This window comes from Paraglaciecola chathamensis S18K6, from assembly GCA_000314955.1.
GTDB lineage: Bacteria > Pseudomonadota > Gammaproteobacteria > Enterobacterales > Alteromonadaceae > Paraglaciecola > Paraglaciecola chathamensis.
This window is the reverse complement of the sequence record BAEM01000042.1, coordinates 1-115,343: the sequence shown is the minus strand read 5'-3', so window position 1 is coordinate 115,343 and position 115,343 is coordinate 1. Positions and strand designations below refer to the sequence as shown.

Annotated in this window: 102 protein-coding genes, 7 tRNA genes, 1 other RNA gene and 1 pseudogene (1 of these 111 running past the window's edge); 72 read left to right on the top strand and 39 right to left on the bottom strand. The window is 43.6% G+C overall.

All coding sequences use genetic code 11. The features are described 5' to 3' along the window. The 10 genes and pseudogenes from GCHA_RS15675 to GCHA_RS15630 form a co-directional block, all read left to right on the top strand. Positions 1–190 carry the final stretch of a chemotaxis protein CheA gene (locus GCHA_RS15675; protein ID WP_007989946.1) on the top strand. It extends 2,066 nt beyond the left edge of the window, so the window shows 190 of its 2,256 coding nt (coding positions 2,067–2,256); its start codon lies beyond the left edge, outside the window; the stop codon is at positions 188–190. 24 nt (positions 191–214) lie between these two features. Continuing rightward, on the top strand, positions 215–1,366 hold the full coding sequence (locus tag GCHA_RS15670) for a protein-glutamate methylesterase/protein-glutamine glutaminase (protein ID WP_007989944.1): 1,152 nt from the start codon (positions 215–217) through the stop codon (positions 1,364–1,366). Positions 1,367–1,430: 64 nt separating this feature from the next. Beyond that, positions 1,431–2,210 carry a ParA family protein gene (locus GCHA_RS15665; RefSeq protein WP_007989943.1) on the top strand — a complete coding sequence of 260 codons (780 nt, stop codon included), beginning with the start codon at positions 1,431–1,433 and terminating at the stop codon, positions 2,208–2,210. Next, positions 2,207–3,024, top strand: a pseudogene (locus tag GCHA_RS15660) (chemotaxis protein CheW). Before GCHA_RS15665 ends, GCHA_RS15660 begins: the two are co-directional and overlap by 4 nt. A gap of 23 nt (positions 3,025–3,047) precedes the next feature. Continuing rightward, positions 3,048–3,542 (top strand): chemotaxis protein CheW, encoded by a 495-nt coding sequence (locus GCHA_RS15655; RefSeq protein WP_007989938.1) that lies wholly within the window; start codon positions 3,048–3,050, stop codon positions 3,540–3,542. A 36-nt stretch (positions 3,543–3,578) separates the two neighbouring features. Beyond that, positions 3,579–3,989 carry a DUF2802 domain-containing protein gene (locus GCHA_RS15650; RefSeq protein WP_007989936.1) on the top strand — a complete coding sequence of 137 codons (411 nt, stop codon included), beginning with the start codon at positions 3,579–3,581 and terminating at the stop codon, positions 3,987–3,989. A 420-nt stretch (positions 3,990–4,409) separates the two neighbouring features. After that, a complete protein-coding gene (gene metA / locus GCHA_RS15645; RefSeq protein WP_007989934.1) occupies positions 4,410–5,336 on the top strand; it encodes a homoserine O-acetyltransferase MetA in 927 nt (308 codons plus the stop codon). 32 nt (positions 5,337–5,368) lie between these two features. Continuing rightward, positions 5,369–6,427, top strand: a complete 1,059-nt coding sequence (locus tag GCHA_RS15640; protein WP_007989932.1) for a homocysteine S-methyltransferase family protein — start codon at positions 5,369–5,371, stop codon at positions 6,425–6,427. Between the two features lie 93 nt (positions 6,428–6,520). Further along, the gene (gene metH / locus GCHA_RS15635) at positions 6,521–9,145 is read left to right on the top strand and encodes a methionine synthase (protein WP_007989930.1); all 2,625 of its coding nucleotides are present in this window, start codon (positions 6,521–6,523) and stop codon (positions 9,143–9,145) included. A gap of 79 nt (positions 9,146–9,224) precedes the next feature. Further along, positions 9,225–9,812, top strand: a complete 588-nt coding sequence (locus GCHA_RS15630) for a DUF938 domain-containing protein (RefSeq protein ID WP_039992630.1) — start codon at positions 9,225–9,227, stop codon at positions 9,810–9,812. A gap of 48 nt (positions 9,813–9,860) precedes the next feature. Here GCHA_RS15630 and GCHA_RS15625 read toward each other — a convergent pair whose 3' ends face one another. Further along, positions 9,861–11,024 carry a GNAT family N-acetyltransferase gene (locus GCHA_RS15625; RefSeq protein WP_007989925.1) on the bottom strand — a complete coding sequence of 388 codons (1,164 nt, stop codon included), beginning with the start codon at positions 11,022–11,024 and terminating at the stop codon, positions 9,861–9,863. Positions 11,025–11,068: 44 nt separating this feature from the next. Between GCHA_RS15625 and GCHA_RS15620 the strand changes: the two genes are divergently transcribed. The 9 genes from GCHA_RS15620 (at position 11,069) to GCHA_RS15580 (ending at position 18,829) form a co-directional block, all read left to right on the top strand. Then, positions 11,069–11,518 carry a regulatory protein RecX gene (locus GCHA_RS15620; protein ID WP_007989924.1) on the top strand — a complete coding sequence of 150 codons (450 nt, stop codon included), beginning with the start codon at positions 11,069–11,071 and terminating at the stop codon, positions 11,516–11,518. Between the two features lie 125 nt (positions 11,519–11,643). Continuing rightward, positions 11,644–14,241, top strand: a complete 2,598-nt coding sequence (gene alaS / locus GCHA_RS15615; RefSeq protein WP_007989921.1) for an alanine--tRNA ligase — start codon at positions 11,644–11,646, stop codon at positions 14,239–14,241. A 135-nt stretch (positions 14,242–14,376) separates the two neighbouring features. Beyond that, the gene (csrA, locus tag GCHA_RS15610; RefSeq protein ID WP_007989919.1) at positions 14,377–14,592 is read left to right on the top strand and encodes a carbon storage regulator CsrA; all 216 of its coding nucleotides are present in this window, start codon (positions 14,377–14,379) and stop codon (positions 14,590–14,592) included. Positions 14,593–14,942: 350 nt separating this feature from the next. Continuing rightward, positions 14,943–15,033: transfer RNA gene (locus GCHA_RS15605), tRNA-Ser, on the top strand. A 105-nt stretch (positions 15,034–15,138) separates the two neighbouring features. Further along, a tRNA-Arg gene (locus GCHA_RS15600) sits at positions 15,139–15,215 on the top strand. A 46-nt stretch (positions 15,216–15,261) separates the two neighbouring features. Then, positions 15,262–15,338 (top strand) — tRNA-Arg (locus tag GCHA_RS15595). 264 nt (positions 15,339–15,602) lie between these two features. Continuing rightward, the gene (locus tag GCHA_RS15590; RefSeq protein WP_007989913.1) at positions 15,603–15,866 is read left to right on the top strand and encodes an OadG family protein; all 264 of its coding nucleotides are present in this window, start codon (positions 15,603–15,605) and stop codon (positions 15,864–15,866) included. A gap of 31 nt (positions 15,867–15,897) precedes the next feature. Further along, entirely contained in the window at positions 15,898–17,688 is a 1,791-nt protein-coding gene (gene oadA, locus GCHA_RS15585) for a sodium-extruding oxaloacetate decarboxylase subunit alpha (RefSeq protein WP_007989911.1), read from the top strand. Between the two features lie 10 nt (positions 17,689–17,698). After that, positions 17,699–18,829 carry a sodium ion-translocating decarboxylase subunit beta gene (locus tag GCHA_RS15580; protein WP_007989909.1) on the top strand — a complete coding sequence of 377 codons (1,131 nt, stop codon included), beginning with the start codon at positions 17,699–17,701 and terminating at the stop codon, positions 18,827–18,829. A 72-nt stretch (positions 18,830–18,901) separates the two neighbouring features. Here the strand turns inward: GCHA_RS15580 and GCHA_RS15575 are convergent, their stop codons facing one another. Genes GCHA_RS15575 through pspF form a run of 6 tightly spaced genes read right to left on the bottom strand, consistent with a single transcriptional unit; the run spans position 18,902 to position 25,339 of the window. Continuing rightward, positions 18,902–19,687: a peptide ABC transporter ATP-binding protein gene (locus tag GCHA_RS15575; RefSeq protein WP_007989906.1), complete on the bottom strand. Its 786-nt coding sequence runs from the start codon at positions 19,685–19,687 to the stop codon at positions 18,902–18,904. Further along, a complete protein-coding gene (locus GCHA_RS15570) occupies positions 19,684–20,679 on the bottom strand; it encodes a peptide ABC transporter ATP-binding protein (RefSeq protein ID WP_007989905.1) in 996 nt (331 codons plus the stop codon). The genes GCHA_RS15575 and GCHA_RS15570 overlap by 4 nt, the downstream gene beginning before the upstream one ends. Next, positions 20,679–21,572 (bottom strand): ABC transporter permease subunit, encoded by an 894-nt coding sequence (locus tag GCHA_RS15565; protein WP_007989902.1) that lies wholly within the window; start codon positions 21,570–21,572, stop codon positions 20,679–20,681. The genes GCHA_RS15570 and GCHA_RS15565 overlap by 1 nt, the downstream gene beginning before the upstream one ends. Continuing rightward, on the bottom strand, positions 21,559–22,590 hold the full coding sequence (locus tag GCHA_RS15560) for an ABC transporter permease (RefSeq protein WP_007989900.1): 1,032 nt from the start codon (positions 22,588–22,590) through the stop codon (positions 21,559–21,561). Before GCHA_RS15560 ends, GCHA_RS15565 begins: the two co-directional genes overlap by 14 nt. Further along, on the bottom strand, positions 22,590–24,224 hold the full coding sequence (locus GCHA_RS15555) for an ABC transporter substrate-binding protein (RefSeq protein ID WP_007989898.1): 1,635 nt from the start codon (positions 24,222–24,224) through the stop codon (positions 22,590–22,592). The genes GCHA_RS15560 and GCHA_RS15555 overlap by 1 nt, the downstream gene beginning before the upstream one ends. 5 nt (positions 24,225–24,229) lie before the next feature. Then, on the bottom strand, positions 24,230–25,339 hold the full coding sequence (pspF, locus tag GCHA_RS15550; protein ID WP_007989897.1) for a phage shock protein operon transcriptional activator: 1,110 nt from the start codon (positions 25,337–25,339) through the stop codon (positions 24,230–24,232). Positions 25,340–25,555: 216 nt separating this feature from the next. Between pspF and pspA the strand changes: the two genes are divergently transcribed. From pspA to hppD, 8 genes are all read left to right on the top strand, one after another. Beyond that, entirely contained in the window at positions 25,556–26,239 is a 684-nt protein-coding gene (gene pspA / locus GCHA_RS15545) for a phage shock protein PspA (RefSeq protein WP_007989895.1), read from the top strand. Between the two features lie 22 nt (positions 26,240–26,261). After that, on the top strand, positions 26,262–26,498 hold the full coding sequence (pspB, locus tag GCHA_RS15540; protein WP_006993677.1) for an envelope stress response membrane protein PspB: 237 nt from the start codon (positions 26,262–26,264) through the stop codon (positions 26,496–26,498). After that, positions 26,495–26,977 carry an envelope stress response membrane protein PspC gene (gene pspC, locus GCHA_RS15535; protein ID WP_007989892.1) on the top strand — a complete coding sequence of 161 codons (483 nt, stop codon included), beginning with the start codon at positions 26,495–26,497 and terminating at the stop codon, positions 26,975–26,977. The genes pspB and pspC overlap by 4 nt, the downstream gene beginning before the upstream one ends. A 157-nt stretch (positions 26,978–27,134) precedes the next feature. Further along, positions 27,135–28,559, top strand: a complete 1,425-nt coding sequence (locus GCHA_RS15530; protein WP_007989891.1) for a YcjX family GTP-binding protein — start codon at positions 27,135–27,137, stop codon at positions 28,557–28,559. Then, a complete protein-coding gene (locus tag GCHA_RS15525; RefSeq protein ID WP_007989889.1) occupies positions 28,556–29,623 on the top strand; it encodes a YcjF family protein in 1,068 nt (355 codons plus the stop codon). Before GCHA_RS15530 ends, GCHA_RS15525 begins: the two co-directional genes overlap by 4 nt. A gap of 158 nt (positions 29,624–29,781) precedes the next feature. Next, on the top strand, positions 29,782–30,582 hold the full coding sequence (gene phhA / locus GCHA_RS15520) for a phenylalanine 4-monooxygenase (protein WP_007989887.1): 801 nt from the start codon (positions 29,782–29,784) through the stop codon (positions 30,580–30,582). Positions 30,583–30,714: 132 nt separating this feature from the next. Beyond that, positions 30,715–32,271 carry a transcriptional regulator TyrR gene (gene tyrR, locus GCHA_RS15515; protein WP_007989884.1) on the top strand — a complete coding sequence of 519 codons (1,557 nt, stop codon included), beginning with the start codon at positions 30,715–30,717 and terminating at the stop codon, positions 32,269–32,271. Positions 32,272–32,483: 212 nt separating this feature from the next. Beyond that, positions 32,484–33,569: a 4-hydroxyphenylpyruvate dioxygenase gene (hppD, locus tag GCHA_RS15510; protein WP_007989882.1), complete on the top strand. Its 1,086-nt coding sequence runs from the start codon at positions 32,484–32,486 to the stop codon at positions 33,567–33,569. 65 nt (positions 33,570–33,634) lie between these two features. Here hppD and GCHA_RS15505 read toward each other — a convergent pair whose 3' ends face one another. Continuing rightward, positions 33,635–34,102 carry an Lrp/AsnC family transcriptional regulator gene (locus GCHA_RS15505; RefSeq protein WP_008304193.1) on the bottom strand — a complete coding sequence of 156 codons (468 nt, stop codon included), beginning with the start codon at positions 34,100–34,102 and terminating at the stop codon, positions 33,635–33,637. Positions 34,103–34,327: 225 nt separating this feature from the next. Here GCHA_RS15505 and GCHA_RS15500 point away from each other — a divergent pair, with 225 nt between their 5' ends. Both GCHA_RS15500 and ffs read left to right on the top strand, forming a co-directional pair. Continuing rightward, complete coding sequence (locus tag GCHA_RS15500) at positions 34,328–35,377, top strand: Glu/Leu/Phe/Val dehydrogenase dimerization domain-containing protein (protein WP_007989878.1); 1,050 nt, start codon at positions 34,328–34,330, stop codon at positions 35,375–35,377. Between the two features lie 119 nt (positions 35,378–35,496). After that, an RNA gene (gene ffs / locus GCHA_RS22675) (signal recognition particle sRNA small type) lies at positions 35,497–35,593 on the top strand. 46 nt (positions 35,594–35,639) lie between these two features. Here the strand turns inward: ffs and GCHA_RS15495 are convergent. Further along, positions 35,640–35,903: a late competence development ComFB family protein gene (locus GCHA_RS15495; RefSeq protein WP_007989876.1), complete on the bottom strand. Its 264-nt coding sequence runs from the start codon at positions 35,901–35,903 to the stop codon at positions 35,640–35,642. A gap of 468 nt (positions 35,904–36,371) precedes the next feature. Here GCHA_RS15495 and GCHA_RS15490 point away from each other — a divergent pair, with 468 nt between their 5' ends. Together GCHA_RS15490 and GCHA_RS15485 are read left to right on the top strand one after the other, a co-directional pair. Continuing rightward, the gene (locus tag GCHA_RS15490) at positions 36,372–39,341 is read left to right on the top strand and encodes a TonB-dependent receptor domain-containing protein (RefSeq protein WP_007989874.1); all 2,970 of its coding nucleotides are present in this window, start codon (positions 36,372–36,374) and stop codon (positions 39,339–39,341) included. Positions 39,342–39,399: 58 nt separating this feature from the next. After that, the gene (locus tag GCHA_RS15485) at positions 39,400–41,085 is read left to right on the top strand and encodes a tetratricopeptide repeat-containing sulfotransferase family protein (protein ID WP_039992625.1); all 1,686 of its coding nucleotides are present in this window, start codon (positions 39,400–39,402) and stop codon (positions 41,083–41,085) included. A gap of 8 nt (positions 41,086–41,093) precedes the next feature. Here GCHA_RS15485 and GCHA_RS15480 read toward each other — a convergent pair whose 3' ends face one another. Then, positions 41,094–42,092: a class I SAM-dependent methyltransferase gene (locus tag GCHA_RS15480; RefSeq protein ID WP_007989869.1), complete on the bottom strand. Its 999-nt coding sequence runs from the start codon at positions 42,090–42,092 to the stop codon at positions 41,094–41,096. Further along, positions 42,092–42,409, bottom strand: coding sequence for a hypothetical protein (locus GCHA_RS15475; RefSeq protein ID WP_039992623.1), 318 nt, complete (start codon positions 42,407–42,409; stop codon positions 42,092–42,094). Before GCHA_RS15475 ends, GCHA_RS15480 begins: the two co-directional genes overlap by 1 nt. 595 nt (positions 42,410–43,004) lie before the next feature. On the opposite strand from GCHA_RS15475, the gene GCHA_RS15470 reads away from it, so the two are divergent. The 9 genes from GCHA_RS15470 to GCHA_RS15430 all read left to right on the top strand — a co-directional run bounded on the left by GCHA_RS15470 (position 43,005) and on the right by GCHA_RS15430 (position 51,630). After that, positions 43,005–43,769 (top strand): DUF3450 domain-containing protein, encoded by a 765-nt coding sequence (locus GCHA_RS15470; RefSeq protein ID WP_007989867.1) that lies wholly within the window; start codon positions 43,005–43,007, stop codon positions 43,767–43,769. Between the two features lie 5 nt (positions 43,770–43,774). Beyond that, positions 43,775–45,127 carry a MotA/TolQ/ExbB proton channel family protein gene (locus GCHA_RS15465; RefSeq protein WP_007989865.1) on the top strand — a complete coding sequence of 451 codons (1,353 nt, stop codon included), beginning with the start codon at positions 43,775–43,777 and terminating at the stop codon, positions 45,125–45,127. Position 45,128: 1 nt separating this feature from the next. Continuing rightward, positions 45,129–45,653 (top strand): MotA/TolQ/ExbB proton channel family protein, encoded by a 525-nt coding sequence (locus GCHA_RS15460; RefSeq protein WP_007989863.1) that lies wholly within the window; start codon positions 45,129–45,131, stop codon positions 45,651–45,653. 12 nt (positions 45,654–45,665) lie between these two features. Continuing rightward, positions 45,666–46,067, top strand: a complete 402-nt coding sequence (locus GCHA_RS15455; protein WP_007989861.1) for an ExbD/TolR family protein — start codon at positions 45,666–45,668, stop codon at positions 46,065–46,067. 1 nt (position 46,068) lies between these two features. After that, positions 46,069–46,683, top strand: a complete 615-nt coding sequence (locus tag GCHA_RS15450) for an energy transducer TonB (RefSeq protein WP_007989859.1) — start codon at positions 46,069–46,071, stop codon at positions 46,681–46,683. Continuing rightward, positions 46,683–47,942, top strand: a complete 1,260-nt coding sequence (locus GCHA_RS15445) for a tetratricopeptide repeat protein (RefSeq protein ID WP_007989857.1) — start codon at positions 46,683–46,685, stop codon at positions 47,940–47,942. The genes GCHA_RS15450 and GCHA_RS15445 overlap by 1 nt, the downstream gene beginning before the upstream one ends. A gap of 574 nt (positions 47,943–48,516) precedes the next feature. After that, positions 48,517–49,299: an AsmA family protein gene (locus GCHA_RS15440; protein ID WP_007989852.1), complete on the top strand. Its 783-nt coding sequence runs from the start codon at positions 48,517–48,519 to the stop codon at positions 49,297–49,299. A gap of 262 nt (positions 49,300–49,561) precedes the next feature. After that, positions 49,562–51,070: an Hsp70 family protein gene (locus GCHA_RS15435; protein WP_007989850.1), complete on the top strand. Its 1,509-nt coding sequence runs from the start codon at positions 49,562–49,564 to the stop codon at positions 51,068–51,070. A gap of 53 nt (positions 51,071–51,123) precedes the next feature. Continuing rightward, positions 51,124–51,630, top strand: coding sequence for a DUF3087 domain-containing protein (locus GCHA_RS15430; RefSeq protein WP_007989848.1), 507 nt, complete (start codon positions 51,124–51,126; stop codon positions 51,628–51,630). A 41-nt stretch (positions 51,631–51,671) separates the two neighbouring features. On the opposite strand, the gene GCHA_RS15425 is transcribed toward GCHA_RS15430, so the two are convergent. From GCHA_RS15425 to GCHA_RS15370, 12 genes are all read right to left on the bottom strand, one after another. Beyond that, on the bottom strand, positions 51,672–52,424 hold the full coding sequence (locus GCHA_RS15425) for a sulfite exporter TauE/SafE family protein (protein ID WP_007989846.1): 753 nt from the start codon (positions 52,422–52,424) through the stop codon (positions 51,672–51,674). Between the two features lie 69 nt (positions 52,425–52,493). After that, the gene (locus GCHA_RS15420) at positions 52,494–52,688 is read right to left on the bottom strand and encodes a YwbE family protein (protein WP_007989844.1); all 195 of its coding nucleotides are present in this window, start codon (positions 52,686–52,688) and stop codon (positions 52,494–52,496) included. A gap of 219 nt (positions 52,689–52,907) precedes the next feature. Continuing rightward, positions 52,908–53,795, bottom strand: a complete 888-nt coding sequence (locus GCHA_RS15415; RefSeq protein WP_007989843.1) for an AraC family transcriptional regulator — start codon at positions 53,793–53,795, stop codon at positions 52,908–52,910. A 170-nt stretch (positions 53,796–53,965) separates the two neighbouring features. Further along, positions 53,966–54,598, bottom strand: coding sequence for an endonuclease III (gene nth, locus GCHA_RS15410; protein ID WP_007989841.1), 633 nt, complete (start codon positions 54,596–54,598; stop codon positions 53,966–53,968). 36 nt (positions 54,599–54,634) lie between these two features. Beyond that, positions 54,635–55,333: an electron transport complex subunit E gene (locus GCHA_RS15405; protein ID WP_007989839.1), complete on the bottom strand. Its 699-nt coding sequence runs from the start codon at positions 55,331–55,333 to the stop codon at positions 54,635–54,637. Positions 55,334–55,339: 6 nt separating this feature from the next. After that, positions 55,340–55,987 (bottom strand): electron transport complex subunit RsxG, encoded by a 648-nt coding sequence (rsxG, locus tag GCHA_RS15400; RefSeq protein ID WP_007989837.1) that lies wholly within the window; start codon positions 55,985–55,987, stop codon positions 55,340–55,342. Then, entirely contained in the window at positions 55,984–57,057 is a 1,074-nt protein-coding gene (rsxD, locus tag GCHA_RS15395) for an electron transport complex subunit RsxD (RefSeq protein WP_007989836.1), read from the bottom strand. Before rsxD ends, rsxG begins: the two co-directional genes overlap by 4 nt. Positions 57,058–57,066: 9 nt before the next feature. Beyond that, on the bottom strand, positions 57,067–59,628 hold the full coding sequence (gene rsxC / locus GCHA_RS15390; protein WP_007989834.1) for an electron transport complex subunit RsxC: 2,562 nt from the start codon (positions 59,626–59,628) through the stop codon (positions 57,067–57,069). After that, the gene (gene rsxB, locus GCHA_RS15385) at positions 59,628–60,194 is read right to left on the bottom strand and encodes an electron transport complex subunit RsxB (RefSeq protein WP_013753257.1); all 567 of its coding nucleotides are present in this window, start codon (positions 60,192–60,194) and stop codon (positions 59,628–59,630) included. The genes rsxC and rsxB overlap by 1 nt, the downstream gene beginning before the upstream one ends. After that, on the bottom strand, positions 60,194–60,775 hold the full coding sequence (gene rsxA, locus GCHA_RS15380; RefSeq protein ID WP_007989830.1) for an electron transport complex subunit RsxA: 582 nt from the start codon (positions 60,773–60,775) through the stop codon (positions 60,194–60,196). The genes rsxB and rsxA overlap by 1 nt, the downstream gene beginning before the upstream one ends. 402 nt (positions 60,776–61,177) lie before the next feature. Then, a tRNA-Asn gene (locus tag GCHA_RS15375) sits at positions 61,178–61,254 on the bottom strand. An 80-nt stretch (positions 61,255–61,334) separates the two neighbouring features. Continuing rightward, positions 61,335–61,411 (bottom strand) — tRNA-Asn (locus tag GCHA_RS15370). Between the two features lie 1,057 nt (positions 61,412–62,468). Here GCHA_RS15370 and GCHA_RS15365 point away from each other — a divergent pair. The 3 genes from GCHA_RS15365 to GCHA_RS15355 all read left to right on the top strand — a co-directional run bounded on the left by GCHA_RS15365 (position 62,469) and on the right by GCHA_RS15355 (position 67,004). Next, positions 62,469–63,830: an MATE family efflux transporter gene (locus tag GCHA_RS15365; protein WP_007989825.1), complete on the top strand. Its 1,362-nt coding sequence runs from the start codon at positions 62,469–62,471 to the stop codon at positions 63,828–63,830. Positions 63,831–63,862: 32 nt separating this feature from the next. Further along, positions 63,863–65,872 carry an excinuclease ABC subunit UvrB gene (uvrB, locus tag GCHA_RS15360; protein ID WP_007989824.1) on the top strand — a complete coding sequence of 670 codons (2,010 nt, stop codon included), beginning with the start codon at positions 63,863–63,865 and terminating at the stop codon, positions 65,870–65,872. A 211-nt stretch (positions 65,873–66,083) separates the two neighbouring features. Then, complete coding sequence (locus GCHA_RS15355) at positions 66,084–67,004, top strand: LysR family transcriptional regulator (protein WP_007989823.1); 921 nt, start codon at positions 66,084–66,086, stop codon at positions 67,002–67,004. 102 nt (positions 67,005–67,106) lie between these two features. Here the strand turns inward: GCHA_RS15355 and GCHA_RS15350 are convergent, their stop codons facing one another. Continuing rightward, a complete protein-coding gene (locus tag GCHA_RS15350) occupies positions 67,107–69,842 on the bottom strand; it encodes an ATP-binding protein (RefSeq protein ID WP_007989822.1) in 2,736 nt (911 codons plus the stop codon). A gap of 242 nt (positions 69,843–70,084) precedes the next feature. Next, positions 70,085–70,741 (bottom strand): 7-cyano-7-deazaguanine synthase QueC, encoded by a 657-nt coding sequence (gene queC / locus GCHA_RS15345; RefSeq protein ID WP_007989821.1) that lies wholly within the window; start codon positions 70,739–70,741, stop codon positions 70,085–70,087. A 39-nt stretch (positions 70,742–70,780) separates the two neighbouring features. Between queC and queE the strand changes: the two genes are divergently transcribed. The 3 genes from queE to GCHA_RS15330 all read left to right on the top strand — a co-directional run bounded on the left by queE (position 70,781) and on the right by GCHA_RS15330 (position 72,828). Beyond that, complete coding sequence (gene queE, locus GCHA_RS15340; protein WP_007989820.1) at positions 70,781–71,521, top strand: 7-carboxy-7-deazaguanine synthase QueE; 741 nt, start codon at positions 70,781–70,783, stop codon at positions 71,519–71,521. Positions 71,522–71,549: 28 nt separating this feature from the next. Continuing rightward, positions 71,550–71,969, top strand: a complete 420-nt coding sequence (locus tag GCHA_RS15335; protein WP_272998094.1) for a DUF6841 family protein — start codon at positions 71,550–71,552, stop codon at positions 71,967–71,969. Positions 71,970–72,045: 76 nt separating this feature from the next. After that, complete coding sequence (locus GCHA_RS15330) at positions 72,046–72,828, top strand: transporter substrate-binding domain-containing protein (RefSeq protein WP_007989818.1); 783 nt, start codon at positions 72,046–72,048, stop codon at positions 72,826–72,828. A 118-nt stretch (positions 72,829–72,946) separates the two neighbouring features. Here GCHA_RS15330 and GCHA_RS15325 read toward each other — a convergent pair whose 3' ends face one another. Beyond that, positions 72,947–73,954, bottom strand: a complete 1,008-nt coding sequence (locus GCHA_RS15325; protein ID WP_007989817.1) for a YhdH/YhfP family quinone oxidoreductase — start codon at positions 73,952–73,954, stop codon at positions 72,947–72,949. Between the two features lie 400 nt (positions 73,955–74,354). On the opposite strand from GCHA_RS15325, the gene GCHA_RS15320 reads away from it, so the two are divergent. After that, on the top strand, positions 74,355–75,242 hold the full coding sequence (locus tag GCHA_RS15320) for an SDR family NAD(P)-dependent oxidoreductase (protein WP_007989816.1): 888 nt from the start codon (positions 74,355–74,357) through the stop codon (positions 75,240–75,242). 161 nt (positions 75,243–75,403) lie between these two features. On the opposite strand, the gene asnB is transcribed toward GCHA_RS15320, so the two are convergent. Beyond that, positions 75,404–77,074 carry an asparagine synthase B gene (gene asnB, locus GCHA_RS15315; protein WP_007989815.1) on the bottom strand — a complete coding sequence of 557 codons (1,671 nt, stop codon included), beginning with the start codon at positions 77,072–77,074 and terminating at the stop codon, positions 75,404–75,406. Between the two features lie 317 nt (positions 77,075–77,391). Beyond that, on the bottom strand, positions 77,392–79,035 hold the full coding sequence (locus GCHA_RS15310; RefSeq protein WP_007989814.1) for a M28 family metallopeptidase: 1,644 nt from the start codon (positions 79,033–79,035) through the stop codon (positions 77,392–77,394). 77 nt (positions 79,036–79,112) lie between these two features. Here GCHA_RS15310 and GCHA_RS15305 point away from each other — a divergent pair, with 77 nt between their 5' ends. Next, a complete protein-coding gene (locus tag GCHA_RS15305) occupies positions 79,113–79,985 on the top strand; it encodes a DUF3025 domain-containing protein (RefSeq protein WP_007989813.1) in 873 nt (290 codons plus the stop codon). 25 nt (positions 79,986–80,010) lie between these two features. Here the strand turns inward: GCHA_RS15305 and GCHA_RS15300 are convergent, their stop codons facing one another. Next, on the bottom strand, positions 80,011–80,718 hold the full coding sequence (locus GCHA_RS15300; protein ID WP_007989812.1) for a YIP1 family protein: 708 nt from the start codon (positions 80,716–80,718) through the stop codon (positions 80,011–80,013). Positions 80,719–80,937: 219 nt separating this feature from the next. Here GCHA_RS15300 and GCHA_RS15295 point away from each other — a divergent pair, with 219 nt between their 5' ends. Continuing rightward, positions 80,938–81,717: an ATP-binding cassette domain-containing protein gene (locus tag GCHA_RS15295; RefSeq protein ID WP_007989811.1), complete on the top strand. Its 780-nt coding sequence runs from the start codon at positions 80,938–80,940 to the stop codon at positions 81,715–81,717. Between the two features lies 1 nt (position 81,718). Beyond that, a complete protein-coding gene (locus tag GCHA_RS15290) occupies positions 81,719–82,912 on the top strand; it encodes an ABC transporter permease (protein WP_007989810.1) in 1,194 nt (397 codons plus the stop codon). Positions 82,913–82,986: 74 nt separating this feature from the next. Here GCHA_RS15290 and GCHA_RS15285 read toward each other — a convergent pair whose 3' ends face one another. After that, positions 82,987–83,877 (bottom strand): DUF72 domain-containing protein, encoded by an 891-nt coding sequence (locus tag GCHA_RS15285; RefSeq protein ID WP_007989808.1) that lies wholly within the window; start codon positions 83,875–83,877, stop codon positions 82,987–82,989. Positions 83,878–84,163: 286 nt separating this feature from the next. On the opposite strand from GCHA_RS15285, the gene aspS reads away from it, so the two are divergent. From aspS to GCHA_RS15210, 15 genes are all read left to right on the top strand, one after another. After that, the gene (gene aspS, locus GCHA_RS15280; RefSeq protein ID WP_007989806.1) at positions 84,164–85,942 is read left to right on the top strand and encodes an aspartate--tRNA ligase; all 1,779 of its coding nucleotides are present in this window, start codon (positions 84,164–84,166) and stop codon (positions 85,940–85,942) included. Positions 85,943–85,956: 14 nt separating this feature from the next. Next, complete coding sequence (gene nudB, locus GCHA_RS15275; protein WP_007989804.1) at positions 85,957–86,412, top strand: dihydroneopterin triphosphate diphosphatase; 456 nt, start codon at positions 85,957–85,959, stop codon at positions 86,410–86,412. A gap of 36 nt (positions 86,413–86,448) precedes the next feature. After that, positions 86,449–86,970 (top strand): crossover junction endodeoxyribonuclease RuvC, encoded by a 522-nt coding sequence (gene ruvC / locus GCHA_RS15270; protein ID WP_007989803.1) that lies wholly within the window; start codon positions 86,449–86,451, stop codon positions 86,968–86,970. Positions 86,971–86,986: 16 nt separating this feature from the next. Beyond that, positions 86,987–87,610, top strand: a complete 624-nt coding sequence (gene ruvA, locus GCHA_RS15265) for a Holliday junction branch migration protein RuvA (protein ID WP_007989801.1) — start codon at positions 86,987–86,989, stop codon at positions 87,608–87,610. A 150-nt stretch (positions 87,611–87,760) separates the two neighbouring features. Continuing rightward, positions 87,761–88,768, top strand: a complete 1,008-nt coding sequence (gene ruvB, locus GCHA_RS15260) for a Holliday junction branch migration DNA helicase RuvB (RefSeq protein ID WP_007989799.1) — start codon at positions 87,761–87,763, stop codon at positions 88,766–88,768. Between the two features lie 606 nt (positions 88,769–89,374). Next, complete coding sequence (ybgC, locus tag GCHA_RS15255; protein WP_007989794.1) at positions 89,375–89,794, top strand: tol-pal system-associated acyl-CoA thioesterase; 420 nt, start codon at positions 89,375–89,377, stop codon at positions 89,792–89,794. Next, positions 89,784–90,494 (top strand): protein TolQ, encoded by a 711-nt coding sequence (gene tolQ, locus GCHA_RS15250; protein ID WP_007989792.1) that lies wholly within the window; start codon positions 89,784–89,786, stop codon positions 90,492–90,494. Before ybgC ends, tolQ begins: the two co-directional genes overlap by 11 nt. Before the next feature lie 12 nt (positions 90,495–90,506). Continuing rightward, positions 90,507–90,929: a protein TolR gene (tolR, locus tag GCHA_RS15245; RefSeq protein WP_007989789.1), complete on the top strand. Its 423-nt coding sequence runs from the start codon at positions 90,507–90,509 to the stop codon at positions 90,927–90,929. Positions 90,930–90,942: 13 nt separating this feature from the next. Beyond that, the gene (gene tolA, locus GCHA_RS15240) at positions 90,943–91,839 is read left to right on the top strand and encodes a cell envelope integrity protein TolA (RefSeq protein ID WP_007989787.1); all 897 of its coding nucleotides are present in this window, start codon (positions 90,943–90,945) and stop codon (positions 91,837–91,839) included. Then, entirely contained in the window at positions 91,839–93,194 is a 1,356-nt protein-coding gene (tolB, locus tag GCHA_RS15235; RefSeq protein ID WP_007989785.1) for a Tol-Pal system beta propeller repeat protein TolB, read from the top strand. Before tolA ends, tolB begins: the two co-directional genes overlap by 1 nt. A gap of 46 nt (positions 93,195–93,240) precedes the next feature. Then, positions 93,241–93,798 (top strand): peptidoglycan-associated lipoprotein Pal, encoded by a 558-nt coding sequence (gene pal, locus GCHA_RS15230; protein WP_007989782.1) that lies wholly within the window; start codon positions 93,241–93,243, stop codon positions 93,796–93,798. 11 nt (positions 93,799–93,809) lie between these two features. Beyond that, positions 93,810–94,562, top strand: a complete 753-nt coding sequence (ybgF, locus tag GCHA_RS15225) for a tol-pal system protein YbgF (RefSeq protein WP_007989780.1) — start codon at positions 93,810–93,812, stop codon at positions 94,560–94,562. A gap of 241 nt (positions 94,563–94,803) precedes the next feature. Next, positions 94,804–94,879: transfer RNA gene (locus GCHA_RS15220), tRNA-Lys, on the top strand. A gap of 35 nt (positions 94,880–94,914) precedes the next feature. After that, positions 94,915–94,990: transfer RNA gene (locus GCHA_RS15215), tRNA-Lys, on the top strand. Between the two features lie 357 nt (positions 94,991–95,347). After that, on the top strand, positions 95,348–96,193 hold the full coding sequence (locus GCHA_RS15210) for an HDOD domain-containing protein (RefSeq protein ID WP_007989778.1): 846 nt from the start codon (positions 95,348–95,350) through the stop codon (positions 96,191–96,193). A gap of 171 nt (positions 96,194–96,364) precedes the next feature. Here GCHA_RS15210 and GCHA_RS15205 read toward each other — a convergent pair whose 3' ends face one another. Then, on the bottom strand, positions 96,365–97,177 hold the full coding sequence (locus GCHA_RS15205) for an acyl-CoA thioesterase (protein ID WP_007989776.1): 813 nt from the start codon (positions 97,175–97,177) through the stop codon (positions 96,365–96,367). A gap of 255 nt (positions 97,178–97,432) precedes the next feature. Between GCHA_RS15205 and GCHA_RS15200 the strand changes: the two genes are divergently transcribed. After that, complete coding sequence (locus tag GCHA_RS15200) at positions 97,433–98,752, top strand: spinster family MFS transporter (RefSeq protein ID WP_007989774.1); 1,320 nt, start codon at positions 97,433–97,435, stop codon at positions 98,750–98,752. Positions 98,753–98,782: 30 nt separating this feature from the next. Then, complete coding sequence (locus tag GCHA_RS15195) at positions 98,783–99,607, top strand: alpha/beta fold hydrolase (protein WP_007989772.1); 825 nt, start codon at positions 98,783–98,785, stop codon at positions 99,605–99,607. Positions 99,608–99,666: 59 nt separating this feature from the next. Here GCHA_RS15195 and glgC read toward each other — a convergent pair whose 3' ends face one another. Then, positions 99,667–100,929 carry a glucose-1-phosphate adenylyltransferase gene (glgC, locus tag GCHA_RS15190; protein ID WP_007989770.1) on the bottom strand — a complete coding sequence of 421 codons (1,263 nt, stop codon included), beginning with the start codon at positions 100,927–100,929 and terminating at the stop codon, positions 99,667–99,669. A 454-nt stretch (positions 100,930–101,383) separates the two neighbouring features. Here glgC and GCHA_RS15185 point away from each other — a divergent pair, with 454 nt between their 5' ends. Both GCHA_RS15185 and GCHA_RS15180 read left to right on the top strand, forming a co-directional pair. Next, the gene (locus tag GCHA_RS15185; RefSeq protein ID WP_013753272.1) at positions 101,384–101,920 is read left to right on the top strand and encodes an SRPBCC family protein; all 537 of its coding nucleotides are present in this window, start codon (positions 101,384–101,386) and stop codon (positions 101,918–101,920) included. A 128-nt stretch (positions 101,921–102,048) separates the two neighbouring features. Next, entirely contained in the window at positions 102,049–102,459 is a 411-nt protein-coding gene (locus GCHA_RS15180) for a hypothetical protein (protein ID WP_007989766.1), read from the top strand. A 20-nt stretch (positions 102,460–102,479) separates the two neighbouring features. On the opposite strand, the gene GCHA_RS15175 is transcribed toward GCHA_RS15180, so the two are convergent. The 6 genes from GCHA_RS15175 to GCHA_RS15150 form a co-directional block, all read right to left on the bottom strand. After that, positions 102,480–103,397 (bottom strand): hydroxymethylglutaryl-CoA lyase, encoded by a 918-nt coding sequence (locus tag GCHA_RS15175; protein WP_007989764.1) that lies wholly within the window; start codon positions 103,395–103,397, stop codon positions 102,480–102,482. Then, on the bottom strand, positions 103,394–105,421 hold the full coding sequence (locus GCHA_RS15170; RefSeq protein ID WP_007989763.1) for an acetyl/propionyl/methylcrotonyl-CoA carboxylase subunit alpha: 2,028 nt from the start codon (positions 105,419–105,421) through the stop codon (positions 103,394–103,396). Before GCHA_RS15170 ends, GCHA_RS15175 begins: the two co-directional genes overlap by 4 nt. Then, positions 105,418–106,239: an enoyl-CoA hydratase/isomerase family protein gene (locus GCHA_RS15165; protein WP_007989761.1), complete on the bottom strand. Its 822-nt coding sequence runs from the start codon at positions 106,237–106,239 to the stop codon at positions 105,418–105,420. Before GCHA_RS15165 ends, GCHA_RS15170 begins: the two co-directional genes overlap by 4 nt. Positions 106,240–106,250: 11 nt before the next feature. After that, positions 106,251–107,858, bottom strand: coding sequence for a carboxyl transferase domain-containing protein (locus tag GCHA_RS15160; protein ID WP_007989759.1), 1,608 nt, complete (start codon positions 107,856–107,858; stop codon positions 106,251–106,253). 96 nt (positions 107,859–107,954) lie between these two features. Beyond that, entirely contained in the window at positions 107,955–109,124 is a 1,170-nt protein-coding gene (locus GCHA_RS15155) for an isovaleryl-CoA dehydrogenase (RefSeq protein ID WP_007989757.1), read from the bottom strand. After that, on the bottom strand, positions 109,121–109,516 hold the full coding sequence (locus tag GCHA_RS15150; protein WP_007989754.1) for a MerR family transcriptional regulator: 396 nt from the start codon (positions 109,514–109,516) through the stop codon (positions 109,121–109,123). The genes GCHA_RS15155 and GCHA_RS15150 overlap by 4 nt, the downstream gene beginning before the upstream one ends. 278 nt (positions 109,517–109,794) lie before the next feature. Here GCHA_RS15150 and GCHA_RS15145 point away from each other — a divergent pair, with 278 nt between their 5' ends. The 3 genes from GCHA_RS15145 to kynU all read left to right on the top strand — a co-directional run bounded on the left by GCHA_RS15145 (position 109,795) and on the right by kynU (position 113,334). Continuing rightward, positions 109,795–110,979 (top strand): thiolase family protein, encoded by a 1,185-nt coding sequence (locus tag GCHA_RS15145; RefSeq protein WP_007989752.1) that lies wholly within the window; start codon positions 109,795–109,797, stop codon positions 110,977–110,979. A 181-nt stretch (positions 110,980–111,160) separates the two neighbouring features. Next, a complete protein-coding gene (locus tag GCHA_RS15140; RefSeq protein ID WP_007989750.1) occupies positions 111,161–112,090 on the top strand; it encodes an alpha/beta hydrolase in 930 nt (309 codons plus the stop codon). Beyond that, positions 112,090–113,334: a kynureninase gene (gene kynU / locus GCHA_RS15135; protein ID WP_007989748.1), complete on the top strand. Its 1,245-nt coding sequence runs from the start codon at positions 112,090–112,092 to the stop codon at positions 113,332–113,334. The genes GCHA_RS15140 and kynU overlap by 1 nt, the downstream gene beginning before the upstream one ends. Before the next feature lie 11 nt (positions 113,335–113,345). On the opposite strand, the gene GCHA_RS15130 is transcribed toward kynU, so the two are convergent. Continuing rightward, positions 113,346–114,962, bottom strand: a complete 1,617-nt coding sequence (locus tag GCHA_RS15130) for a response regulator (protein WP_007989747.1) — start codon at positions 114,960–114,962, stop codon at positions 113,346–113,348. Between the last annotated feature and the right edge of the window lie 381 nt (positions 114,963–115,343).

Sequence of the window (115,343 nt, the reverse complement as noted above, 5' to 3'; positions counted from 1 at the left end):
TGTCGTTGATGCACTGATTGGTCAAGAAGAAGTTGTGATTAAACCACTAGACGAATTACTTCAAGGCACCCCAGGTATGGCGGGTGCTACCATCACCAGTGACGGCGGGATCGCATTGATTTTAGATGTTCCAGGACTATTGAAGCATTACGCGAAGAAAAAAGCCGATGCCATTCGACAAGTGCGTTAATCTCGAGGTTTTAATAAAACATACATGGCATACAAGATATTAGTAGTTGATGATTCGATTTTTTTTAGGCGCCGTGTAAAAGAAATTTTAGAGCTAGATCCCAATTTAGAGGTTATAGGTGAGGCACGAAACGGCCAAGAAGCAATTGATATGGTCGCCTCCTTGAACCCAGATGTGGTGACTATGGACGTAGAAATGCCTGTGATGGACGGAATAACGGCAGTCAAAAAAATCATGGCGCGTAAACCTGTTCCTATCATTATGTTTTCTTCTTTGACCCTTGAAGGTGCGAAAGCCACGCTTGACGCATTAGACGCAGGGGCGATGGACTTTTTACCAAAGAAATTTGAAGATATTGCGGCTAACCGTGCGGATGCTGTCGCGCTATTACAGTCAAGAGTGAAAGGCCTATGCCGAAAACACCACGGTCTCAGACCAGCAGCTCCCCGAGTAACGGCTCCAAAAGCGATTTTATTCAATAAACCTGTTAGTCGAAGTGCGCTAGGTCGAAAAGGCAGTGAGCAAACAACTCGGTCTGCTGCTGGTATCGTCACAACGCCCCTATATCAATCTTCGTCTAGCGACATACCATCGGGCAAAAAGTATCGCTGTTTAGCCCTTGGCACGTCTACTGGCGGACCGGTCGCTTTACAAAAAGTGCTAACCACTATGCCGAAGCATTTTCCGTATCCGATATTTATTGTGCAACATATGCCTGGTTCTTTCACCAAAGCCTTCGCAGAACGTTTAAATCAGTTATCGAAGCTAACGGTCAAAGAGGCTGTAAATGGCGAGGTTGTGCAAGCTGGCGTTGCTTACTTGGCTCCAGGCGGACGGCAAATGACAATCCAGGGCGATGCCGAACGAGCAACATTTAGAATTTATGATGCACCAGTTAGTGCCGATATATTATACAAACCCAGTGTTGATATTACCTTCGAGTCAATTGCTAATGTATATCGTGGGGATGTTCTAGGCATTATTTTAACCGGCATGGGAACTGACGGAAAAATCGGCGCAAGTACACTGAAAAGAAATGGCGCAAAAATTTGGGCTCAAGATGAGCTAAGCTCAGTAGTGTATGGAATGCCTCAAGCAGTCATGAACTCAGGTATTGCTGAAAAAGAGTTTTCCATAGATTCCTTTGAAAGCCATATTGTCAAAGAGATGGCGTAAAATCAGTTTTCATTCTTTGGGTTGGAGTGATAAATCGTATAGCAAGAACTAAAAGGGCGTTTACGTGAAGGTATGGACAGTTGCAAACCAAAAAGGGGGCGTTGGAAAAACCACCACAACCGTCACCTTAGGTGGTTTGCTAGCACAGCGCGGTGCTAAGGTAGTCTTAATTGATACCGATCCCCATGCGTCCTTAAGCTATTATTTTGGTATTGATTCTGATGAGCTTTCACGCAGTTTATACGACATTTTCGTACACGATAAACCCTTGGACAAAGATACAGTTTTAGATTGTTTATGCCCAACTAAGCTCGATTCACTTTTTATTTTACCTGCGAGCATGGCGTTAGCGACGCTAGATCGACAATTGGGTAACCAAAGCGGTATGGGACTAACCCTTAAAAAGGCGCTGGCGTTAATTGAAGATGAGTTTGAATACGCGGTTATCGATTGCCCACCTGTTTTAGGTGTGCTCATGGTTAATGCGCTGGCCGCTTCTACTCGCGTGATTATTCCTGTTCAAACAGAGTTTTTAGCACTGAAAGGTTTAGAGCGTATGCTCGATTCTTTACAAATAATGCAACAATCTTTGCGTAAAGCATTTCGCTATACCATAGTGCCTACTATGTTCGATAAGCGCGTGAAAGCAGCCATTGGAGCTTATTATACGTTACGGGAAACACACGGTGATAGCGTGTGGCAAGGCTTGATCCCCATTGATACTAAATTTCGAGACGCCAGTTCGCACCATGCTTTGCCATCTGTACATGCGCCGAAGGCTAGGGGCGTGGTTGCTTATACAAGCTTATTACGTCATTTACGTTTATTAGAGGCGGCAAAATGAGTAATAGATCCTCCGGTAAGAAAAACGTAATGGAAGAATACCTGTCGTCATTGTTGACAGAAGAGGTTGCCCATAGTGAGCCGTTAGAGCAAGTCAGTAAGTTACTGGATTCCGCCTCTGTGTTACATATCACTGAGGCAGAGCAACAAAAGCTGTCAGCGCAACCGAGCATTATCGACCCTGACAGTATTAAGGTGGAACAGCTTAAAGAGGCAGTCGAGCTGGTCGACCATACCCAGTCCCAATCCCTAACTCCCCCAGAGCAAAGTGTCGATTCTGATGTTGAAGAAGATAACGACACACAACACGAAGTAGGGAGAGTAACCAAATCCCCCGAAAGCGATATAGCGCAAGACACAGGTATTTACACCGAACCTTTTCAGACGTTAATTTTTGAAGTTGCGGGGCTATCACTGGCACTGCCATTAACGGAATTAGGCGGCATCCATCAATTGACAGAGGTAACTCCAATCTTTGGAAAGCCCAGTTGGTTTAAAGGTGTGATGTTACACCGTGACGAAAAGATGAATGTTGTTGACACTGCCATGTGGGTAATGCCAGATAAATGTAATGAAAAGCTGGCAGATTCAGCTAAAAATCAATATCTTATCATGTTAGATGATAGCGGATGGGGCTTGGCATGTGAACGTATTATTGACACCATTACTTTGCAACCAGATGATGTAAAATGGCGAAAGTTTGACGGAAAGCGCACTTGGCTTAGCGGTATGGTAAAGAAAAAATGTGTGCCTTGGTAAATGTAAAGCAACTCATTAGGCTTTTACAGCAAGGTATGAATAGTAATGACAACTAGCAAAATATGCTGGAGTGACAAAAATGAGTGATGACAGAACATTGAGCAACGCCCCTTCTGACCGTAACGACGAAGTCTTACAGTGGGTAACCTATAAGTTAGGTGAAGAAACTTATGGTATTAATGTTATGCAGGTACAAGAGGTTTTGCGTCACACTGAGATAGCCCCGGTTCCCGGCGCCCCCGAGTACGTGCTGGGGATCATTAACCTGCGTGGAAATGTGGTTACCGTTATCGATACGCGCTCCCGTTTCGGTTTAGAGCCCACAGATTTGACCGACAATACTCGCATCGTGATTATTGAGTCTGATGAACAAGTGGTCGGTATTCTGGTTGATAGCGTCGCTGAGGTGGTATATCTGCGCTCATCTGAGATTGACAGTGCCCCCAACGTCGGTACAGAAGAGAGCGCCAAGTTTATTCAAGGCGTAAGTAACCGAGACGGAGAATTGTTGATACTGGTGGATCTGAATAAACTATTAAGTGATGAAGAGTGGGAAGAGTTAACCAATATTTAATTCATTGTTTTGCGATTAACTGATCTGGACGCAATTGTGGAAATAAGTCATTTTATTTACGTGGTTTTTGTGGTCGCTATTTTGCTGTTTATTGGCGCATTTGCGGTTTTAGTAAAACGTATTGCGCTATTAAAAGAGCAGAACGAGCAACAGCAAAAACAGTTAATGTCCCTTGAAGAACAATTGCTGGCTAACCAACAAGAACTGCAAGAAGTTCGTGTGGGCAGTATCGGTATGGGCGACAAAATTAAAGCCCTTGTTAGCGCGGTGAAACAAACTGTGAGTCAGCAGGAGCAACTTGCCAGCCAAGATCCTCAGAGTCGTTTATACCAACAAGCGGCTAAACTGGTGGCCAGTGGTTACTCGGTTGAAGACTTGATGCATGAGTGTGATATGCCCAAAGCAGAAGCAGAGCTTATCTATAATTTACACAAGCAATCATCCTAATACTGGCGAATTTAGCGTTGGCATTCGTGCCGCTCATATTGCCGATACTTGACTCGTCTTTGGTATTAGAATGGCTAAACGCTTACAGGTTATTTCTTCCTAACTCCCAGTAACCATTTCCATATTCCTCTAATATATTTTCATACCTCATATCCTATAACCTACAACCCTTGCCCCATAGCAGGTTTGATTTATCAGTCCGCACTCTCATTGATTATTAGCTGCGTAGTACTATTTATCGTTGCCAATTGGCAACGAGCTGGTTCGAAGCCAGAGGCGAGTTTGTGAATTTAGTCATACTCCAAAGTTGCGCTTACCATTTTAAGCAGTGTGTACGTTTAGACGTCTAGACGTAAAGAAGTTGACATTCACCGCGTTTTGCTCCAAATTTAGCGTATCTCAACACATCTTGGAGTCACTATGCCCATTCGAATTCCTACTGAATTGCCTGCACAAAGCATTTTAAATAGTGAAAATATTTTTGTGATGGATACCGACCGTGCTGCCATGCAGGATATTCGTCCGCTGGAAGTGGGTATCTTGAATTTAATGCCAAACAAGATGGAAACCGAAGTACAGTTCTTACGTTTGTTATCGAATACGCCACTGCAAATCAATGTGGATTTAATCCGCATTGATAATCAAGCGCCTAAAAATACGCCTGAGTCACATATGAAAGCCTTTTATCATAATTTTGATGATGTGGCAGATAAGCAATACGATGGATTGATTGTCACTGGCGCGCCTTTGGCATTGTTAGATTATGACAAGGTAAAGTATTGGGAGAAGATGAAAGTCGTGCTTGAATGGGCTCAACGGCATGTGCAATCTACCTTATTTTCGTGTTGGGCAGCGCATGCGGCTTTGTATCACTTTCATGGTAAAAATCGCCGTCTACGTGATGAAAAACTCAGTGGTATTTTTGCCCACCAAGTTCAGGATGAACACAATGAACTCATGCGCGGCTTTGACCCCGTTTTTTATGCGCCTCATTCTCGTTATGGTGAAATAAGCATAGCTGACTATGAATCAGTGCCTGGGCTCAGCGTAATAGCAAGTTCGGATAAAACAGGTGCTTATATAGTGGCGTCCGATGACAAGCGATTAGTCTTTGTGACTGGGCATCCAGAATATGATCCTGACTCATTGGATCAGGAATATAAGCGTGATGTAAAAGCAGGCCTAGCGCCAAATATGCCAGAAAACTACTATCCGGATAACGATCCAAGTCAGGATCCTTTGGTGACGTGGCGCGCTCATGGTAGTTTGCTGTTCACCAATTGGTTAAACTACTACGTTTATCAGAATACGCCTTATGATTTGGCATCTTTGTCGAACAAAGGTTAGAGCAATTTAATTTCAGTTTTAAAGGAAAAAATGTGTCAAGGGTATCCTCAGAACAAGCATTAATCGACGCTGCGAAATCGCGTATTCTCGTCTTAGATGGCGCTATGGGCACTATGATCCAAGCTCATGACTTTCAAGAAAATGACTACCGTGGTGAACGTTTTGCTGACTGGCACAGTGATGTTAAGGGTAACAATGATTTGCTTACTCTTACCCAGCCAGAGGCAATTTACAATATTCATTGTGCGTACTTTGCTGCCGGTGCAGACATTATTGAAACCAACACCTTTAATGCCACTACGATATCCATGGCTGACTACAACATGCAGTCATTGGCCAAAGAAATAAACATTGAATCGGCAAAGCTAGCCCGTAAAGCCGCTGATAAATTTACCGCTCAAACCCCTGAAAAACCGCGTTTTGTTGCTGGCGTGCTGGGGCCAACAAGTCGAACGGCCTCTATTTCACCTAATGTGAATGACCCTGGTGAACGCAATGTGACCTTTGATGAATTAGTTGAAGCCTACGTTGAAGCCACCCACGGTTTAATCGAAGGGGGTGTTGATTTGATTATGGTCGAAACCATCTTTGATACCCTGAATGCGAAAGCCGCTTTGTTTGCTGTTGATACGGTTTTTGAATCGCTAGGCAAAACCTTGCCGATTATGATCTCAGGCACAATTACCGATGCATCAGGGCGCACATTATCAGGTCAAACCGCTGAAGCATTTTATTATTCTATGCGCCATACGAGTCCGTTTTCGTTTGGTTTAAACTGCGCTTTAGGGCCAGATTTATTGCGCCAATATGTTGATGAAGTCTCTACCGTTGCCGAGTGTTTAGTCTCTGCACACCCAAACGCGGGGCTGCCGAATGAGTTCGGCGAATATGATCTTGAGAGCGATGAAATGGCTGAGCATATTCGTGAATGGGCGCAGTCAGGGCTTGTTAATATCGTTGGGGGATGTTGTGGCTCAACGCCAGAGCATATTGCCGCGATTGCCCAAGCAGTTGAAGGCGTGGCCCCGCGCGTTATTCCGCAACATGATATTAAGCTTCGTCTATCAGGGCTAGAGCCATTTGTGCATTAAAACAAAATTGGTGCAAGGCAGTGCTACTGAGCGGATAGTCCGTACTGCTAAATAACCTAGAAAGTGAATAAAATTAAGTAAACTGAGTAACCTATGACCCAAGCAAGTGCATCTTTTATCAATGTTGGCGAGCGTACTAACGTTACCGGCTCAGCCATGTTTAAGCGCCTAATCCTAGAAGGCGATTTTGAAAAAGCACTCGATGTTGCTCGCCAACAAGTAGAAAACGGCGCACAAATTATTGATATCAATATGGATGAAGCCATGTTGGACTCTGAAGCGGCTATGACCCGTTTCTTAAATTTGATTGCTTCTGAGCCCGATATTTCTCGGGTTCCCATTATGATCGATTCATCAAAGTGGACAGTGATTGAAGCTGGCTTAAAGTGTGTTCAAGGCAAAGCCATTGTCAACTCTATCAGCTTAAAAGAAGGGGAAGAAAACTTTTTGCACCAAGCCAAACTTCTTAAACGCTATGGTGCGGCAACAGTGGTCATGGCATTTGACGAAGTTGGGCAAGCAGACACCGAAGACCGCAAATTTGAAATTTGTCAGCGTAGCTATCAACTATTAACCGAAAAAATTGGTTTTCCACCAGAAGACATTATTTTTGATCCCAACATTTTTGCTGTGGCAACAGGCATTGAAGAGCACAACAACTATGCCGTGGACTTTATCAATGCCACACGCCGTATTAGGCAAAACTTGCCCCATGCACACATTTCTGGCGGCTTATCGAATGTATCGTTCTCGTTTCGTGGTAATAACCCAGTACGGGAAGCCATGCATTCTGTGTTTTTGTTTCATGCGATAAAAGCCGGCATGGATATGGGCATAGTGAATGCTGGGCAATTAGAGGTGTATGACCAAATCCCAAGTGAGCTAAAAGAGGCGGTTGAAGATGTGATCCTTAACCGTCACCCAGATGCCACGGATCGCCTATTAGAACTTGCCCCTAAATACCAAGGTGATGGTAAGGCGCAAGTAAAAGAAAATTTAGAGTGGCGAGAATTACCGGTAAATAAACGCTTAGAACATGCACTTGTGCGCGGTATCACTGATTATATCGATGAAGATACAGAGCAGGCACGTCAAGAAGCTGAGAAACCATTACACGTTATCGAAGGGCCGTTAATGGACGGCATGAACGTAGTGGGTGATTTGTTTGGCGAAGGCAAAATGTTTTTACCTCAGGTGGTTAAATCTGCACGGGTTATGAAAAAAGCGGTGGCTTATTTAAACCCCTTTATTGAAGCCACAAAAGAAGTTGGCAGCTCAAACGGTAAAATTCTGTTAGCGACAGTGAAAGGCGATGTGCACGATATTGGTAAAAATATTGTGGGCGTAGTTCTGCAATGCAATAACTTCGATATTATCGATTTAGGGGTGATGGTGCCCTGTGCTAAAATTTTGCAAGTAGCCAAAGACGAAAACGTCGATATGATCGGGCTGTCTGGTTTGATTACACCTTCTTTGGATGAAATGGTTTACGTCGCTAAAGAAATGCAGCGCCTAGGTCTGGATTTACCGTTATTAATAGGCGGGGCAACCACATCTAAAGCACACACAGCGGTTAAAATTGAACAGAATTATGACCAACCTGTGGTTTACGTTCCTAACGCTAGCCGAGCGGTAGGGGTTTGCCAGAAGTTAATTTCAAAAGAACATCGTCCGGCCTACGCCGAGCAGTTAACGAAAGAGTACGAAGTGGTGCGAGAGCAGCACGCGCGTAAAAAACCGCGAAGTCGCCCAGTGACGCTTGAGCAAGCACGAGCTAACGGCTTTGATTTTGACTGGAGCCAATATAGTCCGCCTGTACCTAAGCAACTCGGTGTTCAAACAATATCTGTTGATTTGGCTGAACTGCGCGAATACATAGACTGGACACCTTTCTTCTTAACATGGTCATTGGCGGGTAAGTATCCACGAATTTTACAAGATGAAGTGGTGGGCAAAGAGGCGCAGTCGGTCTTTGATGATGCGACCGCTATGCTAGATGATTTATGTAGCAGTAAAAAACTGCAAGCCAAAGGCGTCATGGGTATCTTCCCTGCCAATAGCATTGGTGATGATATTGAAGTTTACACCAATGAACAGCGCCAAGAGGTACAAGAGGTTTGTCACCACCTGCGTCAGCAAACACTAAAGGCCAAAGGTTTTAACAATTGTTTAAGTGACTTTGTTGCACCCAAATCGTCACATAAAGCTGATTATATTGGCGCTTTTGCGGTTACCGCTGGGATCGGCGAGGATGAATTAGCACAGAGTTACATTGATAACGGCGATGATTACAATGGCATTATGGTCAAAGCCTTGGCAGATCGCTTAGCCGAAGCGTTTGCCGAGTATCTACATGAAAAAGTCCGTAAAGAAATTTGGGGATTCGCTGCTGATGAGTCGTTGAGCAACGAAGAGCTTATCCGCGAAAAGTACCAAGGTATTCGTCCTGCGCCAGGTTATGCTGCTTGCCCTGAACATACAGAAAAGCAGGCGATTTGGGATTTGCTTGAGGCTGAAAAGCACACCGGAATGAAGCTGACGGAAAGTTACGCAATGTGGCCAGGTGCGGCCGTTTCAGGTTGGTACTTCTCTCATCCTGATGCACGTTACTTCGCTGTTGCTCAAATCCAAAGGGATCAATTACTTGATTACGCCACACGCAAAAATTGGTCTGAATTAGAAGCTGAAAAATGGTTGGGGCCAAATTTAAACGCCTAGAGCAAATGTTCTAGGTGTGCCTTAGCCTATAAACATCACATTCCAGTTTAACCAAACGAGTAAAAGTTGAGTGTCAGTCATGAGTGAAAAGCGTTTTAGCCCATCGTGCGAAAACAACCGTATACCGATTTTAACCGTGCTTAAAGAAGCGTTAGTCGGTCGAAAACATTTACTCGAAATTGGTTCTGGTACAGGGCAGCATGCGGTGTATTTCGCCCCAGAGTTAACGCATTTAACTTGGCAAACCAGCGATTTAACAGTGAATCATCCAAGTATTAATGCGTGGCTGGCTGACTCACCCGCAGCAAATTTACGTCAGCCCTTGGCATTCAAAATTGGTTCTGATAATTGGCTTGTAACAGGGGTAGATTGTGTTTATACAGCAAACACGACGCATATCATGCAACCGAGCGAAGCGCGAGAAATGATGCAAGTGGTGGCGCAAGGGCTACCTTCTGGCGGTGTGTTTTGTCAGTACGGGCCTTTTACTATCGACGGGGAGTTTACCAGTCAAAGTAATCATGATTTTAATCAACATTTGTTGAATGAAGGCTGCGGCGGCATAAGAGATATTGCAGAGCTAACGCTTTGGGCTGGTGAGCTCCAGCTTGTGGAGCAACACGCTATGCCTGCCAATAATTTCATGTTGGTTTGGCATAAACCCTAGACTAGGAATGAGAACAATCACGCCCCTCCAATCTTTGGGTGTGTTGGACTAACTATCATGCTCTTCGATTGATTTAAAGGGCAACAGTTCGCCGGCATTTTTTTTGTAGGATACTATTCCGGCGTCTTCCTGCTTAAGAAAGCGTTTTACACCATCGTGAAATGCAGGTTCAGCTAACCAATGGTTCGAATAGCAAAATATCGGCTCGAAGCCTCGTAATATTTTATGCTCTCCCTGCGTTCCTGGGTTAAAAGTACTGATATTTTGTTCAATACAAAACTCTATCCCTTGATAGTAGCAACACTCATAATGCAGATTATTTACGTCTTCCATTGCTCCCCAATAACGTCCATAGAGCTGTTTATCATCGTATAAATACAGGGCACTGGCGATAAACTCATCGTTGCGCGATGCCATCACTAACATGATATTGTCAGGCATTGAGTGATATAGCCGAGTAAAAAACTCTCGATTAAGATAGCCTTGATGTCCACTGCGTTTTAAATATGTCTGTTGATAGCATTGATAGAAAAAGTCGATGTGCTCCAACGTGATGCTCCCGCTGTATACGCGCTCAAGTTCAACATTCTGCTCTTTTACTTTGCGCCTTTCGTTACGGATAGACTTTCTTCGTCTTGAGGTAAGCACAGCACAAAAATCGTCGTAGCTTTGGTAGTTGCGGTTAAACCATTGAAACTGAACAGCGCGACGGGTCATATGTTGTTGTTCATTGAGTGAATAACTTATAGATTCTGGAACAAACAGCCAATGGATAGAAGAAAGCCTATTTTGTAGCACATATTTTTGAATTGCTTTACATAGCTGAGGCATTAATTCGCTTTCGTTAATCCCTGCCTTGAGCATTAATCGCGAGCCAGTTACTGGGGTAAAAGGGATAGCTGAAATGAGTTTGGGGTAATAGTTTAAGCCGTATTCTCTGTAGGTATTGGCCCAAGCGAAATCGAATACGTATTCTCCATAACTGTGGTTCTTTGTGTACAAAGGTAGAATGCCTATCAAGTCTTCATTTTGATAGATTGTAAGATGTTGCGGATGCCAGCCGGTTTTAGACTCTACTGATTTTGAGCGTTCAAGTGCCTCGATGAAGGCATATTGATGAAAAGGATCGCTATTAGTGGCGATGTCATTCCAACATTTACTGTCTATTTGCTCTATGCCGCTTAGAAATTTAAAATTAAATATTTGGCGCATAACACTCTACAGGAACCCTTCAATGGGAGAATATATTACCTGATATGACAGATAACGACAGTAAGAACATAAAATATAGTATTACCAAATATTTATCCATGCGTGAACATAGCTGTCATGAATTACTGAAAAAGTTGACCGCCAAAGGTTATGAGAAATCATTGTGTGAACAACGCATTGCCCAATTCAGCAAGGCCGATATACAAAGTGATTTGCGTTACGCTGAAATGATCGTACGTAGTCGGGTAGCGAAAGGCAAAGGTGAGCAATTGATCCGTAATGAGCTAAGCCAACATGCCATCGCACCAGAGTTGATTGAGTTAGCTATTACAGAGCAGGATATCGATTGGGACGCACTGGCATCGGATGTTGCCCATAAAAAGTTTGGCAGTAAGCCGGCAAAAGATTGGCAAGAACAACAAAAACGCAATCGCTTTTTGTTATACAGAGGCTTTAGTCATGAGCAAATTCGCGCGTTGAAAAGCGTGCGCTAAGTGCGGTGAAGTGCTTAACAAGTCGGCAAGAATCATGCTATCTTTGCCGATTAATAAATAGTTAAAAATGGCCGTTTGAGGCCGTTTTTACCCTCAAATCTATAAATGTTGTTTCAGGATCATTAATGAGTAAGAGCACAGCGCAAATTCGGCAAGCCTTTTTAAACTTTTTTGCGGATAAAGGGCATCAAAAAGTTTCCAGTTCGTCTCTGGTTCCTAGCGACGATCCAACGTTGCTTTTCACCAACGCCGGCATGAACCAATTCAAAGATGTATTCCTAGGGACTGAGCAGCGTAAATATACTCGCGCCACTTCATCTCAGCGCTGTGTTAGGGCGGGCGGTAAACACAACGATTTAGAAAACGTGGGCTACACAGCGCGTCATCACACCTTTTTTGAAATGTTGGGTAACTTTAGTTTTGGTGACTATTTTAAGCAGCAAGCGATTGCTTATGCCTGGACATTCTTAACCCAAGAATTGAAATTACCGAAAGAAAAGCTATTGGTAACGATCTATTCAGAAGACGACGAAGCATTTGATATTTGGCATAACGAGATTGGTGTGCCAAAAGAAAAAATTATTCGCATTGCAACCTCAGATAATTTCTGGTCAATGGGTGACACCGGACCTTGTGGCCCCTGCTCTGAAATTTTTTATGACCACGGCGAGCACATTTGGGGCGGCCCGCCTGGGACACCTGAAGAAGATGGTGACCGCTTCATCGAGATTTGGAACTTGGTATTCATGCAGTTTAATCGCCAAGCCAACGGCGACATGTTGCCTTTGCCTAAGCCTTCTATTGATACAGGCATGGGATTAGAGCGCATATCGGCCATCTTGCAGAATGTGCATAGCAACTATGAAATTGATATTTTCCAAAATTTGATAAAAGCCACCGCAGAAATTGTCGGTACCTCTAGCCTGGAAGACAAATCTTTACGCGTGGTAGCTGACCATATTCGCTCTTGTAGCTTCCTTATTTCAGACGGTGTTATGCCCTCGAATGAAGGCAGAGGTTACGTATTGCGTCGTATTATTCGTCGTGCAGTGCGTCACGGTAATAAGTTAGGAGCCAAGGGCGTTTTCTTCTACAAGTTAGTCGCCGCATTGGCAACTGAAATGGGCGACGCTTACCCAGAACTGAACGAGCAACGTGCGGTTATTGAGAAAGTTTTAAGGGTGGAAGAAGAACAATTTTCACGCACATTAGAGCGAGGAATGCTGATCTTAAACGATGCGTTAAGCGAGCTTGAGGGTAAAGTAGTTCCAGGTGAGCTGGTCTTTAAGTTATACGACACGTATGGCTTTCCAGCGGACTTAACTAACGACGTAGCCCGAGAAAAAGGACTGAGTATTGATGAAGAAGGCTTCGAGCAAGCCATGGCTGAGCAGCGTAAACGTGCTCAGAAAGCCAGTAACTTTGACTTAGATTACAACGAACAGTTACGCAGTGATTTGGAGTCCGTTTTTGTCGGGTATGAACTCGAACAAAACACGGCACAAATAAAAGAGATTTTTGTTCAAGGGCAATCGGTCGCTGAAATAGCAGCTGGAATGGAAGGAACGATTATTCTCGACGAGAGCCCGTTTTATGCTGAAGCGGGTGGCCAAGCAGGTGATACAGGCACCCTAGTGAAGGATAGCGGCGGTTTCGAGGTGCAAGATACCGTGAAGTTAGGTAAAGCCATTGCGCACAAGGGCGCTGCGTTAAGTGAATTGAAGGTGGGTGACAGTGTACAGGCCAATGTTAATGGTGCACGGCGCCACGCCATCAAGCTTAACCACAGTGCGACACATTTAATGCACGCAGCCCTCAAATCTGTGCTTGGTGAGCATGTAAACCAAAAAGGTTCATTGGTTCAGCCAGAGCGATTACGCTTCGATTTCTCTCATTATGAGGCCATGACGAAAGAACAAGTGTTAGCGGTTGAAACCATGGTGAATGAACAAATTCTCGCTAACCATGCTTTGCAGACGAAACTCATGGGCTTAGAGCAGGCGAAAGAGGCTGGCGCAATGGCGCTGTTTGGTGAAAAGTACGACGATGATGTTCGCGTTGTCTCGATGGGTGACTTCTCAATGGAGCTTTGTGGCGGTACGCACGTTGCGCGCACCGGTGATATTGGTCTATTTAAAATTATCTCTGAAAGTGGCATCGCCTCAGGTGTTAGACGTATAGAAGCCGTCACAGGAATTACAGCATTACAATATGTACAACAACAAGCTTTCGAACTAACTTCTATCAGTGCGGTCTTAAAAACCGACGTGACCACGGTAGGAGAGCGTGTACTTCAACTTATCGAGCAAACTAAAACCCTCGAAAAAGAAGTCACTAAGCTCAAGCAAGAGATTGCAAATAGTGCTGGTAGTGATCTTTTATCTCAGATAAATGAAATTAATGGGGTAAAAGTGCTGTCTTATCATGTACAAGGCATTGAAAGTGGGGCATTACGCACCATGATAGATGATCTAAAGAATCAAATTGGCAGTGGCGTCATTCTATTGGGTGTGGCTACTGGCGAGAAGGTTAGTTTAATTGCAGGTGTCACAAAAGATTTAACCCAAAAGGTGAAAGCCGGTGAGTTAGTCAATTTTGTTGCTCAGCAAGTAGGCGGAAAAGGCGGCGGACGTCCTGATATGGCCCAAGCCGGTGGCTCTCAACCTGAAAACTTAGACAGTGCAATTGCCTCAGTAAACGAGTGGTTGCAAGAAAGGTTATAAACGTTATATCGACGAATTTTTGCGGTGACAACAAAAATAGGGAAGCGTCGAGTGTGTAATTCTTTGGTTATTTCAAAGGGATACGCTAGTTTTATATTAGGGATTATTTTTTGTAAACGGATAAGGAGCTAAAGAATGCTAATTTTGACCCGTCGTGTTGGTGAAACTCTAATGGTCGGTGACGAAGTCACAGTAACGGTATTAGGGGTAAAAGGTAATCAGGTAAGAATTGGTGTTAACGCACCTAAAGAAGTATCTGTGCACAGAGAAGAGATTTACATGCGAATTCAAGCTGAAAAAAACGGTCAGCTGACTGGTCATGATCAATCATCGTCAGATGAAGATAACTAAATTTATTTTTCTGCATAAAAAAAGCTGGTTAACCCAGCTTTTTTTATGCCAAAAATTTGCGGGCAATTTTAAAAAAAGCGCTTTTTAGCGTTGGATTATTATACGTTTGTGACGCTTTTTGTACGAACAGCTTAAAATACCAGCAAGCAGTATAATTCTTTATAAAAAATGTTTGACTTAATTCTGCGTGTCGGTAAACTTCGGCTCCAGATTTAGGAGACACACCAAACGGTGAAAGGCGCTTCCAACGCTAAGGAAGTTAAGTAAATAAGGCCTTTGTCAGATGGATTATGTTTTGACATAATATATCGGCAGCGAATAAATCGGTAGCAACAATTTTGCGGTTTTCCGGAGAGGTGGGTGAGTGGCTGAAACCAGTTCCCTGCTAAGGAACCATACGTAATACTCGTATCGAGGGTTCGAATCCCTCCCTCTCCGCCATAACTTAAACGATAATCATAAGATTATTAAGAAGCTTAGACTAAAGGAATTAAGCTTGAATAAAACAGGGTAGAGTGCCTAAGATGTTTTATTCGTAACGATTTTGCGCATGTAGCTCAGCTGGATAGAGTACCTGGCTACGAACCAGGCGGTCGGAGGTTCGAATCCTTCCATGCGCACCATTATTAAGTTTAATATATTAGTCTAATATTGAATTGTCCCGTTTTTGCGCATGTAGCTCAGCTGGATAGAGTACCTGGCTACGAACCAGGCGGTCGGAGGTTCGAATCCTTCCATGCGCACCAATACAAAAACCCACTATTGATAGTGGGTTTTTTTTTGCCTAAATTACTGCATATAAATCTTCCACGACGAAAGGTTTTTATGTTGATATATACCTATAACTCCTTCGTTGCTTAGCATTAATTGCTGTTTTTTGGGTAATAATGCAATAAAAGTGAATTAATTCTTATTTTTTATTCTTTTTAAAAAGCGTGTAAAAGTTGTGTTATTTCAGTGCGCATGGTACTTATCGGGTCGTTTTGTCAGCTATCGGAGAAATACTAACTATGCAACCTGATGTGATGTCGTTATTACTTGAAGCTGGCATGCTCCTTTTAGTGGGTATGTCGGTGGTTTTTCTGTTTCTGACGTTGTTAATTGGTGCTGTCAATTTTATTGCCTGGGTTTGCGCTAAATTCCCTGAAGAGGAATTGACTTCTGCAGTACAACCTAGTCGCCGAGCCCCACCTGCCGCTAATCAGTCAGGTATATCAGCGCCAGTAGTTGCAGCCATTACAGCGGCTGTCGACCAATATCGCCGCCAACATTAATTTTTTACTTTTTGATAAATAGGAAGCCAAGATGTCAAAACCATTAGCCATCACGGACGTAGTGCTGCGTGACGCACACCAATCATTACTTGCGACACGTATGCGCATTGAAGATATGCTGCCTATTGCAGCCAAGCTCGATCAAGTTGGATACTGGTCACTAGAAACTTGGGGTGGTGCGACGTTTGACTCCTGTATACGTTATTTAGGTGAAGATCCTTGGGAGCGTATTCGTCGACTAAAGCAAGCGATGCCTAATACTAAGCAGCAAATGCTCTTGCGCGGACAAAACTTGTTAGGTTACCGCCACTATGCTGACGACGTCGTTGAAAAGTTTGTAGAGCGCGCGCACACAAGCGGAGTTGATGTATTTCGCATCTTTGATGCGATGAATGACATCCGTAACTTAAAAACAGCTGTTGGGGCCGCGATTAAAGTAGGCGCACATGCCCAAGGCACTATTTCATACACAGTTAGCCCAGTTCACTCTTTGTCTTTGTGGCTAGATATGGCAAAGCAGTTAGAAGATTTAGGCGTACATTCAATTTGCATTAAGGACATGGCGGGTTTGCTTAAACCTTATGTATGTGAAGAGCTGATAACGCGTCTTAAAGAGACCGTGAGCGTGCCAATCGCTATGCAGTGTCATGCTACTACCGGTCTAAGCACTGCAACCTATCAGAAAGCGATTGACGCAGGAATCGATATTCTTGATACGTCTATTTCGTCCATGAGTATGACCTACGGTCATAGTGCTACAGAAACCATGGTGGCAATTGTTGAAGATACACCCAGAGACACTGGACTCGATTTACCTTTGTTGGCTGAAATTGCCGCTTACTTTAGAGACGTACGTAAAAAATATGCGAAGTTTGAAGGCAGCTTAAAAGGAGTTGATGCGCGTATTTTACTGGCGCAAGTACCAGGGGGCATGTTGACCAACATGGAATCTCAGCTTGTCGAGCAAGGAGCTCAAGATAAACTAGACGAAGTACTGAAAGAAATCCCTAGAGTACGAGAAGATCTTGGTTTTATTCCTCTTGTGACCCCCACATCACAAATTGTTGGAACTCAGTCAGTACTTAACGTTTTAACTGGCGAGCGTTACAAGAGTATCACTAAAGAAACCGCAGGGGTGTTAAAAGGTGAATACGGGGCGACCGCAGCACCCGTTAACAGTGAGTTACAAGCGCGGGTACTGGATGGAAAAGAAGCCATTACGTGTCGCCCCGCCGATTTGATAGACGATGAATTAGCCACCTTAGAAAACGATTTGTTAACTCAGGCTAAAGAGCAAGGTATTACATTGGCAGACAACGCAATTGATGATGTGTTGACCTACGCACTGTTCCCGCAAATCGGTTTAAAGTTTCTTAAAAATCGCAACAATCCAGATGCATTTGAACCTGTACCTACAGGTGAAGAAGCAACTAGCTTGCCTGCACAAAACTCAGGTGCTGCTAAAGCAACAGAATCTTATTCTGTGCGTGTTGATGGCAAAGTATACGCAGTAGAGGTTGCACCAGGTGGCGCGTTAACTGACATACAAGTTGCAGATAATGGCACAAGTGCACAAACTGCAGCTCCTGCTCCTGTTTCATCTGCTGGCAGTGAAGAGGTAGCAGCCCCGCTTGCTGGGAATGTGTTTAAATTACTTGTTCGCCCAGGTGATACGATCAGTGAAGGTGACGTCATTGTCATTATGGAAGCCATGAAAATGGAGACAGAGATACGCTCAACGGCCAGCGGTACTATCCTTGATATCTTGGTCAAGGAAGGCGATGCGGTGCAGTCTGGGCAAACGATGTTGACGTTGGGGTAAGGGAACATTTATGGATAAACTCGCCTTACTTTGGCAAAGTACCTCGCTAGCCCATTTTGAGATGGGCCAAATTATTATGATGGCAGTGGGGTGTTTGTTATTATTTTTAGCAATCGTAAAGAAGTTTGAACCCTTACTGCTAGTGCCTATTGGCTTTGGTGCCATTCTAACCAACATTCCTTTAGCTGGGTTTAGTGAACCAGGTGGTCTGCTTTACTACATATACTATGTCGGTATTGAAACGGGCGTTTTTCCGCTACTCATCTTTATGGGTGTCGGTGCGATGACCGATTTTAGTGCGTTGATCGCCAACCCTAGGATGTTATTTCTAGGAGCTGCTGCTCAGTTTGGTATATTCGGGACCCTATTCGGCGCTATCGCCTTAAATTTGGTGCCTGGCTTTGAATTTACCTTAAAAGATGCGTCAGCTATCGCCATTATTGGAGGCGCTGACGGGCCGACAGCAATATTTCTGGCCTCTAAACTTGCCCCAGAATTGCTTGGTGCAATCGCAGTTGCTGCCTATTCCTATATGGCATTGGTGCCGATCATTCAGCCGCCAATCATGCGTTTGTTGACCAATGAAGAAGAACGTAACATCAAAATGGCTCAACTTAGGGTGGTTTCAAAACGTGAAAAAATCATCTTCCCGTTAGCTGTACTGTTAATGACGATTTTGTTTTTGCCTTCTGCTACACCACTGGTGGGTATGTTTTGTTTAGGCAACTTGATGAAGGAGTCTGGGGTGGTTGACCGTTTAAGCAATACTGCTCAGAACGAATTGATCAACATAGTGACCATATTCCTAGGCTTAGCCGTTGGCTCGAAATTATCCGCGGATAAGTTTCTCACCATAGAGACCTTAGGTATTTTGGGGTTGGGCGCAATAGCGTTTTCAATGGGTACGGCCGCAGGTATTTTGATGGCTAAAGTTTTGGGTAAATTTTCTAAAGAGAAAATTAACCCATTGATTGGCGCAGCAGGTGTGTCGGCTGTACCGATGGCAGCGCGGGTTGTGAATAAGGTTGGTTTAGAAACCAATCCACACAACTTCTTGCTTATGCATGCCATGGGGCCGAATGTTGCTGGGGTACTTGGCTCGGCGGTTGCCGCAGGTATATTGTTAGCGTTGGTCGGTTAAACGCAGCTATAAACCGAAATCATAAGAAAAGGGCTTGGGATTATACATTCTAAGCCTTTTTTCATTAGCTTGTTAACTCTGGCCGTTTATAAGCGCTTGATGAGCGTGCACCAACTTTTTGGTGTACTCGTCTTTTGGCCAGTGGAAAATCACATCTGTTTTGCCAGATTCCACTACCTTTCCTTGCTTCATGACTAAAATTTTATCGCTGATATGGCGTACTATGCCCAAGTTATGTGAAATGAAAATAAAGCCCAGTCCTAGCTCACGCTGCAATTCCATCAGTAGATTAACCGTTTGGGAGCGCACTGATGGGTCGAGCGCAGCAAAAGGCTCGTCGGCTACAATCACTTGCGGATTAAGTATTATGGCACGGGCAAGCGCGACCCGCTGTCGCTGCCCGTCAGACAGCATATGGCGATAAAAAAAACGGTGTTCTGGCAGTAAGCCCACCAATTTTAAGGTTTGCTCTACTTTTGCTATGCGGGCTTGATTGTCAAGACGAGTGTTAAGCTTTAGCGGTTCTTCTAAAATTGAGCCTAGAGTGATCCCTGGGTTGAGTGATTCATTGCTGTTTTGGAACACCATGCGAATATTTAGCACTCGGTGCTTATTGTCGTAATGTTCCAATTTACGTTCATTCAGATAAATGGAACCGCTGTCTGGTTGTTCAAGCCCGACTAATAATTTCGCAAGTAGAGATTTACCTGAGCCATTTGCCCCAACAATGGCTAATGTCTCGCCCGCTTGAATACTGAAATTGATTGGGCCGAGCGTAAATTTTGAGCCCTTGTTTTGCCAGCGCTTTCCATGACAATTATCGAACCTTAAATTTTCAACTGAGAGTAAATCGTTCACTTTTGATCTCGATGCAACGGAAAATGACAGCTATAGGTATGTTCGTGAATGCGCCGCACTTCTGGCACTTTCACGCACTCTTTGCGCGCTCTGGGGCAGCGCGGGCCTAAGCGGCAACCAATCGGCAAATGTTGAAAGGTTGGTATGGTGCCACCTAAAGAACTCAGTGGTGATTTGGGGGGTAAATCAGTACGAAAGCTCGGAGCGCTTTCTAACAGGGCTTTGGTATATGGATGTAATGCGCGCTTGCGAAGTTGTGACATACGCCCACTTTCAACCGTTTGGCCGCAATACAGTACCGTCATATGGTCAGCCATACTGGATATAGCCAATAAGTCGTGGCTCACAAAAAGAATACTCAGTTTGCGTACTTTGTTCACCCGACTTAACAACTTCAAAATTTGGCTTTTATCGGTAATTTCCATCCCACGCGTTGGGTCATCGGCAATCACTAATTTAGGCTGCGACGCAAGCGCCATGGCAATCATGAATTTCTGGCACACATCATTCGGTATTTGATGAGGCAAGCTACGCATGTAGACTTCATGATCCTTAATACCCACTCTGTGCAGGAGTTCAGAAGCGTATTTTTTACGCGCTTTAGCGCGGTTCCAGAACATGCCTTTTTCTAAGCGTGTAGCCAGAATCACCTCTTTTAATTGATCGCCTAAGGGCACGATAGGGTCGAGTGAGCTTTTTGGGTTTTGAAAAATAACTGAGATATCAGAACGAATAATTTTACGCCGCTCTCGCACGGACATGGTGAGCAGGTCTTGTCCGCGCCAGGTCATACGGTCAGCGGTAATACGCCAACGGTCTGAAATAGCACCAACAATCGCCTTAACGATAATGCTTTTACCTGAGCCTGATTCACCTACAAGTGCGTGAATTTGCCCTTCATTAATGACGAGATTTATTTTGTCTAACGCTTTGATCCAGCCGCTTTGAGAATCAATCTCCAGGGTTAGGTTTTTAATATCCAATAAGCTCATTAGCGTAATAACCTGTAGCGTAAGGCAGAGCGCAACCCGTCACCTACTAAGTTAATTGACATCATCATAAAGAAAATAGCAGCTCCTGGTAGTGCAATGTTCCACGGGGCAACATAAGCGGTGGTTAAGCCCTCTGATAATAAGGCGCCTAATTCTGGCGATGGTGCTTGCGCCCCTAAGTTTAAAAAGCCAAGAGCACTAATATCAAGGATAGCAACTGATAAAGCCAAGGTGACTTGAACGACAAGCATTTCAGCCATATTAGGAAGTATAGAATTAAAGAAAATATGTATTTTACCAGCACCGTCAAGTTGAGCGGCCAGTACATATTCTTTCTTCATTTTTTGGCGCACAATATCGCGCGTCTGGTGAATAAATTGTGGTATCAGTGCTAGCGAGATAGCCCACATACTGTTGACTAGACCTGTTCCCACAATAGCGATAATAATAATCGCAATCAACAGGGTAGGGATAGCCATGATGGAATCAAGTAAATGATTCACAACACTTGAACGCAGGCCTTTGCTCATACCAGCCATTGCGCCTAGGGCCACCCCTACTAGCATGGATATTATCACCAGCACTAAACTGATCCCAAACGTCATCCTACACCCGTAGATGATGCGCGATAGCATATCTCGGCCTAAACCATCCGTACCAAATAGATAGCTAATATCACCATTGTTATCCCATGCTGGCGGCACCAAAAGTAAGTCAATATTTTGCTGTAGCGGATCATATGGCGCCAAAAACGGGCCAAAAATCATAAGGAAAATAAAGAAGATAACACAGTACAAACTGAGCAGTGCTGCATGGTTCTCTTTAAACTCTTTCCACGTATTTTGTATAGGGGAAGGGTAATACTCTTCTTGATATAGATTAAGACGTGGCATTTTCTGGCCTTCTGCCCGCAGGGTCGAATATTTGAATGACCATATCTATCGTGATGGTAAAAGTGAGCACCAAGGCAGATACAGCTAACATACCAGCGCGAATTGCGGGAAAGTCACGTTGGTAAATCGCTTGAATAAGGCCATTGCCGATACCGGGCCAAGAGAAAATTGTTTCGACGATCATAGCGTTGGTCAGCAGGGTGGTAAATTGCATAACTAATAGTGGCAAAATAGGAATAAGTGCATTTTTTACTCCGTGGCGCAAAAATACTTGTCGCGGGCTTAGGCCTCTCGCATAAGCGGCTTGGATATACTCACTGCTCATCACTTCTACTATCGAACGGCGCGTAATACGAAGCACTATGGTACAGGTAACGATAGCAATCGACACACTGGGTAGAACTAAATGGCGCAGTGCGTCTTGGAAAGCAAACTCTTTGTCTGGCAAATCGCTTAATAAAATATCGATTAAGATAAAACCTGTTTCAAATGGAACGTCATAAAGTAAGCTAATTCTGCCCGAAAGGGGGAACCAACCAAGCTGTATCGAGAAAATCAAAATCGCAATCAATGCAGCCCAAAATACAGGGATTGAGTAACCAATAACGCTCGCGGTAAGCAATGTGAAATCGGTAAACTTATGATGGCGAAGCCCAGATAAAAAACCTAGAGGCAAACCAATCAAAAACGAAAAGATAAGGGCATAAGCGCTAAGTTCAACACTGGCCGCTAACGAACGGCTAATTTCTTCTGCCAGCGGCAGGCCGGAGCTAAAACTTAGCCCCCAGTTTCCGGAAAAAAGGTGCATTACGTATTGCCAGTACTGAACGATAAATGACGAGTGCATCGCGTATTGTTCTGCCAACAACGCATACTCTTGCTCTGAACTGCCTCGAATGCCAGTCAAATTGACTAACGGATCGCCAGGGAACAAATACGCTAATGAAAAAGAAAAGAAACTCAACACAAACAGAGTCAAAATAAGTAAGCTGGCATGACGTAGGATAATTTTCAGCATTACGGCTTACTCACGTTTCTAAACTGGATCCCGCCATACGGGTTTATCTCGATCCCTGTGAGATCATCGCGATAAGCTTGATAACGAAAAGCGTGGGCAATTGGCATAAGCGGCATTTCATCGTTTATCATTTCGATGGCTTTGCTGTAGAAGTAAGCACGATCTTCTTGATTAGTGTAGGTGAGCGCTTGATCAATGAGTTTGTCGTATTCCTTAGAGCACCAGCGCGCACGGTTTGTACCGGAATCGATCGCAGAGCAGGTAAGTAACGGTCTGAAAAAGTTATCTGGGTCGCCGTTATCTGCAGACCAGCCAATTAACACTGAATCATGTAACCCTTGGTTTAAGCGAGCGCGAAAGGTGGACCACTCATAACTAACGATATTGGCGTCAATCCCCACATCGCGCAAATAGCGTTGCATCAATTCAGCCATTTTCATGGCGTTCGGATTATACGCTCGCTCAACTGGCATCGCCCATATCGTCATACTAAATCCTTCTTCGACACCATTTTCACGCAGTAATTTAGCGGCTCCTAACGGGTTATAAGTTGACGAGCGAGTATCTGGCTGAAACGCCCATGAAGAAGGAGGAATAATAGAAGTGGCTGGAATTGCACTGCCGAAGTAGATTGCTTCCATCAACGCATTTTTATCAATAGCCATAGCAAGTGCGCGGCGTACTTCAGGATTACCAAAAGGTGCTTTCGCTGTATTAAATGCCCAAAAGCCCACATTCAACCCCGGTTTCTCGTCTAACGTGAGTTCTTTGCGTTTTCGAATAATGTCTAATTGGCTGTGCGTCGGAAACGCCATGGAGTCACATTCACCTGTCATTAATTTTGCCAAGCGTAATGAGCTAGAAGGAGTAATATCAAAAATGAGCTGCTCTGTCGTGCTGCGCTCACGCCAATAGAGTGGATGGGCATCAAAGCGAACATATCTGTCTTGTCGGAAGCTATTGAATTTAAACGGCCCTGTTCCTATGGGGTGTGTATCTATGAGTTCAGGTGTGTCAGCTTTAGCCAATTGGTCCGCGTACTCTGCGGATAGAATAATGGAAAAGTCGGTGGCTAAATTAGCTAAAAAAGAGCTTTCAGGGCGTACAAGGGTTATTTCAACACGATAGCGATTTATGCGTTTAATATCGCTAATAAGATCGCCCAACCCTACGCTGTTGATATAGGGATAGCGTCCGCCCGATACCTCATGGTAGGGATGGTTTTTATCTCGCCATCGATTGAAGCTGAAAATGACGTCATCGGCATCGAAGGTGCGCGTAGGAGCAAAGTAGGATGTACTGTGAAAAACGATGTTTTTGCGTAATTGAAAGGTATACGTTAAACCGTCAGTACTGGTTATCCAACTGCTGGCGAGGCCTGGAATAATTTCACCCGTGATCAAGTCAAAATCTAAAAGGCGATCGTAAATTTGATGGGACGACACATCAACGGTCGTACCAGAGGTATCTAGTTGTGGGTTAAAACTTGCTGGGTTGCCCTCTGAACAATAAATTATGCCATTTGGCTGTTGATAGTGAGTATTTTCAGGACTACAGCCCATCAATGTGAGCATCACTGTTAAAATAACAGTAACTGGGATGAAACACGAAGCATGTCGCTGAGAAACAAGCATACAGTTTATTCTCTGTCTTCTGGTGGCGTATCAAGTAAGTTATATTTCTTCAAATAACCTCGTAGCTGATGATACGTCAGGGATAGCCGCTCTGCTGTTTTCTTTTGATTATATTGACTATCCGCGAGGGCTTGTTTAATTAAATCAATTTCAAAGTTTTGAGACAGCTCTTTTAAATCGACGGGAAATTGAACGCTTTGGGTACTGGTTGGACCTTGTACATTTGGCTCAATCACTGGCGTAGGTGTTTCTGGTGCGTTCGGTAAAGTCGATGGAATAGCGGTATCTTGGTTTTTGATTCGATCGCTGGTACGCATTCTAGTGGCAGGGCGATATATCGATTCAAAGGGATCAAGCACAATGTTGTGCACCGGAATATCTGGATTATTTGCGCGGTAAACGGCGCGCTCAACCACATTTTTCAGTTCTCGAATATTGCCCGGCCATTCATATTCAAGCAAGGTACGCTTGGCTTTTTCTGTGAAGCCACTGAATACTTCCATCTCTAGCTCGCGGGCCATATTGATAGCAAAATGTTCTGCAAGCATCATGATGTCGTCTTTACGCTCCCTAAGTGGTGGCAAGGTAATAACGTCAAATGCTAAGCGGTCAAGTAAGTCAGCTCTAAATTCACCTGACTGGGCAAGGCCGGGTAAGTCTTCGTTGGTGGCTGCGATTAGCCGAATATCGACTTTGACACTTTTTGAGCCGCCTACGCGCTCAAATTCACCATACTCGATAACACGTAACAGTTTTTCTTGTATCAATCCTGAGGTGTTAGCCAATTCATCTAAGAATAGTGTGCCATTATCTGCAGCTTCAAATCGTCCTTCTCGCCTTTTCGCTGCACCAGTAAATGCGCCAGCTTCGTAACCGAATAGTTCGCTTTCCAGCAAGCTTTCACTTAATGCTGCACAGTTAAGTTTTGAGTAGGTTTGATCCCAGCGTTTTGATAGAAAGTGTAGCCGAGCCGCCACTCCTTCTTTACCTGTTCCGCGCTCACCAATGATCAACACGGGTTTATTGAGCGGTGCAATTTGCGATATTTGCTCCAACACTTCGAGGAAACTATTGGATTGTCCTAACAAATTATCTTGTTGGCGGTAGCGGTTCATCAATATCCTCAAAAAGTGGTGTAATCGACTAACTTGTGGTGTATGTAATTATAATTGTAGATCTCAGTTACCCGAGAGTAAATTAATATTTGTTTAAAATCAGATGTTTAGTTAATACACTAAGTTGGCCTGTTTATTGAATAATACTAATCAAGACGAGCTTCCAGCACATGCTAGTTGTTCACCATTAGCTGACATTATATAGAGGTAAAGACTATGGGTATATTCTCTCGTTTCACAGACATAGTGAACTCAAATATCAACGCCATTTTAGATAAGGCGGAAGATCCTGAAAAAATGGTGCGTCTAATTATTCAAGAAATGGAAGATACATTAGTTGAAGTACGTTCAGCTTCTGCGAAAACTATCGCAAATAAAAAGGAAATTAGCGCGCAAATAAATAAGATGCAAAGCGAAGGCCGAGATTGGCAAAGTAAGGCAGAGCTTGCGATTAATAAAGATCGTGAAGACTTAGCCCGCGCGGCGCTTCAAGAAAAGAAAAAGTGTGACGAGTATGCTGTGACACTTAACGCTGAACTCGCAGCCGTGGATGAGCAAATCAGTAAATTGCAAAGTGAAGTAACGCAATTACAAGATAAACTCGCGGATGCAAAGGCGCGTCAAAAAACCATTATTATGCGTCAGAAAACAGTGAGCTCTCGTTTAGATATTAAACGTACGTTGAATGATGGCAAAGTTGATGCCGCAATGGGGCGTTTTGAGCAGTACGAACGTAAAATTGATGATCTAGAATCTCAAGTTGATGCATATGATCTTGGCAAAAAGACGTTAGCTGATGAGTTTGCCGATTTAGCTGCGGATGACGAAATCGACGATGCACTTGCTGCATTGAAGAAAAAAGTTAAAAAACAAACGAATGAAGCGAAAAGCCAAGACTAATATCGATTAAAGGAGAAAGGCTGTGGAAGATATCATTGGGATAATTATTGCGCCAATCATCATTTTTATGGTGATTGTCGCCCCGATTTGGCTAATTTTGCATTACCGCAGTAAAAAACAGATTAGCCAGGGATTGTCTGATGAAGAATATGCGACCCTTCAAGGGTTAGCTGACCGAGCTGAGAAAATGGCAGATAGGATCCACACGTTAGAATCTATCCTTGATGCTGAGGCACCCCAGTGGAGAAACAAGGTATGAATACACGAGGAGAACTAACGCGTGACCCTGACAAAGGTAAAATATCTGGGGTGTGTGCTGGGGTAGCAGAATATTTTGGCATTGAATTATGGTTGGTGCGCATATTAGTCGTATCAGCTTTCTTTTTAACCGCAGGTACGTTTGTCGTTGTTAGTTATGTTGCGGCTTGGTTTATTTTAGAAAAAAAATCAACCCGTCACGGCGCGGGAAACAACAAAAGTACTCGTCGCCAGTCGTTTAGTGCTACTTCGAGTGGCAAGGGCTGGCAAACAAGTGGTAAAGGTTGGCAGAATTCGAATGACGATGAAGAAGAAAAAGTTAAAGTAAAATCTAAAGTATGGCAGTCAGGGGAGCCCCCTAAACAAGCATTCGCTGACATTAAACAACGTTTTGAAAAAAACGAAGTACGCTTAAGACAAATTGAAACTTATGTAACGTCTGCTCAATATCAATTAAATCGCGAAATTAACAACCTATAAATTCGTTACCGGCTGAAACTAAGTTTGCATAGTGCAGAGCGTAGCTAAGCCGGTACCCTTTCAATTTTATCGCTCGCCTCCATATCTGACACTTACCCTGTGTAACTACTCTGTGCTTAACGCTCAAGAACGCTCATTAGCTTAATAGGATGTCGCAATGAAGAAACTGCTCAATACCAGCCACCTGATTGACCAATTAAAGCAAAATGTCAAAGTAACAGGAGCTCGCCTTGCCGACAGACACCTTAATCTTGCGGTTACCGGTTTAAGCGGCAGTGGTAAAACAGCGTTTATTACATCGATTGTCAACCAATTATTAGAGGCCAACGACAGTGCTGAGTTGCCTTTTTTCTCTGTTGTAAGAGAAGAGCGTTTATTTGGTGTAAAGCGTGAGGCGCAACCTAACCTAAGTTTACGACGATTTGCTTACGAAAATGCTATGCAAGCACTAAACGGCTCCCCACCAATATGGCCAGAATCGACGACTGGGATCAGTCAAGTGAGGTTACATATTCGATATCGCAAAGATAAAGGAATATCGCGTTATATCAGCGAAGATACCAAGCTTACGCTAGATATCACTGATTACCCAGGAGAGTGGCTGCTGGATTTACCTTTGCTTGATATGGATTATTTAGCTTGGTCTACTCATTGTGAATCCGAGCTGCAATCAGCGGAGCGCCAAGCGTTATCTGCCGAGTTTTTGGTCGCTAGAGAGTCAATCGATTTAACAGCGCCGGGGGATGAATTGGCGTTAAAGCATATTGCTAGCCTGTACACCGACTATTTACACAAGTGTCGTGCAGCTGGATTTCAGTTATTGCAACCTGGGCGTTTTATTTTACCGGGGGAGCTGGCGGGAGCTCCAGTTTTAGATTTCTTCCCATTGTCAGAAGAGCAAGTTGCTCAAATAAAACAAAATCGGGGACCCAAAGGAAGCAATCAGGCTTTGCTGTTTAATCGCTATGAGCATTATCAAGAGCAAGTCGTGAAGCCTTTTTACGTAGAGCATTTTAAACGCTTTGATCGCCAAGTGGTCTTGGTGGACTGCTTATCAGCATTGAATAACGGTAGAGCACATTTTGATGATCTGCAGCGCGCATTAAACTGGCTGCTCACCAGCTTTGAATATGGAAAAACGAATCTATTATCACGCTTGTTTACACCGAAAATAGATAAACTTATTTTCGCTGCTAGTAAAGCTGATCACGTTACACCTGATCAGCAAAGCAACCTAGTTAAACTGTTGGACTCCATGTTACATAACGCAAGAAAGCAGATGCAGTTTGATGGTGTATCCACTGAGTCTACCGCAATAGCCGCGATCCGCGCTTCTCAGGCAGGGCGAGCAGAGCACGAAGGCCAAGATATTCAAATCTTGCAGGGCACAGGAGCAGATGGAAAAACAATTCGTTTGTTTCCTGGAGACGTACCAGCGAAATGCCCTGATAGCCAGTTTTGGGATAAGCAGGGCTTTGACTTTCCGCGCTTTTCTCCGCCAAGCAGAGATGAAAATCAAGCATTACCACATATTCGAATGGATAGAGTTTTAGAGTTTATTCTTGGGGATAAAATACGATGAGTACGCAGAATCAAAATTCGTTACATCAAGATGCGACAGACACGACGCAGATTAAAACAAAAGTCGTGCTAAGCCCTGAGCACACAGACACTGCTGGCGAACCTATTCGACGAGCAACCACCATCGAACAAGACGTTGACTGGCAGGCACTGGCTCAAGATGAGTATGAATTTGAACAGAGCGTCGTGCGTGATGAAGTTGAAGTTACCCCAAAGCGAAAGCCTTGGTTGGGCAGATTTTTTACAGTATTGAGTGTTGTGGTACTGGTGGCGAGTTTAATTGAACTTGGGTTATTTATACGTGAAATGTACCTAAGTGATGATTGGCTTAGCGGAATATGGTTAGGGGTTGGCGTGTCGGTTTTGGCATTGGTTGTCGGCGCGGTTTACAGCGAATGGCGAGGGTTAAGACGACTCAAGCGACAAAAGGCATCTCGCCAAACATCGTTAGAGTTGTACTCGACTCCGGCAATTGGCTTAGCAAAAAAGCACTGTTTAGCTATTGCGCAGACTTTACCGGCTGGATACGAAAATGAGATTGCAATATGGCAAAAGAGTATCGACGAGCACCACACTGATTCTGAGGTGTTGGGTTTATTTGAGCAACAAGTTATCAGCAAAGTAGATCAAGCTGCATTAGCTAAAGTGATGCGTAATGCGGGGGCGTCCAGCGTCATGATTGCAGTGAGTCCTTTTGCGTTGGTTGATATGGCGATTGTGTTGTGGCGGAATATTCGCATGATGCAGCAGGTCAGTGAGATCTATGGCGTACATTTGGGATATTGGGGGCGAGTGGCGCTAATACGCCAAGTGTTTAGACATATGCTCTACGCCGGCGCAGCTGAAATTATCTCTGATGCAGGCAATTATGCGCTTGGTGCAAGTTTAACGGGTAAATTATCAACGCGTATTGCACAAGGTATGGGAGCAGGCGTATTAACAGCGCGTATTGGCTTGAACGCCATTCATAGTTGCCGACCTGTTCCTTGGCTTTCTGTACAACGTCCAGGCTTGAATCAGCTTAGCAAGAAAATTTTAACCGACTTACATAAGCAGCTGAAATAAAGTCACTTTATCGCTTAGAAATAGGTGCTGATGAGCAAACGTTGTAGTTTTATGTTTACGATTTGTAATTTTATTGTTGTTGGATTGTGTCTTTTGATTTAGCTCACTTTGGGTAGACTTCGCTCCATGAATGACTCAAATACGGCAGTTTTGTTATTATGGCTAAGCAATCTCAATACACTTCTCATACACCAGACGAAAACGGTATCGTTCATTGGAGTGAGACAGAAAATAAAATCTGGCAAAGACTCATTTGCCAGCAAAAAAATCTGTTAAAAGGCCGCGCATGTGATGAATATTTACAAGGGCTGGCACAGCTCGACCTACCAGAAAATCGTATTCCGCAGTTAGCTGAAGTGAACACAGTTTTGGCAAAAACGACAGGCTGGCAAGTGGTGCAAGTTCCGGCTTTGATAAACTTTGATTCGTTTTTTAGGTTGTTGGCCAATAAGCAGTTTCCTGTGGCCACGTTTATCCGTAGCGAAGATGAGTTTGATTACTTACAAGAGCCAGATGTATTTCATGAAATATTCGGTCATTGCCCCTTGTTGACTAATCCTGCATTCGCTCATTTCACCCATACGTATGGCAAACTTGGTTATGCTGCTTCTCCAAAGGAGCGACAGTATTTAGCACGCTTATATTGGTTTACGGTCGAATTTGGGCTCGTCAACACACAAGAAGGATTACGTATTTATGGCGGAGGGATTTTATCTTCACCTCAGGAGACACGTGACGCTTTAGAAAATACGCAAGCAGTACGCCGCGAAATGGAGCCTCTAGAAGCGATACGTACTCCTTATCGTATCGACATTATTCAGCCGGTGTACTACGTGCTTGACTCGCTTTCGTCATTGTTTGATTTAGCGGATTCGGACATTATGGGGCTGGTTGAAAAGGGACGATCTTTGGGGTTACATCCTGCCATGTTTGAACAAAAATCCAGTTCGGTCAGCTAGTAAAACTTACAATTAGTAACAATCTGCACGGAAATTACTCGCCTATATGCACATCTTAACCCGTTTATTTGGTGTGCTGTTCCTCATGTTTGTGTAATAATATCTTTACATTAATTCAAATTAAGAAATTTTATGCGTCTGGAAATAAGTTGTCAGGACCGTTTAGGGATAACGCAAGATGTCCTTGATATTTTGGTCAGCCATGAAGTGGACTTGCGTGGTATCGAAATCAATGAAATGGGCAAGATTTATCTTAGCTTCCCCAATATGGATTTTGAAGAATTTCAACATTTAATGCCAAAAATTAGAAAAATAGAAGGCATTGATGATGTAAAAACGATTCCCTTTATGCCCCTAGAGCGTGAGCAAAACCAATTGCGCGCATTACTACAAACGTTACCTGATCCTGTATTTTCGGTAGACACCAAAGGACGCATATTGTTGATTAACGATGCGGTCACAGTGAGTTTAGAAACGGCACGAGAATCACTCATTGGGGTGGAAATCGACGAATTGGTAAAAGGCTTTAACGCAACGCGTTGGCTGGAAAGTAAAAAAATAACGAGCCTCACGCAAAAGGTGCGCTTTATAGAGCAGAACTACTTAGCGGATATTTTACCTGTTATGGTGCCTGATTCCGGAGGGGAGCCAATCTTGGCGGGTGCTGTTTTTATTCTTAAATCTGAGCAGCGCTTAGGTCAGCAGTTAACTGTATTTCACGAGGCGTCCTTGGACAGTTTTATGTCTATTCAAGCCTCAAGTAAGATCATGAAAAAGGTGGTTCGCGAAGCTAAGCGAATGGCTGAACTTGACGGGCCAATTATGTTGTATGGTGAAACGGGGTCCGGGAAAGAATTGATTGCCCATGCCTGCCATGAAGCGAGTCGCAGAAAGGATGCAAATTTTTTAGTGCTCAATTGTGCATCTCTTCCTGATAATGTGGCGGAAACCGAACTGTTCGGTTATGCGGCTGGAGCGTTTGGCCAAAGCTCAGGTAAAGAAGGCCTACTCGAGCTAGCACAGGGCGGTAGTTTATTTTTAGATGAAGTGGGTGACATGTCGCCGCAACTCCAAGCGAAATTACTTCGTGTATTGCAAGATGGTAAGTTTAGGCGAGTGGGTGATACGAAAGAAGTTAAAGTAGATGTTCGTTTTATTTGTACTACTCAAAAAGACTTAGCTCAGTTAGTACAAGAAGGGCGTTTTCGCGAAGATCTATATTACCGATTGAATGTGCTGAGCTTAGGAATTCCTCCTTTGCGAGAGCGCAAGATGGATATCATTCCATTAGCAGAAACATTTTTAAAGCAACACAGCTTAACTCTGGGGCGCAAGGTACCTAAGCTGACTAAGTCGTGCGTAGATTATATTCAAGCTTACCCTTGGTTTGGGAATGTGCGCCAGTTAGAAAATGTACTTTATCGCGCGGTATCTTTATTAGAAGGAAATGACTTAGGTAAGGAACATATTCAAATTCCTTCAAGTGCGAACGCCATGAGTTTTGTTAGTGAAGACTTTGAGGGCAGTCTGGATGAAGAAGTGAAACGTTATGAAAAAAGCATTTTGCAACGGCTTTATCCAAGTTACCCGAGCTCTCGCCTGTTAGCCAAAAAACTAGGGCTTAGCCATACTGCGATTGCGAATAAATTACGTGACTATGGGATCAACAAAAAGTCTGTAAAGATATAAATACGCCTTTGTAGCGTAAAGCTGACAACATCCTTACCAATATGGGCGTTTCTCGGCGCATAAAACGGGCTTTAACCTAATGTAAACTTTATGTTACTTTTAGCTCGTTTCTACACTAATTTCTATTCTCTTTCTCCCTCTGTTCAGCAGCGTTTTTTTGCGGTCTATTAGCGCTTTGACGAAACCTTTCACAAGATAAGAATGAGAATATTATGTGTTCAGATATCAGCTATAACCCGCTCAACACCGATGGATTTGAATTTGTTGAATATACCGCTGCGGATGAAAAAGGGATTAACGATTTAGCTAACTTGTTTACGTCTCTCGGTTTTGCAGAAGTTGCTAAACACAGATCAAAGCAAGTTTGGTTGTACAAGCAGGGCGACATCAACTTCATTATAAATGCTGAACCTGCATCTCAGGCAGAAGAGTTTGCAAGATTACGTGGCCCGAGTGTGTGTGGAATGGCGTTTAGGGTTAAAGATGCCAAAGTCGCTTTTGAGCACGCAATTAAAAATGGCGCCAAAGCATTCGTCGGAAATTTAGGCGCGATGGAACTTAATATTCCAGCTGTTTACGGAATTGGTGAAAGTACCTTGTACTTTGTTGACAGATACGGCGATGACTCTATTTATGATGTGGATTTCCGTTTTTATCCTGATTGGCGTGAAAAGGTGAAACAAAGCGATGCTGGTCTTCTGACTTTGGATCACCTCACGCATAATGTTAAGCGCGGCAATATGGCGGTATGGGCGAATTTTTATGAGCGCTTGGGTAACTTTAGAGAAATTCGCTACTTTGATATAGAAGGAAAGCTAACAGGTTTAGTCAGTAAGGCGATGACGTCTCCCTGCGGAAAAATTCGCATTCCGATCAATGAATCTTCTGATGATAAATCCCAAATTGAAGAGTTTATTCGTGAATACAATGGCGAGGGTATTCAACATATTGCGTTGTCTACTGAAGATATTTACCAAACTGTTAAAACGTTGCGTGACGTTGGGGTTAAATTTATGGATACCCCTGATACTTATTACGAGGCAGTGGATGCTCGCGTTTCAGGGCACGGTGAGAACCTGGCCGATTTAAAAGCGCAACGTATTTTAATTGATGGGGCTCCAATGAAAGACGGTATTTTACTGCAAATATTTACCGACACTGTGATTGGCCCAGTGTTTTTCGAGATTATTCAACGCAAAGGAAATGAAGGCTTTGGTGAAGGTAATTTTAAAGCGCTGTTTGAATCAATTGAGGAAGACCAGATACGCCGTGGCGTGATTAATCAAGATAACGAGTAATTACATAACGTCAGGCAATTGCACATCTTAATGAAGCAGATTCGTTCTGCTTCATTATCGTCGTTCTATTGCTGTTTTATCGGTAGCTCTGTTGTATTTTTGACCTGTTTTAACGCAAACGTAGAGCTGAGATGATCTACTAAGGGTAAGTGAGTTAATTTCGCTTTAAGTAAATGTTCGTATTCTTCAATACTTTCAACAATCACTTTTAGTAAGTAATCTTTGTCGCCACTCGTGGTATGACATTCAACAATTTCATCTATGTTTTGCACCGCTTTTTCAAAATCATTCAAAGATTCACCATCATGATTTTTTAACGTCACATAGATAAAAACAGAAACCCCAAGGTTAAGCTTTTTACTATTTAGTAGGGTGACCTTTTGAAGAATTATCCCATCGGCTTCCATTCGCTTAACTCTGCGCCAACATGGTGTGTGAGATAGTCCAACTTTTTGACTTAACTCAGCCATGGAAACAGTAGCGTCTTTTTGCATCACTCTTAAAATTTCGCGGTCAAACTTGTCCAATTTCATCATTATTTTTCAATTTATAGCGAAGTAAAATTCGCGGCTAGCATGCTGAATATTTTTATCATTTTCAAGCACGAATATTAGGATATATATCCTATATTAACTAATGGATTATGGCCACTGTTGCAACCGAGTAATTCTGCCACATTAACATCGCAAGGCATGTCCTCATTGATTTGAGCTAGTATATCAACAAGTTTCACATACCTTACTCAGAGTAATATTAGAATGTCTGTTTTTGACCATATCGAATTTGATGAACACGAGCATGTTGCTTTTTGCCATGATAAAGGAACCGGGCTAAAAGCGATTATTGCTGTGCACAATAGTCATTTAGGCCCAGCATTGGGCGGTTGTAGAATGTGGCCATATGCAAATTCAGATGAGGCACTAAATGATGTGCTCAGGCTATCAAAAGGTATGACCTATAAAGCTGCGATGGCCAACTTAAATCAAGGTGGTGGAAAAGCAGTGATTATCGGTGATCCTCGAGCGCATAAAACCCCCGAGATGATGCTTGCCATGGGGCGTTTTGTGGAAAGTTTAAGCGGTAAATACATTAGCGCCGAGGATTCAGGTATGTCGGTCGCTGATTTACGTACCATGGCGCAAGAGACAACATATATATCTGGCACGAAAGCAAATTACCATTTTGCTGGCGAAGAAGCGGATGGAAATCCTGCACCATCTACTGCGTACGGCGTATTTACCGGCGTAAAAGCGTCTGTTGAGCATTATTTTGGTACAGGCTTACAGGGTAAGAAAGTCGCTATTCAAGGTCTGGGACATGTAGGCTATAGACTCGCAGAGCATTTACATCGTGAAGGCGCTGAATTGTTTGTCGCTGATATATATCCCGAGGGGATAAATCGTGCGAAAGAAAAACTGAACGCTAAGATCGTCTCACCCGATGAAATCCTTAAATTAGATGTAGATGTGGTCGCGCCATGTGCAATGGGGGCGACAATCAATCGACAATCAATTAGCACCCTTAAGGCTAAGGTAATTGCCGGTGCAGCAAACAATCAGTTAGAGACTGAAGATTTAGGGGAAATTTTAAAAGGGGAGGGTATATTGTACGCTCCAGATTATGTAATTAATGCAGGAGGCATAATCGACATTTATCATCAAAAGATGTTGAGTTCGAATGAGGCATTAAAAAGTCACCTAGAGAAAATTGGCGCGACGCTCAAAGAAGTGTATAAACGCGCTGATGAACAAAACTTAGCCACAAATAGAGTCGCTAATACAATCGCAGAAGAAAAATTTAAAAAATAGTCGTAAAAAACTCCTTATATCAAGGATGCGGCTTGCATCTAAATTTAGTTTTGTCATAATGCGCCGCCTAAGTGATTAAGAGCTCGTTTTTATCACTTAGGCAAGTTTCTATGGTGGTTCTTTGGTCCCTCCGCAATGATACTCTGTGAACTCGGTCAGGCCTGGAAGGGAGCAGCCGCAGCAGACGACTCATGTGCCGGAATGTGGCTGGAGAACCGCCACCCAAATCCCCATAAATTATCTATTTTATATTTCCATTTATTTACGTGTCTTTTTTGTCCAAAAAGCGGATCGCTTTATTTACGGCATTTTGCGTATTCATTTCCATTTGCTGGCGCTCACTTTGAGCTAGGTAAAATGACATATCCACTTCATAGCGAATATATCTAGGTGGAAGCTGATTCAAAGCCAAACAACACAAATCCGCAATATAATCATCATCGTTTGCCGTGGGTAGTTTTAACTCAGCAATATGTTCAAGCACTAAATGCTCATAATAGTTGTGTATATCATCATCAAGTTTCATTGCATTTTAACCTTGTCACCTTTAACGCAAACTGAATTCCACCTAAGTAAATGAATTCGTGCACCTTCAATATGTTCAGCATAAACCAAGACAAAATTTATGAAAGAGTTTGTTTCAAAGTTTGTTGTCTAACAATTTAAGGGAAGTGAAAAATACGTGTTTTGATTGAGCGTTTATTAAGCTTTGTTTTTAATTTACATAAAAATGACCAAATACTTTTTTGTGACTTTTCTTTGATCAAAACGAGTAAAAATGCTGCTTCTATGTAAATTTTGTAAATATAAATTTACTTAACTGCCACTGTATTGGTATTTCATTCATAACTTTTGAGTATTAGATGTTCTAAAGCATTGACCTAGGCAAGTTTGTTTGGATACTATTCAAGTGAGGTTCACTACCTTTATTTAATAAAAAATCGCACTAGCGAATAAACACTAAACACATATATAGTGGTCCAGGGAGACATACATGTTTACAAACTCTAAGTTGACGAAGTCAGTTCGTCTGGCTTTTGCTGTAGGTGCTGCTTCAACTGCATTGTCTACATTTACAGTAAATGCTCAAGAAACATCTGCTGAACAAAGCGTAGAAAAAATCTCTGTTACCGGCTCTCGTATTCAAAAAGCCAACCTTGTTAGCGCAAGCCCTGTCGTTGAGATAAGTGCTGAAGATATCGCTGTCAGTGGTGTAACACGTATCGAAGATTTACTTAATGACATGCCACAAATTTTCGGTGGTCAAACCTCAGGTACGGCCAACGGCGCGACGGGTACAGCGACTGTCGATTTGAGAAACTTAGGTTCTAACCGCACACTAACATTAGTTAACGGACGTCGTATGCCAGCTGGCTCGCCGTTGGCTGGCGGTACTGGCGGTGACGTAAACCAAATCCCTGCTGGTTTGGTTGAACGTATTGAAGTGCTTACAGGTGGTGCTTCTGCTACTTATGGTTCTGATGCGGTTGCCGGTGTTGTTAACTTTATTCTAAAAGATGATTTCGAAGGCGTTCAGTTCGATTATCAGCACAGCTTCTATCAACACGACAACGATAATGCATTCATGCAAGGCCTAGCTGCTGACTCTGGTTTCGATTTTGCAAACGGTAGTGTAAAAGACGGCCACGCGAATGATTTCTCTGTACTTTTAGGTGCTAATACAGCTGATGGGCGCGGTAACGTTACCATGTACGCTAGTTATCGTAATATTCAAGCGGTAAGCCAAAGCAGCCGAGATTACAGTGCCTGTGCGGTTTCAGGTTCACCTCTAGGTTGTGTGGGCTCAGGTACTATTGCTGAAGGGCGCATTACTGACTTCGGTTTGAATGGAGTTGCAGACCCACTTGTTAATTTAGGAAATACAACGTCATTTGATTTTAAAGTTCAAGGTGACCAATTTGTCCCTCGTGACGGCACAACTTATAACTATGGTCCACTTAACTATTTCCAACGTCCTGACGTTCGTAAGACATTTGGTGCGCTAGGTCATTACGATATCAATGATAACCACACAGTTTATGCAGAAGCTAACTTCATGGATAACCGCAGTGTTGCTCAGATTGCACCATCAGGCGCATTTTTCGTAACAACTACCTTGGATTGTGCAAACCCATTACTATCGCAACAACAATTTGATGTAACTTGTGGCGCAAATGGACTAACGACTGACGACGTGTTAGGTAACGCTTATATTGGCCGCCGAAACGTTGAAGGTAATCCTAGACAGGATGATCTTCGTCATACTTCTTTCCGTGGTGTAGTTGGTGCTCGCGGCTTTATTAATGACAATTGGTCATACGATATTTTTGCAAACTACGGCACAACGTCATTCATTCAGACATATCGTAACGAGTTATCAATCACTCGCATAGGTAGAGCGTTTGATGCTGTTTCAGACCCTGATACTGGAGAAGCTGTTTGTCGCTCTGCCATTCCTGACGCGAATGGTGTTGTAGTCGATGCTGCCTGTGTTCCTTGGAATATATTCACGACTGACTCAGTAACTGAAGAAACATTAAATTATATAACCCTTCCTTTATTTGCTCGCGGTGATGTTGAAACGACACAAGTGAGTGGTTATGTTGCAGGTGACTTAACTGATCTTGGCGTTATCGTACCTGGTACCTCAACTGGTGTTAACGTAGTTGTTGGTTTTGAGCGTCGAGAAGAAACCCTAAGTTTTGAACCAGACCAAGGCTTTGAAAGTGGTGATGGTGCAGGCCAAGGTGGACCTACATTAGGTGTTAGTGGTGGCTTTACAGTAGAGGAGCTTTTCACAGAAGCAAACATCCCACTAGTGCAAGATGTTGACTTTATGCAAGAGCTTAACTTAGAGCTAGCGTATCGTTACTCTGATTATTCAACTGACAAATCAACAAATACATATAAGTATGCGGCTGACTGGAAAGTGAATGATGATGTACGTATTCGTGCAAGTTTCCAACGTGCAGTAAGAGCGGGTAACGTACGTGAATTGTTCAGATCACAAGGCTTAGGCTTATTCAACATGAACAATGACCCATGTGCTGCTGATGAAGATGGAAACATTGAGTTTACTCGTGAGCAATGTATTAATACTGGTTTAAGTGGCGCAGCATATGATGCGGGTGGCGCACCAAGTAACCCTGCCGGTCAATACAACCAAATCACAGGTGGTAACCCTGACTTAGATCCTGAAGAGTCTGATACAATTTCTTATGGTATCGTATTTTCACCTAGTGATATGCCAGGCTTTAGCTTGGCGCTAGACTATTTCGATATTGATGTAACAGGCGCAATTGGTGGTGTTTCATCTGAATTTATCATTCGCGAATGTGCTACGACTGGTAACGAAGAGTTCTGTAGTCTTATTAATCGTGGTGGGTCAGGTAGTTTATGGCTAGGCCAAGATAGCGTTACATCTACAGATATTAACTTAGGTTTCTTCGCTACAGCTGGTGTGGATTTTGATGCAGCTTATGAGTTCGGTATCGGCGACATGGGTGACATCAAACTAAACCTTGTAGGTACTTTCCTTACAAAGTGGGATCAAAAGAACACGCCTAGTTCGGACGTAGTTGATTGTTTAGGTAAGTGGGATCGTTCAATCTGTGGTGTTGACACTGCAGGTCCTACACCTGAGCTACGTTACAACTTGCGTACAACTTGGATTTCACCTTGGGACGTTACTGTAACTGGTACTATGCGCTATGTTGACGGTACTGATGAGTTAAATGGTGGCGATAATGCCGTTTCATTGAAGTCTAAGACTTACTTCGATTTGACAGGTAACTGGAATGCGTTTGAAAATGCATCATTCCGCTTAGGTGTTAACAACTTATTTGATGTTGAGCCTCAAGTAATCGGTAATGCACCTGCAGGTTCTGCAAATGGTAACGTATTCCCTGGGCCATACGACGTTTTAGGACGTTACGTGTTTATGGGTGTTTCAGTTAGCTACTAATGCTATAGAAACTAAATAGATGTAATATAAAAAGGCACTTAGGTGCCTTTTTTTGTGAGTGAATTCAGTTTACCCCTCGGATGTTTTAGCTGATATGACGAATATTCCAGATTTTATAGTCGAAAAAATTAATCAAGCGTACCAGCTACATGCGCTTGGACAGCATGCTGATGCTATTGAGTTATTGAATATCACCTTAGCGACCACCTCAATTAAGGAGCCTTTGCTCAGAGCGATAGTTCAGCTATATATAGAGTCCAATAGTATCGACTCAGCGATTGCTGGCTTAGAGCAATTAGTGTCAATTGCTTCATCTCCTAATGTGTATGTTAGAAACCTATATTCCCTTTGTTACTCAGATGGGCAAAAAGCTCGGGCGATGAATTATTTGCGCAGGTATGTGTCCGATGAACCAACTGATCCTGATGGGTTATATAATTTAGCCGACGGTTGCAGGCGCGAGCGCCTTTTTGATGAAGCGCTTCAACACTATGGGGCGGCAATTGAATGCAGTTTTTCTGATAAATCTCTCGCTAAGCTCAAGATAGCGGATATACACCAACAGATTGGTAAAGAAGAGCAAGCCATTGGTGTGTTAAACGAGATATTAAATGAACAACCAGCGTATTTACCTGCATTATTCAATTTAGCAAGTCTTTGTGATGAGCTAGCAGACAAGGAGCGTGCACAGGAGTTGTACCTAAAGATTTTAGCAATTCAACCAGATCACGCTCTGGCCATGTCACGACTGGCAAGTATGAATATGAGTACCGTTGAAAGTGAGAGACTAATTCTGACCATTGATTCTGCACTTTCTGCAAATGAATATGCCCCAGAGGAGCTAGGATCTTTGTATTTCGCTTTGGGTAAATTATACGATGATTGTAAAAAGTATGAGAAAGCTGCATATTTTTACACTTTAGGTAATAAGTTACTGGCTGAGAAATCATTACCATATAATCCAATGGAGCAGGAGCAATTGACCCAAGACATCTGTCGCAATTTTGATCGTCAGTGGTTTAACTCTACTTCAAACAACCTTGAAGAGCCGTTTTCACCCATTTTTATTTGTGGCATGTTTCGTTCTGGTTCGACACTTGTGGAGCAAGTCTTAGCTGCACATCCCGATGTTCAGTCGGCAGGTGAAATAGACTTTCTTATAAAAGCTGTTGAAAAGGTTTGTCCCGATTTGCAGAAGCCCATGAACATAAGTGACGACAACCTTCTAAGCATCTCTCAAGAATATAAAAGCAATATCGAACGCCACTTATCTAGCCCCCGATTTTTCACAGATAAAAATCCGCTGAATTTTGCCTTAGTAGCGATAATAAAACGTGTATTTCCTCGAGCTAAATTTATATTTACGCAACGAGATCGTTTAGATAATTGTTTGTCTGTTTACTTTCAGCAATTAGATCACTCTCTTAACTATGCTTCAAGCTTAGCCGACATTAAGCATTATTATGATGAGCAAATGAAGTTGCTAAAACACTGGCAGGGTGTCTTATCCGACCATGACTATTTCGTAGTGAATTACGAGTCGTTAGTGTCTAACTTTGATACTGAGTTGGCTAATTTATTAGAGTTTTTAGGGCTACCATGGAGCGACACCTGTTTAGCGTTTCATCAGCAGAAAAAGCGAGTTAAAACCGCGAGTATCTGGCAAGTCAGGCAACCAATAAATAATAACTCTCTCGCGCGTTGGCAGAACTATAAGCCATATTTAAAAGACTTGAATGATTAATATGCCTACTAAGCGTTAATATTAGCTATTTGAACAAACCATGCAAAGGGTGGGTCATTATCTACTGAAAGTCGTTCGCATATAGTCTGTGTGAAGCCTTTCGCTAGAAATGGGGCCAGCATTTGACAAATCTGTTCTTCATCCATCGCTGCATTTACCATCGAGGACATCCTGTCTTTAAAATTAATGAACTCTAATTTAGTAGACGTAAGCCAATCACTTACATCCTGTTCACTGTGAGACGAAATGTTTTCATACATGAAACCCATATCTTTTAGGATCTGGATAAGTAAACTCTTTACTTCGCTATTTGTGGAGATGATTACTTGCTTATACTGTTCAATAACAGGAGCAAAGTCCGCATCAGCTTTCTGAAATACTTGGGGAGGAAGCTTGCCGTCGACGACAGCATACCCTGCTGTAAAAGCAACTTGCGCTTTTTCAAAAAGGTTAAGAGATAAAATCTTTTCAATCAGTTTTCGCTTTTCATTACAATCTTGATAAATAGCACCATTTTTATAATGGATAACTGACGCGAATCTACCCGAAGACTTTAAAATTCTAGCAAACTCTTTAGCAGAATGTGCTGGGGCATACTCAATGCCGAACTGGCTTACAACTAAGTCAAAGCTATCGTTCTGATAGGGTAAGTTAGCGCAGTTTGCTTGTAATGCAGCTGAGATACTCAAACGTTGCGCGACATTCTTAACTGCACTAAATGATGCGTCAACACAATGGATATCAAGTCTGCCAGTGTTTGCCGCTTTACCTTGGGATACAGCAAGTTCACTGACAGTTCCTTTCCCACATGCAAGATCGATTAATTTAGTGTCGTTATGTGGGGAAATGGTCTGCTTTAAAAAATTAGACCAATGTGTTTGCAAGTAATTATGAAGAGGAGTGCTTTCTTCGAATGCTGCGGTATCATTTGTTTTCTGCCAATGATTTTCCCAAGCAGTTAATCCTACGGTGCCACTATCATTTAAATTACTTTGCGCTTCATTCATCACTGCTGGCTAGTTGCCTGACCTCGACGCTGCATACCTTCAACCATCATTTTAGAATCCCGTGATTGTTGTTCTCTTTGAGCTTTAGTTGTGCAAACTCTTTCAGGAAGTCTCGAACCCGTTACGGTGACGTTTTTACAGATCAATCCTGTACGATCAACCGACTCTTTAGAAGCGCATAACTCCTCGTCACCTTTATTCTCTTTTACACATTGGCTGAATGCTGATTTTTTTTGTGCGACTTCATTACTTGAACATGCAGTTAAAACTACTAAAGAACTGATAACGAGACCAGCTAAGAAAAGTGTGTTGTTCATTTTATAATTCCCTTGTTTAGAAACACTCGTGTTTTTTACAATAACAATATCGAAGTTTGATTGAGATAACAAACGTAAACTTAGTGCTCTATCTGTTGTTTAGTGTTATGAAATGTAACGATAAACTGACATCATATTTTTGTTATTAAAAAGAGGAGGAACTTTTCACAAATTGGGCTGAAATTGACCGTGAGGGGCTAAAATTGAGCTCCAATTTAAAAATGTTAATTTCTAAAAAATTTACTCAGGCTATAAATTATTATGAGTTTTTTTTTAATTTCTATAACTATTGGTGCTGTATCTGTACGAAAATCGCTCATGTTTGGTCGTGCAACCTCTATTTTGTTTAAAAAATGGTTCAAACCCTCAAATCGCTAATTTTTTACTTCTCTTTTTTCACTCAACTTTGTTGCGCTTAATACATGTGCCACCTTGACAATTCGCAGGGTTCCATGTGAATATCTTGAAGTCTTAGTGTTAAATTCCATTAATACTAAGCCCCTATAACTTATAAAGCTTAGAAGCCCCTTGCGACGTTTTTTTACCCGTCGGCGAGGATCCAAAACAAGAAAATTGGTTGGGAATTATGTCCAAAATGAGCAAGAGAAACCTTATTGCTTCTACCGTTATCGGTGCACTAGCACTCGGTAGTAGTGCTGTTGTCTCTGCAGACCCGTTGAATGACCTTCATAAAGAAGAGTCAAAGATTCACGTGGATGCAGCGAAGTCTCAAGAAAAAATTAACAAACTATACGAGCAATCGTTAGACATCTTTTCTGAATATCGCCAAGTTGTTGATGAAACAGAAAACTTAAAAGTTTATAACGACTATCTAGCAACATTGGTTGCAGACCAGCAGCGCGGTATCGATTCTCTTCAACGTCAAATAGACGGTATTGAAGGTGTTAAACGTGGTGTTGTTCCATTGATGTTTCGTATGATCGACAGTCTAGAGCAATTTATCGAACTTGATATTCCTATTAACCTTGAAGAGCGTCGCGCACGTGTTGAGCGTCTTCGCGACATCATGGCTAACTCAAACGTAACTACTTCAGAGCAGTTCCGTCAGGTAATCGAAGCATATCAAATTGAAAATCAGTATGGTCAGAACATTCGTGCTTATCAAGGCAAGCTTGATTTTGAAGGGACTGAAATCACCGTTGATTTCTTTAACCTAGGTCGTACTGTTTTAGCAGCGCTTTCTTTAGATCAGAAAAACGCTTGGGTTTGGGATAACGACGCAAGAGCTTGGCAGAAATTGGGTGATGAATACCTAAGCTCTGTAGTAACGGCTGTTCGTATGGCCAACAAACTCGTGCCAGCTGACCTAATCAAACTACCCATTAAAGCTGCGGAGTAATATCGATGAAAACAATCTATAAATCAGTATTAGCTGCGGCATCGGTAGCTTTATTCGCATCTTCAGTTCATGCGGCTACGTCTCTTGAAGACTTACTGCAAGAAGTTAAGAAGAATCGAGTTTCTGAAGCTCGCATAAACAAAGAGCGTGAAGCTGAGTTCCAATCAGCACGTGCTGACAAACAAGCTCTTCTTAGAAAAGCGCAAGCTGATCTTAAAGCTGAACAAACTCGCGGTGATAACCTTGCCAAGAAATATTCAGACAACGAAGTAGCGCTAGCAGAAAAAGAGCAGGAGCTTAATCAAGCAACTGGTACCCTTGGTGAAATGTTTGGTGTTGTGCGTCAAGCATCTTCTGAAGCATTTGGTCAAATCTCTACTTCTATTGTAAGTGCTGAATTCCCAGGCCGTGGCGAGTTCTTAAAGAGCATGTCTGAAGAGTCTAAAGGTCTTCCTAACATTCAAGAGTTAGAAGATTTGTGGTTCGCACTTCAAACTGAGATGACTGAGTCAGGTCAAGTTTCTCGTTTCCAAACTGAAGTAATCAGCTTGGATGGTGGTTCTACTACTCAAGAAGTTGTACGTGTAGGTACATTTAACTTGATTGGTGAGCAAGGTTACTTGGTTTACGATGATCAAAATGAGATCGTTCAGCCTCTTGGTCGTCAACCTGATGGTTACCTAGTAAGTTCAGCCCAAGAGTTGTTATCAGCTACGTCTGGCCTAGTACCTTTTTATGCTGACCCTTCACGTGGCGGTATCTTAGGTTTGCTTAAAGAAAAAGCAACTATGTCTGAGCGTTATCACGCAGGTGGTGTAGTAGGTTACGTCATTACTGCTATGTTGATTCTTGGTCTTCTTATCGGCCTTTATAAAATTGTTACCTTGACGATTATCAGTGGAAAAATGCGTTCTCAGTTGAACAACACTGGCAATCCTTCAAGCGGCAACCCACTTGGACGTATTCTTCAAGTGTACAAAGATAATAAAGCATCTGATGCTGAAAACCTTGAGCTTAAACTTGACGAAGCGATTCTTAAAGAGCTTCCGAAAATTGAAAGTGGTATTAATATCATCAAGATTTTCGCAGCAATCGCTCCGCTACTTGGTTTGTTAGGTACGGTACTTGGTATGATCGCAACCTTCCAACAAATTACATTGTTCGGTACAGGTGACCCAAGATTGATGGCTGGTAGTATTTCGATGGCGTTGGTAACAACGGCTCAAGGTATTATTGCAGCATTACCATTGATTCTTATGCACAGCATCGTTGCTGGTCGCAGCAAATCAATTGTACATATCCTTGATGAGCAAACTGCAGGCATTATTGCTGCACACGTAGAGTCGGAGAAAGCCTAAGATGTTATACCTGATAGAACTATGGGAGTCTGTCAGGGACTTTATCGCTGCCGGCGGTGACGTTCTATACGTTGTCGCCTTAGCGCTCTTCTTAATGTGGGTTTTGATGATAGAGCGTTATTGGTACTTAACTTCCGTGTTTCCTAAAATGAGAAAAGACATTGTCTCAAAATGGGATGCCCGAGAAGATACTACCTCTTGGTATGCGCATAGAATCCGTGACGCATGGATTTCGCAAGCATCCGATGGACTTAGCGCAAGAATGTTGTTGATAAAAACACTTGTTGCTATGTGCCCATTGATCGGCCTTTTAGGTACGGTTACCGGTATGATCGGCGTTTTCGAAACGATGGCAACACAGGGCACAAGTAACCCGCGCCTTATGGCTGCTGGTATTTCAATGGCTACGATTCCAACGATGGCTGGGATGGTCGCTGCTTTATCTGGCGTATTTTTTAGTTCTCGTCTTGAGGCGAGAGTAAAAATGGCAAAAGAAAAGCTAGTTGACAGTTTGCCCCATCATTAGAGAGAGGAATTTATGGCTCGCAAAGTACGTGTTGAAGAAGAAGATGCTGCGATTGACATGACGCCGATGTTGGACATCGTGTTTATCATGCTGATCTTCTTTATTGTAACGACTGTTTTCGTCAAAGAAGCGGGCATCGAGGTGAATAAGCCTGGTGCATCGCAAGCTATTATGCCGAAGAATGCCAATATCTTTATCGCTATTACTGAAGACGGTGACGTCTGGATGGATAAACGCGAAATCGATGTTGATAGTGTTCGCGCTAACTTAGAACGTTTGATGGCTGAACAGCCTTCTGACGTAGTCATAGTTCAGGCTGACGAAAATGCAGAACATGGTGTGGTGATCGACGTAATGGATCAAATCAAAGCTGCAGGTATAGATCGCATTTCTATCGCTGCTAAGGGGAGCTAATATGGGACGTTTAATTGTTTCTGTACTCCTTGGTGGGGTAATTGCATTTGTATTGTTTGTTGTCATGGCTAAGTTAATTGCTAACTCGTCACGCCCAGCGGACAAAGTACCACCTGCACCGGTTATTGATATAGTTATGTCAACGCCAGATGATACTACTCAAACTAGAACTCGAGTACCGCCTCCGCCTCCGCCGCCACCTCAGCAGCCTCCTAAATTGGAGCCAGTTGAGCCTGACACTGCGGACGCAAATACTGATGGCTTAAGTTTCAATATGCCAGCAGTAGATATAGGTGGCGCTTCAGTTGATATCGGTGGTGTGGGTGCAATGCAACGTGATGGTGACGCTACACCAATCGTTCGAATTGAACCTAAATACCCAGCGCAAGCTGCTCGTGATGGTAAAGAAGGTTGGGTAAAACTTTCATTTACGATCAATGAAGTAGGTGGTGTTGAAGATGTTGACGTCATTGAAGCTGATCCTAAGCGAGTTTTTGACCGTGAAGCTAAACGTGCACTTAGAAAGTGGAAGTATAAGCCGAAGGTTGAAGATGGTAAGCCTATGAAGCAGTTCGGTATGAAAGTTCAATTAGACTTTAAGTTGGATCAATCATAATGAATAAATATTTTAAAACATTGTTGGTTGGCGCAACGTTCGCTGCTTCTACGTTAAGTTCCAGTTTCGTTAGCGCTCAGTCTGCGGCTATCGTTTGTCCAGGTTACAAACGTGGCCCTACTAATATTCCAAGTGAACGAACTGGTAAGAAAGTGCAAAAGGCGTTCGAGGCTTATAATGAAGATTTGGTTGATGAAGCCTTATCTATTTTATATGAAATCGATACTTCTCAAACTTTTGACCGCGCGTTTACAGACCGTTTTATTGGTAACTTACTTGCCACTAAATCGGAAAGTGGCCCTAAGGCGTTGGAATATTTAGGAAAGTCAGTTAATGCTAAGGCACTTAATGACACTGAGCAAGCTGGTACGTTACGTTTAATTGCAGATTTAAATATGCAAGAAAAGCGTTACGAACAAGCGGTTAAGCGTTATCAAGAGTGGATGGACTTTACCTGTAAAGAAGATGCTGATGTGTATCTTCGTATGGGACAAGCTTTATATGAGACGAAACAATATGCAGATATGATTTCGCCTCTTAACAAATCCATTGCTTTGGATGATAAGCCAAACAAAAACGCTTATGCGTTGAAGTTGACGTCTTATTACAGCCGTAAAATGTATAAAGAAACTGTCGAAGTAGCTGAAGAGATGGTGAAAATCTTCCCTGACAACAAGGCTAACTGGACACAACTTGGTTTCTTCTACATGTTGGTTGAAGACTATAAGAAAGGCTTGTCTACGTTTGAAATGGCTTACAATCAAGGTTACTTGACAAAAGCTGCAGAAGTTAAGGCGTTGACTCAGTTGTACGCAACTAATGAAATCCCTTATAAAGCTGCTGTAGTGTTTGAAAAGAACGTTGAAAGTGGTCTTATTAAGCGCGACGATAAAGCACTGACTAATCTAGCTAACTCTTGGCATCAGGCTAAAAATCACCTTAAGGCTGCGAAGTATTACGGTGAAGCGGCTAAGATGAACTCAGATCCTGATCTTTATCGCAAGCAAGGTACGCTTTTACTCACTGCTGAAAAGTATAGTGATGCACTAGCGGCACTGCAGAAGGCGTTAGATGAGGGAGCTGATGATCGCGGTCGTATCCATATGGCTATGATGGAAGCTAACTTTTATACTGGTAAATACAGAAGTGCTTACAAGCATGTGTTAGAAGCCAAAAAGGATAAATCAACCTCACGCAGTGCGAGAAGTTGGGAACCTTATATAAAAGAAAAAGCGAAAAATCGTGGAATTACACTATAGCGTTATTGGTTAGTATAAAGTGTAACTCTCTTAAAAGGCTCCCTCGCGGAGCCTTTTTCATTTTTATTTCAGCTTTAAATTCTAGTTATCCTACCATTGGTATTAACTATTATTGCCTTATTCCAATCTGCATTAATAATACCAATCCGCATTAATCAGTGCCCCCTCAGAATACGTCCAGCGGTTTTTGATTAAGGCGTCGCTATGAAGAATGGTTGTTCCCTTTCGAATAGTGAGAACGCAGAGCAAAAGCTGCTGGGGCATTGCTTTCAGGCGAGTTTTAAAAGGGCTTACACTGCTTTGCATGACTTCGAAAGAGAACTAGTTTTCTTTTAATAAAGAGCTGTCAGTTATGCGCCTTGTTTAAGCCCTTTTAAACTCTCGCTGAGTGCTCACTTATTAACGTGGAACGGTATTATGCGTGTTCCTTGTGTAAACCCTTTTAATCTATCGCTTAGTGATCACATATGAACGCGCAATGCTATTAAACATTTGCCGAATATTTGATAGTTTAGATCTTCTGATACACTGAATGTGGTTTCTCAATAATCAATTGAACACAAAAGAGGATGTTATGAAGAAAGGGTTAGGGATCTTACTTATTTTACTCGTCGTTATTGCAGCTGTAACTTGGTACTTGTTAAGTGGGGCTGGGGACTTTATCCGCGCTCAAATAGAACAGCAAGGAAGCGACTATCTAGACACAAAGGTGTCTGTGGCTAATGTTGAATTGGCCTTAACAGATGGCCGTATGAGCATCAGTGGACTCACAGTACAAAATCCCAAGGGGTTTAGTTCTGATAATGCCGTTAGTGTAAGCAATATCACATTCGATTTAGGTGAGGTGCTGAACGAACCCTATGTAATACAAAATGTCAGTGTAAATGCTCCTGAAATTTTATATGAAGTAGATGCTAGCGGCAGCGGTAACTTATTGGCTTTGAAAAATAACTTAGCAGCTAATTTGCCCAAGTCCGATGACACTCCACCACCTGAATCAACGGATGGTGCCAACCCCTTAGTCATTGTAGACAATGTTACGGTAAGTAATGTACATCTTAAGCTTAATTTTGAACAGCTATCAACGGGCGACTTAAATATAGAGCAAAAAGCATATGAAGTTACTCTACCTACTTTTAATGCGGGCTCAATCGGCAAACCTAACGGATTGCCCGCGGACCAAGTAGGAGCAGCAATAGTCAATAAGATGCTCGATAACGTTACGGCTGCGGCTAAAGCAGAAGCTAAAAAGCGTTTGACTGAAGAAGCTAAGAAAAAGGTCAATGAAGAACTTGAAAAACAAAAAGAGAAACTGCTTGATAAAGCTGGCGACAAGCTGAAAGGTTTATTTAACTAAATTTTATTAGCCGTTAATTAAGTCGGTTTTATTGTTCATAATGTGAGCAGTTTAACCGGCTTTTTTATTATCGGCAGCCTTATTTTCGGGGATCTTTTCTTACGTATCGAAGTCGTTAGTCCTAATTGCGGGGTCACAATGTTGCCAGTTGTTGTCTTTTGCAAATACGTCATTTAAAAGAACTAATGAAGAAAGCTAATTTTTCTATTACACTTCGGCGCTTTGTTTTCGGTTAACTAACAGTGGATAACGAACGGCGGTTATGGCAGCAATTGGAATAGACTACGGTACCTCAAATTCGGAAGTTTCCTATTTTGACGGGCAACAGCACCACTTTATACAGTTGGACCCGAGCATCGATGGGGCACATAAAATTCGCTCTTCAGTATTTATATATTATGAAAATGAATTGCCCACACCGCCGGTGTCAATGATTGAAGCAAAAGTGGCGCAAATAAAGCGCGCCATCAACGACCAAATTGATAAAGCCAAAGAGGGATATTACGAGGCGCCTGATCCCAAAGAGCAACAACGTTACAGCGATCGCATAGGAACGCTACGCGCTGAATTTCACAATTTGCCAGAGTTGCAGCGACGTGCAATCGAAATACTGCTTAAAGATATGACAGTACAAGACTTGCCGTTAAACCAGTTAGTGGAAACCGGCAAATTCGCTTTTGGTGAAGATGGGTTTCGTCGTTACCTGAAAACACCAGACAAGGGCCGGTTGATTTATTCGCCTAAGAATTTCTTAGGGGCAAATTTGATAGCCGGACAACAGCAAGCTTTTATTGGCCTTATCGCCAAACAGCTGGAATTCTTTCGCTTAAGCGCCCAAGAGCAGCTTAACATGACCGTCGATGGTGCAGTAATAGGTCGCCCGGTAAAGTTTCATGGCACACGCGGTCAAGAGGGAAATGAGCAAGCGATAGAGATTATGACCCAAGCTGCCAAGCAAGCAGGCTTCTCTCAAGTCGAGTTTTTAGAGGAGCCAATCGCTGCGGCGTATCAAATTGAGCGTTCATTAGATAAGCAGACGAATGTTTTGGTAGCCGATATTGGCGGCGGCACCACGGATATATGCTGTATTACTCTATCGCCTGATAAGCAAGCTAACCTCGATCGCCAGCAAGATGTACTGTCAGTAACAGGGGCACGCTTAGGGGGGATGGAGTGCGACAAAAATCTTATCATCAAAAGTATTGCACCGACTATGGGACGAGGTTTATTGATGCGCAACGGGTTGCCCGTTCCCCCAACTTATTTTTCAGATATGTGTGCAGTGGATGATATCCCAAAGTTGAATCATTTCTTCTCTGAGGAGTACTGGCTGGATATTGCGCAAACCAAATCAGACGTGAAAGAGTCGGCATTGCTCGCCCGTTTGCTTACGGTGCAGGAAGATAAACTGTCCGCGAGGTTAGTCAATTCAGCACGCTTAGCCAAAGAAATGCTGTCGTCAAAAGACAGTATTACGTTACCTTTGCACTATGTAGAGCCTGATTACGATGTGGATATTGATATTCAAGCCCTCAGAAGCTCTATGCAGCCTTGGTTATCGCGCGTGAAGGCGTTGGTTAAAGAGTGTCTAGAGCACAGCGCAGAGGCACCTGAGATGCTTTTTATTACGGGTGGAATGAGTTTATCGCCTATTGTAAGGAAGGAATTAGGAGAAGTGATGTTGCCGCACTTACCCTTAATGCAGGGTGATGCGTTTAATTCAGTCTGTGAAGGGTTGGCAATACAGGCCGCTAAACTTGAGCAAAAATAAGTGGTAAGTAGCTGCTTGGAGGCTAGAAATCCTGAAATGAAAAGTGAGCTAATATGCAACTAATTAACGTCAATAAAGCGCGTTATCGCAAACACCTAAACCGTGTAATTTGGGTTTGTATCGCAGGCCTTGCCATAGGAAGCTTAGGGATATCTCAAATACTTATTGCGCTGTTTCCAGATGAAAGCGGGCGTCACTTTCATTGGAACTTACTCGGTGTACTCGTAACAAGTGTTACCATCGGCTATTTATTAAATAAATATCGATCGCACGAATTTATGCGAGAAGTAACTTACGTATGGGATCTTAAACAGGCGCTGAATAAAATTAATCGTAAATTGGTAAAATTAAAACAAGCGGCTAGTCAGGGCAATGTTGATGCTATGCTGGCATTACAATACAGCTATGCGGGCTCTCGTCTTTTATGGAAGCTAGATGACAATACTATCGTTATGGAAGAGTTAGCGGTTGAGCAAGCTAAGCTTGATAGCCTTATGGCTCAATATCAAGTCACTCTGGACATAGAAGATTATAACGAGCGAATCTTGAAAAAGTTTTGAACGCCTAATGGCAAATGTAAATTAGCGCTTGGTTGATTACGCTAAATCACCATTATAATCGCCGCTATTCCAGTAGCCGCCAATATCAACCAACGATATTGTTTTTCAGGAATGATACGAACTATTCTGATACCAACAAAAGCACCTAACGCGATTATAGGTAGCAGCGCCACGTTTAAGTAGAACGAATTGAGCGAAATGGTATGCCAAGCGAAGACGTGAAAGGGCACTTTGAACACATTTACTGCGAGAAAGAACCAAGCTCCGGTCCCTATATATTCGTTTTTCGGTAAACGCATGCTGAGTAAATAAAGCGCCATTACGGCAGCAGCCAAATTGCCTATCATACTGGTAAAGCCACCTAGCAACCCCATCAATATAGCAAACCACATGTAATCGGGAATCGCGTCTTTATTAGCGGTTTCCATCCATAACATGATGGCTAAGCTAACAAAAATGATGATCCCCATGACATTGCGAAAGAGCTGATCATCTATGTAGTTGCCTATTAAGGTGGCTAGAATAACGCCCACAGCGGCTGATGGAAATAATTTAACCAAATAGGACCAATTTACATGTCGCCGATAGTAGGTCACGGCAAATAGATCAGCCATAACCAGCAACGGCAGCATTAAGCCTGACGAATCTTTTCCGCCAAATATTATGGCCATAATTGGGATGGTAAATAAGGCTACACCAGCAACACCGGTCTTTGACATGCCGATAAGAAAAGCAGTAAACAGCAACATACCAGCGGTAGAATATGTCAGGGTATAGGAGAATAACTCTATCATGGTCTATCGCAACCTAATCCGTGAAGTATGCTTGATGTATTGAATAAAAAACGTTTATGCAGGAGACGATTAATTATGGACAACTTTGACTCGGCCGACTTGTCCGTCTTCTAATCTTACTTTTATACCATGTGGGTGAGTAGGGGAGTTGGTCAATAGCTTTTCGACAATCCCCTGAGTTAGGGGTCCGCTTCGTTGATGTTCTTTTAATACAACAGAGACTTCAGCCCCTACTTTTACATTTGCGCGTTTCGTGCCGTCCATTACTGGCTCCTTCGGGGAAACTGAGAAAAATTCTCGATTGAGGCGTCATAATTTACATGTACACACATCTTCGATTATGAGATTACCAGAGCGAGATTTGTGTGGGCAACAAGTATAATACCAATCAATGGCCTTCGGCGACTATAAACTCTGCTGCCAGCGTACTATTGAATTATATGGCGCTGCCGCTACGAAAAATGAGGGTCTATGCATTGCCAATCACGCATTGTTTGATTCTTGTGCTTGTATCCATTGCTTTGGTGATTGCCCATACATTCGTCGGAAGTCGCGACTAAACTGAGAGGAACTCACGTAGCCGACTTCCATTGCAGCAACATTAACATTTCTACCCTCGGCAATTTTCATTGCTGCTTTGTTAAGCCGCATAGATTTAACAAACTGGATAGGTGACATATTCGTTGCTTGTTTAAATTTTCGGTGAAATACCGCGCGGCTCATGCCTATCTGGTCAGCTAGGTTTTCGATGGTGACGGGCGCGCTTAAATTGGACGATAAAAATTCAATTGAACGCGCGATATCATTTCCGACACCAAAAGAGCTTCTGACAGAGCCGCCCGCATCGCCCTTTAATATCGCATAGTAGAGCTCTCGCAAACGGCTACGGCCTAGTATGGCTATATCAGTTGGGTTTTCGCTGAGCAATATTAAACGATACAGCGCTTCGGTAAACGCATCATCCCAATTGGCCGTGGATATACCTTGCGGATAAGCTGCATCTTTGGCTTTTTGAATTAGCCCATTAGTACTTTCTAACTCAAAGGCGAGTTCGGTCATAGCTCTGGTATCAAACCTAATGTATACGCCTATAAGTGGATTATCGGTAGATGCCTCAGGAGTGCCAGCTTCTACTGGCATCGACATTGGGCAACAGATGTACGCGCTGCTGTCGTAGAAATGCCTATTACCATCCAAAATGGCTTCCTTGCAGCCACCGACTATTGCGGTGATAGAGGGTTCGTACACTGCAGGAGCACAGCTAACTGGTTCAGTTATGTTAAATAACTGAACGCCAGGGATCCCAGTCTCTACCAACCCACTTTTACTGACTTTATTGTCAATGAGTCGTTTAATTGTTTCTTTATTCATAATGAACGGACTCATTGCTAGGTAATAGTTTGCCAATCAAGTAAATAAATTACTGCAGACTTATTTTGCAAAAACGAGCGTAGGGATTAAAGAGCGCTAAAATAAATCGCAATATCTATGTGGATGAGTCTATAGAAACAAAGCATCTTATTCATCCTATAACGGATTTGTCATTCAGTTTTATCCTTAAACTCACATAAATCTTCTACTATGCAGCTACCACAGCGCGGCTTACGTGCAATGCAGGTGTAGCGGCCGTGTAAAATTAACCAGTGGTGCACGTCAACCTTAAATTCAGCAGGTACGACTTTTAACAGTTTTTCCTCTACTTTTTCGACGGTCTTACCCATGGCAAATTTGGTGCGGTTGCTTACGCGATCAATATGGGTGTCGACTGCTATGGTAGGCCAGCCAAAGGCAGTGTTCAGTACTACGTTTGCCGTTTTACGGCCCACACCAGGTAACGCCTCAAGCGCTGCTCGGTCTTCAGGAACCACACTGTTATGCTTGTCGATAAGCATTTTACAGGTTTTGATCACATTGACCGCTTTGGTATTAAACAGCCCGATGGTCTTGATAAACTCTTTTACGCCATCCACGCCTAAGGCATAAACCGTTTCTGGGGTGTTGGCTACAGGGAACATTTTCGCCATGGCTTTATTCACGCTGACATCTGTTGCCTGCGCGGAAAGCAGCACCGCAATCAGCAGCTCGAAGGGGCTGGTAAAGTTTAATTCCGTTGTAGGGTGGGGGTTAGCGGCACGCCACCGGGTTAACATTTCTATACGCTTTTGTTGGTTCATCGAGAAATAATATCCTGTTTTTACGACTCTGTGTTGCTAGGTCTCGGCTGTAACTCGAGCCCGTTGCACAACTTTTGCTTCTTGCTTGGCTGCAAACATACGTTCGAAGCGTTTATCCAGTACGTTTTTCAGCGCAATGAGTAAGCCCATGCCTAAGAATGCCCCTGGGGGTAAAATAGCCAGTAAGAAAGGAGATTCAGAAGTAAAAACAGTGATTTTTAGACTCGTTGCCCATTCACCTAAGAGTAATTCAGCACCAGCGAATAAGGTGCCATAACCCAGCAGTTCACGCATAGCGCCGAGTAATACCAACACCACAGTAAAGCCTAAGCCCATCATGAAACCGTCAAATGCGGCATAACTGAGCGGATTTTTTGAAGCGTAAGCCTCAGCCCGACCGATAATCGCACAGTTGGTCACAATCAGGGGAATAAAAATGCCTAGGGCCTGATATAACTCAAAGGTGTAGGCGTTCATCAAAAGCTGCACTATGGTCACAAACGCTGCAATAATCATGACAAAAATTGGAATGCGGATTTCATTCGGTACCCAGTTTCGAATAATCGATACGGTTGCGTTTGAGCCAATTAACACCAAAGTGGTCGCTAAACCTAAGCCTAACCCGTTGGTTATGGTCGCAGTCACGGCCAATAGTGGACATAAGCCAAGCAATTGAACCAAGGCTGGGTTGTTTTTCCATAGCCCTTGCCAGCTCAGCTGTTTGAATTCATTCATCTTGTCTTACCCTTGTATGCTTGATTGAAGACGACATTCATTACTAGCGGAGAAAATGGCGTCTTTATTCGCTTGATAATACACAACGGTATTTTTTACCGCATTCACCACTGCGCGAGGGGTAATAGTGGCTCCGGTAAATTGATCAAACTGGCCGCCATCTTTTCTAACTGCCCAGTTAGATGCGTTTGCCTCAGTCAATTGCTGACCGTTAAAACCCAGTACCCAGTCACTAATGCGTAGATCTATTTTATCGCCTAACCCCGGTGTCTCTTTGTGTTCTATGACTCTAACCCCAGATACTGTTGCATCTTTTGTCACCCCGACCACTAATTCGATGCGGCCGCTGTAGCCGTTTGGTGCGGTAGTTTCAATTACCGCCGCCACAGGTTCACCTGCTAGCGTTGCACGATAAATATGTTGAGGGGTCGCAGTACCAAGATACGCTTGGGATGTGACCAACACACAATCTTGCGCCATGTTATTGTCGTAACTATTACGAGAGACAAGCTCGTCAAGGATTGCCAATAAGGTTTGCTGTCGTTGCTGCTCGATTTGTTCTTGGGTACCAAAGTAGGTAAATGCGATAAGCCCACTGGTTATAACGGCAAATAATCCTAAAATGAGTCCATTTTTGGCAATGGTCTGCTTCATTTGGACTCTCCTTGGCTACGCTTTTTGTGGCCATAAGTGCGGGGACGGGTGTAATAATCGATAAGCGGAACAGCCATATTCATGATCAGAACAGAGAACGCGATGGCATCTGGGTACCCACCCCAAGTTCGGATGACATAGACCCAAAAGCCAATTGCAGCGCCGAAAATAATACGGCCTTTATTTGTGGTTGAGGCGGAAACTGGATCTGTCGCGATGAAGAAAGCGCCAAGGATCAAACTACCATTAAAAATATGGAAAACAGGAGACGCGAAACGGTCGGGATCAACCAAAAACATAACACCGGCACAAATTGCCATGGCGGCTAACATACCGCCAGGTATATGCCAGTTAATGATTTTAGCCTTGATAAGGTACAGCCCGCCTAACAAGTAACCAAAACTTATCCACCACCAACCAATACCTAAGTTGCCATCGAAAATCGCTGACTGAAGCCCTTCTTCATAGGTTAACCCTTGAGCCAGACCCGTTTTAATCGCATCCAATGGTGTTGCCATGGTGTGACCGTCGGCTGCACTTTGTAATTGGGCTAAGCTGAAACCGTCTGCACTGAAGCCGGTAAACACCGCATAAATAGCATCAATGATACCAGGCTGTTGCATCGTCAGGCTTTGCGCTGGTAGCCATTGAGTCATTTGAACAGGAAAAGACACCAGCAACATCACATAGGCGGCCATGGCAGGGTTAAACACATTGAAACCCAAACCACCATAAAGCTGTTTGACCATGGCTATGGCAAAAAAGGTGCCTATCACGACTACCCACCAAGGGGCAAAAGGGGGAATACTGATTGCCAATAATATGGCAGTTAAAATGGCACTGTAATCTTTAATAGCGCGTTCGAAATTACGCTTGCGCATTTCTAGAATGGTTGCCTCGGTGATCACCGCAGTTATAACTGCAAGAGTTATCTGTACTAAAACTCCGAAACCGAAAAACCATAATTGCAGTAAAATTCCAGGTATTAGGGCATAAATCACCATACGCATAATCTGTCCGGTATTACGCCGTACGTGCTGATGAGGTGAACTGGCAAGTTTATAATTCATGAGTCGCTTTTATTCTTCTGATGATTTCATTTGAGCCGCTTTTTTTGCTTTCGCTTTGGCCACGGCAGCAGCGATACGACGCTTTTTCTCGTCTAATGCTTGCTCTGCATCAGATGGCGCCGCTGCTTGACTGGCGGCCGAGGCTTTAACGACGTTTGAACGTTGTTTAGCGCTAGGCGCTTCGACCTCGGGCGTTTCCGGCGTCACGTTTTTGTTAGTGTCTTCGCCGGCTTCAGGTAAACCTTCTTTCGCTAGTTTCTTAGCTTTTGCTTTGGCGACAGCCGCGGCAATTCGCGCTTTTTTCTGTGCAGCTGGATCAAGCTCCTGAGTTGCATCTGCCTCTTTTGCGGCAGATGGGGGCTGTACAGAAGCTTGAGTCTCAGCGTTTTGCGCTGTGGTATCTTCTGAGCTAGCTCTTTGCGCTTTTTTCGCTTTTGCTTTGGCAATAGCTGCCGCTACGCGTTGGTCTTTCGTTTTTACTTCAGTATTGCCGACGCCCGTTTGCGTATTTTCTGGCTCTAGCTCTGTTGAGCGAGAGGCTGATGAAACAACATCAGTGCTCTGGTCTGATCCAATTGGCTTTTCACTTTCTTCTGTAGAAGTGGCGCTGAAAGAGCCCTCTGATGACGACTTCTCGCCGTCTTGAGTTGTTTGCGCCTTTAATGCTTTTTTGGCTTTAGCTCTAGCGATAGCAGCGGCCACGCGCTCGTCTTTTGATTGGCCGGCAATTTCGTTTGCTTTTACTACCGGCTGTTCTGATATCGGCGTTTGGGTTTCACCTTCATGGCTGTCGTCTTTTACTGGGGCAGCCTCATTGCGATTAGCTTGCTGGGCTTTTTTGGCTTTCGCTCTGGCTATCGCTGCAGCTACGCGATCATCTTTTGATGTTCCGGATGATTGCGTCGCACCTTCTGAATGGGCAGCCGTCTGTTGCGTAGCGGTTTGCGTTTGGTTGTCTTGCGACTCTGGGCGCTCTGTGGTTTCTTGGGCTGCTTGGCTTTGCTGTGCTTTTTTGGCTTTTGCTCGGGCAAGCGCTGCGGCTATTTTATCTTGGGCGTCGTTGCCCTTATTTTGCATCGCGGCTTTACGCGCTTCGGCTGCTTTGCGATGTTTCTCGTCTCGGGCTTCTTGCTCACGCACAAGTCGAGCAGCACGACTTTCGAAGCGCTCTCTGGCTTTATCTGATTTCTGCTTTTCTTCTTGCTCAACGCGAATTTCGGCTTTTGCCACGCGGTAATAATGCACTAGCGGAATTTCACTAGGGCAAACATACGCGCAGGCACCACATTCAATGCAGTCGAACAAATTATAATCCTGGGCTTTATCTAGCTCTTTCGCTTTACTATGCCAAAACAACTGCTGTGGCAACAACGACGCTGGGCAGGCATCAGCACATGCGCTGCAACGTATACAGGGTTGCTCTGCTTCAGGTTCTGCTATTTCATTCGATGTAGGTAGCAATAAACAGTTCGTTATTTTAACCACAGGCACTTCATCACTTGCTAAGGTAAACCCCATCATGGGCCCGCCCATAATAATGTGCTTCTGTTTTTGTTTGTGGGCTACGTATTGCGCTGATTCGAGTAAATGGGCAACGGGTGTACCGATTAACGCCCACACATTTTTAGGTTTTTCTACCGCTTGCCCTGTTATGGTTACTACGCGCTGGATCAAGGGCTTGCCGGAAAATACAGCGTCAGCAATGGCATAACAGGTGCCTACGTTATGCATTATTACTCCAACATCGATAGGTAACCCCTGTTTAGGGACCTCTCGATTAGTGATAACTTGTATCAGTTGCTTTTCACCACCGGCTGGATACTTAGTCGCAATAGGAATGACCTTGTATTGCTCACTTTGCTGACAAGCAACGCGCATGGCTTCTATGGCCTCAGGTTTGTTGTCTTCAATGGCAATGTAAACTTGCTTAGGGGCCAGCAAATGGCTGAGTACATCAATCCCTTGGCGTATTTGCCAAGCGTGTTCACGCATTAAACGATCATCTGAGGTGATATAGGGCTCACACTCAACACCGTTAATAATAATAAACTCAACGTCTTTTTTAGGGGATGCTTTTATATGAGTAGGGAACCCTGCGCCGCCCATACCTGAAATACCCGCGTCACAAATCGCTTCAAGCACCGAAATTTTTGGCTTAGATTGGTAATCTTGTAGTGGTTGAAGTGTTGTCCATTTGTCTAGGTTATCAGGCTCAATGATTAGCGTTTGTTCAGGCAATGCGGAAGGATGCGCTGATATATGTGGCCCGATACTGGTGACTGTGCCAGATGTTGGCGCGTGTACTGGCACTGAAAACGGGTTAGCACTGTGTGTCAGGGGCTGGCCTTTTAATACGTAATCACCCTGTGAAACGAGCAATTGACCTTCAACGCCAATATGTTGTTTCAGGGGAATAAACAAACGTTGGGGCAAGTCTATATTTTCTATGGGCGTTTGATTGGACAATTCCTTTTGCTGGGCAGGGAAAACCCCGCCCGGGAAATCCCAAAGCTTATCGCGCTCTACGCGGGTGATAATTTCATCGTAAGAGGGAGTTAATACGCGATTCATTAGCTTACCTGCTTAACGGGAATACTATCGATGTTCCAACGCCAAGAAGATGGCGTTGTCTGTGTCGGGATCATATCAATGCAATCAACAGGGCAGGGATCTACACATAAGTCACAGCCTGTGCATTCGTCACTAATGACAGTATGCATTTGCTTTGCAGCCCCTAAAATGGCGTCAACTGGACACGCCTGAATACACTTAGTACAACCTATGCATTCATCTTCACGAATATAGGCCACTTTCTTGATATCTTCTGTTCCGTGAGCGGCATCCAAAGAAGTCGCTTCTACACCCATTAGATCAGCAAGTTTTTTAATAGTGGCGTCACCACCAGGAGGGCACTTATTAATATCATCACCCTCTGCAATGGCTTGGGCATAAGGCTTACACCCTGGGTACCCGCATTGGCCGCATTGGGTTTGTGGCAATAGCTCATCGATCTGCTCAACCAATGGATCGCCTTCTACTTTAAAGCGAACCGAGGCAAAACCAAGGATAGCGCCAAACACCAAGGCAAGCAGCCCCAGTGCAATCAGTGCGGTTAAGATTGCCCACATTAAACTCATTAAAATTTCACCAATCCAGTGAAGCCTAAAAAGGCTAATGACATTAAACCTGCTGTGATCATGCTGATAGATGCGCCTTTAAAAGGGGCGGGGACGTCAGCAACGGCCAAGCGTTCGCGCATAGCGGCAAATAAGATAAGGACTAAGGAAAAGCCAACAGCGGCGCCGAAGCCATAAATAACAGATTCAATAAAATTATGATCATGGTTTATGTTTAACAACGCCACCCCGAGGACAGCGCAGTTGGTCGTTATCAAAGGTAAAAAGATGCCTAATAGACGATATAAGGTAGGGCTTGTTTTGTGAACGACCATTTCAGTGAATTGAACCACCACGGCAATAACCAGAATAAAGCTCAGCGTTCGCAAATATTCAATGCCCAAGGGCAATAATATGTAATGTTCAACTAAGTAACTGGAAAGGGAGGCGAGAGTGAGTACAAATGTGGTGGCCATTGACATGCCAATGGCGGTTTCAAGCTTCCCTGAGACCCCCATAAAAGGGCACAAACCAAGGAATTGTACCAAAACAAAGTTATTAACCAGTACTGTGCCGATTAACAATAATAAAAATTCAGTCATGTTGATTGCAACCTAGAAGCAATAGCAAAATAATGAAACCTGTTCAATGTCGTGCGTAACCTAGCCATACCAGCATTGAGATTTGCATGATGTTAGTACTGTACCAGCTGATGTGTAACTAAGCAGATTATCGGTAAAGCGAAATTACCGCTATCCTAGTGTCGTCTTGGCAAATTACACCTTTAACCGCTCTAAAACCAATTACTCCCATTGATGCATATAGATAAAAAAAACGGCTAACTGTCAGCACGTTCGATGCATGCTGATAAAGTTAAATACGTCATCAAGAAAGTGTGCGCTATTATCCAAGTATTCATAGTGATTAACAACTTGATATGCAAAAAGTTTTGAGAGGTATTTAAGGATAAAACAAATAAGAATATAACAGATAATGAGCCTGATTGGCTCCCCCTCCCCGATTCGAACGGGGGACCTGCGGATTAACAGTCCGTCGCTCTAACCAACTGAGCTAAGGGGGAATCATATATCAAACTTATAAGCCCTGAGGCATATAATGCGTTACAGAGCCAAATATGCATAAGCGTTTGCTTTGCAACGTTGGCTCCCCCTCCCCGATTCGAACGGGGGACCTGCGGATTAACAGTCCGTCGCTCTAACCAACTGAGCTAAGGGGGAATCGTATAACGCTTATTGAAACACACTTTATAAGATATTTTATCTTGTAGAGCGTTGCCTTGGTGGCCGTTTCAACGGGGGCGAATATTAATGAGCATCCCGTCTGCTGTCAACACCGATTACAACTATTTTTAAGCTTTTTGTAGGTTTATTTCTGAATTGATTTTTATTCGTACAATCTGTTGTGGGAATTGTTCAAGAGTTGAACATTTGGGGCAAATTAATGAGAAGACATAGAAAGGAACAAATCGTTTTAGTGGATACTCGAGTACTCAATGCGAAATTGGTAAAAGCAGGATACTGAGTTCTTTTTTAAGATTAATAAAGCGCAATATCGCTGTGACAGGAAAAACGCAAGATCCGATTTTTATATAACTAATGGTTATTTAAATTAGTTTGATAACTGTATGTATAATCAGTGCTTAATAAAACTGTAACCTAATGTATGACCACTTCAGGTTAGTGATGACTTACCAAGTGATCGGACAATTCTCATTCAAGTTCACGGATTTGTTGAGTCGGGGATAGTTATCCACTATATCTGTGGATAACTATGTGTATGAATTAACTTTGCTAGCCGCCAGCCTAGTGGATTCGTTGTCAATACGATTTTTTAAAAACTTCTGATTTTTTGTATTTTGTTAATTAAATCATTGTCTTACGCAATATGTTTGGCTTTTTTGACTTAGCTTGGGTGATTTTTGCCCAGTGATTTTTTGCTTGTGTGTTGTTTCTGATTTCAAGCATTATTTTATAAAAATAGTGCTTGAAATTACGGAATTTATACCAACTGTTTTTGTCGGAAAAGTAACTGTTTAGTGATCATTTCATCTACAAACTGCGTTGTCGACACGGCTAATCGATCATTTTTTGTCACTTTTAGCATACAGTTGTAGGCCGCTAATTTATCGACGCTAACGTAAAGTGTCATAAATTCAACATATTGCCATTTTAGGCCTCCGCGCGTTGTATGCACTCATTTTGATACAGCTTTTCGTTAGTTTTATATTCAGGGTTAGCTTAGTATGGCTGGCTTGTTAATGAAGGAACCTCTAGAGTGAGTCAAAAATCTGCGTCTTCAGGGCGCCGCGATCTGTTAAATAGTCCCATTGGTAACACCTTAAAAAGTATGACGCTTCCTATGTTAGTTGGCATGGTAATGATGATGTCTTTTGGTTTGGTGGATACCTACTTTATTGGTCTATTGGGAACAGATGAGTTAGCAGCCATTAGTTTCACCTTTCCCGTAACCTTTACCTTGATTAGTCTGCACATCGGGTTAGGCATAGGTACGTCTGCGGTAATTGGACGCTTTCTCGGAAATAATAGCCACAGCGAAGCGCAGCTATCAGGCACAGGTGCATTGATGTTGGCTTTTGTGCTGGCTGCTGTGCTTGCATTCGTTGGGGTTATAACCATCGACCCTATCTTTACCTTACTGGGTGCCAATGAGCGTCTGCTTAGTTATATTCATGAGTATATGGTGGTGTGGTACGCAGCAGGCGTATTTTTAGCAATGCCAATGGTGGGTAACAGTATTCTACGTGCGTCAGGAGATACCAAAACTCCCAGTTATGTAATGGCCGGTGGCGGACTCATTAATGTGATCTTAGATCCTATTCTGATTTTTGGTTGGGGGCCGATCCCAGCAATGGGCATGCAGGGAGCAGCGCTTGCCACATTGATTGCTTGGGCTTTGGGGCTCTTGTACATTCTCTATTTGTTAGCCTATAAGCGTGAGCTCATTTTACCGCGCTTGTTAAGTATGAGTGAGTTAAAGCGTTCTAGCGGCGGGATCTTAAAAATAGGCTTACCGGCGGCTGGAGCAAACATGTTAACGCCGATTGCCGGGGGGATCCTCACTGCGGTTGTGGCAGGCTATGGACCTGGCGCAGTTGCCGCTTGGGGAGTTGGGGGGCGTTTAGAGTCAATCGCCAGTATTGTCATTTTAGCTTTGTCTATGTCGTTACCTCCTTTTATTAGTCAAAATTTTGGGGCGAATAATTTATCTAGAGTCTCGAAAGCCTATCAGCTGTGCGTACGGTTTGTGGTGATATGGCAATTATTGGTCTTTGGGGCGTTTTATGTTTTATCAGGTGTGCTAGCCAGAACATTTTCAACAGAGCCTGAAGTCATCGGACTTATTCAAACGTATTTAATGATCGTTCCCTTAGGCTATGGTGTACAAGGTATTGTTATTTTGACGAACTCGTCTTTTAATGCGATGCATTTACCCATGTCGGCTCTGCTGATGAGTGTTTTACGCTTGTTTGTTTTCTTTGTGCCCATATCTTATTTAGGCAGTTATCTTTTTGACCTTAAAGGCATGTTTTGGGCTGGAATAGTGGCAAACATGCTAACTGCAGCGGTTGCTTACATTTGGTTTTGTCGTTCATTGTCTAAGCGCATGGCGACGTAAGGTTATTTTTTCTTTTACTACAAGGATCATTCATGGCTCGTCCGTTTCAACTCACGTCTAATTATTCACCGGCAGGGGATCAACCTAAAGCCATACAGGCGTTAGTGGAGGGGCTGGAAAGTGGTTTGGCTGCGCAAACGTTACTCGGTGTTACCGGGTCAGGTAAAACCTTTACAATGGCTAACGTCATTAATGAAGTGCAGCGACCAACCTTGATATTGGCGCACAATAAAACCTTGGCGGCGCAATTATACGGTGAAATGAAAGAGTTCTTTCCAAATAATGCAGTTGAATATTTCGTATCCTATTACGACTACTATCAACCTGAAGCCTATGTGCCATCAAGTGATACTTTTATTGAAAAGGACGCTTCGGTAAATGCGCACATTGAGCAAATGCGACTCTCTGCAACAAAAGCATTGATGGAACGCCGAGATGTGGTGATAGTCTCCAGTGTGTCCGCTATTTATGGTTTGGGTGATCCAGACTCATACATGAAAATGTTATTGCATTTTCGTCAGGGTGACATCATGAATCAGCGCGATATATTGCGTCGTTTAGCTGAAATTCAGTACAGCCGTAATGATATTGCCTTTGAACGCGGCACATTTCGTGTGCGTGGTGACGTTATTGATATCTTTCCTGCCGACTCTGAACGCGAAGCGGTTAGAGTGGAACTGTTTGATGAGGAAGTAGAGCGGATCAGTATTTTCGATCCGTTGACAGGAGCCGTAGAGAAAACGGTCGCCAGAGCTACCATTTTCCCTAAAACTCACTATGTAACCCCAAGAGAAAAAATCCTTGATGCGGTGGAGCATATAAAAGAGGAGCTTAAAGAGCGTAAAGCTCAGTTGTTATCGGTTAATAAGCTGGTTGAAGAGCAACGCATCAGTCAACGTTGTCAATTTGATATGGAGATGATGCAAGAACTGGGTTATTGCTCCGGTATCGAAAACTATTCTCGCTATTTGTCGGGCCGCACGCCTGGGGATCCGCCTCCTACGCTTATTGATTATTTTCCAGCTGATGGTTTGATGTTCATCGATGAATCTCATGTCACGGTTTCGCAAATTGGCGCCATGTATAAAGGCGATCGTTCTCGAAAAGAAACCTTGGTCGAATACGGATTTCGATTACCCTCAGCACTGGATAATCGACCATTGAAATTTGATGAATTTGAGCAAATAGCCCCTCAAACTATTTATGTATCAGCCACCCCTGGTAAGTATGAACTAGCCAAAGCCCCTGATGATATTGTTGAGCAGGTGGTTCGCCCGACTGGGTTAATCGATCCTGAGATTGAGATACGACCAGTGGGTACGCAAGTTGATGATTTGCTGTCAGAAATTGAAAAGTGTGTCGCTGTTAATGAGCGAGTGCTAGTGACAACGCTGACCAAACGAATGTCAGAAGATTTAAGTGAATATTTAGATGAGCACAATGTTAAGGCGCGCTACCTGCATTCAGACATCGATACAGTCGAGCGCATCGAGATCATTCGTGATTTACGTTTAGGCAAATTTGATGTTTTAGTAGGTATTAACTTATTGCGAGAAGGCTTAGATATGCCTGAGGTCTCCTTGGTGGCTATCCTCGATGCCGATAAAGAAGGCTTTTTGCGCTCTGATCGCTCACTCATTCAAACCATAGGCCGCGCAGCTAGGCATATAAACGGCCGAGCTATTTTGTATGCAGATCGTATTACTGGTTCTATGCAGCGTGCCATCGACGAAACAAACCGACGCCGAGAAAAACAACGCGAACATAACAAAAAGCACAATATTGTGCCTACTCAACTGAACAAACCCATTACCGATATTATGGATGTTGGTGAAGGAACAGGACAAGGCAAGGTTATGCTGCGTAAAGTGGCAGAGACGGGCAAAAAGTACAATGGAATGAGTGCCCCTGACTTAATGAAAAACATCGCTGAACTTGAAAAGAAAATGTTCCAAATGGCGAAGGATTTGGAATTTGAACAAGCCGCTTCACTGCGTGATGAGGTTGAAACCCTACGCCAGAAATTGGTGGATATGTCTTAACTATCGTTATCCGGCTTAGGTGAAATTAAATTCCGGTCTATAGTGGACAGTAATGGTAAATTTAATTGGCTGAATTTCGTGCGTTAGTCGATCTTTTACTGCTTTTCGTGCCGGTTAGGCACGGTTTCATGATATTTACATTGTAATCACATTTCGCCTTGCCTATTATGTACTTTAGTATCAATAACTATACCTATAAGTGGTGCTAACCATGATAAACCGTCTGCAAGAATCTGATATTAAACTATTACGTGTATTTTATGCTGTTGCTTCGTGTAATGGTTTTACTGCTGCTGAATCCGTTTTGCGGATGCAGCGTCCTAATATCAGCGCTGCGATTAAAAAATTAGAAGACCGACTAGATTTGGTGCTATGTCATCGAGGACGCGGTGGTTTTCAAATGAGTAAAGAAGGCGAGGTGGTGTTTCAGGAAACCAAGCGTATCTTTAATTCATTTGATAATTTTGTATTTAATTTAAAGAGCCTGCACGACGATTATTCTGGGCATATTACGTTAGTGATGATGGCAGGTTTACCTCTTAACTATCACCTTGCCGTAAGTAAAGCCGTAAAAAGCACCATGAAAAAATTCAACGACATTCACGTCAACATTCAAACTCGCTTATATAATGAGGTTGAACATGTGGCCTTATCTGGTGAATGTCATTTGGTATTATCCACTTATGATATGGTCAAACCCGAATCTGTCACGTTTCATCCAATCGAAGTGAAGTGCCGTGGGCGCCTGTACTGCGCGCCAACCCATCCTTTAGCCAAATATGCCGATGGTATTCCAGATAATGTGCGTATTGATGATTACCCTGCTATTGGGATATCAGGGCTATCATCTGGTAATTATATTGACGGTGAGCGCCGCCTATCGATTCAAACCTTTTCGGACTCTTATGATGGGTGTTTATCCGCGATTATGACCGGAGAGTACATGGGCTTGTTGCCAGACTATATGGTAGAGCATCAAGGTAAAGGCTTAGGGTTGGTGTCAATCAAAAACCGTCAATTTGAGTTTAATCACGAGCTGTTCATGATGAACGGAAAAAATACCCGACTAAACCCAGTGCTACGGCATTTAATCAAAGAAGTTGCTTACTTTATTCAGCAAACTGAAAAATAGGGTAAATCGCTTAACTGCGTTCACAATCCATGCTTTGCTCGCGTAGCTGCTGTTAGTTAAGTGGATACAATAGGCTAGTATTTAAGCTAAGGGCTAAAGCCGCTACCCAAGGTAAGAAAGTAGCACGGCGGTAAGTTTTTCTATATTTACCGGCTTGCTTACATGTTCGTTGAATCCTACTTGCTGGGCTTTTTGTTTGCTCTCTTGCATCACATCTGCGGTCAGGGCAATGATTGGCAGTGAAGATTTGTCATGTTGTTGGCGTATTTGTTCAGTAGCGGCATAACCATCAAGAACAGGCATTTGGCAGTCCATTAATATCAAATCAAAATGATGATGGCTTGCCGCTTGAACCGCTAGAGCACCATTGTCGACTACCAAGGCTTTCAAGCCCAAACTGTTTAATATCTCTGTGATAACCACTTGATTAATGTCGTTGTCTTCAGCCACTAGGATACGTTTTCCCTGCAGCGCTGTGACGTCTTTGTTGATCGCTTTTTCCCTTGGCGTGGATAGATTAACCAGTGTTGGCAGTGTTATTGTGAGTGTAAATTCGCTGCCAACACCTTCTTCGCTTTCAATGGTTAAGCTGCCTTGCATTAATTGGGTGAGTTCATTAGAAATCGCTAGGCCTAAGCCTGTTCCTCCAAAGCGTCGTGTGGTGGATGTATCCGCCTGAGAAAACGCCCTAAATAAATTCCCTTGTTGTGCAGGTGTAATACCGATGCCCGTGTCTTTTACTGTTATTTGTATGCACGCAGTTGGGGGGCTTTTATTCGTGTTCTGTTCGACTATTGCAGCATGCAGAACAATACGCCCCTGTTGGGTAAACTTGATCGCATTGCTGCATAAGTTGATGACGATTTGCTCGATCCTCAGAGGATCCCCTTTAAAAAACAATCCAGCGGGTAGGTTGTCTTCTAATGCCCAGTCAACGTTTTTAATACTTGCACCGGGCTCAAACATGGTCGATGCACGATTTAAAATATCGTGCAGATCGAATTCCATCTCTTCCAGTACCAGTTTCTCTGATTCAATTTTAGAGATGTCTAAAATGTCGTTAATGATCGCCAATAGCGTATCTGATGAGCTGGATATTTTATGAATGTAGGATTGATGCTCAGCGAGATCATTCGAGCGCTTAGCGAGTTGGGAAAAGCCGATAATTGCGTTGAGGGGGGTGCGTATCTCGTGACTCATATTGGCTAAAAACTGGCTTTTGGCCTTGTTTGCTTTGTCTGCTTCATGTTTCGCAAGGGCTAATGCGCGGGTACGAATTTCGACTTTACGACTGAGCACCGCTTGTCGATTGTTCATTAACAAGATTAATGTCATGGAAAAAGCGACGATAACCACTTGGAAAATAGAAAAAAACATCGAAAAGCTATACTGATGGTGAAGCAGGTACTGAGCTTTGGGTGCTAAATCTAAGCGCCAGGTTTGCCCCGGCAGTGATATGGGAAGGGAAATAAAATGCTCTCTATCATGTAAACTTGGATGCGCTGAATGTGTGTTGCTGGCGAAGATTTCATGGCCGCCATTTTCTGACACTTCGAAATCAAATATATCCAAGGCGTTTTTTGATAACCCAGCGTCGAGGGTTTGAGACACTAAGAATACCCCTGTTGCATACCCTCTGATACGTTCTCCTAAGCTATCTTCGTAGACAGGGGCAAACAATAAATATGCGGGTTGAAAGCTATCTGACTGCACCAGTTTAATGATGGGGGTGGCCGATAATTGAAAGGGAACATCAGATTGCGCCAATGCTGATTTACGCACTGAATTGGAATACACATTAAATCCGATAGCTGCTTCATTCCCTCTTTCTGGTGTAATAAATTTCACAAACACGATGGGATCGTTTGGCGCTATTGGCTCCCCCTTTATCATCACTAGGCGTTGATATATTTGGCTCAGTTGTGCCTGTTGTTCATGTTTACGTGTGGTGGATATTCTTGGATTCCAAGACAATGCCTTGAGGGTGGGTTGTTGCTGCATAAGGTGTTTTGAAAAGCGATTAAAATCTTCACGGCTTAGATCTGGTTTAGATTGCACATGATTCGCTAAAACCTGTAATTGATGGTTACTTTCGCTAATGGCGCGATGTAAGCGGGTTTCAATGAGCTGGCGCTCACGATGCGCTAGAGCAAGCGCATTTTCATAATTGTAATTGGCAAATAATATAGAGCTAACAGATAGTGCCAAAAATAACAGACTGTTTATGGCTAAAATCAGTAACCGACTTTTCTGTTTGCCTGACCTGAATACGGTGATATCGAGCAAGCCTAATATAAAGGGAGTAGCGAGGAGCACACCTAAGGTATCGCCCATCCACCACATGAGGACGTTGCTCCAATAAAAAGCATCGCTAAAAGCAGGGTTGAAATAACTCAGGGTAAAAATGCCCACATTGGCCGAAATAAGGTTAGAGGCAATACCTACAATCAGTACAAATAAAATGGCGGGTTTGTCTGATCTAAGGTTCAGTGGGCTGCCTAGCCAGAATCTTAAAATGCCACCCCCTGCCATTCCTTGTGCACCCACTCCTAGCGCAATGATGATGTTTTCAAGCAGCGGAGTTATATTGTCGACACTAATGGAAGGGCCATGATAAATAGAGAGGTTGTACAACAAACAGGCGCTAAAAGCGGCAGGAAAGAATCGCCACCACCATAAGTAACAGCCTACAAGCGCGATACCCGCAGGCAGCCAGATCGATACGACGTCAGTTTGTTTTAATACTGCGGTTAGGCCATGAGCAACCAAAAAGTAGGCAAGGGCGAGTAAAAGGTACAAGCGCCAAGAAAGTAAGTGAGTGGGTACTTGGCGTTTCATAGGGGATGTTGACAACCATCGAGTTCAATCCCATCAAGTGGAAAACAATCATTTTGTTTGCGACAACGATAACGGATCAACAAATGTACCCTGCAGTAAAATGCGTTATTGGAGTAATGATAGTGATTGCAAAGTCTCAATAAATCAAATTATGAGTACATAATTTGTTTGCGTTATCGCACCGCTAAGCAATAGATAACGCATTCATTATTAAGATGTTTGTGCGTAACAAACTGGATGTATTACTCGTAGGATAACGGGTCTATGCAGTCATTCTTTTCGAATGCCTCTAGTCGCTCCTGACACGCACCGCATTTTCCACAGGCTTTTTCACGTCCGTTATAACACGTCCACGTTAGGCCATAATCAAGCCCCATGTTTAATCCTGCGGTTAAAATATCGATTTTGCTCTGATATAAAAAGGGAGAAACAATTTCGATTTTTTCATAGTTGGCTATGGCGCAAACGTCGTTCATGCGTTCAACAAATTCAGGTCGACAGTCAGGATATATGTCGTGATCACCTGAATGAGCCCCGTAATAGACTTTATTTGCATCTAATGAAACAGCGTAACCGACCGCCATGGATAATAAAATCATGTTCCGGTTAGGCACCACAGTCGATTTCATGCTTTCTTCTGCATAATGCCCTTCTGGGATATCAACGTCAGAAGTAAGTGATGAACCTCCAATGAGTTCATTAATGGCAGATATATCAATAATCTTATGCGCAACGCCCAATATTTTGCAGGCGCGACTGGCGTAATCTAATTCCTTGCTGTGGCGTTGTCCGTAGTTAAACGACAGCGCATGTACTTCATAACCGTCTTTGACTGCCATATTTAGAACGGTAAAAGAGTCCATGCCACCTGAAAAAATTACTACCACCTTTTGTACCATCTGTTCTGCTTCTCTATAATCGACCTTTTCAAGATGCTAATGTTAAGCTATCCGGTCGATAAATCCCAGATAACCCTTAGTAAAACCACAGGAAAGCTGTTGAATACATACAAGATAAATGAGGTTTTTGAATCTCTGCAAGGAGAGGGCGCTCATACAGGCGTTCCATCTATTTTCATTCGCCTTCAGGGATGTCCTGTTGGCTGCCCTTGGTGCGACACCAAGCACACGTGGGAAATCGATCTAAACCTAAAAGTGGAAGCGTCAGTTGTGATGGCGCAAAATGTTGATACTGAGCAGTGGTTTGAGCATACGCCTAAGCAGTTATTGGATTTATTTACGCAACATGGATACACAGCAAGTAATATTATTCTTACCGGTGGTGAGCCATGCATGTACGACTTAACCGATCTGTCTAGCGTGTTAATAGAGAATGGTTATAGCGTTCAAATAGAAACAAGTGGAACCTATGAAATTATGGCGCACCCAGACACTTGGGTGACGGTGTCACCGAAAGTTAATATGCCTGGTAAACGTGATGTGCTAAAAAGTGCGCTGCTTCGGGCTAATGAGATTAAACATCCTGTGGCAATGGAAAAACACATTGAAGAACTAGACCAAGTATTGACTTTATTGGAGGGCTCAAATACAACAAAACCTTTAATCTATCTGCAACCCATAAGCCAACAAAAAAGAGCAACTGAACTGTGCATTAAAACCTGTATCGCCCGTAATTGGCGGCTATCTCTGCAAACACATAAATTTATTGGTATTGAATAATTAAGGTTTTTATATGCAACGTGACGCAATGAAATTTTTAACAGACTACGCACACGCCCTTGACCGACGTGATGAGGAGCGTTTAATCGATTTTTGTTTATTGCCAACCGTCGTGATGAATGACAATGAAAAACGGGTGTTTATGCAAGGCGAAGAGTTGGCAAAAGCATGTCATGTCATGGTTAAACGTTTAAAAGAGGCAAACGTTGTCTACCACAAGCCGAATTTAACCCAGGCCATTCGTTTGTCTGATACGTTACATTTCCTGAAAATGCGCTGGCAGTTGTTAGACAAAGACAAACAGGTTATTTTTACCTGTGCGACGTCGTATACCTTGCAGCAAGTCAGTGACGGCACGTTGAAAATTATTGTGGCGGTAGTGGATGACGATCGGAAATCTTTTTTCAGTTTTTTCGCAAAAAATGATGAGAGCGAAGCTATTGGTTAAATTAATTGTTGGGTTCGCGCTGCTTGTATCTCTGTCTGCACAGGCAGCCACGTGGCGCATCACCTACCCCAGGCCGATGTCAGAGTCGGATAAGCGTGCAATATATCCAGTTAAGTTGTTGGCGTTGGCACTAGAGCAAACCGGCGTGCAATATTCGTTAATGCCCTCAGAGCGTATTATGCTGCAAAATAAAGCATTGAAACGGCTGATGGACAGCCGCGATGTGAACGTCGTGTGGAGCGTGACAGATAAACAGCGAGAGCAACAACTTTTACCGATCCGCATTCCGATTTACAAAGGGTTAATTGGCTGGCGATTATTGCTTATTCGTGACGACATGCCTGCACGATTTAAATATGTTCAAAAGTTAGAACACTTGATAAAACTTATCCCAGTACAGGGCAGAGACTGGCCCGACACTAAAGTGTTACAAGCGAACGGGTTTAATGTCACTGCTGACAACGCGTATGGCAATTTGTTTAACTTGTTACGCCAAGCACAAGGGGATTTCTTCCCGCGCTCTGTAGTTGAAATTTGGGATGAGATCGACAACCCAGCATACAATACAGATTTAATGGTTGAGAAAGAAATAGCCATTCGTTACCCAGAGGCAATGTACTTTTTCGTCAATAAAAAGAGTCGCCCCTTGGCCAATTTACTTGAAAAAGGATTGGAGAAGGCGATAGAAAATGGCACATTTGAACAACTTTTTGTGCATACATTTCAAGGCAAGTTAGACAGAGCTAAGATGTCGTCAAGGCATGTATTTGAATTAGAAAATAGCTTTTTACCTACAGCTACGCCGCTAGAGCGTAAAGAGTTATGGTACCAACCTGAAGAAGCCGCAGCTGAAAATTAACACCTCGCACCTTGCGTCTTGGGCCTACCTCGGCGCGCGGCGCTCTCGCGTTATTTCTAACATCCTTAGAAAATAGGTCACATTGCTTTGCACTAATGTGACCTATTACTGATTTACCTTAGGCGTCTTTTACATTGACCACGTAACGCCCAACCACTTGGCTTTTAAAGAATTTATCTAGGTATTCAGGGGTTTCACTCAAAGAGATTTCTTGTTGGTAGCTATCTAAATTAGGCAGTTTCATATCCGTGGCGACACGTTGCCAAATATGTTGTTTGTCTGCTAGTGGAATATACACTGAATCCACACCTAGCAGTGATATACCACGGGTGATAAAAGGAATGACGCTCATAGCAATCTCAGGTGAGGCCGCTAAGCCCACTGATGCAACACCACCCCCAGGTTTGAGCTGTTTTAGTAGCCCGGTTAAATAGTCCCCGCCTAGCGTATCGATGGCGTGCGCCCATTTGGTTTTTCCTGCGGGGGCGTCTTTAACCTCTAAGATAGTGTCTCTGTGCAATATTTCACTGGCACCAAGTGCGGTTAATTTATCTGATTGTTCAGGCTTGCCGGAAAATGCCACCACGTCATAGCCCAATTGCTTCAGTAGCGCGATACTAATGCTGCCTACGCCACCTGTGGCTCCTGTCACTGCAACAGGACCATCACTGGGTTTTGCACCCATCTTTTCCAGCTTTTGAATACACAAGGCTGCGGTGATACCGCCCGTGCCATAAGTCATCGCTTCTTTTAACGATAAAGTACTCGGGCAGGCGACCGCCCAATCTGCAGGAATAGAGATGACTTGACCGAGTCCACCCGGGGTATTCATACCCAGATCATAGCCAAAAGCAAGTACCTCATCGCCTGCGCTAAACGTACCAGACTTGTCGCTGATAACGGTACCCGCTGCATCAATCCCCGGCGTGTGGGGGAAGTGCTGGCTAATCCGTTTGTTCCCGCTAGCCGACATGGCATCTTTATAATTAAGTGACGAGTAATGTACTTCAATTTGTAAATCATTCTCAGGTAAGTCGCTGATGTGGCGCTGAACAATTCGTTTGCTAAACGTGTTGTCTTCTTGCTCTTCAACGAGCAAAGCGGTAAAGGTGTCAATTTGAGACATGAATTTATTTCTCCTGTTGTGAAAAGAGTTGCTTAACCTTACCAGAGCATAAAGTTGTGCATTTCACATGGGTTAGCGTGCAGCGCTGGCTGCAATTGATAAAAGGGACGCAACAATGTCATTGTCAGTATTTACTCACACTAAATGTTGGGGAAGGCGTTAGGGATTCAAGTGCTGGTTGTCATTTCTTTGTTGCTTGGTGTGTACGGTTAGGCTTTGTATTCAGAAATTTCTATTCATCCTATGAAGTCAGGTGAATTAATCAAATAAAGTATGTAATTACCAAAAGCAGACTTACTCTAAATACCAAGAAAATCACACGGGCTGATTTTCACGCCTGATTTTCACGCTAAGTGAACTTTTCGTGAACCCCTTGGGTACGATTGAAAGAGGAATTGTCATGTCGAATGAATTTAACGGAAAAACAGCCATCATCTCTGGTGCGGCTGGTGGTATAGGTCTGGCATTAGCTGAAGCGCTAGGTCAACAGGGGATGAATATAGTCATGGGTGACATCGATATTCAGGCATTGGCTGTTTCCCGTCAATCGTTGCTCGACAAGGGAATAAGTGTATTGGCTTGTGAGTTGGATGTTACAGATTACAAGCAGTGGCAGGACGTCGTTTCTCGTGCCAAAGCGACCTATGGAAAGGTGCATATGGTGGTCAACAATGCTGGTGTGGGAGGTATTCCTGGTAAGATTGAAGATACAGAGCACGCCACATGGCGCTGGGTGATGGATGTTAATGTCATGGGCGTATTATATGGGGCACAAGCGTGTGTACCTGCCATAAAAGAGCACGGTGAAGGGGGCTGGGTTGTCAACGTGGCCTCTATGGCTGGCATGTTAGGGATGCCGTATGCTGGGGCATATTGCGCGTCTAAGGCGGCGGTGGTGTCTATGACTGAAAGCTGGGCGGTTGAGCTTGCCCCGCATAACATTCATGTATCCGCGTTATGTCCGGCATTTGTGAAAACACGTATTCATGAATCACATCGTAACCGACAAGAAAAGTATGCAGTTGCGCCGACTGAGCGCCAAGATAAAAAGAAACTGCAAGCCGGCGCGAATGCGGCTGCTTTAGCCGTTGAATCTGGTATTCCTGTCAGTGTATTAGCAGCACGGGTGTTAGAAGCGCTGAACTCGAAACAGACATACATTTATACCCATCCGAATTATCGCAAAGTGACCAGTGGCCGCTCCAAGGCTATTGATAAAGCATTTGTTGATGCACAAGAAAGCCCGGTAGTTGGGCATTTAGTCGACGAAGAAATCGTCACCTTTTAAACCCACTTAAAGTGAACTCAAAGGGAGCGTTTGCTCCCTTTTAAACTCTCGCTGAGTGATCACTTATTAACGTGGAATGGTATAATTAGCCAAAAGCGACAGATACAAAAAAACCGCCGAAGCGGTTTTTAATGTTTTACTGGTCGTTTTGAGCCACTCAACTAGTTGGCTTGGTTATGTACATCTCGCATGGCTCGGCCTGATGGGTCTGCGTTACCTTTAAAGCTAGCATCCCATTCAAGTGCTTCAACTGTGCTACACGCAATTGATTTACCACCTGGTACGCAGTTCGCTGCACTTTCTTGCGGGAAGAAAGACTCAAATACAGTACGGAAGTAGTAACCTTCTTTGGTGTCTGGTGTGTTGATAGGGAAGCGGAACGCTGCCGTTGCAAGCTGTTGGTCAGTGATGTCTTGCTCAACTTGTTCTTTAATTGAGTCAATCCATGAATAACCCACACCGTCACTGAATTGTTCTTTTTGACGCCACAATACTTCAGCAGGCAAGTATTCACCGTTATCAAACGCTTTGCGTAAAATCCATTTTTCCATTTTGCCATCAAGACACATTTTGTCTTGTGGGTTTAAGCGCATTGCTACGTCCAAGAATTCTTTATCAAGGAAAGGTACACGCGCTTCAACGCCCCACGCTGAGGTCGATTTGTTCGCGCGAGCGCAATCAAACATATGTAAACGCTCTAATTTACGCACGGTTTCTTCATGGAATTCTTTCGCGTTAGGCGCTTTGTGGAAGTACAAATAACCACCAAAAATCTCATCAGCACCTTCGCCAGACAAGACCATTTTAATTCCCATGGCCTTAATTTTACGGCTCATTAGGTACATAGGGGTAGCGGCACGAATAGTGGTTACATCGTATGTTTCAAGGTGGTAAATCACGTCACGAATGGCGTCTAACCCTTCTTGTACGGTGAAATGTACTTCGTGATGCACCGTTCCAATCATATCGGCTACTTTTTGCGCCGCGACTAAATCAGGCGCGCCTTCAAGGCCCACTGCAAACGAGTGTAAGCGCGGCCACCATGCATCTGACTCATCGTTGTCTTCTACGCGCTTAGCAACGTATTTAGCGGCAATCGCTGATACCAACGAAGAATCTAAACCACCGGATAATAGTACGCCGTAAGGTACATCTGACATCAAGTGTGATTTAACTGATTTTTCAAACGCGACTTTCAGATCATTTAAATCTGTGGTGTTGTCTTTGACATTCTCGTAGCTCATCCAGTCACGCTGATAGTATTTTTTCAGCTCGCCTGACTTGCTCCATAGGTAATGTCCAGGAGGGAATTCTTGTACTGTTTTACAAACAGGGACTAATGACTTCATTTCAGATGCCACATAGAAGTTACCGTGCTCGTCAAAGCCTGTGTACAAAGGAATAATCCCCATGTGATCACGTGCTATAAGGTAAGCGTCTTGGGCTTGATCATAAAGTACGAATGCGAACATACCTTGCAATTGGTCAATAAACTCAATGCCTTGTTGTTCATACAAAGGAAGAATCACTTCACAATCAGATTTGGTTCTAAAATCGTAAGGTTGAGAGAGATTTTGCTCAAGAGCCTTGTGGTTGTAAATCTCACCATTAACGGCAAGTACATTATTATTATTTCGGCTGATAAGTGGTTGCGCGCCTTTGTCAACGTCAACGATCGCTAAGCGCTCGTGACACAAAATAGCATTATCATTATTCCATACACCTGACCAGTCAGGACCGCGATGACGCAGTAATTTGGAAAGTTCTAATGCTTGCGTTCTAAGTTCTGATACATCAGTTTTGATGTCCAGAATGCCGAAAATACCACACATAAAAAGGTTTCTCTCTTTTGGTTATTTGTTACTAACTCATATAGCTGATTCGCTTGGTTATCTTGAAAACCAAACATGCGTGCGGGGAAAGTGCTGGTTATAGTATTTATTATTACTTTCTTGCGCCCTTGAATTTGCCAGCATGAGAAAAAAAAGCAAGGGGAAACTGTAATTTTTTTACACTTGTTGGCTATTAGATAGATTAACGGCTGTTTATTGGCATTAATCAAACCTAATTTCGTAAGTTAAATAGCAAATGACCGGTTGGACGAAGCGTTCGCCAACCGGCTTGAAGCAGATTATTTAACGTTTAAAAATTATTTACGCTGAAACTCACTGCTCGCGTTCCACTTAGGCCAATCCGCAGATTGGGCAATGTCATACCCCACTTCGAATAGTAGTTGGGTGTCTTCTCGTACTCCGGAAAAATCCCAATTTTCACGGAATTGGTCACAAACTTGGTGATAACACCCTGTAATCAATACTTTAGTCCGTTTTTTGTACTGTGCGGTTTGCTCATCTATGGGGGTGTTTCCGCCTTTTGCATACAACGCAGGAACGCCTTGCTTGGCAAAGCTGAAGTGATCAGAACGATAGTAAGAACCTGCCTCAGGGCGTGATTCTTGGGTTAATGTTCTGTTTTGGCGTGTCGCCGCTTTGGCTAAATAGGTTTCAAGTTCGGATTTACCCATACCTACCACAGCAATATCTTTGGTGCGACCGAGCACGTTCATAGCGTCCATATTAATATTTGCCACGGTTTTATCCAGCGCAATAATCGGATGCTGGGCGTAGTACTGCGAGCCCAACAAACCTTGCTCTTCAGCGGTAACGATAAGAAAATCGACTGAACGTTTCGGCGCCGTACCTAGAGTTTTATAGGCTTTTGCGATAGCCAGGGCACTGGCTGTCCCTGTGGCGTTATCGTGTGCGCCGTTATAAATATTGTCACCTTCTTTGCTGTCATCTTTACCTAAATGATCCCAGTGCGCCGTGTAGATAACATGTTCCTCTGGCGTTTCTGAGCCGGGTAGCGTCGCCATGACATTATAACTAACAGATTTTTTCATGGTGCTGTTGATTGTCACCGAGGCTTTTTGCTTTAAGCTAGTGTGGTAGGGGCCTTGTAACGCTTTGGCTTTTTCTTTGGCAAAGTCTAATCCAGCGTCTGCAAAAACCTGTTTAGCCGCCGCGTTAGATAACCAACCTTCAACCGCAACACGATCCGCATTGCCATTGTCGCTCACAAGACTGTACTGGGGTCCACTCCAACTATTTGCTACAACAGACCAACCGTAGGAAGCCGGTGCCTTTTCATGGACGATAATAGCTGCTGCTGCGCCTTGGCGACTGGCTTCTTCATATTTGTAAGTCCAGCGGCCATAGTAGGTCATGGTTTTCCCTTGAAACTTTCCACTATCAGGGTTTTCAAAGCCAGGATCGTTAACCAAAATAACGACGGTCTTTCCTTTTACATCTAGGCCTTGGTAGTCATTCCAGCCATATTCAGGAGCGTTAACACCAAAGCCGACGAATACGACGTCGGAGTCAGTCACACTGACTTGTGCTTGTTCTCTTTTTGTTGAGGCGATCATCCCTTCTTTATAGCTGAACTGATTGTCACCTATGGTCATTGTCATGTCAGGGGAAGCGGTCATTTCTAGTAGGTTAACTGCTTGCAGGTAGCTGTCGCCATTACCCGGTTGGTAGCCCATCTGCTTAAATTGGTCGACTAAATAATCAAGGGTGACTTTTTCACCATGGGACGTGGGAGAGCGGCCTTCGAACTCATCAGATGCTAGGGTTTTAGTGTGTGCTCTAAGCGTTGCATCACTAATGCTCTGATACGCGATGCTAAAATCATTGCCTGCGCTAGGAGTTGAGGTGTTATCACTATTCACTCCACAGGCAAACAAAGTTGCACTGATGAGGGGAATAGCGGCCAGTTGAATTTTTTTCATTGTTATATTCACCTAGTGTTAATTATTATAATTGCCATGCATTTTCTGTGGATACGAAACAGAATTGAGTGGGTATAATGCCATTCATCAACTTACTCGCAACGAATTTTGCTTTTCTTTTTATGTCTTTACCCTGGAATGAACCCTTTACACAGCAGTTATCTTGCGCACCATTAGCCCGTTTAGAAGCTCAGTTTATACTGAGTGATTTTTCGTGCTGGCCTAATGCCCAGGGACTAAATACCCTAAAGCAACGCTTTCACATAGCTGAGCAGGCCACCCCAGATTTTATTGATCAGGATGCCTTACCTGAGAGTGAGGATTATTATGAACAAATCATTTTTAAACATGGGCATATCCCTACCAGAGCCAATGGTTGGCATGATCTCTTTAATGGGTTGGTGTGGTTGCAATATCCGGCGACGAAAAAGTATTTAAATCAGTTGCATGTTGAGGATATTGAGAAGCATGGGCTTAGCCCACGTAGTCGCTTACGCAATCATATTACCCACTTCGATGAATGTGGAGTGGTATTGGCGATAGAGCATTCCCAAGGCTCAGACATCGCTGAGCTGCTAGGGGAACATCGCTGGAGCGAAGCGCTTTTCACACGGCGCAGTGCATGGGGGCTTGTGATACATGCTCGTATGTTCGGCCATGCAAATTATGAAATGTTGCTTAACCCATTCATTGGATTAACCGGCAAGTGGTTAGCCGTTAGCGTGAAATCTGGCTTTGCTAAGCGTAGTGTGCTTGAGCAAAATGCTGAGATAGACGCAGGCTTACATGAGATGATCAGAGACAAGGCTTTGTTCGAGCAGACCAAACCCCTATTACCTATACCGCTGTTAGGGATACCAGCATGGTGTGAGCAGAATCAAGTAGAGCAGTTTTACCAAAATCGAGATTATTTTCGTCCCAAACGGATTAATACCAACTCCAATAAATAATTAATTTGACTAAGCTTGCGCACATTCAGTCGAAAATAATAATCAACGCCCAAACAAGCCAAAGAACGACGCAGGGGGTGAATGCAACAAGTAAGGCTTTTCGCCAGCTTATATTTACCCACTGTGAGACGCCTACCGCCACTAAATACATGCTCCACACTATCTCTAACTTAATACTACTGGCTAGGCCAAACCAGGTCGACGTGACAGGAATAGCAAAGAGAAAAGAGAGTGCGCTTGGGGAAACCGCATCGAAGCTGATTTGACCGTGATCTAACCAAAACAGAATGATCCCGCTGAGCAAAGCGCCTACGCATGATGGCAATAACGCCCACCATGAAAAGCCAAACCAATCACTAAAACCGTAGATGTTCTCGGGATCTGATTTGGTCATTACGTTTAGATAAAGAGCCATCAGGGAGACCAAGACCAACACCATAATCAATGGAGTAATGATGGTGCCAACGACGCCTTTGGTGGCATTTAAAGACGCACTGACAGCCTGCTGTTCACCTGGACTAACATTGGCAAATTGACTGGAAATAATCACCTCTTTATACCATTGGAAATCCACCACTTGAAAGTAGTAATAAACAGGCAAAATAGCCGCGAGCACCACTAATACAAAAGGTAGCCAAGACCAGTTATGCTGACCTTTTAGTGCGCCAAATGTTGCCGTTGGCTGGTAAAGCACACCTAAGCAGGCCGTGAATGGATTGAGTGAAGAGACCATGAAACGTGTCCTTGTTTATCCTGTATTGTGGTTATAAAAATAACTAATCTAATGATTTTAAAGATTATTGTCGCATTTTTCAGCTACTAGGTTGTAGCTATTTGAGCTAAAGTAGCAAACTATTGTTAACCTCGCCGAACGAGTAGCTTAAGGTTTACTACGCGCGGGAACAGGTCGTCTTTAAGAGTGGTTAATAGGCCCCAGAAAAAAGGTAAAGGAATGATAGAGATAATAGGTTTGGCAAAAAAGTTTTCGGTTGAAAACCCGAAGAAATTAAGCGAACAGGAGCGTAAAGATCCTAGGTTAAAAGGGCGCTTTTTTCATTCGGTTATTGACGTATCGTTAACGTGCCAGCCAGGTGAAGTACTTGGTTTACTTGGGCCTAATGGCGCGGGCAAAACCACAACATTACGCATGTTGTCTACAGCGCTTAAGCCGGACAGCGGTAGCGTGAGTATTAATGGTACGAATGTGTTGAGTAACCCCGTAATAGCACGCAAAAAGATCGGTTTTTTGTCAGGCTCTACAGGCCTGTATGGCCGCTTGAGCGGCCGGGAAAACATTGAATACTTTGCCAAATTACACGGTATGTCCCAGGGGCAAATAAAGCAAAGGATCGAATCATTAGCCGAACTGCTCGATATGCACACATTTTTGGACCGGCGCAGCGAGAACTTCTCTACCGGTATGAAACAAAAAGTGGCAATAGCACGCGCGGTTGTGCATTCCCCAGAAGTGGTCATTTTGGATGAGCCGACCACAGGTTTAGATATTATGGCGACGCAAACCGTATTAAGTTTTATTCGCGGACTAAAAGAGCTAGGCACGCCGGTGATTTTCTCGACTCACCACCTAGATGAAGTCAGTGAATTGTGCGATAGAGTGGCGGTTATTGACCAAGGTCTTAGTAAATTTGATGGGCCGTTGCAACAGTTTACTGAACTTGCGGATGGCTCGTTACATGGCGCTTTTTTAACCAGCATTGAACAGGGGAAATAGTATGTGGTTAGTCTTTTTTAAAGAAATTAAAGAATTATTGCGAGACCGTAAAACCCTGTTTTTTATGATCGCATTACCTATCCTGATTTTCCCATTGATTTTCGGCGGTATGGCTTATTTTACCGCACAGGCATTCGAGAAAGCCGAAAGCAAAGTGCTTAAATACGCTGTTGTTAACGCGCAGTATGCGCCTGAGTTGGCAAAAGACTTAGTACAATCGGATAAGTTTGAGCGAGTGGATATTGGTGATAATACCGACTACGCAGGACTCATTAAAAGCGACGCGATAGATTTTGCTATTGTCATGCCAGAAAACTACAGTGCGGATATTCTGCAAAGCGGGCAGCTAACGATAACGCTTCACTTGAATGATGCGCAGTTAAACATGGTGCATAACCGTGTGAATGCCTTAGTGCAAAAGTATGCCGATGAATACCAAGCATTGGCATTTTCAACACTTGGTGTGTCAGCTGAGCAACAAGGTGCCTTGTTAAACCCAATCGAGTTAAAGCAAATAAGCACAGCAGATCAACGCGAAAATTGGGGGGAGAAAATTGGCGGCATGCTTCCTTATCTTCTGTTTATTTTGTGTTTTCAAGGGGCAATGTTCCCAGCGACTGATATCGGAGCTGGGGAAAAAGAACGAGGTACATTAGAGACACTGCTTATCTCGCCTATCGATCGCACTAAAATAGTACTCGGTAAGTTTTTAACAATTGCCTGTGCTGGCGCTACAACAGCACTTATTACTGTTATCAGTATGGCGGTCTGGGGCTTGGTATTAAGCCGTGGTTTTGCGATGCAGTTTGTAACCGACTTTATGAGCCAAATAGGGATCGTTGATTTCGTGTTGATGTTTTTGATGCTTATTCCTTTAGTGGCTATTTTTGCTTCAGTACTATTGAGTATTTCCATTTATGCGCGCAGTTTTAAAGAAGCTCAGAGCTATATGGGCCCTTTGGTTATATTTGTGATCATACCTGTTATGGTGGCGCTAATGCCCGGCGTTGAACTCAAAGGCGGCTGGTCTTGGGTACCGCTAACGAATGTGGCCCTTGCCATGAAAGAACTCGTTAAAGGCACCATGGATTACTTTCAGTTGATCGCAATATTTGGCTCAACCGCATTAATTGCCGTACTACTGTTAGGGTTTTGTGTGTACTGGTTCAAACAAGAAAAAGTCCTGTTTCGATAAATGCATACCATGCTCAAAGGCGCAAGAAACGCCCGGCAGTGCTTTAAGCTGGGCGCTTATGAAAGTGGATGGCATCAATCAAAAATTGATATTTGCTGGTGATGATTCTGCCTAGTGGCTAATACCAGTTCAGGAAGAGGGCTTTGAGGGTAGGTCAGGTTATAATCTTTAATAAAGGCTGCTGCTAACCAAGGCGCATCTTTGTTATCTGGCATATGAAAAAATATCGACGGGCTTTTGTCTTCATCGCACCATTGTTTGATTTTTGTTATCCAAGGTTGATAGAAGACAGAGGACTTTTTAATGTCTTGATGGCCAACAAAGCGCACCACAGGGGCATTTCCTGTGGCGATCACATTGGTCGGTACTCGTGGTTTTTTACGCTGAACATCCAGAATAAGTGCTTGTTCACTGCCTGTATATTGGGTTGCTTCGCAAGCAAAAAGAGCGCGGGTATCCATGATCACTCGGTTCGCCTTGTGGCTCATTAGCAATTGATTTAACGCTTTTTCGTGTTCCCCTTTTTGAAAAAACGCCAAGTGGCGTACTTCTACGCTAATAGGCAAATCAGTGGGGATAGCCTCAAGCAAGATACCAAGCTGGTTAAGATGAAGCGGCGTGAATTGTTTTGGCAACTGCAACATAACACCGCCGAGGTTGCTCCCTAGCCATTTTAAGGTAGCAATGGTGTTTTTTACCTCATCTAAGCAGGCGTTCAGTTGACCCGAATGACTAATAGCCCGTGGTAACTTCAATATAAATTTAAAATTATCCGGAACACTCTCGCGCCATTTTTTAAGTGTGTCGAGGTTGGGTAAATGATAAAAGCTACTGTTGCATTCTACGCTGTTAAACAGGCCGCTGTATGACTGCAGAGCTGATACCTTACTGCTTTTCGGCGGGTAAATACTGTTAAACCACGCATCATGGGTCCAAATCGGACAACCTATATTCACTCTAGACATGCTGACTCTCTTGAAGATAAGCCACAAGACTAGCAATTAATTGTATTGGCATAAATACGCAAACCCTCGGCTTGTATTTTCAGTGCTGTCAGTGGTTTCAGGGTTTTACCGTCGTTGGCGATTGGTTTGAAGTATAATCGCGGCATAATTGCACAACAAAAGGCTTAAGCTTAATCAATGCGCATATGCCTATCTCAGACTCTTGGGGTTAGCACACTTTGGGTATATACTACGCGGCCTTATTTTTCTTATATTTTAGTAGCTTGGTTTAGAGGCTTATTTCATCATGCGCACAGATTATTGCGGCAACATTAATGCATCACACATTGGACAAACAGTCACACTTTGCGGTTGGGTAAACCGTCGCCGTGATTTGGGCGGGGTTATTTTTATCGACTTGCGTGATCGCGAAGGCATAGTGCAAGTGGTTTACGATCCTGACCTAGCAGACTTGTTTGATACCGCAAACAGCTTACGCAGCGAATTCTGTGTACAAATTGAAGGTTTGGTACGTGCCCGCCCGCAAGGACAAGTCAATAAAGACATGGGCACAGGGGAAATCGAAATTTTAGGCAAGGGCCTAACAATTTTAAATAAATCTGCGGTATTGCCCTTAGATAGCAACCAAGAAAACTCAGAAGAGCAGCGTTTAAAATACCGTTACTTGGACTTGCGTCGCCCAGTGATGAGCGATCGCTTAAAGTTTCGCGCTAAAGTCACCAGTGCTGTACGTAGCTATTTAGAAGGCGATGGCTTTTTAGATATTGAAACCCCCATTTTGACTAAAGCCACACCTGAAGGCGCGCGCGATTATTTAGTACCTAGCCGTACCCACAAAGGTAAGTTCTTCGCTTTACCCCAGTCACCTCAGTTGTTTAAGCAATTGTTGATGATGTCAGGCATGGACCGTTACTACCAAATCGTTAAATGTTTCCGTGATGAAGATTTACGTGCTGACCGTCAGCCTGAATTTACCCAAATTGATATCGAAACCACGTTTTTGAGCGCAGAGCAGGTGATGGAAATCACTGAAGGCATGATCCGTGATTTGTTTATGAAGATGCTGAACGTTGATTTAGGGGCTTTCCCGCAAATGACCTACGCTGACGCCATGCGTCGTTTCGGCAGCGACAAACCAGATTTACGTAATCCCCTTGAGCTGGTGGATGTGGCCGATATCTTAAAAGATGTAGAGTTCAAAGTGTTCTCAGGCCCAGCAAACGATGCCAAAGGGCGTGTGGCGGTTATTCGCGTGCCTGGTGGGTCGAGCATGACGCGCAAGCAAATTGACGAATACACCAAATTCGTCGGTATTTATGGTGCCAAAGGCTTAGCATGGATGAAAGTGAATGACATCGATGCAGGCGTGGATGGTTTGCAATCGCCAATTTTAAAATTCTTAGGCGAAGACGTAGCCAAGCAAGTGCTTTCGCGTGTTGAAGCGCAATCTGGCGACATCTTATTGTTCGGAGCAGACACTGCTACGGTTGTCACCGAAGCGTTAGGCGCACTGCGCTTAAAAGTGGGTGAAGACCTAAACTTGCTAGAAGGCGAATGGAAACCACTTTGGGTTATCGACTTCCCAATGTTCGAAGAATTCGACGGACAATTCTATGCACTACATCACCCGTTTACAGCGCCCCGTGATATGACACCGGAACAGTTGGCGGCTGATCCGGCAAACGCGTTGTCGAATGCCTACGATATGGTATTAAACGGTTGTGAACTAGGCGGTGGTTCGGTTCGTATTCACGATCAGGATATGCAGGCGAAAGTGTTTAATATTCTAGGGATCAGCGATGAAGAAGCAGAAGTGAAATTTGGCTTCCTGCTTGATGCACTTAAGTTTGGTGCGCCGCCGCATGCTGGTCTTGCGTTTGGTTTAGACCGCTTGGTGATGTTGATGACAGGTGCAACGTCTATTCGCGATGTGATGGCATTTCCTAAAACGACCACGGCAGCATGTCCGTTAACTGACGCCCCAGGGGTTGCAAGTGACGAGCAACTGAAGGAGTTGTCAATTAAAACCGATATTGCTCAGGACAAAGCGCCCAGCGCGGAGTAATTTTTCTGCAAGCTATGAAACATGCCTACCGGCGACCTGAATCGGCTTTGGTGGTTATTTATGACCGCCAAGGCCGCGTATTAGTCATGCAGCGTCAAGACGACCCTGAATTTTGGCAATCTGTTACCGGCACATTGGAAGACGGCGAGTTGGCAATCAGTACCGCGTTACGAGAAGTCAAAGAAGAAACCGGTATCGACATTCAAAAAGCGGGTTATCAGTTAACTGATCATCAGCATACCAATCAATTTGCCATCCGTGATATTTGGCAGCACAGGTATCCTCCCGGTACTCCTTTTAATACCGAACATGTGTTTTCTGTCCAAGTGGCAGGCGATGAGCAAATTATCTTAACTGAGCATTTGCAATATTTGTGGCTTGATAAAATCTCAGCTATGGAAAAGGTGTGGTCAGATACCAATCGGTTGGCAATCGAAGATTGCGTGCCAGATAGGTTCATGCCAACGTAAAGCGGCAGCAATCAACGAATAGGTTTAATCATACCCGTGGCAATTATTCTTGGCATCGATCCCGGCTCTCGTATTACTGGATATGGCGTAATACAAAGGGTAGGGCGGCAACAACAGTATCTTGGTAGTGGCTGTATTCGAATGCAGGGAGACGCGCTGGCTCCGCGATTGCAACAGATATTCGATGGCGTAAGCCAGCTTATCTTACAATACAAGCCAGATATGTTTGCTATTGAGCAAGTCTTTATGGCGAAAAACCCTGATTCAGCGCTAAAACTAGGGCAAGCCCGCGGCGCTGCAATTGTTGCGGCGTCAAATCAAGGCCTAGACGTTGCTGAATATTCGGCGCGGCAAATAAAGCAATCTGTGGTGGGCAATGGGAATGCTCAAAAAACGCAAGTGCAGCATATGGTAACCTTTATTTTAAAGCTGCCCGGCACACCGCAAGCCGATGCAGCAGACGCACTAGCTGTGGCCTTATGTCATAGTCACAGTGAAGAGAATTTGATCAAAATGGCGGGTCAAGTGAAGAAAACCGTACGCGGTCGATTACGCTAAATAAAAGAGAATAAATATGATTGGTAGAATTCGCGGGACATTAATTGAAAAACAACCACCTGAAGTGCTAATTGATGTATCAGGAGTAGGTTATGAAATTCAGATCCCTATGACCAGTTTTTATCAATTACCAGAGGTGGGTGAACAAGCAAGTGTATACACGCACTTTGTGGTCCGCGAGGATGCACAGTTACTGTTTGGATTTGCGGATAAAAACGAACGTGCAGTATTTCGCGAGTTGATCAAAGCCAGTGGAGTGGGGCCAAAACTGGCATTAACTATTTTGTCGGGTATGTCGGGTCAAAACTTTATGCAATGCGTCGCTCACGAAGATATTACGGCCTTAGTAAAACTCCCTGGTGTCGGTAAAAAAACCGCAGAGCGATTAGTGATTGAAATGCGAGACCGCTTCAAAAAGTTAAGTTTAGAGCAAAGCGCAGGGGATGATTTCACCCTGCAAGGCTCAAATGGTATAGAAAATACGTTTGTCACCTCGACTGATGCCAAAGAGGAAGCACTCAGCGCATTAATCGCCTTAGGTTATAAAGCTCAGCAAGCCAGCAAAGTCATTAACTCTGTGTATGTTAAAGACATTACCAGCGAAGCATTGATCCGCGAAGCGTTGCGAGCAATGCTCTAAAGCGCTATTTCGCATACCCCTTGCATCTTTACTAGGGGCCCGCGAAATGCATCACAGTGTAATTAGTCTTGGGCGTGTCCTTGAGTATCCGTCTCGACTCTCATAGACTATGCACTGTATATAAAACCACTGTTAGAAGTAAATAATCACATGATAGAAGCAGATCGCCTTATTCAACCTACCGCCATTCGCGAAGATGAAGTCATCGATCGTGCTATTCGCCCCAAAATGCTCGCTGACTACACTGGGCAGGATCATGTGTGTGAGCAAATGGATATTTTTATCCGAGCGGCGCGCAAACGAAGCGACGCGCTGGATCATTTACTGATATTTGGCCCCCCAGGACTAGGAAAAACCACATTAGCTAACATAGTGGCAAACGAGATGGGCGTGAGTATCAAAACCACCTCGGGTCCAGTGCTTGAAAAAGCAGGAGATCTTGCGGCTCTGCTCACTAATCTAGAAGAAAACGATGTACTGTTTATTGATGAAATTCATCGTTTGAGCCCAGTCGTTGAAGAAATTCTTTATCCCGCCATGGAAGATTATCAGCTTGATATTATGATTGGCGAGGGGCCAGCAGCGCGCTCAATTAAACTCGAACTCCCTCCTTTTACGTTAATTGGCGCGACGACGCGAGCAGGCTCATTAACGTCGCCGTTACGCGACAGGTTCGGTATTGTGCAGCGTCTCGAGTTTTACAATATTAAAGATTTGACACAAATCGTTAAGCGATCAGCAGAGTTTTTAGCACTGGATTTAGCCGAGGATGGGGCAATAGAAATCGCTAAGCGCTCTCGTGGTACGCCGCGTATCAGTAACCGCTTATTACGTAGGGTTCGAGACTACGCGGAAATCAAATCCGATGGGAAAATTAGTAGTCAGGTTGCTTCAGCCGCGCTAGACATGCTTGATGTTGATAAAGAAGGTTTTGACTACATGGACCGAAAATTGCTGACTACCATAATCGAGAAGTTTATGGGTGGGCCGGTAGGCCTTGATAACTTAGCAGCGGCGATTGGTGAAGAGCGGGATACAATTGAAGATGTAATTGAACCCTTTTTAATTCAACAAGGTTTTTTGCAGCGTACCCCCAGAGGGCGAATTGTTTCCCAACGTGCCTATTTGCATTTCGGATTTGACTACGAACCCAATTAATTTAGGGAGTAAAAAGGAATTTCGAAGGCGTCTTAGAGGGTAAAACTCAAGCAAAAAAAAGCCCGCATAAATTATGCGGGCAAAGCAACAAATAAAGTTGAATGGAATAAAATTCCAGGGAACATGTCAGTCAACAGGGAGTCGACATCAGCATCTGATTAACAATCGGTTGGAAACGTTTGCTAATCGAGAAAACAAGATCATTATAGCCTCGTCGTTAAGATCCGCAATTGAGAAAAATTACCATCTTGCCATTAGAAAAACTAATGTTTTTAAGCATGGCGTTAATTGTTTAAAAGTTGTTAAAGTGAGTATGTTCTATATTTTTCCTTTAAAAACATGGCGTTAGGTATTTAGTGTGTTTTTTAACCCATTATTTTTTTTGTTACAAAAATCTATTTGAGTTGAGTTTTTGCAATAAAAATGAATATCTATGCAAAACATTGTTTTGGCTGCGCATAGAATTTGATGATAGTGTGCGATTGGCTTCATGTAACCTTATGTATTTTAATATTTTCTTTGGTTTTCAAAATTCACAAGCATAGGTTGTTACTGCATATTTATGCTCTATAAAAAGTGCCTGTGTAGTCAGGTAGGAGTAAAAGGGTGTCGGATAAAAAGTTAGCGGTATTTGAGCATCAAATTAGAGTGTATTATGAAGACACTGATGCGGGAGGCATCGTATATTACGCAAATTATTTAAAGTTTCTTGAACGAGCGCGAACCGAGTGGTTGCGTGCCCTTGGAATAGAACAAGATGGGTTATTGGAACGATCCATTGGTTTTGTCGTCAAACGTGTCGAAATGGACAACCATGCTCCAGCACGATTTAATGAGCTATTGAGTATTCAAAGCGAAATAGTAGAATTGAAGCGTGCTAGCTTGGTGTTCAAACAAACAATAACAAGTTCAAGTGGACAACACTTGGTCAGTGCATTAGTAAGGGTGGCGTGTGTCGAGCTTCAAAGAATGAAGCCGGTTGCCATTCCTGAGTTTATATTAGAGGAATTTTCGAGTGTCGTCTGAGTTATCAATATTTGGTTTATTTTGGCAAGCTAGCTTATTAGTTCAGCTAGTTATGTTGTTGTTATTAGCTGCATCTGTAGCGTCTTGGACATTTATTTTTCAGCGTTCGCAGGCCTTGAGTCGTGCGAAAAGCGATATGAAAAAATTTGAAGACAAATTTTGGTCGGGGGTTGATCTCAATCGTCTTTACCAAGAGTTAGCGGCTCGCGAATCAGTAGGTGGTATGGCTAGCTTGTTTTGTGCAGGTTTTAAAGAATTTGTTCGACTGCGAAAGTCTTCATCCACACCTTCAGAAGCCATAATGGACGGTACGTATCGAGCTATGCGCGTGTCCTTATCACGTGAAATAGACGATTTAGAAAGTCGTTTACCTTTTCTAGCGACGGTGGGATCGATTAGCCCGTACATTGGTTTGTTTGGTACGGTGTGGGGGATCATGAATGCATTTATCGCTTTAGGTGAAGTGCAACAAGCAACATTAGCTATGGTCGCCCCGGGTATTGCTGAAGCGTTGATCGCTACTGCAATGGGATTATTTGCTGCCATTCCATCTGTTATTGCGTATAACCGTTTTAGCCATCAGGTTGAAAAGCTTGAAAATAATTACGGTAACTTTATGGAAGAGTTTTCCAGCATATTGCATCGTCAATCGTTGGTCAGCAAAGCAGATACAGTCACTAATGGGCCGGCTCAAGGTTAACAGGCAACGAATATGTATGTAAGAAAACGCCGTCGTCCGGTGTCTGAAATAAATGTTGTGCCCTACATCGATGTTATGTTGGTTTTGTTAATTATCTTTATGGTAACTGCTCCGTTGGTGACACAAGGCGTTAAGGTAGATTTACCTAAAGCAGAAGCGCAGCCATTAGAAGATGACAGTAAACCCCCATTGATCGCGTCAGTGGATGCTGATGGAAATTACTTTTTAAATATCGCTGAAGACCAAGAGCAGGCTATGACCGCTGCTGACGTGGCGACATTAGTAGCGGCACATTTGCGTATTGAACCTGAAACACCGGTAGTGGTGAAAGGTGATGGCGCTGTACCCTACAGTAACATTGTGCAGCTGATGGTGTTGTTGCAACGCGCGGGTGCGCCTTCCGTCGGTTTAATGACAGACCCTCCTGAGAATTAGGCATTATTCCAATATGAAGTTTCAAATGCCCCTACCGCTTATTAAATCAATGAGTTTGCACCTTGCATTTGGTGTACTTATTTTTGCAGGCATGGATTTTAAATTGCCTCAAGAAAGTACTGAAATGACGATATCGCAACCAGTGATTGAAGCGGTTGCCGTTGATACGAATGCGGTAGAAGAACAAGTTAAGCGTATTGAAGATCAGAAAAAGCGTAAGCAAAAGGCGGAAGAAGATCGGATTGCTGAATTGGAACGTCGTGCGAATGAAGCTGAGCGAAAACGCAAACAGCAAGAGCAAGAAGCGGTTGAAATAGAGCAGCGCAATAAACGCCAACGTGAAGAACGTAAAAAAGCGGAACAAGCAGCTATTGCAGCGCGTAAAAAGCAAGAGCAGGAAAAAGCCAAAGCGAAAGCGGCTGAAGCAGAACGCAAACGCAAGGAATTAGAACGCAAGAAAGCAGAAGAGCAAGCTAGGAAAGCAAAAGAAGCTCGTGAGAAGGAAGAAAAAGCCTTAAAAGAAGCGCAACGTAAGAAAGCTGAGGCGGCGGAAAAAGCACGTCAAGAACGTGCGTTGCAGGATCAACTCGAAGCAGAACAGGCTGTGCGCCAGCAACGACGCAGTAAACAAGTGTTAACTGAAGTACAAAAGTACCAAGCACTGATCCATCAAGCCATTCAGCGTCAGCTGATTGTAGACAATTCAATGAAGGGGAAATCCTGTCAGTTGAATGTTCGCTTGGCGTCCTCTGGTCTGGTTATTCAGGTAAAAGAATTAGGTGGAGATCCTATATTATGCAGAGCTGCTAAATCTGCTGTTTTCAAAGCCGGTACCCTTCCGGTATCAAAGGAAGCTGATGTGTATGAAAAGCTCCGTGATATTAATTTAACTGTAGAGCCCGAATTATAATGATTAGAATTACCCGTATTTTGACCTTTTTGTCTTTGATGTTAAGTGCATCTAGCCAAGCAAGTTTGGAAATAGTCATCACCGAAGGAATCGATTCCGCACGTCCTATTGCGGTGGTTCCTTTTAAGTGGAACGGCCCAGGACAGATGCCAGAAGCGCTATCAGAGGTGATAAGCGGTGACTTACTGCGAAGTGGTAAGTTTAGCCCAATTGATACAGCCAGTATGCCCGGTCAACCGCATACTGATAGTGAATTAGATTACAGAGCCTGGGCGGCAACCGGTGTTGAAGCTATTTTAGTTGGCTCGGTTACCCCTGAGGGACCTGATCGCTATCGCGTTAACTTCACTTTAGTCGATGCGATTCGTGGCCAAATAACAGGTGGTAAGGCCCAAGCGTTAAATAATGGTCAGTTAACTAACAGTAATGACCATATTTTAGATAGCCGCCAAACAGTGATAACAGGAGAGGGGTTTAGACAATACGCCCATCGTATCAGTGATGTTGTGTATGAAAAACTGACAGGTGAAAAAGGGGCGTTTATGACGCGTATCGCTTATGTTGTTGTGCGTGACCGTAAAACCAATGCTTTTCCTTATCAGTTGGTTGTGGCCGATTATGACGGCGTAAACGAAACTATGCTGCTTCGCTCGAAAGAGCCTCTTATGTCTCCTTCATGGTCACCAGATGGCACTAAATTGGCTTATGTGACGTTTGAAAACAAACGTTCGCAAATTTACATTCAAGACTTATACACCATGAGCCGAACGCAAATGACAGATTTCTCTGGCATAAACAGCGCACCGGTTTTCTCGCCTAACGGTAAACAGTTAGCCATGGTTTTATCCAAAGACGGTAACCCAGAGATTTATGTGATGGATATCGCCTCGAAGCGTCTAGAACGGATAACACGTAACCGTGCAATTGACACTGAACCGAGCTGGTCACCTGACGGTAAGAGCTTGATATTTAGTTCTGAACGGGGTGGTAAACCTCAAATTTATCGCGTAGATTTAGCTTCTAACAGTGTCAGAAGGGTGACGTTTGACGGTGAAATGAATCTTGGGGGAACCATCACCCCTGACGGTGGTCGCATGGTCATGGTCAACCGTACTCGAGGGAACTACAATATTGCGGCGCAAGATTTAAACAATGGAAATATTCAGGTATTAACCAAAACCTATTTGGATGAATCCCCGAGTATTGCACCAAATGGAAGTATGATTATTTACAGTACGTTACATCAAGGTAAGCAAGTTTTGTCTTTGGTTTCCTTAGATGGTCGCTTCAAGGCGCGTTTACCCGCTTCTGATGGGCAGGTTAAGTCGCCAAGTTGGTCGCCATTTTTGTTGTAACATGTTTAACCTATTTATAAATTTGATAATAATAAGGAATTAGAAAATGCAACTTAGCAAAATATTCAAAGGCATCACACTTGCACTTCCAATCGTGACAATGGTTGCTTGTTCGTCTGGTCCTAGCGAAGAAGAGCTAGCAGCAGAGCGTAACCGTGTTGCTGCAGCACAAGCAGAAGCGGATCGCAAAGCGGAAGAAGCAAAAGTGCAAGCAGGCAATATGAAGCCTATGTTGTCTCCTGAAGAAGTCATGCAAAAAGAGAAAAGTGCATTGATGGATGATCAGGTTGTTTATTTTGATTTTGACCGTTCTAGCGTAGGTTCGAAGTATTATGCTTTACTTGACCAACATGCTGCATTTTTGGTGAAAAACCCTGGGCAATCTGTTGTGATTGAAGGGCATTGTGATAGCCGTGGCACACCTGAATACAACATTGCATTGGGTGAGCGTCGTGCTAAATCTGTAGAAACATACTTGATGAATGCTGGCGTGAGTGCCTCACAAGTGTCAGTTGTGTCTTACGGTGAAGAAAAGCCTATCGATACCTCAGGTACCACAGCTGCATTTGCTGAAAACCGTCGTGGTGTTCTTGTATATCAATAAAAGTTGGATTTATGAATAAACGCATTCTTGCGCTTACTCTGACAGCGATATTTGGGGCCGCAGTAAATGCGGCTCCTGCGCCTGTAGCGGATGTAAGCAGTGGCAGTACTGAGTCACGTTTAGCCACCCTCGAACGTCTTTTTAATACGCGTACCGCCCAGCAACACCGCGTTCAGGAGCAACTTGATTTGCTCCAGAATGAAGTGAATGAGTTGCGTGGTAGTATTGAGAAGCACAATTATCAACTAGAGCGGATTTTAGAACGTCAGCGGGAACTGTATTTAGAAATTGATAAACGTATTGCCGCCGTGATGACGCCTGGTGCCGCTCAGAGCTCTGGAGAGCTAAATCAAGCTAATCAGACTAATCAGGGGGCTGCTACCAGCTTAAATGAAGACCAAGCCTACGATAAAGCGGTGAATCTTATCTTAAAAGATAAGCTTTACGATGATGCGATCCCTGAGTTTCAATCGTTCTTACAGAACTACCCTAACTCTAGTTATGCGTCTAACGCGCATTACTGGCTTGGGCAATTATTGTTTAATAAACAGGATTGGGCTGCGGCTGCTAATCAGTTCGATACCTTGATAACACAATTTCCTGATTCCTCGAAACGGGCAGATGCGATGCTCAAGTTAGGTATTTGTGAGCAAGAGCGCTCAAATATTGCGCGAGCAGAACAATTGTGGAAAAAAGTTGTTGCTGAGTACCCTAATTCTTCAGCGCGAAAATTGGCAGAAATTAAGTTAAACGCCGTTAAATAATTAGCGGCTCACGCATAGTATTTGAATTTTTCACCTCTATTTAGATTGAAAAATAACCGCGCAACCCTCGTATTGTATGCTTTTCAAGCAAACGATACGATTTATGAAAATAAAGCGTAATTTAAGGTTGCATGAAATTTCGAATTCAGTATTATATGCGCCCTCGTCACCGAGAGACGAGATGCAAAGCAAGGAAGGTATAAATTTTCCTTTATTGCTAAGCAGTTAGATTTAATTTGATGGGTCGTTAGCTCAGTTGGTAGAGCAGTTGACTTTTAATCAATTGGTCGCTGGTTCGAATCCAGCACGACCCACCAGTTAAATCAAACAATTCAAAGCGTTACAATTAGATGGGTCGTTAGCTCAGTTGGTAGAGCAGTTGACTTTTAATCAATTGGTCGCTGGTTCGAATCCAGCACGACCCACCATCTAATCTATTTTATTACTCCCCCAATTTTACATTTATACCTACTCTTTATTCTCTTAGTTAGTATTTCATTTCTTTGCTGTTAGATTCGCTTTTATTTCAATTGTTCGCTGTTGTAATTGTTCTTGAGCTTAATGCGGCTTGGTAGTTTTAGCTATTGGAAATCTTATTCGTTTTTGCGTAATGTAATAACATGCTTACTACTTTAGTATAAGAAAGGGGTATTTTTAGATGGCATTTAATTTACCTCATGACTATTCTTCATTTTTCCTATCGTCCTTTTAGGTGTTTTAATCTTGAATACTAGGAATGCGATGACTTACACTATTCCACAATCTTATTAAGGATATACGTGCGTATGAATGCTCTTGAGTATGCCGAGAAAGCAGGTGATTTATTTGTATTGCCTGATTCAGTCACAAAAATTAAGCAGCTTATTGATGATGGCAGTGCTTCTATTAACGAAGTAGCAGAGGTTATTAATTACGATCCTGCGGTTGCAGCGCAGATTTTGAAGATTGCCAACAGTGCCCTATATAAATTCCCTACTGTGATCACGACAGTTAGCAAAGCAATTCAAGTTATAGGTACGGACTCAGTATATGATTTAGTGCTCGCCTATGGCATCTCACACGCGTTTAAAGATATGAATGAGGGTGAGGTTGATTTTAGTGTTTTCTGGGAGCTCGGTGTGAGTTGCGGTTTGTTAGCTAAGTACATCGCTCAAGAGACCTCAGCCAAAAACCCAGACAAGATGTTTGTTTGTGGTTTATTACATAATATTGGCGAGTTAGCCGTATTGCAGATTGAACCGGATACTGCCGCTAAGTGCAGCTCTTTTACTGCACAAAATTGTCCGGTTACCTTACAAACTGAACACTTAGGTGTTACCTACGCAGAAATAAGTGCAGAGCTACTTAAACTTTGGGGGATCCCCAGTGAGATCTATGGCCCAATAGCCCACCAGCATGCGTCATTGCATGAAGCACAGAGCCATGAAGAGAAAATACTCCAGTTGGCTGCTAACCTAGCGCTGAACAATGTGTATGGTGAAATATACAGTAGACTAGATAATATTGAGCCTGAGCAATATGAAGAGCTTAATTTAGATGAAGAAGCGTTAGAGGCGGGGCTGGATTTTACCAACATGCAATTAATTAGCACCCTCGCTATTTTTAGTCCGTCAACGTTTAGTATTTACTAATGGCACTGTAACTGCTGTCAGTATTGACAGACTTTTGCTGCTGTCTTGCTCGGTTTAACCTATTATATAAAGCGCATATTTGCGCTTTATATAAAATTTCGATTTGTATAAAAATCAACTAGGTTGCTAATCACCGCTTTTGAAGTTCGTATCCCCTGTGCACATGGTTTCCTAATCAAATACAGCGATTGTTTGTCTGCTAATGGCAATAAGCCGGCCACTAGGGTCCCATATATTTGCTTCTGTTTGGGCATAGCCATCTGTCGCTTGGCGCGTACGAACCTGATAAGCGAACCAATCCTTTGGAGAAAAGGTGTAGTGAGGGTAAACGAATTCTATATTCCAGCTCATGGTGCTTGCTGGAGCTGGCCATTTAAGCATTTGTAGTGTCGTGGGGGGCCAACCGTCGATAAGAGCGATGAGGTGGGCGTCTGTTAGTGCCTTAGGTGGCTTTGTGTAGCGCATCCAACCATCTATTTTACTTTCTTTGCTACCAGTAAACGGTAACCCCCCTGCTTGGCGAGCCAGGTCGATATGACGTAAAAACTTAGGTGTGATTTTGGGAATTTGTGGCAAAAAATCAGCTTTAGTTGGGGCACGCATTGTGTGTCGATCGGTATTCAGCACTTCAATTTTTGATTCTCTTGAGACACCAAATGCAGCTTGTACCATAACGCACACGTTTTCATTTTGGATTGCCTTGCCAATCACCTGAGTTACGTTTTTGCCTTCACGCAACACCTCTACCTCGATATCAAAGCCGGTTTCGGTAACCACTGGACCGACGAAGTTACATGTAAAGGAGCGAAGTACTCGATCGTTACCGACCTTTTGGCGTATTGCGCTATACACTAATGCGCCAGTTAGCCCTCCGTATGCTGTGCGCCCCTGAGCCCACTCTTTTGGAATGCTGAGTTGGGCTCTGTCGTGTTTGTCACTATTGATATAGAGGTTTGTTGCGTCGATAAGGTCATCAATGTGCATAAATCCAGTCACTCATTTAGGGTCCGCATCTCTGCGAAACTGGTCGGATGTCTTGTTTCAATTCTAACACGTAAAAATTCTAACATTCTAGATAATCACAAGAACAATTTGCCTGTGTTATTTATGTGGATAAGTTGTTGTTATAAATACATAAAATTAACGTAATTGTTACAATTTGGCTTGTTATTTAGACGCTGACAAGATTAGTATGGAAGTTGTGAAATCTGAAAAGCCGTTAATTTTGAGGGACATTGAATGACGACAAATACCAGTGATGCGACTTACCAAGAAGATTTTAATCAGGTCAGTAAACCTTACCGCACCTATGTATTGACAATACTAACCTTAGTTTACGCATTTAATTTTATTGACCGACAAATTATCGGTATTTTATCACCTTTTATCAAAGCTGATTTAGGCCTAAACGATGCCCAGCTTGGATGGCTCAAAGGCCTCTATTTTGCCGTCCTTTATACTGTTGTAGGTATTCCAATCGCGTGGCTAGCCGATCGTTACAGCCGAGTTAACATCGTAGCGATTTCTCTTACATTGTGGAGTGGTTTTACTGCGTTGTCTGGCATGGCGACGACATATACCCAACTTGCTATTGCAAGGGTTGGGGTGGGTATCGGCGAAGCGGGAGGCAGCCCTCCATCTCATTCAATTTTGTCTGACTTATACCCTAAGGAAAAACGTGCAGGTGCATTGGCTATTTATTCATTGGGTATCCCATTTGGGATCATGCTCGCATTTTTCGCTTCGGCATTTATTTTAAAAGGTGGGGATGCAAATTGGCGCCTGGTGATGCTCAGCGTTGGGATCCCTGGGGTGCTGCTAGCGATTCTACTTAAGTTGACGATAAAGGAGCCTCCTAGAGGGGGGAACTTGAACACTGCTGCGGCGAAAACACCGTCTTGGCAGTCAATCAAAATACTCTTGAAAATACCCTCTTGGTGGGGAATGTGTATTGCTATCTCTTTGGCTTCTTTTGGTAGCTATGCTATTTCTACTTGGATGATGGATTTCTATTTGCGTGCCTATCCGCAACTAGATTTGACCAGCCTTCTAATAAAAGTAGGGATTATTAACGGCACTGCATACGCTTTTGGCGTCTGGTTTGGCGGCGCAATAACGGATAAGTGGGGTAAAACCAACAGAGGTGCGTACGGTTGGGTGCCTGCTTTGGGGCTGTTAGTTGGTGTGCCTGCTTATATCTTTTCTGTGCAAGTGAATGATTTGAATACGTCGCTCGTGCTATTAACTATTCTGTTATTTACCAGTGGCTTTTATTTAGGACCTTCTTTTGCGCTTGCACAAACGTTGGCACCGGTCAAAGTACGTGCAATGTCGACAGCTTTGTTTTTTTTCGTTTTGAACATTATCGCATTGGGCGGTGGTCCGACATTTATCGGGATTTTAAGTAAAGCATTAACCGTTGAACATGGTGAAGTGGAGGCATTGCGTTTATCCTTGTCGGCGGTTTCAATCCCTTATGTGTTAGCGATAATCGCTTTCATGTGGACAGCGCGTAGGCTACCTATTGATTGGGCCGCTGCAGAGAAACGAAACGGTTGAAGCGCGACAGGGTATGCAAAGGAGATTAGGTTGGAAAAAAGTAGTGCTGTGAATATACATTTTGCCCATGCAAATGGCTTCCCTGCGGGGAGTTATCGAAAATTATTTGGTGCGCTAAATGATGACTTCCATGTTTCGGCGATAGAAAAATATGGTCACAATAATCGTTTTCCTATTTCAAAAAATTGGGGCAACCAAACCCAAGAACTGATTGAGAGCATTGAATCAACGCAAGATAAACCTGTCTATGCGATAGGGCATTCGTTTGGTGGTGTTGTGTCCTATATGGCTGCGTGCATACGGCCTGAGTTGTTTAAAGGGCTTATCATGTTAGATCCGCCGATGATAACGGGAGTAACACGAGTGTTTTTCAGAGGGGCGAAAGCCACACCTTTAATCGACAAAATAACCCCCGCAGGAAAAACAGTAAACCGCTGTCGCCAATGGAATAAAGATGAGGATCTTGTCGCCTATTTTCAGTCGCGCGCGCTATTTAAGAATATAGACAGTGATTGTATTCGCGATTACGTGAGCAGTGCGACCGAAGAACAAGATCAACATCGCCATTTGCATTTTAAACCGGAAGTAGAAGCCAGCATATTCAGAAATATTCCCCATGATATCTATCGCTATTATGGGAAATTGACTTGCCCGGCATTATTGGTAACGGGCAAGCATACGCAAGTATGCACTGAGCGACGAATACGTCCTTTTATTAAGGCTAATAATTTAATTCATAACGTATTCGACGGCGGACATATGTTTCCTTTAGAATCGCCGGTGGAGACGGCTCAGCTTATAAATCAAACCATTGAAGACTGGCAAAACGCTATCCCAGCGACCAAACTTCTATAGGCATAAAAAAACCAGACAGTGTCTGGTTTTTTATCTCTCAAATAACTTTCTTTTTTGTTTTAGATACCGACTTTGAGGCCGAGCATTTCGCGGGTGACTAATACCACACCTTTGTCTGTTACTCTAAAGCCTCTGGCTCTGTCTTCATCATGATCATGTCCGATCACGGTTCCTTCAGGCACAACGCATCCGCGGTCGATAATTGCTTTTTTGATTTTACAATTTCGTTTGATTTCCACGTCAGGTAGCAGTACTGATTCTTCTATTTCACTGTATGAATGCACGTGCACATTAGAGAAACATAAACTTTTACGTACCGTTGCTCCAGATATAATACAACCACCACTGACGACAGAGTCGATTGCTGCACCGCAACGGTTATATTCTTCCCAAACAAATTTAGCGGGGGGCAGTTGTTCTTGATAAGTCCAGATCGGCCACTTTTTATCGTAAAGATTTAATGGCGGCTCAGGTGACACTAGCTCCATATTTGCTAACCAGAAAGAGTCTAATGTGCCCACATCACGCCAATAAGATACTTCTCCATCTTCGTTGGAAAACGGATAAGCATAAACGGGATGGTCTTTAATGATTGATGGAATGATATCTTTACCAAAATCACGCTCTGATCCTTCATTCTCAGAGTCACGTTTTAAATGCTCAAACAAAAAATCAGTATCAAAAATGTAATTACCCATAGATGCAAGACAACGAGTTGGGTCATTAGGCAAAGGGGTTGGATGCTCAGGCTTCTCCTCAAAACCTAAAATACGATAATCTTCATCTACAGACATAACGCCAAAGGCACCGGCTGCTTCCTCGATGGGCACAGGCATACAGCTCACTGTCATCTTGGCTCCGGATTCAACGTGATGCGCCAGGATATTTGCATAGTCCATGCTGTAAATATGGTCGCCCGATAAAATCATTACGTATTTAGGTATTTCGTCTCGAATGATATCGATATTTTGAAAGACCGCATCGGCAGTACCCTCGTACCAATTATCCGATGAGCGTTGAGAAGCGGGCAGAATTTCAACGGATTCGCCTAGTTCCTTTTTGAAGTGACCCCAACCTCTAACTAGGTGTCGAATCAAGGAATGAGATTTGTATTGCGTGACAACACCAATTCGCTTGATTCCAGAGTTGACACAGTTTGACAGTGGAAAGTCGATAATTCTAAACTTACCCCCAAAGTAGAGAGCAGGTTTAGCCCGCCAGTCGGTCAGCTCATGTAGGCGTGACCCTCTACCACCGGCTAAAATCAGCGCGTAAGTATCTCGGGTCAGGTTGCTAATATAACGTGGACTTGGATTGGACATAACAATTGACTCCATTCTTATTTGATATTTTGACGTTCTGGTTGCGCAGAAAACACAATTTCAAATTCGTAAATTTACGCTTTCAAAGACTGTGAACCCCAGTGTGGCATGGGCTAGTTTTAAATTCAATTTGCTTCTATCTGATTTAACATGCATTTTTTACATATTAATAACGTAATAAGACTTAGAAAAAGTTGATTGTTCAATAAATGTACAGTTATGTTTTTGTTCAGCTCGAAAATCGCCTTAGAGCACATGAATTTATAACGGGGCGGGAGATTTCTGTTTTTCTTCCATAGGTTATTTTTCTTCTCGCTTTATAGGCATGAGTTGTGGCATATTTTTGATTAACTTAAATTTATTGTTTGTTTTATGTACGATCCTCTGTGTGATTTATGGTAAAACGTTAATAAAATGTTATTGAAGTGGCAGGTCAGCGAATGAGGAAAGGAACATGTTGAAAAAAATAGGGTTAGGGATTGTCGTCGTCGTATTGTTTTTTATTTTGGTGGGCTGGTTACTACCATCAGAGTTCAAAGTAGTGCGTACGGTAAGGATTGAAGCCCCAGCAGAAATCATTTTCAACCATGTTAAAGACTTGAGGAAATGGCAACATTGGGGAGTCTGGTTTGAGCGTGATCCTGATATGAAAGTGGTTTACGAAGGTCCTGACTCTGCAGTAGGAATGAAATCAAGCTGGCAAAGTGAAACTCAAGGCAATGGCGAAATGGAAATTGTTGCGATAGAAGAGAACGAACGTTTCATTTATACGCTGACATTTCCTGAAATGGGTGTTGGCTCAACCGGAGAGTTGACGCTCAGGGAGAAAGAAGGGGACACTGTTGTGATATGGCATGATTATGGTGATGTTGGTGCCAACCCCTTACTGCACTATGTCGCGTTTTTTATGGATAGAATGATAGGCGACGATTTGCAAATGGGGTTAGAAAATCTCAAGGTAATATCTGAAGCTGAATTCCAGGCGATGTGAAGGTAAAACAACTTGCTAGTTAGCCACCAGAAGGTGACAGTTAATTAAAAGCGTTAATATTGATAAGGTGAAGCCTATAGGCGTATTCGCTTTAAACCGTACGATAAGTTATTGATTTAAGGATGTATATGAGTCGATTTCCTACGCATGGTAGTGTGGAGCTTGATGTAGAAGAGAATATATTATTGGTGCAGGGGTGTGGACCATGGAATTTAGAGTCTGTGGTTGAAGCTGAAACTAACATGGCACCTTTACTAGAGATACTTAGTGCTAGCCCTTGGGGGGCTTTAGTCGTTCTTCATGGTGATCCGATTTATGTGCCAGATGCCGCTGCAGTATTGTCGAAAGCTATTTGTCAGCAGAAATCACTAGGGCGTGTGGCGACCGCTTTGGTTGTTGAAGAGTCGAACACACCGGAGTTTTCAAAACGTCATCTTGGGGAAATATTTGACAACGCAGGTGAAAATTATCGCTTCTTCCCTAATAAAGAACAAGCAAAATGGTGGCTTATACAGCAGATAATTCAAGCTACGAGCTGAATTATCTGCACGTTTCGGCTTTATTCGTCTGAGGATTTAGTCGCATATACGTTTGCTACTTTCGAGGCTGGAACCGCTCCTAACTTGGTGCAAACTTGCCGCCCGGCGGCAGCCAGCATGGGTAAATCGATTCCTGTCGAAATGCCCATTCCGTTAAGCATATATACAACGTCCTCGGTTGCCACGTTCCCTGATGCTCCCTTTGCATACGGGCAGCCACCAAGTCCCGCTACCGCACTATCAATAATATTTATGCCCAATTGCAGCGCGACCAAAATATTGGCTAGTGCTTGTCCGTAGGTGTCATGAAAATGCACCGCTATGGCTGATTTCGGCACAAGATTACAAACAGCATTGAGCATCGTTAGCGTCGCTATGGGCGTACCTACACCTATAGTGTCGCCCAAGGAAATTTCATAGCAACCCATATCAAATAACGTTTTAGCGACATGTGCTACGCTCTCGGGGGCTATTTCTCCCTCGTACGGGCAACCTAGCACACATGATACGTATCCGCGCACTCTTATTCCTTGCGCCTTAGCAGCATCAATAACAGGCGCAAAACGTTCGATACTCTCAGTGATTGAACAATTGATATTTTTTTGCGAAAAGGCTTCAGAGGCCGAGGCGAAAATAGCAACTTCATCAGCACCAGCTTGCATAGCGGCTTCAAACCCTTTCAAGTTTGGGGTTAAAGCGCTATACGTCACTTTATCTACCCGATTAATTGCAGCAAAGACCTGGGCTGAATCAGCCATTTGTGGCACCCATTTAGGAGAAACAAAACTACCTGTCTCAATCATAGTGACTCCAGCTTTTGCTAGGGCATCGACTAGGGCGACTTTGGTGGATAAATCGATATGTGATTTTTCATTTTGCAGGCCATCACGTGGTCCCACTTCAACAATTTTTACTTGTGCCGGCAATCCACTTATCATGATGACGCTTCCTCATCGACCATAAAGTCGAGTAATGCCGCGCCTCCATCAACCAATTCCCCGGTTTGATAGAAGAATTCCTGAACTATGCCGTTCTGAGTGGCTTTAATGGCATGTTCCATTTTCATGGCTTCCATTATCATCAAGGTTTGGCCTTTTATAACCTGTTGTTTAGGTTCTACTAATAAGGCGACGACAGTACCGTTCATAGGCGCGACAAACGCACCGTGCTGATCATCTTCGTCGGCTGCGCCTAGGTCTTTCTGTACATGGGTAAATTTAACCATGCCTTGGCTATGGAAAACGGCGTAATCATGCTCAATTTTGTTAATAGTCACACTTTCACTATGGCCGTTAATAGTGGCTAACAAACGATTGCCTGTTAGTCGGCCTTCACAGTGATATGTCTGCTCAGCTAACGTAATCACAAATGTGCCAAAGGGAGTTGTGGCGTCGTTATCGCATTTTACTCTTTTTACCTGAACGTCATGGCTTTGATCATTTAACAACAGAGTATATTGGCGTTGATATTGCTCGTTAGGGCGCCAATCATTTACATTCGCCCAAGGAGATTGAGTATCTTGATTGTTTGGCGTGCTTATCGAGCGCTCTTGCAGCGATAAATACATAGCCAGGTTCAACAACTGATGTGTATTGTTTTGGTTATCCTGTTGAAAAATTTCATCGTGATGCTTTTCGATGAAGCGCGTATCTATGTCTTCGTCTTTAAATGCTTGGGTATCAATCAATTTGCGTAAAAAGGCGATGTTGGTTGTCACGCCATCAATGCGGTATTCGGCCAGTGACTGACTTAAGCGAGCTAGTGCACGTTCTCGATCTGTATCCCACACGACTAACTTTGCGATCATAGGGTCATAATATACTGACACCTCATCACCTTGAACAACACCACTGTCAATCCGCACATGCTTAGACTCTGGCGGCGTTTCTAATAAGTGCAAAGTGCCTGTGGCAGGTAAGAATTCATTGTCTGGATCTTCTGCGTATATTCGTGCCTCAAAGGCATGCCCGTTAATGTGCAATTCATCCTGGGTTTTGGGCAGTACTTCATTGGCGGCTACGCGCAGTTGCCATTCGACTAAGTCTTGACCTGAAATCATCTCACTGACAGGGTGCTCGACTTGCAAACGGGTATTCATTTCCATGAAATAAAAGCTGCCATCTTTATCTAGTAAAAACTCTACTGTGCCCGCTCCGACGTAATTGATAGCTTGAGCCGCTTTTAACGCAGCGTCACCCATAGCGGCACGCAGTGCTGGGTCCATTTTAAACGCGGGGGCTTCTTCAACCACTTTTTGATGACGTCTTTGCACAGAGCAGTCCCGTTCAAAAACATGCACACCGTTGCCGTGATGATCGCAAAACACCTGTACCTCTACATGGCGTGGTTGGGTCAGGTATTTTTCAACCAACATAATGTCATCATTAAAGCTGGACATAGCCTCGCGTTTTGCCGCAGCCAAAGCGGCATCAAACTCGTCTGCACTCCAAACTTGACGCATACCTTTACCACCACCACCTGCGGCTGCTTTGAGTAGAACTGGATAACCCACTTCATCTGCATGGCGCTTGATAAGCGTCCCAGATTGGTCTTCACCATGGTAGCCTGGCACCAAGGGCACGTTGGCTTGCTCCATGATGTGTTTAGCTGCTGACTTAGAACCCATTGCTTCGATGGCTTCGATGGGGGGACCTACAAATATAATATTGTTGTCAGCGCAGGCTTTGGCAAATTCAGCATTTTCAGAAAGAAAGCCGTAACCGGGATGAATAGCATCAGCCCCCGTGGTTTTTGCTGCCGCAAGTACTTTTTCAATTTTTAAATAACTCTGATTGGAAGGGGAGGGACCAATATGTATTGCTTCATCAGCCATTTTGACATGCAGTGCATTTTTGTCGGCATCTGAATAAAGAGCAACGGTTTGGATACCCATACGCTTAGCTGTGTTGATTATACGGCAGCAAATTTCACCGCGATTGGCGATAAGGAGTTTTTTAATCATGAGATATACCAATTAGGTCGACGTTTTTGTAAAAAGGCACCCAGGCCTTCTTGGCCTTCAGATGATACCCGCGTGTTGGCGATGCGTTCACTGGTCATATTTCTAAGCGCGCCATCAGGAACACGATTAGCCACGTCAGCGATTAATTGTTTGGCAGCGGTAACGGCGTTTGGACCATTTTTCAATATATGCTCAAGCAATGACTCTATCGTGCTGTCTAGTTCTTCTTCGGTCACACTTTCGCTAAGCAGTCCGATGCGCCTTGCCCGGCGCGAAGAAAATACTTCGGCTGTTGTGAAGTATCGACGCGCGTTTCGTTCTCCGATTGCCTGAATGACATATGGGCTAATCGTAGCGGGTATTAAGCCGAGTTTGACTTCACTTAAGCAAAATTTGCTCATTTTACTCCCTATTGCCATGTCACAGCAGGCTACTAAGCCCACCGCACCGCCAAATGCGGCGCCTTGAACGCGCGCGATAGTCGGTTTAGGTAGGGTGTTTAGTGTGTGCAACATGTTTGCTAAGGCGTTTGCATCGTTGAGGTTTTGTTCATAGGAATACCCCGCCATACGTTTCATCCAATTAAGGTCAGCCCCAGCGCAAAAGCTTTTACCTTTAGATGCTAGAATGACAGCTCGAATGGAGTCATCCGCCCCTAAGCGAGTGAACGTCTGTGTGAGTGAGTTAATCAGTACATCGTCAAAGGCGTTATGTACTTCAGGGCGGTTTAGTGTGACGGTGGCAACACCACGTTCGTCTACCTCGCTGATGACATGTTCGCTCATCGCACTATCATTTTGGCTTGTTGTATTGTCCATATTCATGCCCCTTACATTCTGAACACGCCAAATTGGGTGTCCTCTATGGGTTTATTTAAGCTCGCAGAAATACTGAGTCCTAGGACCATGCGCGTATCCGCTGGATCAATCACGCCGTCATCCCATAAGCGGGCTGAAGCATAGTAGGGATGACCTTGATGTTCGTACTTCTCAACGATGGGTTGCTTAAACTGTTGCTCTTCTTCTGGGCTCCAGCTCTCTCCTATGCGCTCTTTCTGTTCGCGTTTAACTTGAGATAGAACACCAGCAGCCTGTTCACCGCCCATCACCGAAATTCGGGCATTTGGCCACATAAACATAAATCGAGGGTCGTAAGCTCGTCCACACATGCCGTAGTTGCCTGCTCCGAAGCTACCGCCAATAAGCACGGTAAATTTTGGCACTTTGGCACAGGCTACGGCGGTTACCATTTTGGCGCCATGTTTGGCGATACCGCCTGCTTCGTATTGTTTACCAACCATAAAGCCGGTGATATTTTGCAAGAAGACTAGAGGGATTTTACGCTGAGCACAAAGCTCAACGAAATGCGCTCCTTTTTGCGCGGATTCGCTGAATAAAATCCCATTATTAGCAACAATGCCCACAGGATAGCCGAAGATACGTGCAAACCCGCAAATAAGAGTATTGCCATACAGGGCCTTAAACTCGTCGAATTCAGAGCCATCAACCACACGGGCAATCACTTCGCGAACATCGTAAGGTTGGCGGGTATCTTTAGGGATGATGCCGTAAATATCTTCTTTAGGATAAAGCGGTTCGACACTGGGTTTTACATCAAGTGATAAAGGCTTGGTTCGATTTAAGCGAGTGATCGCGTCTCGCGCGATATGCAAAGCATGTTGATCATTATTGGCTAAATGATCCACCACGCCAGATGTTCTGCAGTGCACGTCACCGCCGCCGAGTTCTTCTGCGCTGACAACTTCACCGGTTGCCGCTTTTACAAGAGGGGGACCGCCGAGAAATATAGTGCCCTGGTTTTTCACTATGATGGATTCATCAGCCATTGCCGGCACGTATGCGCCACCTGCGGTACAGCTACCCATGACCACCGCGATTTGAGGAATGTTCTGTGCTGACATATTGGCTTGATTGAAAAAGATTCGACCAAAATGTTCTCGGTCAGGAAACACGTCGTCTTGACGAGGTAAGTTTGCGCCACCTGAATCTACCAAGTATATGCAAGGCAAGTTGTTTTGTTCGGCGATGGTTTGAGCGCGTAAATGCTTTTTCACCGTTAACGGGTAATAGGTGCCGCCTTTTACGGTTGCATCGTTTGCAACAATCATACACTCAATACCTGAAACGCGGCCTATACCTGCAATAACACCAGCACTAGGTACATAGTCGTCATACACTTCCCATGCGGCGAGTTGTGATATTTCAAGAAACGGGGAACCTGCATCGAGGAGTTCGTTAATCCGTTCCCGTGGCAGTAATTTACCGCGGTCGGTGTGGCGTTTGTTCGCTTTTTCGCCCCCCCCTTGTTTTATCAGGGAGATTTTTTCATTGAGATCGTCTATTTGCGCCTGCATATGCGCAGCATTATCGGCAAACTCTTGGGTCTTAGAATTTATTTTACTCAGGATACGGGGCATGATGTTGCTCCAAATTATTGGCCATCAAAATCGTTGATGGCCCAGTGTGGCAATTGACATTAATGATCTAATCAGGCTTATGTGGGGAGTGTCACATTAAGCAGATTCTTTGAATAACTCTCTGCCTATGAGCATACGGCGGATCTCTGATGTACCTGCGCCAATTTCATATAGTTTGGCGTCTCGCAACAAACGTCCAGCAGGGAACTCGTTAATATAGCCATTGCCGCCGAGCAACTGGATTGCATCTAGTGCCATCTTCGTTGCTAACTCTGCAGAGTAAAGAATGACTGCGGCGGCATCTTTGCGGGTCGTTTCGCCGCGATCACAAGCGCGAGCAACGGTGTAAACATAAGCTCTAGCTGCGTTCATTTGGGTGTACATGTCAGCGACTTTGCCCTGAATTAATTGGAATTCACCGATAGATTGGCCAAATTGCTTGCGGTCATGAATGTAAGGTACAATGAGATCCATACACGCTTGCATGATGCCAAGTGGGCCTCCAGATAACACCAGACGTTCGTAATCTAGGCCACTCATAAGTACACGAGCACCGTCTCCTTCATTGCGGATCAGATTCTGCGCTGGAACCGAACAATCTTCGAAAACCAATTCACAGGTATTTGATGAACGCATACCGAGCTTGTCTAGTTTTTGGGCTTGACTGAAACCTGGCGTGCCGCGTTCAACAATAAATGCGCTCATGCCTTTTGAGCCAGCGCTGACATCTGTTTTGGCGTATATCACAAAGACATCTGCGTCAGGGCCGTTAGTGATCCACATTTTGTTGCCATTTAGGACGTAGTGATCGCCCTTTTTGTCGGCGCGAAGTTTCATACTCACCACATCGGAACCTGCATTTGGCTCACTCATGGCTAAGGCACCAATGTGTTCGCCGCTGACCAGTTTAGGTAAATATTTTTCTTTTTGTGCATCTGAACCGTTTTTATGAATTTGATTCACACATAAATTAGAATGTGCCCCGTAACTTAAGCCTATGCCCGCTGAAGCTCGGCTTACTTCTTCCATCGCAATGACGTGGGCTAAGTAGCCCATATTTGAACCACCATACTGTTCTGCAACGGTTACCCCTAGAAGCCCCATTTCGCCTAACTTAGGCCACAATTGGTTAGGAAAGCCGTTTTCGATGTCTGATTTTTCTGCCAAAGGAGCGATTTCTCCTTGGGCGAAGTTGTAAACATGATCACGTAACATATCGATGTCTTCGCCTAGGCCGAAGTTTAGCGTTGGGTATGGTGCATTCATGCGATTTTTCCTCGCTTAATAGTAGTGAGTTCGTCCTTACAACGAGCTTCGACTTCGTCGAGCTCCATCATTAAGGCTTGAATATCTTCTAGTTGTTGGGTCATTACAGCGCGTTTCTGTTCTGTCATTTGCAGCATAGTTTCAAGTTGCGCCTCAGAGTTTTGATGACTGTCATACAAATCAAAAAGGGTCTTTGTTTCGGCTAACGAAAAGCCCAGGCGTTTGCCGCGCAATACAAGTTTCAGGCGTACTTTGTCTTTTTTCTTATAAACACGATTTTGGCCGTTTCGAGTCGGATTAAGCAGTCCAGATTCTTCATAGAAACGGATGGAGCGTGAGGTTATATCTAACTCTTTGGCTAGCTCACCTATGGTGTAAAGTTTTTCGGTCATGAGACTGCCTTATGACAAAATGAAACGTTGTTAAACAATAAAATATTAATTTTTATTCCTATCTCACTTTACGTTAACGTAAAGGATAAGTTAACGTAAAGGTAAAGTATGAGTTACAATTCGTCAACATTGAAAGCCGAAAAATATTTTTCTTAGAGAACAAGATGTAAAAACTAGTAACATATTTTGTTTTTAATTTAATTTTTTGTATATTATTTGTTGTATTATTAGTGGTTTGTAGTGATGCAGGTGTATCACAAAAATGTGGAGATAGATTAATGAATAACGATTCAGTGGTTATTGTTAGTGCAAAACGTACACCGATGGGCGGGTTTATGGGCGGTTTGTCAACACTCAACGCGTGTGAACTTGGGGCAAGTGCAATTACTGCTGCTCTAGAAGAAGCTGGTCAAGATAAGCCGGTGATTGATGAAGTCATCATGGGCTGTGTGTTACCGGCAGGTTTAGGCCAAGCACCTGCTCGTCAAGCAAGTATCAAAGCAGGTTTACCGCTCGCTAGTGGGGCGATAACGCTGAATAAAGTCTGTGGCTCTGGTATGAAAGCGGTCATGCTTGCTCATGATTTAATTAAGTCAGGCAGTGCGAAGTCGATCATAGCGGGTGGTATGGAGAGTATGTCTAATGCCCCTTATATTTTACCTAAAGCGCGCCAAGGTTATCGTATGGGACACGGTCAAATGCTTGATCATATGATGCTCGATGGTTTGGAAAATGCGTACGACGGTAAAGCAATGGGCTGTTTTGCACAGTCTAAAGCGGATGAAGAAAGTGTTACTCGTGAGCAAATGGATGAATTTGCGCTGAGCTCTTTGACAAAAGCGAGTGACGCGATAGCTAATGGTTTATTTAAAGACGAAATTAGCCCTGTGACCATATCTTCACGCAAAGGTGAGGTTGTAATTGAAAACGATGAGGGGCCTGGAAATGCTCGCCCTGAAAAAATACCTTCATTACGTCCTGCGTTCACCAAAGATGGAACAGTGACTGCGGCAAATTCAAGCTCAATCTCAGACGGTGCAGCTGCATTGCTGGTGATGAGTGAAGCCGAAGCAACTGAGAAGGGCTATACACCACTGGCGCGCATTGTTGGGCATAGCTCTAATGCCATCGAGCCTGAGAACTTTACCGTAGCCCCTGTCGGTGCAATTGAAAAGCTGTTCGCACAAACAGGGTGGTCAAAAGAAGACGTCGATTTATTTGAAATTAACGAAGCCTTCGCCATGGTGACTATGTTAGGCATGAGCAAACTTGGTTTGGATCCAGCGAAAGTGAACGTGAAGGGGGGGGCATGTGCCCTTGGTCATCCAATTGGCGCGTCAGGTGCACGTATTATCGTGACCTTACTACACGCCCTTAAACAACGTAGTTTGAAAAAAGGTGTTGCTGCGATTTGCATCGGCGGCGGCGAAGCGACAGCGATCGCATTCGAAATGTTAGGCTAATACTTTTATTCTACTGAAGTAATTTGAGGTGGCGTTATCGCGCCACCTTCTTTGTGGATCCGCATCGACCTTTGGTTGTGTATCTCTGATTTATTCCTTATAGCGCTTCAATTTCCTTTCTGCTTCTGTTTTACTCCCAGCTTTAAATATCTTTGAATAACTTGCAATCTAGGGAGAGAAAATGACGTTTTACTATGGTGTTTTTCTACTTTTTATCATGTCACTAGTGGCTTGTAGTACTAATGCGCCAAACCGTGATAGCGAGCAAAAACGAAACGAGCATTTGCCTGCGCAAGCCGATTCATCTAATGGGGCATTGAATCAGGTCACCTTTTCGCAAGTTATGGAGCTGAGCTCAAAAGCAGATACTAGCGAGAAAATCGCCTATGGTGAAAATTCGTTACAGTACGGCCATCTATATTTACCGGCAAACGTGAAAGGTGCAGAGGATGTAGAAAAAGCCCCATTGGTTATTTTTGTTCATGGTGGTTGTTGGTTGAACGCGTATGGGGTTGGTCACAGTGTGGGCTTAAGTCAGGCGTTAGCAAAAGAGGGCTACGCGGTCTGGTCGATAGAGTACCGGCGCACCGGCGATGCAGGGGGTGGCTGGCCCGGCAGTTTAAATGATGTATTAAAAGGAGTGAGCTTCGCCCAAACCTTTAAAGAGTATCCAATTGATTTAAACAATGTGGTGCTAGTGGGGCACTCAGCTGGTGGTCATCTCGCATTACTAGCAAGTGCTGAGCAGCGGCATGTTTTTAAAGGTGGAGCAAGGTTAAAAGGCGTAATTGGATTGGCGGCTATAGTGGATGTGGTTGGTTATTCACAAGGACAAAATAGCTGCCAAGCGGCGACATCTACATTTTTTGCAGGTAGCGCAGAACAGAAAATGAAGGCTTATAAGCTTGCTACTCCCACAAATTATACTCTGCCTGCTGAAACCTTGTTGCTGCAAGGCACAGCCGACGAAATAGTGGAAGTCAGCGAAGCGCAAAAAAGTGGACTTGAGTATTTGATTGTCGAGAAGGCAGGGCACTTTGATTGGATCCATCCTGAAACGAATGCGTATCAAGCTTTTTTGTCGGCATTAAAACAACAGGTTGAAGAGTAATGAGCAGGGTAAGTGAAGAGCAAATTGCGCAGTGGGATTTGATTGATCCACTGGCTGATAAACGTCAGTTGTTTAAGCTTCCTGAAAAAGGTGTTTACCTTGATGGAAACTCTTTAGGACCAATGCCATTTTCGGCGGCAGAGCGGGCAAAAGAGGTGTTAGAGCACCAATGGGCAAGTGATCTTATTACCAGTTGGAATAAACACGGCTGGATTGATCTGCCAACCACAGTTGGTGAGAAGATTGCTCCTTTGATTGGTGCTGGCCCAGGGCAGGTGATTTGCTGTGATTCTACATCGATTAATTTATTTAAAGTATTGAACAGTGCGTTATCACTACAGACGTCTCGCTCGGTGGTATTGTCTTTAGCGGGCAATTTTCCAACAGATCTGTATATGGTTGAAGGTGTGGCTTCGTTGTTGGGTGAGGATGCGTGTCGCCTTAACTTGGTCTGTGAAGATGAGCTTGAAGAGGCCTTTACCTCTGAAGTGGCGGTGTTAATGTTGACTCAAGTTGATTTTCGTTCAGGTCGCTTGTTAGACATGCAACGCATAACACGGCAGGCTCATGAACAAGGTATTTTGGTCATTTGGGATCTTGCTCATAGTGCGGGCGCATTACCGGTAAGGCTAGATGAATGTGAGGTGGATTTTGCGGTAGGTTGTGGTTATAAGTACCTTAATGGTGGCCCTGGCGCTCCGGCGTTTGTGTATGTCGCAACACACCTTCAGGCGCGAGTATCACAACCGCTGAAAGGGTGGATGGGGCACAAACAGCCATTTGCATTTTCGCAAAGTTATGCTCAGTCCCAAAGTATAACGCAGTATTTATGTGGTACCCCTAGTGTGGTTTCGATGAGTGTGCTTGATGCGGCTTTGTCCGTATTTGACGACATAGATATGCAACAAGTGCGGGAAAAATCTGAAGCGTTAGGTGAGCTGTTTATTGCGTTGGTCGAAGAAGAGGGGGAATTAACTGATTTGAAACTGGAATCACCAAAAGCCCCTCAAGATAGAGGGAGTCAATTGGCGTTTTCCCATGAGCATGCGCATGGCATTTGCCAAGCGTTAATTGATAAAGGCGTTATAGCTGATTTTCGCGCGCCAAATATTCTGCGCTTTGGGCTTACCCCTTTGTATTTACGCTATCAAGATATACGAGATTGTGTTCAGACACTTACACACATTATGGAACATAAGATTTATCTGCAAGCCCAGTTCAATGTGCAGAATAAAGTGACTTAGGGCGAAAGCGATTATGCAATGTCGTCTAATAGTTCGCGAATTTTGACATAACGATTTTCTTGTTCATCGTTTAGCGGGCCGTTTTCGACCGTTTTAACGCAACGTTGAATTGTATTTTGGTAGGCATCATCAGTATGCAGCCTTTTAATAGTAATTACTTGTAGCAGATTCAGGGCAATAGAAGGCGTTTTAGGCATAAGGGTGAACGCATCTGTGAATGTATGCAGCGCATTATCAACATCACCTTGTTGAAAGTGCTGCACAGCTGCATTGTTTAATTCCTTAGAGCTTTGTTTGATTTGGCGTTTTTCCTTTTGCTCCTGTTCCACATAATGCAGAAATATTTCATTACCTTGCTCATTTTCTTCGCAGCGGCGCATTATTTCACTTAGTATTTCTTGGCTACGTTCGTGTATGCCTATTTCATGGAACGCTTTGGCTTTATCTAATAGGGCTTCGATTGATTCACTTTCCCAATTATCGTTACCTAATTGTTCGAGCAACGCTTTTGCGTTGTCTTTCTCATCGGACAAATACATGAGCCTAGCGTTAATGACATTCACCTGATCTTGCATATCCGCCTTTGGAAACGCCTGGCGAAACTGACGAATATACTCGTTAGCTTGCTTTATTAAGGCATTGGTTTGTTCTTCATCAGCGGTCATAGCGTAATCGATACCAGCTCGCGCAACATTTAGATAATGCTCAGGCATGTCGTGAATGGAGTTTTTGGCAAATTTAACGACTTTTTTGGCTGCTTCAAATTGAGTATGGTAATCATGGGTGATCCGAGATAAATCTACGACTGTTTTATGTCTTCTAATATTCCTTGGAGATATTTCGGATGCCATCAAAACGCATTCAAGGGCCGTGTCAAAGTCACCTTGTTTAATTTGCAGTGACATGAGTAAGTCATAGGCGGCTAATTGTGATTCTGGTTTGAAGGCTAGACGTAACACGAGTTTTTCGGCGGCTTCGTCTTCGTTCAAGTGCAGGTAGGTTTTCACTAAACCTAACTGCGCCCAAGTGAATGTTTGTACATTGAGGATAGCTTTATAAAAAACTCTGGCCTGTGTGTAGTGGCCGCACAACTGTAAAACTTCGCCCTTTATTTTTAACGCCAAAGGGAAAAATTCGGAGTTCTTAGGCTCACTTAAAAATAATTCAACTTCGGATAGTGCTTTAGGGTAGTGCTTTTTTTCAATACACCAGTAAACACTTTGCAGCGCCCGTTTTCGGCCAAGAATACGAGATAAACGTCGGTCTAACTCCTTTACCGTAAAGGGTTTTGCGAGGAAATCATCAGGCTGTAATTCAACAATACTTTGCACTAGATCCGCTGTGGTGTCTGCACTGATAAACACGAATGCAGTACTTAAGGGTAATTCACCATTTCGATTTATTTCATCATAAAAGTAATAACCATCTTGCTCATGCTTTAAATTGTATGAGCAAACAATAAGATCATAGCGCTGGTGACGGATTTTATTCAGGGCAAGATGCACCTTATCCACATAAGTGATATCGCTAAAACCAAGCTCCTCTAATGAGTACTTCATATACCCTTTAGCGAGAACCTGATCATCAACGATCAGTACTTTAGTTTCTTTAGCAATCAGCGGATTCATATAGATACTTCAAAAGGTTGATTATTAAAGGTTATCGTACTTTTGCGAATAATTATAAGTACAAATAAGCAACAATGAATAAATTAAATCAAACGAACCACGTACGCATTACTAATTTATCGTTAAAAAGTAGGGGAATGAAAAGCTGAAGTAAATTGTACAGACAAAGAAACCCTAAGCTCCATGATGCTTATCGCAGATGCAATTGTGCAGTTTGGATATTTTGTATTTTTATAAAGGGGGATAAAACTTAAGAAGTGGTGGTCGCTACTGGGCTTGAACCACGTCGCCTATGCTTTTGTGATAGCGGCGATGCTTATCGCAGATGCAACTGTACGGTTTAGATATTTTGTATTTTTATAAAGGGGGATAAAACTTAAG

Excerpts from the sequence above, each read along its gene's own strand:
- GCHA_RS15670 (WP_007989944.1), top strand. The coding sequence starts at position 215 with ATGGCATACAAGATATTAGTAGTTGATGATTCGATTTTTTTTAGGCGC.
- pspA (WP_007989895.1), top strand. The coding sequence starts at position 25,556 with ATGGGTATATTCTCTCGTTTCACAGACATAGTGAACTCAAATATCAAC.
- GCHA_RS15490 (WP_007989874.1), top strand. The coding sequence starts at position 36,372 with ATGTTTACAAACTCTAAGTTGACGAAGTCAGTTCGTCTGGCTTTTGCT.
- GCHA_RS15210 (WP_007989778.1), top strand. The coding sequence starts at position 95,348 with ATGAATGCTCTTGAGTATGCCGAGAAAGCAGGTGATTTATTTGTATTG.
- GCHA_RS15430 (WP_007989848.1), top strand. The coding sequence starts at position 51,124 with ATGCAACTAATTAACGTCAATAAAGCGCGTTATCGCAAACACCTAAAC.
- tolR (WP_007989789.1), top strand. The coding sequence starts at position 90,507 with ATGTATGTAAGAAAACGCCGTCGTCCGGTGTCTGAAATAAATGTTGTG.
- GCHA_RS15455 (WP_007989861.1), top strand. The coding sequence starts at position 45,666 with ATGGCTCGCAAAGTACGTGTTGAAGAAGAAGATGCTGCGATTGACATG.
- GCHA_RS15445 (WP_007989857.1), top strand. The coding sequence starts at position 46,683 with ATGAATAAATATTTTAAAACATTGTTGGTTGGCGCAACGTTCGCTGCT.
- GCHA_RS15160 (WP_007989759.1), bottom strand. The coding sequence starts at position 107,858 with ATGCCCCGTATCCTGAGTAAAATAAATTCTAAGACCCAAGAGTTTGCC.
- GCHA_RS15165 (WP_007989761.1), bottom strand. The coding sequence starts at position 106,239 with ATGGACAATACAACAAGCCAAAATGATAGTGCGATGAGCGAACATGTC.
- GCHA_RS15500 (WP_007989878.1), top strand. The coding sequence starts at position 34,328 with ATGTCTGTTTTTGACCATATCGAATTTGATGAACACGAGCATGTTGCT.
- metA (WP_007989934.1), top strand. The coding sequence starts at position 4,410 with ATGCCCATTCGAATTCCTACTGAATTGCCTGCACAAAGCATTTTAAAT.
- GCHA_RS15300 (WP_007989812.1), bottom strand. The coding sequence starts at position 80,718 with ATGGTCTCTTCACTCAATCCATTCACGGCCTGCTTAGGTGTGCTTTAC.
- ybgF (WP_007989780.1), top strand. The coding sequence starts at position 93,810 with ATGAATAAACGCATTCTTGCGCTTACTCTGACAGCGATATTTGGGGCC.
- GCHA_RS15415 (WP_007989843.1), bottom strand. The coding sequence starts at position 53,795 with ATGAATAAAGAAACAATTAAACGACTCATTGACAATAAAGTCAGTAAA.
- ruvB (WP_007989799.1), top strand. The coding sequence starts at position 87,761 with ATGATAGAAGCAGATCGCCTTATTCAACCTACCGCCATTCGCGAAGAT.
- glgC (WP_007989770.1), bottom strand. The coding sequence starts at position 100,929 with ATGTCCAATCCAAGTCCACGTTATATTAGCAACCTGACCCGAGATACT.
- rsxB (WP_013753257.1), bottom strand. The coding sequence starts at position 60,194 with ATGAGTTTAATGTGGGCAATCTTAACCGCACTGATTGCACTGGGGCTG.
- GCHA_RS15140 (WP_007989750.1), top strand. The coding sequence starts at position 111,161 with ATGACGTTTTACTATGGTGTTTTTCTACTTTTTATCATGTCACTAGTG.
- GCHA_RS15200 (WP_007989774.1), top strand. The coding sequence starts at position 97,433 with ATGACGACAAATACCAGTGATGCGACTTACCAAGAAGATTTTAATCAG.
- tolB (WP_007989785.1), top strand. The coding sequence starts at position 91,839 with ATGATTAGAATTACCCGTATTTTGACCTTTTTGTCTTTGATGTTAAGT.
- GCHA_RS15295 (WP_007989811.1), top strand. The coding sequence starts at position 80,938 with ATGATAGAGATAATAGGTTTGGCAAAAAAGTTTTCGGTTGAAAACCCG.
- GCHA_RS15145 (WP_007989752.1), top strand. The coding sequence starts at position 109,795 with ATGAATAACGATTCAGTGGTTATTGTTAGTGCAAAACGTACACCGATG.
- nth (WP_007989841.1), bottom strand. The coding sequence starts at position 54,598 with ATGAACCAACAAAAGCGTATAGAAATGTTAACCCGGTGGCGTGCCGCT.
- GCHA_RS15205 (WP_007989776.1), bottom strand. The coding sequence starts at position 97,177 with ATGCACATTGATGACCTTATCGACGCAACAAACCTCTATATCAATAGT.
- GCHA_RS15175 (WP_007989764.1), bottom strand. The coding sequence starts at position 103,397 with ATGATAAGTGGATTGCCGGCACAAGTAAAAATTGTTGAAGTGGGACCA.
- pspC (WP_007989892.1), top strand. The coding sequence starts at position 26,495 with ATGAATACACGAGGAGAACTAACGCGTGACCCTGACAAAGGTAAAATA.
- GCHA_RS15420 (WP_007989844.1), bottom strand. The coding sequence starts at position 52,688 with ATGGACGGCACGAAACGCGCAAATGTAAAAGTAGGGGCTGAAGTCTCT.
- metH (WP_007989930.1), top strand. The coding sequence starts at position 6,521 with ATGACCCAAGCAAGTGCATCTTTTATCAATGTTGGCGAGCGTACTAAC.
- pspF (WP_007989897.1), bottom strand. The coding sequence starts at position 25,339 with ATGAACCGCTACCGCCAACAAGATAATTTGTTAGGACAATCCAATAGT.
- GCHA_RS15180 (WP_007989766.1), top strand. The coding sequence starts at position 102,049 with ATGAGTCGATTTCCTACGCATGGTAGTGTGGAGCTTGATGTAGAAGAG.
- tolA (WP_007989787.1), top strand. The coding sequence starts at position 90,943 with ATGAAGTTTCAAATGCCCCTACCGCTTATTAAATCAATGAGTTTGCAC.
- oadA (WP_007989911.1), top strand. The coding sequence starts at position 15,898 with ATGTCAAAACCATTAGCCATCACGGACGTAGTGCTGCGTGACGCACAC.
- csrA (WP_007989919.1), top strand. The coding sequence starts at position 14,377 with ATGCTAATTTTGACCCGTCGTGTTGGTGAAACTCTAATGGTCGGTGAC.
- GCHA_RS15555 (WP_007989898.1), bottom strand. The coding sequence starts at position 24,224 with ATGCTTGTTTCTCAGCGACATGCTTCGTGTTTCATCCCAGTTACTGTT.
- GCHA_RS15460 (WP_007989863.1), top strand. The coding sequence starts at position 45,129 with ATGTTATACCTGATAGAACTATGGGAGTCTGTCAGGGACTTTATCGCT.
- GCHA_RS15170 (WP_007989763.1), bottom strand. The coding sequence starts at position 105,421 with ATGATTAAAAAACTCCTTATCGCCAATCGCGGTGAAATTTGCTGCCGT.
- GCHA_RS15350 (WP_007989822.1), bottom strand. The coding sequence starts at position 69,842 with ATGAAACGCCAAGTACCCACTCACTTACTTTCTTGGCGCTTGTACCTT.
- GCHA_RS15505 (WP_008304193.1), bottom strand. The coding sequence starts at position 34,102 with ATGAAATTGGACAAGTTTGACCGCGAAATTTTAAGAGTGATGCAAAAA.
- alaS (WP_007989921.1), top strand. The coding sequence starts at position 11,644 with ATGAGTAAGAGCACAGCGCAAATTCGGCAAGCCTTTTTAAACTTTTTT.
- GCHA_RS15630 (WP_039992630.1), top strand. The coding sequence starts at position 9,225 with ATGAGTGAAAAGCGTTTTAGCCCATCGTGCGAAAACAACCGTATACCG.
- GCHA_RS15330 (WP_007989818.1), top strand. The coding sequence starts at position 72,046 with ATGTCAGAGTCGGATAAGCGTGCAATATATCCAGTTAAGTTGTTGGCG.
- GCHA_RS15530 (WP_007989891.1), top strand. The coding sequence starts at position 27,135 with ATGAAGAAACTGCTCAATACCAGCCACCTGATTGACCAATTAAAGCAA.
- GCHA_RS15620 (WP_007989924.1), top strand. The coding sequence starts at position 11,069 with ATGACAGATAACGACAGTAAGAACATAAAATATAGTATTACCAAATAT.
- rsxA (WP_007989830.1), bottom strand. The coding sequence starts at position 60,775 with ATGACTGAATTTTTATTATTGTTAATCGGCACAGTACTGGTTAATAAC.
- nudB (WP_007989804.1), top strand. The coding sequence starts at position 85,957 with ATGAAACATGCCTACCGGCGACCTGAATCGGCTTTGGTGGTTATTTAT.
- GCHA_RS15150 (WP_007989754.1), bottom strand. The coding sequence starts at position 109,516 with ATGACCGAAAAACTTTACACCATAGGTGAGCTAGCCAAAGAGTTAGAT.
- queE (WP_007989820.1), top strand. The coding sequence starts at position 70,781 with ATGTTAAGCTATCCGGTCGATAAATCCCAGATAACCCTTAGTAAAACC.
- GCHA_RS15310 (WP_007989814.1), bottom strand. The coding sequence starts at position 79,035 with ATGAAAAAAATTCAACTGGCCGCTATTCCCCTCATCAGTGCAACTTTG.
- asnB (WP_007989815.1), bottom strand. The coding sequence starts at position 77,074 with ATGTGTGGTATTTTCGGCATTCTGGACATCAAAACTGATGTATCAGAA.
- GCHA_RS15130 (WP_007989747.1), bottom strand. The coding sequence starts at position 114,962 with ATGAATCCGCTGATTGCTAAAGAAACTAAAGTACTGATCGTTGATGAT.
- GCHA_RS15495 (WP_007989876.1), bottom strand. The coding sequence starts at position 35,903 with ATGAAACTTGATGATGATATACACAACTATTATGAGCATTTAGTGCTT.
- GCHA_RS15480 (WP_007989869.1), bottom strand. The coding sequence starts at position 42,092 with ATGAATGAAGCGCAAAGTAATTTAAATGATAGTGGCACCGTAGGATTA.
- aspS (WP_007989806.1), top strand. The coding sequence starts at position 84,164 with ATGCGCACAGATTATTGCGGCAACATTAATGCATCACACATTGGACAA.
- tyrR (WP_007989884.1), top strand. The coding sequence starts at position 30,715 with ATGCGTCTGGAAATAAGTTGTCAGGACCGTTTAGGGATAACGCAAGAT.
- GCHA_RS15185 (WP_013753272.1), top strand. The coding sequence starts at position 101,384 with ATGTTGAAAAAAATAGGGTTAGGGATTGTCGTCGTCGTATTGTTTTTT.
- GCHA_RS15305 (WP_007989813.1), top strand. The coding sequence starts at position 79,113 with ATGCCATTCATCAACTTACTCGCAACGAATTTTGCTTTTCTTTTTATG.
- uvrB (WP_007989824.1), top strand. The coding sequence starts at position 63,863 with ATGGCTCGTCCGTTTCAACTCACGTCTAATTATTCACCGGCAGGGGAT.
- GCHA_RS15625 (WP_007989925.1), bottom strand. The coding sequence starts at position 11,024 with ATGCGCCAAATATTTAATTTTAAATTTCTAAGCGGCATAGAGCAAATA.
- GCHA_RS15565 (WP_007989902.1), bottom strand. The coding sequence starts at position 21,572 with ATGCCACGTCTTAATCTATATCAAGAAGAGTATTACCCTTCCCCTATA.
- GCHA_RS15570 (WP_007989905.1), bottom strand. The coding sequence starts at position 20,679 with ATGAGCTTATTGGATATTAAAAACCTAACCCTGGAGATTGATTCTCAA.
- GCHA_RS15560 (WP_007989900.1), bottom strand. The coding sequence starts at position 22,590 with ATGCTGAAAATTATCCTACGTCATGCCAGCTTACTTATTTTGACTCTG.
- GCHA_RS15285 (WP_007989808.1), bottom strand. The coding sequence starts at position 83,877 with ATGTCTAGAGTGAATATAGGTTGTCCGATTTGGACCCATGATGCGTGG.
- GCHA_RS15525 (WP_007989889.1), top strand. The coding sequence starts at position 28,556 with ATGAGTACGCAGAATCAAAATTCGTTACATCAAGATGCGACAGACACG.
- GCHA_RS15425 (WP_007989846.1), bottom strand. The coding sequence starts at position 52,424 with ATGATAGAGTTATTCTCCTATACCCTGACATATTCTACCGCTGGTATG.
- rsxD (WP_007989836.1), bottom strand. The coding sequence starts at position 57,057 with ATGAATTATAAACTTGCCAGTTCACCTCATCAGCACGTACGGCGTAAT.
- GCHA_RS15475 (WP_039992623.1), bottom strand. The coding sequence starts at position 42,409 with ATGAACAACACACTTTTCTTAGCTGGTCTCGTTATCAGTTCTTTAGTA.
- rsxG (WP_007989837.1), bottom strand. The coding sequence starts at position 55,987 with ATGAAGCAGACCATTGCCAAAAATGGACTCATTTTAGGATTATTTGCC.
- hppD (WP_007989882.1), top strand. The coding sequence starts at position 32,484 with ATGTGTTCAGATATCAGCTATAACCCGCTCAACACCGATGGATTTGAA.
- rsxC (WP_007989834.1), bottom strand. The coding sequence starts at position 59,628 with ATGAATCGCGTATTAACTCCCTCTTACGATGAAATTATCACCCGCGTA.
- GCHA_RS15440 (WP_007989852.1), top strand. The coding sequence starts at position 48,517 with ATGAAGAAAGGGTTAGGGATCTTACTTATTTTACTCGTCGTTATTGCA.
- GCHA_RS15465 (WP_007989865.1), top strand. The coding sequence starts at position 43,775 with ATGAAAACAATCTATAAATCAGTATTAGCTGCGGCATCGGTAGCTTTA.
- kynU (WP_007989748.1), top strand. The coding sequence starts at position 112,090 with ATGAGCAGGGTAAGTGAAGAGCAAATTGCGCAGTGGGATTTGATTGAT.
- GCHA_RS15435 (WP_007989850.1), top strand. The coding sequence starts at position 49,562 with ATGGCAGCAATTGGAATAGACTACGGTACCTCAAATTCGGAAGTTTCC.
- GCHA_RS15155 (WP_007989757.1), bottom strand. The coding sequence starts at position 109,124 with ATGAATGCACCATACCCAACGCTAAACTTCGGCCTAGGCGAAGACATC.
- GCHA_RS15590 (WP_007989913.1), top strand. The coding sequence starts at position 15,603 with ATGCAACCTGATGTGATGTCGTTATTACTTGAAGCTGGCATGCTCCTT.
- queC (WP_007989821.1), bottom strand. The coding sequence starts at position 70,741 with ATGGTACAAAAGGTGGTAGTAATTTTTTCAGGTGGCATGGACTCTTTT.
- GCHA_RS15325 (WP_007989817.1), bottom strand. The coding sequence starts at position 73,954 with ATGTCTCAAATTGACACCTTTACCGCTTTGCTCGTTGAAGAGCAAGAA.
- GCHA_RS15655 (WP_007989938.1), top strand. The coding sequence starts at position 3,048 with ATGAGTGATGACAGAACATTGAGCAACGCCCCTTCTGACCGTAACGAC.
- ruvA (WP_007989801.1), top strand. The coding sequence starts at position 86,987 with ATGATTGGTAGAATTCGCGGGACATTAATTGAAAAACAACCACCTGAA.
- GCHA_RS15580 (WP_007989909.1), top strand. The coding sequence starts at position 17,699 with ATGGATAAACTCGCCTTACTTTGGCAAAGTACCTCGCTAGCCCATTTT.
- GCHA_RS15450 (WP_007989859.1), top strand. The coding sequence starts at position 46,069 with ATGGGACGTTTAATTGTTTCTGTACTCCTTGGTGGGGTAATTGCATTT.
- pal (WP_007989782.1), top strand. The coding sequence starts at position 93,241 with ATGCAACTTAGCAAAATATTCAAAGGCATCACACTTGCACTTCCAATC.
- GCHA_RS15290 (WP_007989810.1), top strand. The coding sequence starts at position 81,719 with ATGTGGTTAGTCTTTTTTAAAGAAATTAAAGAATTATTGCGAGACCGT.
- GCHA_RS15335 (WP_272998094.1), top strand. The coding sequence starts at position 71,550 with ATGAAATTTTTAACAGACTACGCACACGCCCTTGACCGACGTGATGAG.
- GCHA_RS15405 (WP_007989839.1), bottom strand. The coding sequence starts at position 55,333 with ATGAATGAATTCAAACAGCTGAGCTGGCAAGGGCTATGGAAAAACAAC.
- GCHA_RS15470 (WP_007989867.1), top strand. The coding sequence starts at position 43,005 with ATGAGCAAGAGAAACCTTATTGCTTCTACCGTTATCGGTGCACTAGCA.
- GCHA_RS15355 (WP_007989823.1), top strand. The coding sequence starts at position 66,084 with ATGATAAACCGTCTGCAAGAATCTGATATTAAACTATTACGTGTATTT.
- phhA (WP_007989887.1), top strand. The coding sequence starts at position 29,782 with ATGGCTAAGCAATCTCAATACACTTCTCATACACCAGACGAAAACGGT.
- GCHA_RS15320 (WP_007989816.1), top strand. The coding sequence starts at position 74,355 with ATGTCGAATGAATTTAACGGAAAAACAGCCATCATCTCTGGTGCGGCT.